This window comes from Actinosynnema sp. NPDC050801 (assembly GCF_040673975.1).
Classification (GTDB): domain Bacteria; phylum Actinomycetota; class Actinomycetes; order Mycobacteriales; family Pseudonocardiaceae; genus Actinosynnema.
Genome location: NZ_JBFAQZ010000007.1, coordinates 339,908 through 429,172, shown reverse-complemented (window position 1 = coordinate 429,172; position 89,265 = coordinate 339,908). Strand labels below are relative to the sequence as shown.

General features: G+C 69.0%; 93 protein-coding genes, 4 tRNA genes and 1 pseudogene (1 of these 98 running past the window's edge). 23 read left to right on the top strand and 75 right to left on the bottom strand.

Annotated features, from left to right (window positions below; genetic code table 11):
* Nucleotides 1-560: 560 nt before the first annotated feature.
* The 29 genes from map to rpsL all read right to left on the bottom strand — a co-directional run bounded on the left by map (nt 561) and on the right by rpsL (nt 18,769).
* Entirely contained in the window at nt 561-1,334 is a 774-nt protein-coding gene (gene map, locus AB0K14_RS19430; protein ID WP_360464747.1) for a type I methionyl aminopeptidase, read from the bottom strand.
* Between the two features lie 50 nt (nt 1,335-1,384).
* On the bottom strand, nt 1,385-1,936 hold the full coding sequence (locus AB0K14_RS19425) for an adenylate kinase (RefSeq protein ID WP_360464744.1): 552 nt from the start codon (nt 1,934-1,936) through the stop codon (nt 1,385-1,387).
* On the bottom strand, nt 1,936-3,246 hold the full coding sequence (gene secY, locus AB0K14_RS19420; RefSeq protein ID WP_360464741.1) for a preprotein translocase subunit SecY: 1,311 nt from the start codon (nt 3,244-3,246) through the stop codon (nt 1,936-1,938). Before secY ends, AB0K14_RS19425 begins: the two co-directional genes overlap by 1 nt.
* A gap of 254 nt (nt 3,247-3,500) precedes the next feature.
* Nucleotides 3,501-4,097, bottom strand: coding sequence for a LysE family translocator (locus AB0K14_RS19415; RefSeq protein ID WP_360464738.1), 597 nt, complete (start codon nt 4,095-4,097; stop codon nt 3,501-3,503).
* Between the two features lie 303 nt (nt 4,098-4,400).
* Nucleotides 4,401-4,844 (bottom strand): 50S ribosomal protein L15, encoded by a 444-nt coding sequence (rplO, locus tag AB0K14_RS19410; protein ID WP_360464736.1) that lies wholly within the window; start codon nt 4,842-4,844, stop codon nt 4,401-4,403.
* Entirely contained in the window at nt 4,841-5,026 is a 186-nt protein-coding gene (gene rpmD, locus AB0K14_RS19405) for a 50S ribosomal protein L30 (protein ID WP_053715223.1), read from the bottom strand. The genes rplO and rpmD overlap by 4 nt, the downstream gene beginning before the upstream one ends.
* A 2-nt stretch (nt 5,027-5,028) precedes the next feature.
* A complete protein-coding gene (gene rpsE / locus AB0K14_RS19400) occupies nt 5,029-5,634 on the bottom strand; it encodes a 30S ribosomal protein S5 (protein ID WP_037329520.1) in 606 nt (201 codons plus the stop codon).
* 34 nt (nt 5,635-5,668) lie between these two features.
* Entirely contained in the window at nt 5,669-6,082 is a 414-nt protein-coding gene (gene rplR / locus AB0K14_RS19395) for a 50S ribosomal protein L18 (RefSeq protein WP_360464731.1), read from the bottom strand.
* Between the two features lies 1 nt (nt 6,083).
* Complete coding sequence (gene rplF / locus AB0K14_RS19390) at nt 6,084-6,623, bottom strand: 50S ribosomal protein L6 (RefSeq protein WP_053715225.1); 540 nt, start codon at nt 6,621-6,623, stop codon at nt 6,084-6,086.
* Nucleotides 6,624-6,640: 17 nt separating this feature from the next.
* Nucleotides 6,641-7,039 (bottom strand): 30S ribosomal protein S8, encoded by a 399-nt coding sequence (rpsH, locus tag AB0K14_RS19385; protein ID WP_033428586.1) that lies wholly within the window; start codon nt 7,037-7,039, stop codon nt 6,641-6,643.
* Nucleotides 7,040-7,166: 127 nt separating this feature from the next.
* Nucleotides 7,167-7,352 carry a type Z 30S ribosomal protein S14 gene (locus AB0K14_RS19380; protein ID WP_053715226.1) on the bottom strand — a complete coding sequence of 62 codons (186 nt, stop codon included), beginning with the start codon at nt 7,350-7,352 and terminating at the stop codon, nt 7,167-7,169.
* Between the two features lie 3 nt (nt 7,353-7,355).
* Nucleotides 7,356-7,919, bottom strand: a complete 564-nt coding sequence (gene rplE, locus AB0K14_RS19375) for a 50S ribosomal protein L5 (RefSeq protein WP_360464727.1) — start codon at nt 7,917-7,919, stop codon at nt 7,356-7,358.
* Entirely contained in the window at nt 7,919-8,233 is a 315-nt protein-coding gene (gene rplX / locus AB0K14_RS19370) for a 50S ribosomal protein L24 (RefSeq protein ID WP_360464724.1), read from the bottom strand. The genes rplE and rplX overlap by 1 nt, the downstream gene beginning before the upstream one ends.
* Before the next feature lie 2 nt (nt 8,234-8,235).
* Nucleotides 8,236-8,604 carry a 50S ribosomal protein L14 gene (gene rplN / locus AB0K14_RS19365; protein ID WP_033436721.1) on the bottom strand — a complete coding sequence of 123 codons (369 nt, stop codon included), beginning with the start codon at nt 8,602-8,604 and terminating at the stop codon, nt 8,236-8,238.
* A 67-nt stretch (nt 8,605-8,671) separates the two neighbouring features.
* Nucleotides 8,672-8,953 (bottom strand): 30S ribosomal protein S17, encoded by a 282-nt coding sequence (gene rpsQ, locus AB0K14_RS19360; protein WP_123745276.1) that lies wholly within the window; start codon nt 8,951-8,953, stop codon nt 8,672-8,674.
* Nucleotides 8,950-9,198 carry a 50S ribosomal protein L29 gene (gene rpmC, locus AB0K14_RS19355; protein WP_033428581.1) on the bottom strand — a complete coding sequence of 83 codons (249 nt, stop codon included), beginning with the start codon at nt 9,196-9,198 and terminating at the stop codon, nt 8,950-8,952. The genes rpsQ and rpmC overlap by 4 nt, the downstream gene beginning before the upstream one ends.
* Nucleotides 9,198-9,617, bottom strand: a complete 420-nt coding sequence (gene rplP / locus AB0K14_RS19350) for a 50S ribosomal protein L16 (protein ID WP_053715230.1) — start codon at nt 9,615-9,617, stop codon at nt 9,198-9,200. The genes rpmC and rplP overlap by 1 nt, the downstream gene beginning before the upstream one ends.
* Nucleotides 9,618-9,620: 3 nt before the next feature.
* On the bottom strand, nt 9,621-10,445 hold the full coding sequence (rpsC, locus tag AB0K14_RS19345; protein WP_077011037.1) for a 30S ribosomal protein S3: 825 nt from the start codon (nt 10,443-10,445) through the stop codon (nt 9,621-9,623).
* Nucleotides 10,445-10,861, bottom strand: a complete 417-nt coding sequence (gene rplV, locus AB0K14_RS19340; RefSeq protein WP_158844861.1) for a 50S ribosomal protein L22 — start codon at nt 10,859-10,861, stop codon at nt 10,445-10,447. Before rplV ends, rpsC begins: the two co-directional genes overlap by 1 nt.
* A 35-nt stretch (nt 10,862-10,896) precedes the next feature.
* Nucleotides 10,897-11,178 (bottom strand): 30S ribosomal protein S19, encoded by a 282-nt coding sequence (rpsS, locus tag AB0K14_RS19335; protein ID WP_360464717.1) that lies wholly within the window; start codon nt 11,176-11,178, stop codon nt 10,897-10,899.
* An 18-nt stretch (nt 11,179-11,196) separates the two neighbouring features.
* A complete protein-coding gene (gene rplB / locus AB0K14_RS19330) occupies nt 11,197-12,033 on the bottom strand; it encodes a 50S ribosomal protein L2 (RefSeq protein ID WP_360464714.1) in 837 nt (278 codons plus the stop codon).
* 22 nt (nt 12,034-12,055) lie between these two features.
* On the bottom strand, nt 12,056-12,355 hold the full coding sequence (gene rplW, locus AB0K14_RS19325) for a 50S ribosomal protein L23 (RefSeq protein WP_360464711.1): 300 nt from the start codon (nt 12,353-12,355) through the stop codon (nt 12,056-12,058).
* The gene (gene rplD, locus AB0K14_RS19320) at nt 12,352-13,044 is read right to left on the bottom strand and encodes a 50S ribosomal protein L4 (protein WP_360464708.1); all 693 of its coding nucleotides are present in this window, start codon (nt 13,042-13,044) and stop codon (nt 12,352-12,354) included. The genes rplW and rplD overlap by 4 nt, the downstream gene beginning before the upstream one ends.
* A 2-nt stretch (nt 13,045-13,046) precedes the next feature.
* Entirely contained in the window at nt 13,047-13,697 is a 651-nt protein-coding gene (rplC, locus tag AB0K14_RS19315) for a 50S ribosomal protein L3 (protein WP_360464705.1), read from the bottom strand.
* Nucleotides 13,698-13,749: 52 nt separating this feature from the next.
* A complete protein-coding gene (gene rpsJ / locus AB0K14_RS19310; RefSeq protein ID WP_003938093.1) occupies nt 13,750-14,055 on the bottom strand; it encodes a 30S ribosomal protein S10 in 306 nt (101 codons plus the stop codon).
* 325 nt (nt 14,056-14,380) lie between these two features.
* Nucleotides 14,381-15,574 carry an elongation factor Tu gene (gene tuf, locus AB0K14_RS19305; RefSeq protein WP_106616829.1) on the bottom strand — a complete coding sequence of 398 codons (1,194 nt, stop codon included), beginning with the start codon at nt 15,572-15,574 and terminating at the stop codon, nt 14,381-14,383.
* A 139-nt stretch (nt 15,575-15,713) separates the two neighbouring features.
* Nucleotides 15,714-17,816, bottom strand: coding sequence for an elongation factor G (fusA, locus tag AB0K14_RS19300; RefSeq protein WP_360464702.1), 2,103 nt, complete (start codon nt 17,814-17,816; stop codon nt 15,714-15,716).
* A 108-nt stretch (nt 17,817-17,924) separates the two neighbouring features.
* Nucleotides 17,925-18,395 carry a 30S ribosomal protein S7 gene (gene rpsG, locus AB0K14_RS19295; protein ID WP_053715239.1) on the bottom strand — a complete coding sequence of 157 codons (471 nt, stop codon included), beginning with the start codon at nt 18,393-18,395 and terminating at the stop codon, nt 17,925-17,927.
* Complete coding sequence (gene rpsL / locus AB0K14_RS19290; RefSeq protein ID WP_030473471.1) at nt 18,395-18,769, bottom strand: 30S ribosomal protein S12; 375 nt, start codon at nt 18,767-18,769, stop codon at nt 18,395-18,397. Before rpsL ends, rpsG begins: the two co-directional genes overlap by 1 nt.
* A 500-nt stretch (nt 18,770-19,269) precedes the next feature.
* Here rpsL and AB0K14_RS19285 point away from each other — a divergent pair, with 500 nt between their 5' ends.
* The 4 genes from AB0K14_RS19285 (at nt 19,270) to AB0K14_RS19270 (ending at nt 21,447) form a co-directional block, all read left to right on the top strand.
* On the top strand, nt 19,270-20,139 hold the full coding sequence (locus tag AB0K14_RS19285; RefSeq protein WP_360464699.1) for a phosphotransferase: 870 nt from the start codon (nt 19,270-19,272) through the stop codon (nt 20,137-20,139).
* A 38-nt stretch (nt 20,140-20,177) separates the two neighbouring features.
* Nucleotides 20,178-20,477: a zf-TFIIB domain-containing protein gene (locus AB0K14_RS19280; protein WP_360464696.1), complete on the top strand. Its 300-nt coding sequence runs from the start codon at nt 20,178-20,180 to the stop codon at nt 20,475-20,477.
* A gap of 95 nt (nt 20,478-20,572) precedes the next feature.
* Entirely contained in the window at nt 20,573-21,013 is a 441-nt protein-coding gene (locus tag AB0K14_RS19275) for a hypothetical protein (protein WP_360464693.1), read from the top strand.
* 89 nt (nt 21,014-21,102) lie between these two features.
* Entirely contained in the window at nt 21,103-21,447 is a 345-nt protein-coding gene (locus AB0K14_RS19270) for a hypothetical protein (protein WP_360464690.1), read from the top strand.
* Nucleotides 21,448-21,492: 45 nt separating this feature from the next.
* Here AB0K14_RS19270 and AB0K14_RS19265 read toward each other — a convergent pair whose 3' ends face one another.
* The 16 genes from AB0K14_RS19265 to rplJ all read right to left on the bottom strand — a co-directional run bounded on the left by AB0K14_RS19265 (nt 21,493) and on the right by rplJ (nt 43,028).
* Complete coding sequence (locus tag AB0K14_RS19265; RefSeq protein ID WP_360464687.1) at nt 21,493-22,200, bottom strand: DUF4352 domain-containing protein; 708 nt, start codon at nt 22,198-22,200, stop codon at nt 21,493-21,495.
* Nucleotides 22,201-22,332: 132 nt separating this feature from the next.
* Nucleotides 22,333-26,229, bottom strand: a complete 3,897-nt coding sequence (locus AB0K14_RS19260) for a DNA-directed RNA polymerase subunit beta' (RefSeq protein WP_360464684.1) — start codon at nt 26,227-26,229, stop codon at nt 22,333-22,335.
* A 97-nt stretch (nt 26,230-26,326) separates the two neighbouring features.
* Entirely contained in the window at nt 26,327-29,809 is a 3,483-nt protein-coding gene (gene rpoB, locus AB0K14_RS19255) for a DNA-directed RNA polymerase subunit beta (protein WP_364338378.1), read from the bottom strand.
* Between the two features lie 469 nt (nt 29,810-30,278).
* Nucleotides 30,279-31,403 carry a hypothetical protein gene (locus AB0K14_RS19250; protein WP_360452855.1) on the bottom strand — a complete coding sequence of 375 codons (1,125 nt, stop codon included), beginning with the start codon at nt 31,401-31,403 and terminating at the stop codon, nt 30,279-30,281.
* A 24-nt stretch (nt 31,404-31,427) separates the two neighbouring features.
* Nucleotides 31,428-31,925, bottom strand: coding sequence for a nuclear transport factor 2 family protein (locus tag AB0K14_RS19245; RefSeq protein ID WP_360452853.1), 498 nt, complete (start codon nt 31,923-31,925; stop codon nt 31,428-31,430).
* A 12-nt stretch (nt 31,926-31,937) separates the two neighbouring features.
* Entirely contained in the window at nt 31,938-33,173 is a 1,236-nt protein-coding gene (locus AB0K14_RS19240; RefSeq protein WP_360452851.1) for an MlaD family protein, read from the bottom strand.
* Nucleotides 33,170-34,327 carry an MCE family protein gene (locus AB0K14_RS19235; RefSeq protein WP_360452849.1) on the bottom strand — a complete coding sequence of 386 codons (1,158 nt, stop codon included), beginning with the start codon at nt 34,325-34,327 and terminating at the stop codon, nt 33,170-33,172. Before AB0K14_RS19235 ends, AB0K14_RS19240 begins: the two co-directional genes overlap by 4 nt.
* Nucleotides 34,324-35,493, bottom strand: a complete 1,170-nt coding sequence (locus AB0K14_RS19230; protein WP_360452872.1) for an MCE family protein — start codon at nt 35,491-35,493, stop codon at nt 34,324-34,326. The genes AB0K14_RS19235 and AB0K14_RS19230 overlap by 4 nt, the downstream gene beginning before the upstream one ends.
* 1 nt (nt 35,494) lies before the next feature.
* Nucleotides 35,495-36,568 carry an MCE family protein gene (locus AB0K14_RS19225; protein ID WP_360452847.1) on the bottom strand — a complete coding sequence of 358 codons (1,074 nt, stop codon included), beginning with the start codon at nt 36,566-36,568 and terminating at the stop codon, nt 35,495-35,497.
* Nucleotides 36,565-37,593, bottom strand: a complete 1,029-nt coding sequence (locus tag AB0K14_RS19220) for an MlaD family protein (RefSeq protein ID WP_360452845.1) — start codon at nt 37,591-37,593, stop codon at nt 36,565-36,567. The genes AB0K14_RS19225 and AB0K14_RS19220 overlap by 4 nt, the downstream gene beginning before the upstream one ends.
* On the bottom strand, nt 37,590-38,918 hold the full coding sequence (locus tag AB0K14_RS19215) for an MCE family protein (RefSeq protein WP_360452843.1): 1,329 nt from the start codon (nt 38,916-38,918) through the stop codon (nt 37,590-37,592). Before AB0K14_RS19215 ends, AB0K14_RS19220 begins: the two co-directional genes overlap by 4 nt.
* A 73-nt stretch (nt 38,919-38,991) precedes the next feature.
* Nucleotides 38,992-39,831, bottom strand: coding sequence for an ABC transporter permease (locus AB0K14_RS19210; protein WP_360452841.1), 840 nt, complete (start codon nt 39,829-39,831; stop codon nt 38,992-38,994).
* A 1-nt stretch (nt 39,832) separates the two neighbouring features.
* Complete coding sequence (locus tag AB0K14_RS19205; protein WP_360452870.1) at nt 39,833-40,564, bottom strand: ABC transporter permease; 732 nt, start codon at nt 40,562-40,564, stop codon at nt 39,833-39,835.
* Nucleotides 40,565-40,614: 50 nt separating this feature from the next.
* The gene (locus AB0K14_RS19200) at nt 40,615-41,703 is read right to left on the bottom strand and encodes an ABC transporter ATP-binding protein (protein WP_360452839.1); all 1,089 of its coding nucleotides are present in this window, start codon (nt 41,701-41,703) and stop codon (nt 40,615-40,617) included.
* Nucleotides 41,704-42,004: 301 nt separating this feature from the next.
* Nucleotides 42,005-42,391 carry a 50S ribosomal protein L7/L12 gene (gene rplL, locus AB0K14_RS19195; RefSeq protein ID WP_033428556.1) on the bottom strand — a complete coding sequence of 129 codons (387 nt, stop codon included), beginning with the start codon at nt 42,389-42,391 and terminating at the stop codon, nt 42,005-42,007.
* 79 nt (nt 42,392-42,470) lie between these two features.
* Nucleotides 42,471-43,028 (bottom strand): 50S ribosomal protein L10, encoded by a 558-nt coding sequence (gene rplJ, locus AB0K14_RS19190; RefSeq protein ID WP_360452836.1) that lies wholly within the window; start codon nt 43,026-43,028, stop codon nt 42,471-42,473.
* 254 nt (nt 43,029-43,282) lie between these two features.
* On the opposite strand from rplJ, the gene AB0K14_RS19185 reads away from it, so the two are divergent.
* A complete protein-coding gene (locus tag AB0K14_RS19185) occupies nt 43,283-44,023 on the top strand; it encodes a hypothetical protein (RefSeq protein WP_360452834.1) in 741 nt (246 codons plus the stop codon).
* 80 nt (nt 44,024-44,103) lie between these two features.
* Here the strand turns inward: AB0K14_RS19185 and rplA are convergent, their stop codons facing one another.
* The 5 genes from rplA to AB0K14_RS19160 all read right to left on the bottom strand — a co-directional run bounded on the left by rplA (nt 44,104) and on the right by AB0K14_RS19160 (nt 46,868).
* Nucleotides 44,104-44,820, bottom strand: a complete 717-nt coding sequence (rplA, locus tag AB0K14_RS19180) for a 50S ribosomal protein L1 (RefSeq protein WP_360452832.1) — start codon at nt 44,818-44,820, stop codon at nt 44,104-44,106.
* A 76-nt stretch (nt 44,821-44,896) separates the two neighbouring features.
* Nucleotides 44,897-45,331 (bottom strand): 50S ribosomal protein L11, encoded by a 435-nt coding sequence (gene rplK / locus AB0K14_RS19175; RefSeq protein ID WP_106616850.1) that lies wholly within the window; start codon nt 45,329-45,331, stop codon nt 44,897-44,899.
* A gap of 103 nt (nt 45,332-45,434) precedes the next feature.
* The gene (gene nusG, locus AB0K14_RS19170; RefSeq protein WP_360452830.1) at nt 45,435-46,304 is read right to left on the bottom strand and encodes a transcription termination/antitermination protein NusG; all 870 of its coding nucleotides are present in this window, start codon (nt 46,302-46,304) and stop codon (nt 45,435-45,437) included.
* 64 nt (nt 46,305-46,368) lie between these two features.
* Nucleotides 46,369-46,764 (bottom strand): preprotein translocase subunit SecE, encoded by a 396-nt coding sequence (secE, locus tag AB0K14_RS19165; protein WP_360452828.1) that lies wholly within the window; start codon nt 46,762-46,764, stop codon nt 46,369-46,371.
* Nucleotides 46,765-46,795: 31 nt separating this feature from the next.
* A tRNA-Trp gene (locus AB0K14_RS19160) sits at nt 46,796-46,868 on the bottom strand.
* A 187-nt stretch (nt 46,869-47,055) separates the two neighbouring features.
* Between AB0K14_RS19160 and AB0K14_RS19155 the strand changes: the two genes are divergently transcribed.
* The 3 genes from AB0K14_RS19155 (at nt 47,056) to AB0K14_RS19145 (ending at nt 49,503) form a co-directional block, all read left to right on the top strand.
* Entirely contained in the window at nt 47,056-48,297 is a 1,242-nt protein-coding gene (locus tag AB0K14_RS19155; RefSeq protein ID WP_360452826.1) for a pyridoxal phosphate-dependent aminotransferase, read from the top strand.
* A 146-nt stretch (nt 48,298-48,443) separates the two neighbouring features.
* Nucleotides 48,444-49,016: an MmpS family transport accessory protein gene (locus tag AB0K14_RS19150; protein WP_360452824.1), complete on the top strand. Its 573-nt coding sequence runs from the start codon at nt 48,444-48,446 to the stop codon at nt 49,014-49,016.
* A 97-nt stretch (nt 49,017-49,113) separates the two neighbouring features.
* Nucleotides 49,114-49,503: a hypothetical protein gene (locus AB0K14_RS19145; protein ID WP_360452822.1), complete on the top strand. Its 390-nt coding sequence runs from the start codon at nt 49,114-49,116 to the stop codon at nt 49,501-49,503.
* Nucleotides 49,504-49,561: 58 nt separating this feature from the next.
* On the opposite strand, the gene AB0K14_RS19140 is transcribed toward AB0K14_RS19145, so the two are convergent.
* The 7 genes from AB0K14_RS19140 to AB0K14_RS19110 form a co-directional block, all read right to left on the bottom strand.
* Nucleotides 49,562-49,984 carry a MaoC family dehydratase gene (locus AB0K14_RS19140; RefSeq protein WP_360452820.1) on the bottom strand — a complete coding sequence of 141 codons (423 nt, stop codon included), beginning with the start codon at nt 49,982-49,984 and terminating at the stop codon, nt 49,562-49,564.
* Nucleotides 49,981-50,430: a MaoC family dehydratase N-terminal domain-containing protein gene (locus AB0K14_RS19135; RefSeq protein WP_360452818.1), complete on the bottom strand. Its 450-nt coding sequence runs from the start codon at nt 50,428-50,430 to the stop codon at nt 49,981-49,983. Before AB0K14_RS19135 ends, AB0K14_RS19140 begins: the two co-directional genes overlap by 4 nt.
* Before the next feature lie 87 nt (nt 50,431-50,517).
* The gene (rpmG, locus tag AB0K14_RS19130; RefSeq protein ID WP_015105301.1) at nt 50,518-50,682 is read right to left on the bottom strand and encodes a 50S ribosomal protein L33; all 165 of its coding nucleotides are present in this window, start codon (nt 50,680-50,682) and stop codon (nt 50,518-50,520) included.
* Nucleotides 50,683-50,756: 74 nt separating this feature from the next.
* Nucleotides 50,757-50,829, bottom strand: a tRNA-Met gene (locus AB0K14_RS19125).
* A gap of 45 nt (nt 50,830-50,874) precedes the next feature.
* A tRNA-Thr gene (locus AB0K14_RS19120) sits at nt 50,875-50,947 on the bottom strand.
* Nucleotides 50,948-51,013: 66 nt separating this feature from the next.
* A complete protein-coding gene (locus AB0K14_RS19115) occupies nt 51,014-53,617 on the bottom strand; it encodes an EAL domain-containing protein (protein ID WP_360452816.1) in 2,604 nt (867 codons plus the stop codon).
* 175 nt (nt 53,618-53,792) lie between these two features.
* Nucleotides 53,793-54,560, bottom strand: a complete 768-nt coding sequence (locus AB0K14_RS19110; RefSeq protein ID WP_360452814.1) for a PhzF family phenazine biosynthesis protein — start codon at nt 54,558-54,560, stop codon at nt 53,793-53,795.
* A 39-nt stretch (nt 54,561-54,599) separates the two neighbouring features.
* Here AB0K14_RS19110 and AB0K14_RS19105 point away from each other — a divergent pair, with 39 nt between their 5' ends.
* Both AB0K14_RS19105 and AB0K14_RS19100 read left to right on the top strand, forming a co-directional pair.
* Entirely contained in the window at nt 54,600-55,391 is a 792-nt protein-coding gene (locus AB0K14_RS19105) for a GNAT family N-acetyltransferase (protein WP_360452812.1), read from the top strand.
* A 260-nt stretch (nt 55,392-55,651) separates the two neighbouring features.
* The gene (locus AB0K14_RS19100; protein ID WP_360452810.1) at nt 55,652-55,894 is read left to right on the top strand and encodes a hypothetical protein; all 243 of its coding nucleotides are present in this window, start codon (nt 55,652-55,654) and stop codon (nt 55,892-55,894) included.
* A gap of 397 nt (nt 55,895-56,291) precedes the next feature.
* Here AB0K14_RS19100 and AB0K14_RS19095 read toward each other — a convergent pair whose 3' ends face one another.
* Entirely contained in the window at nt 56,292-56,702 is a 411-nt protein-coding gene (locus tag AB0K14_RS19095) for a nuclear transport factor 2 family protein (RefSeq protein ID WP_360452808.1), read from the bottom strand.
* Between the two features lie 1,287 nt (nt 56,703-57,989).
* Here AB0K14_RS19095 and AB0K14_RS19090 point away from each other — a divergent pair.
* From AB0K14_RS19090 to AB0K14_RS19075, 4 genes and pseudogenes are all read left to right on the top strand, one after another.
* The gene (locus AB0K14_RS19090) at nt 57,990-59,396 is read left to right on the top strand and encodes a pentapeptide repeat-containing protein (protein WP_360452806.1); all 1,407 of its coding nucleotides are present in this window, start codon (nt 57,990-57,992) and stop codon (nt 59,394-59,396) included.
* Nucleotides 59,397-60,121: 725 nt separating this feature from the next.
* Nucleotides 60,122-60,556, top strand: a complete 435-nt coding sequence (locus AB0K14_RS19085; RefSeq protein WP_360452804.1) for a hypothetical protein — start codon at nt 60,122-60,124, stop codon at nt 60,554-60,556.
* A 362-nt stretch (nt 60,557-60,918) separates the two neighbouring features.
* Nucleotides 60,919-61,173 carry a hypothetical protein gene (locus AB0K14_RS19080; protein ID WP_360452874.1) on the top strand — a complete coding sequence of 85 codons (255 nt, stop codon included), beginning with the start codon at nt 60,919-60,921 and terminating at the stop codon, nt 61,171-61,173.
* Nucleotides 61,145-61,347, top strand: a pseudogene (locus AB0K14_RS19075) (integrase); the annotation flags it as partial. The gene AB0K14_RS19080 and the pseudogene AB0K14_RS19075, both read left to right, overlap by 29 nt.
* Nucleotides 61,348-61,469: 122 nt before the next feature.
* On the opposite strand, the gene AB0K14_RS19070 reads toward AB0K14_RS19075, so the two are convergent.
* Nucleotides 61,470-61,550 (bottom strand) — tRNA-Tyr (locus AB0K14_RS19070).
* 123 nt (nt 61,551-61,673) lie between these two features.
* On the opposite strand from AB0K14_RS19070, the gene AB0K14_RS19065 reads away from it, so the two are divergent.
* Both AB0K14_RS19065 and rfbA read left to right on the top strand, forming a co-directional pair.
* Nucleotides 61,674-62,165, top strand: a complete 492-nt coding sequence (locus AB0K14_RS19065) for a YajQ family cyclic di-GMP-binding protein (protein ID WP_360452802.1) — start codon at nt 61,674-61,676, stop codon at nt 62,163-62,165.
* Nucleotides 62,162-63,034 carry a glucose-1-phosphate thymidylyltransferase RfbA gene (gene rfbA / locus AB0K14_RS19060; RefSeq protein WP_360452800.1) on the top strand — a complete coding sequence of 291 codons (873 nt, stop codon included), beginning with the start codon at nt 62,162-62,164 and terminating at the stop codon, nt 63,032-63,034. Before AB0K14_RS19065 ends, rfbA begins: the two co-directional genes overlap by 4 nt.
* Here the strand turns inward: rfbA and htpX are convergent.
* From htpX to nuoB, 4 genes are read right to left on the bottom strand one after another with little or no spacing between them, the layout of a single operon-like run.
* Nucleotides 63,031-63,891, bottom strand: coding sequence for a zinc metalloprotease HtpX (gene htpX, locus AB0K14_RS19055; protein WP_360452798.1), 861 nt, complete (start codon nt 63,889-63,891; stop codon nt 63,031-63,033). The two genes, rfbA and htpX, sit on opposite strands and share 4 nt — an antisense overlap.
* Nucleotides 63,892-63,911: 20 nt before the next feature.
* On the bottom strand, nt 63,912-64,418 hold the full coding sequence (locus AB0K14_RS19050; protein WP_360452797.1) for a 4Fe-4S binding protein: 507 nt from the start codon (nt 64,416-64,418) through the stop codon (nt 63,912-63,914).
* Nucleotides 64,405-65,001 carry an NADH-quinone oxidoreductase subunit C gene (locus tag AB0K14_RS19045; protein ID WP_360452795.1) on the bottom strand — a complete coding sequence of 199 codons (597 nt, stop codon included), beginning with the start codon at nt 64,999-65,001 and terminating at the stop codon, nt 64,405-64,407. The genes AB0K14_RS19050 and AB0K14_RS19045 overlap by 14 nt, the downstream gene beginning before the upstream one ends.
* Entirely contained in the window at nt 64,998-65,417 is a 420-nt protein-coding gene (nuoB, locus tag AB0K14_RS19040; RefSeq protein WP_360452793.1) for an NADH-quinone oxidoreductase subunit NuoB, read from the bottom strand. Before nuoB ends, AB0K14_RS19045 begins: the two co-directional genes overlap by 4 nt.
* Before the next feature lie 240 nt (nt 65,418-65,657).
* Here nuoB and AB0K14_RS19035 point away from each other — a divergent pair, with 240 nt between their 5' ends.
* The gene (locus AB0K14_RS19035; protein ID WP_360452791.1) at nt 65,658-66,695 is read left to right on the top strand and encodes a LysR family transcriptional regulator; all 1,038 of its coding nucleotides are present in this window, start codon (nt 65,658-65,660) and stop codon (nt 66,693-66,695) included.
* A gap of 352 nt (nt 66,696-67,047) precedes the next feature.
* Here AB0K14_RS19035 and AB0K14_RS19030 read toward each other — a convergent pair whose 3' ends face one another.
* The gene (locus AB0K14_RS19030) at nt 67,048-67,830 is read right to left on the bottom strand and encodes a helix-turn-helix domain-containing protein (RefSeq protein ID WP_360452789.1); all 783 of its coding nucleotides are present in this window, start codon (nt 67,828-67,830) and stop codon (nt 67,048-67,050) included.
* Between the two features lie 63 nt (nt 67,831-67,893).
* On the opposite strand from AB0K14_RS19030, the gene AB0K14_RS19025 reads away from it, so the two are divergent.
* Nucleotides 67,894-68,463 carry a TIGR03086 family metal-binding protein gene (locus AB0K14_RS19025; RefSeq protein ID WP_360452787.1) on the top strand — a complete coding sequence of 190 codons (570 nt, stop codon included), beginning with the start codon at nt 67,894-67,896 and terminating at the stop codon, nt 68,461-68,463.
* Nucleotides 68,464-69,332: 869 nt separating this feature from the next.
* Here AB0K14_RS19025 and ddaH read toward each other — a convergent pair.
* Nucleotides 69,333-70,211, bottom strand: a complete 879-nt coding sequence (ddaH, locus tag AB0K14_RS19020; protein ID WP_360452785.1) for a dimethylargininase — start codon at nt 70,209-70,211, stop codon at nt 69,333-69,335.
* Nucleotides 70,212-70,286: 75 nt separating this feature from the next.
* Between ddaH and AB0K14_RS19015 the strand changes: the two genes are divergently transcribed.
* From AB0K14_RS19015 to AB0K14_RS19000, 4 genes are all read left to right on the top strand, one after another.
* The gene (locus tag AB0K14_RS19015) at nt 70,287-70,727 is read left to right on the top strand and encodes an Lrp/AsnC family transcriptional regulator (RefSeq protein ID WP_360452783.1); all 441 of its coding nucleotides are present in this window, start codon (nt 70,287-70,289) and stop codon (nt 70,725-70,727) included.
* Nucleotides 70,728-70,737: 10 nt separating this feature from the next.
* Nucleotides 70,738-71,499 carry an enoyl-CoA hydratase gene (locus AB0K14_RS19010; protein WP_360452781.1) on the top strand — a complete coding sequence of 254 codons (762 nt, stop codon included), beginning with the start codon at nt 70,738-70,740 and terminating at the stop codon, nt 71,497-71,499.
* A 220-nt stretch (nt 71,500-71,719) separates the two neighbouring features.
* Entirely contained in the window at nt 71,720-73,681 is a 1,962-nt protein-coding gene (locus tag AB0K14_RS19005) for a 2-oxoacid:acceptor oxidoreductase subunit alpha (protein WP_360452779.1), read from the top strand.
* Nucleotides 73,678-74,733 carry a 2-oxoacid:ferredoxin oxidoreductase subunit beta gene (locus AB0K14_RS19000; protein ID WP_360452777.1) on the top strand — a complete coding sequence of 352 codons (1,056 nt, stop codon included), beginning with the start codon at nt 73,678-73,680 and terminating at the stop codon, nt 74,731-74,733. The genes AB0K14_RS19005 and AB0K14_RS19000 overlap by 4 nt, the downstream gene beginning before the upstream one ends.
* A 95-nt stretch (nt 74,734-74,828) precedes the next feature.
* On the opposite strand, the gene AB0K14_RS18995 is transcribed toward AB0K14_RS19000, so the two are convergent.
* On the bottom strand, nt 74,829-76,880 hold the full coding sequence (locus AB0K14_RS18995) for a hypothetical protein (protein ID WP_360452775.1): 2,052 nt from the start codon (nt 76,878-76,880) through the stop codon (nt 74,829-74,831).
* 258 nt (nt 76,881-77,138) lie between these two features.
* Between AB0K14_RS18995 and rarD the strand changes: the two genes are divergently transcribed.
* Nucleotides 77,139-77,999: an EamA family transporter RarD gene (gene rarD / locus AB0K14_RS18990; RefSeq protein ID WP_360452773.1), complete on the top strand. Its 861-nt coding sequence runs from the start codon at nt 77,139-77,141 to the stop codon at nt 77,997-77,999.
* A 210-nt stretch (nt 78,000-78,209) separates the two neighbouring features.
* On the opposite strand, the gene AB0K14_RS18985 is transcribed toward rarD, so the two are convergent.
* The 9 genes from AB0K14_RS18985 to AB0K14_RS18945 form a co-directional block, all read right to left on the bottom strand.
* Nucleotides 78,210-79,163: a polyprenyl synthetase family protein gene (locus AB0K14_RS18985; RefSeq protein ID WP_360452868.1), complete on the bottom strand. Its 954-nt coding sequence runs from the start codon at nt 79,161-79,163 to the stop codon at nt 78,210-78,212.
* Between the two features lie 69 nt (nt 79,164-79,232).
* On the bottom strand, nt 79,233-80,801 hold the full coding sequence (gene nuoN / locus AB0K14_RS18980; protein ID WP_360452771.1) for an NADH-quinone oxidoreductase subunit NuoN: 1,569 nt from the start codon (nt 80,799-80,801) through the stop codon (nt 79,233-79,235).
* 1 nt (nt 80,802) lies between these two features.
* Nucleotides 80,803-82,365 (bottom strand): NADH-quinone oxidoreductase subunit M, encoded by a 1,563-nt coding sequence (locus AB0K14_RS18975; protein ID WP_360452769.1) that lies wholly within the window; start codon nt 82,363-82,365, stop codon nt 80,803-80,805.
* Nucleotides 82,362-84,269, bottom strand: a complete 1,908-nt coding sequence (gene nuoL / locus AB0K14_RS18970) for an NADH-quinone oxidoreductase subunit L (protein ID WP_360452866.1) — start codon at nt 84,267-84,269, stop codon at nt 82,362-82,364. The genes AB0K14_RS18975 and nuoL overlap by 4 nt, the downstream gene beginning before the upstream one ends.
* Nucleotides 84,270-84,306: 37 nt before the next feature.
* On the bottom strand, nt 84,307-84,606 hold the full coding sequence (gene nuoK / locus AB0K14_RS18965; RefSeq protein WP_053715303.1) for an NADH-quinone oxidoreductase subunit NuoK: 300 nt from the start codon (nt 84,604-84,606) through the stop codon (nt 84,307-84,309).
* Nucleotides 84,603-85,436: an NADH-quinone oxidoreductase subunit J gene (locus tag AB0K14_RS18960; RefSeq protein WP_360452864.1), complete on the bottom strand. Its 834-nt coding sequence runs from the start codon at nt 85,434-85,436 to the stop codon at nt 84,603-84,605. The genes nuoK and AB0K14_RS18960 overlap by 4 nt, the downstream gene beginning before the upstream one ends.
* A 5-nt stretch (nt 85,437-85,441) precedes the next feature.
* On the bottom strand, nt 85,442-86,008 hold the full coding sequence (nuoI, locus tag AB0K14_RS18955; RefSeq protein WP_360452767.1) for an NADH-quinone oxidoreductase subunit NuoI: 567 nt from the start codon (nt 86,006-86,008) through the stop codon (nt 85,442-85,444).
* Nucleotides 85,995-87,326 carry an NADH-quinone oxidoreductase subunit NuoH gene (gene nuoH / locus AB0K14_RS18950; RefSeq protein ID WP_360452765.1) on the bottom strand — a complete coding sequence of 444 codons (1,332 nt, stop codon included), beginning with the start codon at nt 87,324-87,326 and terminating at the stop codon, nt 85,995-85,997. The genes nuoI and nuoH overlap by 14 nt, the downstream gene beginning before the upstream one ends.
* A protein-coding gene (locus tag AB0K14_RS18945) for an NADH-quinone oxidoreductase subunit G (protein ID WP_360452763.1) crosses the window boundary here: on the bottom strand, nt 87,323-89,265 show its 3' portion. It continues 610 nt past the right edge of the window; only the last 1,943 of its 2,553 coding nucleotides appear in the window; the start codon falls outside the window, past its right edge — the gene reads right to left on this strand; the stop codon is at nt 87,323-87,325. The genes nuoH and AB0K14_RS18945 overlap by 4 nt, the downstream gene beginning before the upstream one ends.

Sequence of the window (89,265 nt, the reverse complement as noted above, 5' to 3'; positions counted from 1 at the left end):
GACACCCACAACCCGGCAAACCTGAACACCGCCCCCTTGACACGCGCGGTAGGGCTGCGCCAGGTCGGCGGGATGACACGAACCCCTCCCTTGGGGAAGAGAACAACATCAGCCGCCGCACGGCGACGCAGTCGACGGAGCCGGACCCCGGCCGCCCCCCACGATCCAAACGGGCCCGGACCACGGCACGGCCCCGGTGGTCCACTGGCCGGTCTTCCCTCAAAGGAGGGGTTCGTGTCATCCCGCCGACCTGGCAACGCCCAACCGCGCGTGTCAAGGGGGCACCCCCACCCCCACCGGAACGACGGGCTGGTACGGCCCCCTTGACGCGTGTGGTTGCCCTTGTGGAGGTCGGCGGGATGACACGGACCCCGGCACCCGCTGGAACAGGAGTCGACCCCCAGACCCCGTCATCCTGCTGATCTGCCCGTCCGGCGAGGACGCTCTTGATCTTTAGAGCTTGAGGCTTCGCCCAGGCCCGCCCACGAACGCCAACGCCGGCGGACCGAGTACCAGTCCACCGGCGCAGGCGGTGCTAAAACCGAAGAGAACCGAAGAGCTCAGTCGTCGAGAGCGGTGAGGACCCAGGGGCCGTCGTCGGTGATCGCCACCGAGTGCTCCCAGTGCGCGGCACGCGAGCCGTCGGCCGTGATGACGGTCCAGCCGTCGTCCAGCTCGACCGTCCGCTCGGTCCCGAGCGTGAGCATGGGCTCGATCGCGATCGCCATGCCCGGCTTCAACCGCGGACCCTTGCCCGGCTTGCCCTGGTTCGGCAGGAACGGGTCCATGTGCATCTTCGTGCCGATGCCGTGGCCGCCGTAGCCCTCGACGATCCCGTACTCGACGCCGTGCTCCTCGCCGGCCAGGATCGTGGCCGACTCGATCGCGAACGAGATGTCGCTCAGCCGACCACCGGCCACCGCCGCCTCGATGCCGGCGAGCATCGACGCCCGCGTCGCCTCGGACAGCTTCAGCTCCGCGTCGGTCACCGAACCCACCGGCAGGGTGATCGCCGAGTCGCCGTGCCAACCATCCAGGATGGCGCCGCAGTCGATCGAGATCAGGTCACCCTCCGCGAGCACCTGCGTGCGGCTCGGGATGCCGTGGACCACCTGGTCGTTCACCGACGCGCAGATCGACGCCGGGAACCCGTGGTAGCCCTTGAACGACGGGATCGCGCCCGCGTCCCGGATGCTCTGCTCCGCCAGCTCGTCCAACTCGGCGGTGCTGACCCCGGCCTTGGTGTGCGAGGCCAGCAGCGCCAACGTGCGCGCCACGACCAGCCCGGCGGCCCTCATGGCCTCCAGCTGGCCGTGGCTCTTGACCTCGATCATGCGATCCCGACCGGAAACGACCCGACGCAGCGCATCGACAAGTCCACCGCTCACTTCAGGTCGCGCAAGGCGCGCAGAGCGCGCTCGCTGATCTCGTCGACCTCACCGACGGCGTCGATGGTCACCACGACGTCGGCGTAGTAGTCGAGCAGCGGCGCGGTCTCCGTGCGGTACACCTGCTGGCGGTGCCGGATCACGTCTTCCTTGTCGTCCGTGCGACCGCGGGCGAGCAACCGCTCGACCACGACGTCCTCGTCGATCCGGAACTCCAGCACCGCGTCCAGCTTGTGCCCGTCGACCGCCAGCATCTCGCCGAGCACGCCCGCCTGGGCGGTGTTGCGCGGGAAGCCGTCGAGCAGGAAGCCGCCGGCGGCGTCCGGCTGCGAGAGCCGGACGCGCACCATCTCGTTGGTGACCGCGTCCGGCACCAGCTCGCCCGAGTCCAGGTACTCCTGGACCTCCTTGCCCAGATCGGTCTGCTGACTGATGTGGGCGCGGAAGAGGTCCCCGGTGGAGATGTGCGGCACCCCGAGCTCGCGGCTGAGCGTTGTGGCCTGGGTGCCCTTGCCCGCACCGGGCGGGCCGACGAGAACGAGTCGCACTAGCGGAGGAACCCTTCGTAGTTGCGCTGCATGAGCTGGCTCTCGATCTGCTTCACGGTGTCGAGCCCGACACCGACCATGATCAGCACCGCCGTGCCGCCGAACGGGAAGTTCTGGTTCTGGCCCTGACCGGTGAGGTCGAGGAACAGGTTCGGCAGGATGGCGACGATGCCCAGGTAGAGCGAGCCAGGCAGCGTGATCCGCCCCAACACGAAGCGGAGGTACTCGGCGGTGGGACGGCCCGGCCGGATGCCCGGGATGAACCCACCGAACTTCTTCATCTCGTCCGCACGCTCGTCCGGGTTGAACGTGATGCCGACGTAGAAGTACGTGAAGAAGACGATCAGCAGGAAGTAGAGCGCGATGTGCACCGGGCTGGACTGGCTCACCAGGTGCGTTGCAACGAAGCTCTCCCACCAGTTCGGCGCCGACCCGTCGGTGGACGTGGTGAGGCGCGAGATGAGGTCGGGCAGGTACAGCAGCGACGAGGCGAAGATGACCGGGATGACACCGGCCTGGTTCACCTTCAGCGGCAGGTACGTCGACGTGCCGCCGTACATCCGGCGGCCGATCATGCGCTTGGCGTACTGGACCGGGATGCGGCGCTGGGCCTGCTCCACGTAGATGACGCTCGCGATGATCAGCAGTGCCGCGACGCAGACCAGGAAGAACGTCAGGCCACCGCGGTCGAGGATGATCTTGCCCTCGATCGGGATGCGCGCCGCGATGCCGGTGAAGATCAGCAGCGACATGCCGTTGCCGATCCCCTTCTCGGTGATGATCTCACCGAGCCACATGATCACGCTGGTGCCCGCGGTCATCACGACCACGAGGACGACCAGGTTGAAGATGCTCTCGTCGGGGATGACCGGCACTTCGCAGTTCTGGAACAGCTGGTCGCGCACGGCCAGGGCGATGATGCCCGTGGACTGCAGGACCGCCAGCGCGATGGTCAGGTAGCGGGTGTACTGGGTCAGCTTGCCCTGACCCGCCTGCCCTTCCTTCTTCAGCTGCTCGAACCGCGGAATCACCACGGTGAGCAGCTGGACGATGATGCTCGCCGTGATGTACGGCATGATGCCGAGCGCGAAGATCGACAAGTTCAGCAGCGCGCCGCCGCTGAACAGGTTGATCAGCGAGTAGATCCCCTGCTGGTCGACCGACTCGACACACTGTTTGACGTTCTTGAAGGAGACGCCCGGCGCGGGCATGGTGGCGCCCAACCGGTACACCACGACGATCCCCAGTGTGAAGAGGATCTTCTTGCGTAGGTCCGGCGTCGCGAGAGCCGAGCGGAATGCGCCGAGCACGCGAACCTCCATCAGCGTTGCCGCCCCACTGGGGTCGGCATCCTGCGGTGCCGGCTGTGTTGCCGGCACAGTCTTGCGGACATGCCGTCGACCCATCGCCGACGGTGGCGGAAGCGACGGATAGCCGCGACCGACCCGGAGGGCATCCGGGTTCAGCCCGCGACTTTAACAGCCGCTTGGCCGATCGCCGTAGCCAGTCGCCCCTCACACTTCGTACCCGACCGACTACGGCGGCCCGCAAGCCCCCGAATGGATCAAGTTCGGCTGGTCGCGAGCAGGCCGGCCATGCCGAGCAGGACGCCCGCCGTGCCCTTGTCCAACCGGGCCTTGGCCCGCTTGGTCAGCCCGGCCTTCCGGATACCCGCGCCCAGCGCCACGTACCCGATCCCGGCCAGCGCTTCCGCCGCCAGGTAGACCGCGCCGAGGGTCGCGAGCTGCCCCGCGACAGGGCCGCGACCAGGGTCGACGAACTGCGGCACGAACGCGGTGAAGATCAGCAAGGCTTTGGGATTGGTGATCGCGACCAGGAACTCCTTGCGCAGCGGCGTGCCGCTGGCCACCGGTTTCCCGCCCCGGTCCTCGGTCGTCAGGATGCGCACGGCCAGGTAGACCAGGTACGCGACGCCGGCCCACTTGATCACGGTGAGGGCGTTGTGGCTGGCCGCCAGGACGGGACCGAGCCCCGCGACGACCGCGCCGACCATCAGGGAGAAGGCCGCAAGGCGGCCCAGGAGCGCCGTAGCGGCCCGCAAAGGACCGTGGTGGACCCCCTGGTGCATGCCCAGGAGGTTGTTGGCGCCAGGGGTCAGTGCGACCAGGACCGAGGCGCCGAAGAAGACCGCGAGCCACATGCGGGCACGCTAACCCGGCGCGCCACCGGTTTTACGCCCTCCGCGAACGCGCGTCTCAGCAGCGCCGACAGCCCGGGAACCGCGTCATCGGCAGGCCTGGAACCACCTCGTCCGCAGCCCGGAACCGCGGGTCGTCAGCGGCCCGGCGACCGCCTCATCAGCGCCGGCGGGACACCTCCCACCGCCGCCGGCAAAAGTCAAAAACCCATCGGCCGACCCCGCCGACGCGAACGGCCCCGGAGCGGGAGGCTCCGGGGCCGTTCGCAGTGCTGGTCCTGCTGGTCGTGCGTCAGTGCTCGTGCGTCAGAGCACGGTGGTGGTGCCACCGGCGGCGGCGATCTTCTCGACCGCGCTGCCGGAGAACTTGTTCGCCACGACGTCGAGCTTGACGCCGTCCAGGTCACCGTTGCCGAGGACCTTCACGAGCTCGTTCTTGCGCACCAGGCCCGCGTGGACGAGCGCGTCCACGTCCACCCGACCACCCTCCGGGAACACCCGGGCGAGGTCGGACACGTTCACCACCTGGTACTCGGTGCGGAACGGGTTGCGGAAGCCCTTCAGCTTCGGCAGGCGCATGTGCAGCGGCATCTGGCCACCTTCGAAGCGCGGGGAAACGTTCTTCCGCGCGCCGGTGCCCTTCGTACCGCGACCGGCCGTCTTGCCCTTGGAGCCCTCACCGCGACCGACACGGGTCTTCGCGGTCTTGGCGCCGGGGGCCGGACGCAGGTCATGGATCTTGATGGTCACGACTGGACCTCCTCGACGACCACCAGGTGGCGCACGGTGTGGATCAAACCGCGCACCTGCGGCGTGTCCTCGCGGACCACCGACTGGCGGATCTTGCGCAGACCGAGGGTCCGGAGGGACTCACGGTGGTTGCGCTTGGTACCGATGCTGCTCTTGACCTGGGTCACCTTGAGCTCGGCCATGGTCACACCGCCCCTGCGCGAGCACGGAGCATGCCGGCGGGAGCCACGTCCTCCAGGGGCAGACCGCGGCGGGCGGCCACCTCCTCCGGACGCTGCAGGCCCTTCAGGGCAGCCACCGTGGCGTGCACGATGTTGATGGCGTTGTCGGAGCCCAGCGACTTGCTCAGCACGTCGTGGACGCCGGCGCACTCCAGCACCGCGCGGACCGCGCCACCGGCGATGACACCGGTACCGGCCGAGGCCGGACGCAGCAGCACGACACCGGCCGCCTTCTCGCCCTGGATCGGGTGGGGGATCGTGCCCGCGATGCGGGGGACGCGGAAGAAGTTCTTCTTCGCCTCCTCGACACCCTTGGCGATCGCCGCCGGGACTTCCTTGGCCTTGCCGTAGCCGACACCGACCATGCCGTCGCCGTCGCCGACCACGACCAGCGCGGTGAAGCTGAAGCGACGACCACCCTTGACGACCTTGGAGACGCGGTTGATCGCGACCACGCGCTCCAGGTGCGGGGTCTTCTCCTGGGCCGCTCCGCCGCGGCCACCGTCACGGCGGTCGCGGCGCTCTCCGCGCTCGCCCCCGCCGCCTTCGCGACGCGTGCGTCCTGGCATCAGGCGTCCCTCTCAATTCGGTTCATGTGCATTGTCAGAACTCCAGCCCCGCCTCGCGAGCGGCATCCGCCAGAGCGGCGATCCGACCGTGGTAGGCGTTGCCGCCGCGGTCGAAGACCACCTTGCTGATCCCGGCGTCCTTGGCACGGGCGGCGGCCAGCTGGCCGACCTTCGCCGCACGGGCCTTCTTGTCGCCGTCGACCGACCGGACGTCCGCCTCGACGGAGGACGCCGCCGCAATGGTGTGGCCGGCGAGGTCGTCGATGATCTGCACGGTGATGTGCTTCGACGAGCGGTGCACGACCAGGCGCGGACGCTCGGCGGTGCCGCTGACCTTCTTGCGGAGGCGGAAGTGACGGCGCGTCTTGGCGATCCGGCGAGTGGTCGAGATGTCCTTGCCCACCGGCTTCCGCCCCGAAGAAACGGACTTCGTTGCAGTCTCGCTCATGTCACTTACCCGTCTTTCCGACCTTGCGGCGGATCTTCTCGCCCGCGTACCGCACGCCCTTGCCCTTGTACGGGTCGGGCTTGCGGAGCTTGCGGATGTTGGCGGCGACCTCGCCCACGAGCTGCTTGTCGATGCCGGCCACGGAGAAGCGGGTCGGGGTCTCCACCGCGAAGGTGATGCCCTCGGGGGCCTCCACCTTCACCGGGTGGCTGTAGCCCAGCGCGAACTCCAGGTCGGAACCCTTCAGCGCCACGCGGTAACCGACGCCGTGGATCTCCATCTTCTTCTCGTAGCCCTGCGTGACGCCGACGACCATGTTCTGCACCAGGGTGCGCGACAGGCCGTGCAGCGACCGGCTACGACGCTCGTCGTTCGGGCGCTTCACCTCGAGAGTGCCGTCGTCGGCCTTCTCGATGATGATCGGCTCAGCGATGTTGAGCGACAGGGTGCCCTTGGGGCCCTTGACGCTCACAGCCTGGCCGTCGATGTTCACGTCGACCCCGGAGGGGACGGTGATCGGCAGTTTTCCGATGCGCGACATTGCCTAGTCCCCCTTCCTCACCAGACGTAGGCGAGGACTTCTCCGCCCACGCCCGACTTGTTGGCCTGGCGGTCGGTCATCAGACCGCCAGAGGTCGAAATGATCGCGACGCCCAGACCGCCCAGCACCTTCGGCAGGTTGGTCGACTTCGCGTACACGCGCAGGCCCGGCTTCGACACGCGGCGGAGGCCGGCGATGCTGCGCTCCCGGTTCGGGCCGTACTTCAGCTCGATAACCAGGTTCTTGGCCACGTCGCCTTGCTCATCGCGGTAGCTCGCGATGTAGCCCTCGCGCTTGAGGATCTCGGCGATGTTGGCCTTCAACTTCGAGTGCGGCATCACGACCTTGTCGTGGTAAGCCGAGTTCGCGTTCCGCAGACGCGTCAACATGTCTGCGATCGGGTCGGTCATCGTCATGGTGACCTGGTCAACCTTTCTCGCTGCGGTTCCCCAGCCAGGGTCCGAGCCGACCTTGCGGCCGGCTGGTCGTGGACGGGCCTACAGCGAAGTGATGAGTCTTAGAAAACCTGCCGCCGAGCCGGACTTACCAGCTGGACTTGCTCACACCGGGCAGCTCGCCCCGGTGCGCCATCTCGCGGAGGCAGATCCGGCACAGGCCGAACTTGCGGAACACCGAGTGCGGGCGACCGCAACGCTGGCAGCGGGTGTAACCCCGCACCTTGAACTTCGGCTTGGCCGCGGCCTTGTTGATCAGCGCCTTCTTGGCCATCTGTCAGTTCTCCTTGAACGGGAAGCCCAGGGCCTTCAGCAGCGCCCGGCCCTCGTCGTCGTTGGTCGCGGTCGTCACCACGGTGATGTCCATACCGCGGGGACGGTCGATCGCGTCCGGGTCGATCTCGTGGAACATCGACTGCTCGTTGAGGCCGAACGTGTAGTTCCCGTTGCCGTCGAACTGCTTGCCCGAGAGGCCGCGGAAGTCGCGGATACGCGGCAGCGCGATCGTCAGCAGGCGGTCCAGGAACTCCCACATGCGGTCGCCGCGCAGCGTGACGCGCGCGCCGATCGGCATGCCCTCGCGCAGCTTGAACTGCGCGATGGACTTGCGGGCCTTGCGGACCTCGGGCCGCTGGCCCGTGATGATCGACAGGTCCTTGACCGCGCCCTCGATCAGCTTGCCGTCACGGGCGGCGTCACCGACACCCATGTTGACGACGACCTTGACCACGCCCGGGATCTGCATGACGTTGGCGTACTCGAACTGCTCGCGCAGCGAGGTGACGATCTCCTCGCGGTAGCGGACCTTGAGCCGCGGAATGGTCTTCTCAACGGTGGTCATCAGATGTCCTTCCCGTTACGACGGGAAATGCGGACCCGCTTGCCCTCGTCGTTCGTCCGGTAGCCCACGCGGGTCGGCTTGCCTTCGGAGTCGACCACCATCACGTTGGACACGTGGATGGGGGCTTCCTGCGTGACGATGCCGCCCGACTGCGCGCCGCGCTCGGTCTGCGAGATCCGGGTGTGCTTCTTGATGCGGTTGACGCCCTCGACCAGGACGCGGTTCTCAGCGGGGTAGGCCATGATGACCTTGCCGCGAGCTCCCTTGTCCTTGCCGGCGATGACGACGACCGTGTCGCCCTTCTTCACCTTCATGGTCAGAGCACCTCCGGCGCCAACGAGATGATCTTCATGAACTTCTTGTCGCGGAGCTCTCGACCGACCGGGCCGAAGATGCGGGTGCCCCGCGGCTCGTTGTCGTTCTTGATGAGCACCGCGGCGTTCTCGTCGAACCGGATGTAAGAGCCGTCGGGACGGCGCTTCTCCTTGACGGTGCGGACGATGACCGCCTTGACGACATCGCCCTTCTTGACGCCGGCACCCGGGATGGCCTGCTTCACCGTCGCGACGATGATGTCCCCGATGCCCGCGTAGCGGCGGCCCGAGCCACCGAGAACACGGATGCAGAGGATTTCCTTCGCACCGGTGTTGTCGGCGACGCGCAGCCGCGACTCCTGCTGGATCACTTACCTGCTCCTTGACCATTCCTGGCCCGCCAGATTTCCGACCTGACGGGCTCGGTCGTATGACTGGCTACTTGGCCTTCTCGAGGACCTGGACGAGTCGCCAGCGCTTGGTGGCCGACAGCGGCCGCGTCTCCATCAGCAGCACGCGGTCGCCGACGCCGGCGGTGTTCTCCTCGTCGTGCGCCTTCACCTTGGTGGTGGAGCGCATGACCTTCGAGTACCGGCGGTGCTTCTTGCGGTCCTCGACCGCCACCACGATCGTCTTGTCCATCTTGTCGGACACGACGTAGCCCTCGCGGACCTTGCGGTCGTTGCGAACCTCGGTGGTCACTTCGTTGTTCTCGCTCATGCCGCACCCTCACCAGTGGAAACCGCGTCGGGAGAGGCCGAGAGGCCCAGCTCCCGTTCCCGCATCACGGTGTAGATCCGGGCGATCTCGTGCCGGACCGTGCGCAGGCGGCGGTTGTTGTCGAGCTGCCCGGTGGCCATCTGGAAGCGGAGGTTGAACAGCTCCTCCTTCGCCTCCCTCAGGCGCAGCACGAGCTCTTCCTCGGTGAGCTCACGCAGCTCGGAAGCGGTGGTACCCGCTGCCATCAGAACTCACCACCCTCACGCGTAACGATGCGGCACTTCATCGGGAGCTTGTGGATCGCGCGGCGCAGTGCCTCGCGGGCCACGGCCTCGTTCGGGAAGCTCATCTCGAAGAGCACCCGACCCGGCTTGATGTTGGCCACCCACCACTCCGGCGAACCCTTACCGGAACCCATGCGGGTCTCGGCCGGCTTCTTCGTCAGCGGGCGGTCCGGGAAGATGTTGATCCAGACCTTGCCACCACGGCGGATGTGCCGGGTGATCGCGATACGAGCCGACTCGATCTGCCGGTTGGTCACGTAGGCGGGCTCCAGAGCCTGGATGCCGTACTCGCCGAAGGTGACCCTCGTGCCGCCCTTGGCAGCACCGGACCGTCCGGGGTGGTGCTGCTTGCGGTGCTTAACCCTGCGCGGGATGAGCACGACTCAGCCCTCCGTCTTCTCTTCGGTCGCGGTCGGCGCGGCGGTCTGGTCGCCCGCAGCGGCCCGACCGGCCTCGGTGCTCGTCGCGGTGGTGCCGCTGGCGCCCGAACGGCGCGCCCGGTTCGGGCGCTCGTTGCGGTCGCGGCGCGGCGCGCGGTCGGCCGCCGGAGCGGCGTCGCGCTCCCGCTTGGCGCTGATGCCACCGACGATGTCGCCCTTGTAGATCCACACCTTCACGCCGATCCGGCCGAACGTGGTGCGGGCCTCGAAGAAGCCGTAGTCGATGTCGGCGCGCAGCGTGTGCAGCGGCACGCGGCCATCGCGGTAGTGCTCGGAACGGGACATCTCGGCACCGCCGAGACGACCGCCGCACTGCACGCGGATGCCCTTGACCTGGGGCGAGCGCATGGCCGACTGGATGGCCTTGCGCATCGCGCGGCGGAACGCCACGCGGTTGGACAGCTGCTCGGCCACGCCCTGCGCGACGAGCTGTGCGTCCGACTCCGGGCTCTTCACCTCGAGGATGTTGAGCTGCACCTGCTTCTTGGTGAGCTTCTCCAGCTCACCGCGGATGCGGTCGGCCTCGGCGCCGCGGCGGCCGATGACGATGCCCGGCCGGGCGGTGTGGATGTCGACGCGAACCCGGTCACGGGTGCGCTCGATCTCCACCTTGGAGATGCCGGCCCGCTCCATGCCCTTGGAGAGCAGCTTGCGGATCTTCACATCCTCGGCCACGTACTCCGCGTACTGCTTGTCGGCGTACCAGCGGGACTTCCAGTCCGTGGTGATACCAAGTCGGAAGCCGTGCGGGTTGATTTTCTGGCCCACTACCGAGCCCCCTTCCTGTCAGCGCCGGCCTTCGCGCTGGTCTTCTTCGGACGGCTCTCCACCTCGACGGTGATGTGGCTCGTCCGCTTGCGGATCCGGTAGGCGCGGCCCTGGGCGCGCGGGCGGAACCGCTTGAGGGTCGGACCCTCGTCCACGTAGACCTTCGACACCCACAGGGTGTCGGGGTCGAGGGACAGATTGTTCTCGGCGTTGGCCACGGCGCTCTGCAGCACCTTGCGGACCGGCTCAGATGCCGCCTGCGGCGCGAACTGGAGCACGGCCAGGGCCTCGCTGGCGCTACGACCCCTGATGAGCTCGACGACGCGACGCACCTTCATTGGCGTGTCACGGACGTAGCGAGCCCGAGCCACGGCGCGCGGGAGCTCCGGCGCTTCGGCTTCGTTACGGGCGTTCATCGCTGCTTCCCCTTGCTCTTCCTCTAGTTCGTCGCCTAGCGACGGCGCGACTTCCGGTCGTCCTTGATGTGGCCCTTGAACGTGCGGGTCGGGGCGAATTCGCCGAGCTTGTGCCCGACCATCGCCTCCGTCACGAACACCGGCACGTGCTTGCGGCCGTCGTGCACCGCGATCGTGTGGCCCAACATGTCGGGGGTGATCGTCGACCGGCGGGACCAGGTCTTGATCACGGTCTTCTTGCCCGACTCGTTGAGGACGTCCACCTTCTTGAGCAGGTGGTCGTCCACGAAGGGGCCCTTCTTAAGGCTGCGAGGCATCCTTCACTCCCTCCCTGCTCAGCGCTTCTTACCGGTGCGACGACGCCGGACGATGAGCTTGTCGCTTGGCTTGTTGCGGCGGCGGGTACGACCCTCGGGCTTACCGGCCGGGTTCACCGGGTGGCGACCACCGGAGGTCTTGCCCTCACCACCACCGTGCGGATGGTCGACCGGGTTCATGGCGACACCACGCACCGTGGGCTTGCGGCCCTTCCAGCGCATGCGGCCGGCCTTGCCCCAGTTGATGTTCTGGTGCTCGGCGTTGCCGACCTCGCCGACCGTGGCGCGGCACCGGACGTCCACGTTGCGGATCTCGCCCGAGGGCATCCGCAGCTGGGCGTAGGGGCCGTCCTTGGCGACGAGCTGCACGCTGGCACCGGCCGAGCGCGCGATCTTCGCGCCGCCACCGGGGCGGAGCTCGATCGCGTGGACCACCGTGCCGACGGGGATGTTGCGCAGCGGCAGGTTGTTGCCCGGCTTGATGTCGGCCTTGGGGCCGTTCTCCACGACGTCGCCCTGCTGCAGCTTCGCCGGCGCGATGATGTAGCGCTTCTCGCCGTCGAAGTAGTGCAGCAGCGCGATGCGCGCGGTGCGGTTGGGGTCGTACTCGATGTGCGCGACCTTGGCCGGCACGCCGTCCTTGTCGGTGCGGCGGAAGTCGATGAGGCGGTAGGCCCGCTTGTGGCCGCCACCCTTGTGCCGCGTCGTGATCTTGCCCGAGGCGTTGCGGCCACCACGGCCGTGCAGCGGGCGGACCAGCGACTTCTCCGGCGTCGTCCGAGTGATCTCGGCGAAGTCGGAGACGCTCGCACCGCGACGACCGGGGGTCGTCGGCTTGTACTTGCGAATGCCCATCTCTACGCAGTCCTCGTCGTCATCAGGCGGCCGGGCCGCCGAAGATCTCGATCGGCTTGCTCTCGGCGGACAGCGTCACGATGGCGCGCTTGGTGTCCTTGCGCTTGCCATAACCGGTCCGGGTCCGCTTGCGCTTGCCCTGGCGGTTGAGCGTGTTGACGCTGACGACCTTGACGCCGAAGACCTTCTCCACGGCAATCTTGATCTGGGTCTTGTTCGCACCGGGCGACACCACGAAGGTGTACTTGTTCTCTTCGAGCAGCCCGTAGGACTTCTCGGAGATGACCGGCGCGAGCAGGATGTCCCGGTGGTCGGGGATCACTTCGCGGCCTCCTCGTCGACCTCGGACGACTCGGCGGTGGCCTCGGCGGAGCCCTGCCCGTGCTGGGCCTTGCTCGCCAGGAACACGTCGAGCGCGTCCTTGGTGAACACCACGTCGTCGTTGACCAGCACGTCGTAGGTGTTGAGCTGGTCCGGCGCGATGATGTGCACCTGCGGCAGGTTGCGCAGGCTGACCCACGAAACCTCGTCGGTGCGCAGCAGCACGGCCAGCACGCGGCGGGCCTCGGTGACCGACCCCAGCACCTTGCGGGCCGACTTGGTCGACGGCACGTCGCCCTCGACGAAGCCCGTCACCACGTGCACCTGGCCGGCACGCGCCCGGTCGGAGAGGGCGCCACGCAGGGCAGCGGCCTTCATCTTCTTGGGGGTGCGCTGGCTGTAGTCACGCGGCTGGGGGCCGTGGACGACGCCACCACCGGCGAACTGCGGCGCGCGGGTCGAGCCCTGACGGGCGCGGCCGGTGCCCTTCTGCCGGTACGGCTTCTTGCCACCACCGCGGACTTCACCGCGGGTCTTGGTGGAGTGCGTGCCCTGGCGGGCCGCGGCCAACTGGGCCACGACGACCTGGTGCAGCAGGGACACGTTCGCCTGTGCGTCGAAGATCGCGGACGGGAGCTCGACGGAACCGTCGGCCTTGCCCTCCGGGGTGCGGATCTCAACGGAAGTCATGATCAGGCACCACCCTTCGCAGCGGTCTTGATGAACACGGTGCCGCCCTTGGGGCCGGGAACGGCGCCCTTGATGAGCAGCAGGCCGGACTCGGCGTCCACGCGGTGCACCTTGAGGTTCTGGGTGGTCACCCGCACGTTGCCCATCCGACCCGCCATGCGCAGGCCCTTGAAGACCCGGCCGGGGGTGGCGCAGCCGCCGATGGAACCCGGCGAGCGGTGCTTGCGCTGGGTGCCGTGGCTGGCGCCGAGGCCCTTGAAGCCGTGGCGCTTCATGACACCCGCGGTGCCCTTGCCCTTGCTGGTGCCGACCACGTCGACCACCACGCCGGCCTCGAAGACCTCAGCGGTGATTTCCTGGCCGACCGTGTACTCGGACGCGTCCGTGGTGCGCAGCTCCGCCAGGTGGCGGCGGGGCGTGACGCCCGCCTTGGCGTAGTGGCCCGCGACGGGCTTGTTGACCTTGCGCGGGTCGATCGCGCCAAAGGCCAGCTGCACGGCCGAGTAGCCGTCGATTTCCTGGGTCCGAACCTGGGTGACCACGTTCGGCTCGGCCTTGACGACGGTAACCGGAACGATCCGGTTGTTCTCGTCGAAGACCTGAGTCATGCCGAGCTTGGTGCCCAGGAGGCCCTTAACCTGCCTGTCAGACATGGGTCTCGTTACTCTCCGCCCCAAATGGGATCAACACTGCCGCGTCCAACGCTTACTGGATGTTGACGTCGACGCTCGCCGGCAGGTCGATGCGCATGAGCGCGTCCACCGTCTTCGGCGTCGGGTCGAGGATGTCGATCAGACGCTTGTGCGTGCGCATCTCGAAGTGCTCGCGCGAGTCCTTGTACTTGTGCGGCGAGCGGATGACGCAGTAAACGTTCTTCTCAGTGGGCAGCGGCACAGGCCCGACGACCCGAGCGCCGGTGCGCGTCACGGTCTCGACGATCTTGCGCGCGGACGCGTCGATCGCCTCGTGGTCGTAGGCCTTGAGCCGGATGCGGATCTTCTGTCCCGCCATGATGGCTTGCCGTTCCTCTGCTTCTAGTACCGCTGCGGTGCGGGCACCTTGCACGAGGTCACGGGACCTCCGGCGCGCTCCGCCCCCTATTCAGGATTGACACCGAGCGGTGTCACGGTGCCCGGTCCACGCGGTCGGGCGTGTCGCGCCCCAACGCATAGACCGGTCCCACTGATACAGCCTGTGGGATTGTCTTACAGATCAAACCCCGCTCGTGGCGGGGCGGCCGAGTCCGAACTCGAACCGGCCGCCCCGACGAGCAACCCGTCAATGGTCGCACACGTGGGTGCGCAGACCAAATCGGGGGGTGAGATTTAGAGCCAGGTCACTTGATGATCTTGGTGACCGAGCCCGCGCCGACGGTGCGGCCACCCTCGCGGATGGCGAACCGCAGGCCCTCGTCCATGGCGATCGGCTGGATCAGCTTCACGGACATGGTCGTGGTGTCGCCCGGCATGACCATCTCGGTGCCCTCGGGGAGGGTCACGACGCCGGTCACGTCGGTGGTGCGGAAGTAGAACTGCGGGCGGTAGTTGTTGAAGAACGGCGTGTGCCGGCCACCCTCGTCCTTCGACAGGATGTAGACCTGCGCGTCGAACTCGGTGTGCGGGGTGGTGGTGCCGGGCTTGATGATCACCATGCCGCGCTCCACCTCCTCGCGCTTCACGCCACGCAGCAGCAGCGCGGCGTTGTCGCCCGCGCGGCCCTCGTCGAGGAACTTCTTGAACATCTCGATCGAGGTGACCGTCGTCTTCTTCGAGGTCTCCTTGATGCCGACGATCTCGACCTCTTCGTTGACCTTGACGATGCCGCGCTCGATGCGGCCGGTCACCACGGTGCCACGACCGGTGATGGTGAACACGTCCTCGACCGGCATCAGGAACGGCCGGTCGACCTCGCGCTCGGGCTCCGGGATGTTCTCGTCCACGGCGTCCATGAGGCCGATGAGCTTCTCGCCCCACTCGGCGTCGCCCTCCAGCGCCTTCAGCGCGGAGACGCGGACGACCGGCAGGTCGTCACCGGGGAACTCGTACTCGGAGAGCAGCTCGCGGACCTCGAGCTCGACGAGCTCCAGGATCTCCTCGTCGTCCACCATGTCGGCCTTGTTCAGCGCGACCACGATGTAGGGCACACCGACCTGGCGGGCCAGGAGCACGTGCTCCTTGGTCTGCGGCATCGGGCCGTCGGTCGCCGCGACCACCAGGATGGCGCCGTCCATCTGCGCCGCACCGGTGATCATGTTCTTGATGTAGTCGGCGTGACCGGGGCAGTCGACGTGCGCGTAGTGGCGCTTGTCGGTCTGGTACTCGATGTGCGCGATCGAGATCGTGATGCCGCGCTGCTTCTCCTCCGGCGCCTTGTCGATCTGGTCGAACGGCGTGAAGGGGTTGAGGTCCGGGTACTTGTCGTGCAGGACCTTGGAGATGGCAGCGGTCAGCGTCGTCTTACCGTGGTCGATGTGACCAATGGTGCCGATGTTGACGTGCGGCTTCGTCCGCTCGAACTTCGCCTTCGCCACTGGAATGTCCTCCTGGACTTCGATTGCTCAGCCCGGCGGGTGGGTTTCCACCCACCGGACTTCACGTCAGGGTCGGTTGTGCGGACCCCGGGGCATCCCCCCGGAGAGCCCGCGTGGTGCTGCGGTGCTCCGGTTGGGGTTACTCGCCCGTCGCCTTCGCGATGATCTCCTTCGCGACGTTCGCGGGAACCTCGGCGTAGGAGTCAAAGGTCATCGAGTAGTTCGCGCGACCCTGGGTCCTGGACCGCAGGTCGCCGACATACCCGAACATCTCCGACAGCGGAACCAGCGCCTTGACGATGCGGGCGCCGCTGCGTTCTTCCATGGCCTGGATCTGGCCACGGCGGGAGTTCAAGTCGCCGATCACGTCGCCCATGTAGTCCTCGGGCGTGGTGACCTCGACGGCCATCAACGGTTCGAGGATGGCCGGGCTGGCCTGCCGGGCGGCTTCCTTGAGCGCCATGGAGCCCGCGATCTTGAACGCCATCTCCGACGAGTCGACCTCGTGGTAGGCGCCGTCGACCAGCGTCAGCTTGACGCCCACCAGCGGGTAGCCCGCCAGCACGCCGTACTGCATCGCGTCCTGGGCGCCCGCGTCCACCGACGGGATGTACTCCCGCGGGATGCGACCACCGGTGACACCGTTCACGAACTCGTAGAGAACGCCGTCCTCGGTCTTCTCCAGCGGCTCCAGGTCGATGAGGACCTTCGCGAACTGGCCGGAGCCACCGGTCTGCTTCTTGTGGGTGTAGGAGTACTTCTCCACCTTGCGGCGGATCGTCTCCCGGTACGCCACCTGCGGCTTGCCGATGTTGGCCTCGACCTTGAACTCGCGGCGCATGCGGTCCACCAGGATGTCCAGGTGGAGCTCGCCCATGCCGGCGATGATGGTCTGGCCGGTCTCCTGGTCCAGGTTGACCCGGAACGTCGGGTCCTCCTCGGCCAGCTTCTGGATCGCGGTGCCCAGCTTCTCCTGGTCGGCCTTCGTCTTCGGCTCGATCGCCACCTGGATGACCGGCTCGGGGAAGGTCATCGACTCCAGCACGATGGGCGCCTGCGGGTCGCAGAGCGTCTCACCGGTGGTGGTGTCCTTGAGACCGATCACGGCGTAGATGTGACCGGCGATGGCCTCTTCGACCGGGTTCTCCTTGTTGGCGTGCATCTGGAAGATCTTCCCGATGCGCTCCTTGCGGTCCTTGGTCGAGTTGATGACCTGGGTGCCCGCGGCGACCTTGCCCGAGTAGACCCGGATGTAGGTGAGCTTGCCGAAGAAGGGGTGCGCGGCGATCTTGAACGCGAGCGCCGAGAACGGCTCGTCGGTCTTCGGCGCGCGGAAGGCCGGCGTCTCGCCGTCCTGCAGCGTGCCCTCGACCGGCGGGAGGTCCAGCGGAGCGGGCAGGTAGTCGATCACCGCGTCGAGCATGGGCTGGACGCCCTTGTTCTTGAACGCCGAGCCGCACAGCACCGGGTAGGCGGAGCGGTTCTTGACGATCGCGCGGATGCCCGACTTGATCTGCTCGACGGAGAACTCCTCGCCCGCGAGGTACATCTCCATGAGGGCGTCGTCGGTGTCGGCGACGGCCTCGACGAGCGCCTCGCGGTACTCGGCGGCCTTGTCGGCGAGGTCGGCCGGGATCTCCTCGACCGTGTAGTCCTCGCCCTTCTGGACCTCACCGTGCCAGGTCAGCGCGCGCATCTCGACCAGGTCGACCACGCCGGTGAAGTCGCTCTCCGACCCGATCGGGATCTGGATCGGCAGCGGCTTCGCGCCGAGGCGCTCCTGGATGGTGCGGACGGTGAAGTAGAAGTCCGCGCCCAGCTTGTCCATCTTGTTGACGAAGCAGATGCGGGGGACGTCGTACTTGGTCGCCTGGCGCCAGACCTGCTCGGACTGGGGCTCGACGCCTTCCTTGCCGTCGAACACGGCAACGGCACCGTCGAGGACGCGGAGGTTGCGCTCCACCTCGACGGTGAAGTCGACGTGGCCCGGCGTGTCGATGATGTTGATCTGGTGGTTCTTCCAGAAGCAGGTCGTCGCGGCCGACGTGATCGTGATGCCGCGCTCCTGCTCCTGCTCCATCCAGTCCATCACCGCGGCGCCGTCGTGGACCTCGCCGATCTTGTAGCTGATCCCGGTGTAGAACAGGATCCGCTCGGTCGTCGTGGTCTTGCCCGCGTCGATGTGGGCCATGATCCCGATGTTGCGGACCTTGGCCAGGTCGGTGAGCACGTCCTGTGCCACGGGTGTCTTCCCCTGTCTTGAGCTAGCTGGTAGCAGGCTCACTAGGGCTGGGAGGCGCCAGGCGGGCGGGCCCGGAGATCGATCCCGGGTTGCCCGCCTGGCGTCACGTCACCAGCGGTAGTGGGCGAAGGCCTTGTTGGACTCGGCCATCTTGTGCGTGTCCTCGCGGCGCTTGACGCTCGCGCCCAGGCCGTTGCTCGCGTCGAGCAGCTCGTTCATCAGGCGCTCGATCATGGTCTTCTCGCGGCGCTGCCGGGAGAAGGTGATCAGCCAGCGCAGCGCGAGCGTGGTCGAGCGACCCGGCTTCACCTCGACGGGCACCTGGTAGGTGGCGCCACCGACGCGGCGGGACTTCACCTCGAGGGCGGGCTTGACGTTGTCCAGCGCGCGCTTGAGCGTGACGACCGGGTCGGTGCCGGTCTTGTCGCGGGCGCCTTCGAGGGCGCCGTACACGATCCGCTCGGCCACGGAGCGCTTGCCGTCGACCAGCACCTTGTTGATGAGCTGGGTCACCAGCGGAGAGCTGTAGACCGGGTCGGAGATCAGCGGCCGCTTCGGGGCCGGTCCCTTGCGGGGCATCAGCTCTTCTCCTTCTTCGCGCCGTACCGGCTGCGAGCCTGCTTGCGGTTCTTCACGCCCTGCGTGTCGAGCGAACCGCGAATGATCTTGTAGCGGACACCGGGGAGGTCCTTCACACGACCGCCGCGCACGAGCACCATCGAGTGCTCCTGCAGGTTGTGGCCCTCACCGGGGATGTAAGCCGTGACCTCGATACCGCTCGTCAGCTTCACGCGGGCGACCTTGCGCAGCGCCGAGTTCGGCTTCTTGGGCGTGGTCGTGTAGACGCGGGTGCACACACCGCGCCGCTGCGGGCTGCCCTTGAGCGCCGCGGTCTTCTGCTTGGCGACCTTGTCCTGCCGGCCCTTGCGGACCAGCTGCTGGATCGTTGGCATACGCCGGCTGCTTCTTCCCTTTACGTGCCCGCCGCGTGGGCGACGAGCCCTGTTTACTTGGTCCCTCTCTGCACCCGAGGTCGGGCGTGTCGCCGCCTCCGGCGGAGCCGGAGGTGCAACGCCTGTCCCCAGGTCCGCAGGCAACATCCCAGGATGCCCCTACGCGTGGAGGTCACCGCGGCCGGCTTTCCAGCACCACTGGCGCGTAGGCACGCGGAGCGGCCCGACATGGGTCGGGCACGAGTACCAAAGATACCCCGCCTGGTTCCCACGGGTCAAAACGGATCCACCACCGGAGTGGATCACGCGAACAGGGCACCGCACGTCGGCCCGTCGAGGGGACGGTCCGGAGGGACCATCGCACCGTGACTCGTGGGCAATCAGAGCACGGATGAGCGAATCCCGCAGGTCGGCGTGGCCAGAGATTCACCCGGACGGGTGGTGATGAGGGTCTCCACGCCGTTCGACCGGCCGGTCGGGGCGCCGGTCACACTGGTCGGGTGAACTCCGATCTCATCGCGGGCATGGCGGCGCTGGTGGCCGCCGACGCCCCACCCGTGGTGCTCGCGGTGCGCGGCGACGTCGTGGTGGTGCGGGTCGCGGACGTGGTGCTCAAGGCGCACGAACGCGGCACGGACCTCGCGGTGCTCACCGCCCGGCTCCGGCTGGCCGGCGACCCGAGGCTGGGCGGGCTCGTGCTGGCGCCCCGGTCGGCGCCCGCGGTGGTGCTCGGCCGGGTCGTCACGGCCTGGCCCATGGGCACGCCGGTGGCGCAGGCCGAGCCGGAGGACCTCCCCATGGAGGCCGCCGGACGGATGCTGGCGGCGCTGCACCGGTTCACCGCCGCGGACTTCGCCCCACCGGTCCCCCTGGCCGGCGCGCGGCCGCGGATGGAACGCGCGGTGCGCGACCTGGCGCTCGACACGCCCGCCGCGCAGCTGGTGCGGCAAGCGTTCGCGACGTTGCCGGCGTTCGCCGACACCGGGACCACGCTCATCCACGGCGACTGGCACCTCGGCCAGCTGGTGTGGCGGGACGGGTACCGGCTGATCGACGTGGACGACCTGGGCGTCGGCGACCCCGCGTGGGACCTGGCCCGACCGGCCGCGCTGCACGCGGCGGGCGTGCTGGACCCGGACGCGTGGGGACGGCTGCTCGGGTCGTACCTGGACGCGGGCGGCGCGGGCGTGCCGCGGGACGACCCGTGGTCGGTGTTGGAAGCGCCTGCGCGCGCTCTGGTGGTGCAGATGGCGGCGCGTGCCCTTTCCGCTGCGGAGCGCGACGGAACGGAGTTGAACGACGCTCAGGAAGCGTTGATCGAGGCGTGTGCCCGGATCGTGTCGACACACGAACCCATTCGGCGCGGCTAATATCGGGTTCATCGCGTCAAGAGCAGGAGGCTCACACGATGCAGTGTCCCAAGTGTCATGCGAACATGCGCACCTTCGACCGCATGGGCGTGCACATCGAGCAGTGTGATGGCTGCCGCGGGGTCTTCCTCGACTACGGCGAGCTGGAGGCCATCACCCGGCTCGAACAGCAGATGGCTCCCCCGCCGCCGCCCGTCGCGCCGCAGCCTCAGGTTCACTACGTGCAGCAGCCGGTTCAGCAGCCGGGGTGGGGCGCCGCGCCCGGCTACGGCGGCCACGGCGGCCACTACGGGCACCGGAAGCACCGCGGCCTGGGCGGGTTGTTCTTCTCGTCCTGATCTTCGTGGTGGTGGCCCCGCGCCGGTGGTGCGGGGCCACTGTTGCACTACCGAGAAACAGGGTGATAATCGGTAGTGACCCGAGGAGGCCCGCCATGTCCGTCGCCACCGAGGCAGCGCAGATCCGCGACCTGTTCGACCAGATCGAGGAGATCGAAGAGGTCGCGTCGAGCTTGTCGGAGGACGACGAGCGGCGGCGCAAGCTGCACGGCGTGGTGGCCAAGGCCCTGCGCAAGGCCCCGCCGGTGCGGCCGGTGGTGGCCGGTGAGCTGCTGGACCTGACCGAGAAGACGGTCAAGGCCTGGGCGCGCGAGGGCGTGCTCGCCATCCACAGCCAGGAGCCCCGGATGTTGTTGGACGCGGTGCGGCTGCACGAGGTGCTGCACGTCGTGTCGGAGCTGAGGCGAGCGGGCAAGAGCCGCGCGTTGCTGGACGAGGTGCACCGGCGGTTGAGCGACGCGGCGCTGCTCGACCGGGACGACCTCGCCACCAGCCTGGAGCAGCTGCGCCGCGGTGAAGGACGCGTAGTTCGCTGATCGAAGTCGTCGAAACGCCCGTCGCGGCCGTCCAGGCCGCCGGCCTGCGCGGAGCTGCCAGGGTCGCCTACGACAGGTTCCTGGACGAGTTGGCCCACAGCGGCTGCCTGGCCCTCGGCTACCGCGTCACCGGCCCCGAACCTCTGCCGAGGCTCTGCGTCAAGCACCTGCGCGGCACCGACCGCGTGGTCGGCGCCTTCCCCTCACCGGGCACGGCCTGGATCCTGCTCGTCGGCCCCCACGACGACGACCCCGGCCGCGACCTCTACGAAACCCTGTACGAACTGGCCGGCGTCCGCCCGAGGTCGACCGAGAAGCGCACCAAGCCACCGTGCTGCTCGGACGCCACTCCCCCCGTCGCCGACGCGGACCTGGTGGACGACCTGGTAGCCAGGGCCCGCTCCCTGGCCAAATCCCGCCGCCGCCCCGGCTGACCCGCATCGCGGAACCACCGGTCGCATTGCCGGCCCTCATCGGGATCAGCGGGAGTTCATCCACGCGATTCGGTCGGAGCTGAACCGGAAGGTCGGATCGAGGAGCACCACGTACTGACCGGCGGAATTCCCCTGCTTGGCGTCGAAGCACACGTCGGCGGTCATCTTGCCGCCCGGGGCCAATTCCCCGGACTGCAGAAGATTGGTGCTTCCGGTGAGCGTGTTCGACAGGATCGCGCCGTTCGGGCTTTGCAACTTCCAGTCGAAACCGCCGTTGAACGTGGTGGGGCTGCCGGACCGGTTGTCGTAGGTCACCGTCGTGCACAACGTCGGACCGAGGGTGTCATCGCCCTTGACCAGGGCCGTCGTCGTTATCTGCAGTCCCTCTGCGTCCACGGTCTCACCGGCTTGGGCCACGACGTCCCGGTCCGTTGCCCCGGGGAAGGCAGGCTGCGCAGCCGGTTCCTGGGCGCCGGAGGTCGGATTGCCCGGGGACACGACTTTCGGCCCGTCACCGCCACCGCTGACGCTCACGATGATGATTACCACGAGAACGAGGAGCGCCAGTCCCAGGATGTAACGCTTCTTCTTGTACCACGGCCGTTGAGCTTTGCGATATGCCTTGTCGGCCTTGGCGTGGGCTTTGGCCTCACCTGCGCTGTGGAACGTGGGTGATGAACCCTCTGACTGAGACATGAGGATCACTTCACATTGGATATCGGCGAGTGGGCGGCCAGCGTACTGCCGGTCCACGTGACCTGCTGGCTCTCGCCGGCCCCGAATACGGCGGTAACCGATTCCGGACATGCCCCACCGGACGCTCGTCCTCATGCGAAAGGCCCCCGGAGCGGGAGGCTCCGGGGGCCTTTCAGCGGACTAGTTGCTTCAGCGGTAGTCGCGGCCGAAGTCGTAGTCGTCCAGCGGGACCGCGGCGCCGGTGCCCGTGCCGAAGACGTCCGGCGTGTAGTAGCCGTCGTCGTAGCTCGGGATGGCGTACGCCGCCGCACGCGCTTCCTCGGTCGGCTGCACCTGGATGTTCCGGTACCGGTTGATGCCGGTGCCGGCCGGGATCAGCTTGCCGATGATCACGTTCTCCTTCAGGCCGATGAGCTTGTCCGAACGGCCGTTGATCGCGGCGTCCGTCAAGACCCTCGTCGTCTCCTGGAAGGAGGCCGCCGACAGCCACGAGTCCGTGGCCAGCGACGCCTTCGTGATGCCCATCAGCACCGGACGACCGGCGGCGGGCTCGCCGCCCTCGGCCACCACGGCCCGGTTGCCCGACTCGAACTCCGCGCGCTCGACCAGCGAGCCCGGCAGGAACTCGGTCGCACCCGAGTCGATGATCGTCACCCGGCGCAGCATCTGCCGGACGATGACCTCGATGTGCTTGTCGTGGATCGCCACACCCTGGGCCCGGTAGACCTTCTGGACCTCCTGCACCAGGTGCAGCTGGGCCTCGCGGGGCCCCATCACGCGCAGCACCTCGTGCGGGTCGGGCGTGCCCTCCAGCAGCTGCTGGCCCACGTGCACGTGGTCGCCGTCCTGCAGCGGACCGGTGGCCGTGTTCGCGAGCCGCTGACGCTTGGACAGCTTCTCGAAGATGATCTCCTCGGACCCGTCGTCCGGGATGAGGGTGATCTTCCAGAACCGGTCGCCGTCCTCGATGCGCACCCGGCCGTCGACGTCCGCGATGGGCGCCTTGCCCTTCGGCACACGAGCCTCGAACAGCTCCTGCACACGGGGCAGACCCGTGGTGATGTCGTCACCGGCGACACCACCCTGGTGGAAGGTGCGCATCGTCAGCTGCGTGCCGGGCTCACCGATCGACTGGGCGGCGACGATGCCGACGGCCTCGCCGACGTCGACCAGCTGGCCGGTCGCCATCGAACGGCCGTAGCAGGACGCGCACACACCGACCGCGGACTCGCAGGTCAGCACCGAGCGGACCTTGACGCGGGTCACGCCCGCCTCGATGAGCGTGGCCAGCGCCGGGTCGCCCAGGTCGGCACCGCGGTTGAGGACCAGGTTGCCGTCGGCGTCCGTGATGTCCTCGGAGCTGGTCCGGGCGTAGACCGAGGTCTGCGCGAACTCGGCCAGCACGACCTTGTCGCCCTGCCGCTCGCCCACGGTCATGTTCACGCCGCGGCTGGTGCCGCAGTCGACCTCGCGGATGATGACGTCCTGCGAGACGTCCACCAGACGACGGGTCAGGTAACCCGAATCGGCGGTGCGCAGCGCGGTGTCGGCCAGACCCTTGCGGGCGCCGTGCGTGGCGATGAAGTACTCCAGCACCGACAAGCCCTCGCGGAACGAGTTCTTGATCGGCCGCGGGATGTACTCGCCCTTCGGGTTGGTCACCAGACCACGCATACCCGCCAGGGAGCGGACCTGGGTCATGTTGCCCGCCGCCCCGGACGCCACGATCATGCGGATCGAGTTGTCCTCGGGGAAGTTGGCCTCCATGACCTCGGCGACCTCTTCCGTCGCCTTGGTCCACACCTTGACCAGCTCGTTGTTGCGCTCCGTGTGGGAGAGCTGACCGCGCTGGTAGCGCTTCTCCACCGCGTCGGCGAGCTTCTCGTACTCGTCCAGGATGCCCTGCTTGGCCTCCGGCACGAGCACGTCGGAGATCGCGACCGTGACACCCGACCGGGTGGCCCAGTAGAAACCGGCGTCCTTCAGCTTGTCCAGCGTCCGGGCGACGGTGACCATCGGGTACCGCTCGGCGAGGTCGTTGATGATCGTGGCCTGCCGCTTCTTGGGCATGACCTCGTTGATGAACGGGTAGTCCTGCGGCAGGACCTCGTTGAACAGCACGCGACCGAGGGTGGTCTCGGCCAGCCACGGCTGACCGGGCTCCCAGCCCTCCGGCTCCGCGCCCTTCGGCGGGTTCTTGTCCGTGATCCGGATCTTGACCATGGACTGCAGGCCCAGGACCTTGCGGTCGAACGCCATCAGCGCCTCGGCCGGCGAGGAGTACGCCTGGCCCTGGCCGAGGTCGTTCTCCTTGAGCCGGGTCAGGTGGTACAGGCCGGTCACCATGTCCAGACGCGGCATGGCCAGCGGCTTGCCCGACGCGGGCGAGAGGATGTTGTTCGACGACAGCATCAGCACGCGCGCCTCGGCCTGCGCCTCGGCGGACAGCGGCAGGTGGACCGCCATCTGGTCACCGTCGAAGTCGGCGTTGAACGCCTCGCAGACCAGCGGGTGCAGCTGGATGGCCTTGCCCTCGACCAGCTGCGGCTCGAAGGCCTGGATGCCCAGCCGGTGCAGCGTGGGCGCGCGGTTCAGCAGCACGGGGTGCTCGGTGATGACCTCTTCCAGCACGTCCCACACGGCGGGGCGCGCGCGCTCCACCATCCGCTTGGCGGACTTGATATTCTGCGCGTGGTTGAGGTCGACCAGCCGCTTCATCACGAACGGCTTGAACAGCTCCAGCGCCATCTGCTTGGGCAGCCCGCACTGGTGCAGCTTCAGCTGCGGGCCGACCACGATGACCGAACGGCCCGAGTAGTCGACGCGCTTGCCGAGCAGGTTCTGGCGGAACCGGCCCTGCTTGCCCTTGAGCAGGTCGGACAGCGACTTGAGCGGCCGGTTGCCCGGGCCCGTCACCGGCCGGCCGCGGCGGCCGTTGTCGAACAGCGCGTCGACGGCCTCCTGCAGCATCCGCTTCTCGTTGTTGACGATGATCTCGGGCGCGCCGAGGTCGATCAGCCGCTTGAGGCGGTTGTTGCGGTTGATGACCCGGCGGTACAGGTCGTTCAGGTCGGACGTGGCGAAGCGGCCACCGTCGAGCTGCACCATCGGGCGCAGGTCCGGCGGGATGACCGGGACGCAGTCCAGCACCATGCCCTGCGGGTTGTTGCGGGTCGCCTGGAAGGCGGCCACGACCTTGAGCCGCTTGAGGGCGCGCAGCTTCTTCTGGCCCTTGCCGCTGCGGATCGTCTCGCGCAGCACGTCGGCCTCGGCGTCCACGTCGTAGTCGCCCAGGAGCCGCTGGATGGCCTCGGCGCCCATGGCACCGGTGAAGTAGTCGCCGTAGCGGTCGTACAGCTCGCGGTAGAGCAGCTCGTCCGCGATCAGCTGGGCGCGCTCCAGCTTGGTGAAGGTGGACCAGATCTCGTCGAGCCGGTCCAGCTCGCGCTGCGCCCGGTCGCGGAGCTGGCGCATCTCGCGCTCGCCGCCCTCCTTGACCTTGCGGCGGACGTCGGACTTGGCGCCCTCCGCCTCCAGCTCGGCCAGGTCGGCTTCCAGCTTCTGCGCACGGGCCTCGACGTCGGCGTCACGCCGGTTCTCGACCCGCTTGCGCTCGACCTGCATCTCGTTCTCGAGCGTGGACAGGTCGTTGTGGCGCAGCTCGGTGTTCACGCCCACGATGACGTAGGCCGCGAAGTAGATGATCTTCTCGAGGTCCTTGGGTGCCAGGTCGAGCAGGTAGCCCAACCGGCTGGGGACGCCCTTGAAGTACCAGATGTGCGTGACGGGCGCGGCCAGTTCGATGTGGCCCATCCGCTCACGGCGCACCTTGGCGCGGGTCACCTCGACGCCGCAGCGCTCGCAGATGATGCCCTTGAAGCGGACGCGCTTGTACTTGCCGCAGTAGCACTCCCAGTCCCGGGTGGGACCGAAGATCTTCTCGCAGAACAAGCCGTCCTTCTCCGGCTTGAGCGTGCGGTAGTTGATGGTCTCGGGCTTCTTGACCTCGCCGAAGGACCACTGGCGGATGTCGTCCGCGGTCGCGAGACCGATGCGAAGCTCATCGAAGAAGTTGACGTCGAGCACGTCTACTCTCTTCCCCTTTTTGGTTCGGTGCTGCTTGGGGTGCTGGTGGCTGGGTCACCGGGGGGTGCGGGAGGCACCCCCCGGTGACCGGCGAGCATCAGTTGACGACGTCGTCCACGGACGGCGACTCGGACCTCGACAGGTTGATGCCGAGGTTGGCCGCCGCACGTTCGAGGTCTTCGTCGTCGCCGTCGCGCATCTCGATCGCGGCGCCGTCCGAAGACAGCACCTCGACGTTGAGGCACAGCGACTGGAGCTCCTTGAGCAGCACCTTGAAGGACTCCGGGATACCCGGCTCCGGGATGTTCTCGCCCTTGACGATGGCCTCGTAGACCTTCACGCGGCCGAGCACGTCGTCGGACTTGATCGTGAGCAGTTCCTGGAGCGTGTACGCGGCGCCGTACGCCTGCATCGCCCAGCACTCCATCTCACCGAACCGCTGGCCACCGAACTGCGCCTTACCACCCAGGGGCTGCTGGGTGATCATCGAGTACGGGCCGGTGGAACGGGCGTGGATCTTGTCGTCCACCAGGTGCAGCAGCTTCAGGATGTACATGTAGCCGACCGACACCGGGAAGGGGTAGGGCTCGCCGCTGCGCCCGTCCAGGAGCACCGCCTTGCCGTTCTCCTTGACCATGCGCTCGCCGTCGCGGTTCGGGATCGTCGAGCCCAGCAGGCCCGTGATCTCGTCCTCGCGAGCCCCGTCGAAGACCGGGGTCGCGGTCTTCGTGCCCGGCTCCACGTCGTACAGCTCCGCCGGCAGGTTCTTCGCCCAGTCCGGGTCGCCGTTGATGCTCCAGCCCTGCTTGGCGATCCACCCGAGGTGGGTCTCCAACACCTGGCCGATGTTCATACGACGCGGCACGCCGTGCGTGTTCAGCACGATGTCGACCGGGGTGCCGTCCTCGAGGAACGGCATGTCCTCGACCGGGAGGATCTTGCCGATGACGCCCTTGTTGCCGTGGCGGCCGGCGAGCTTGTCGCCGTCCTGGATCTTGCGCTTCTGGGCCACGTAGACGCGGACCAGCTCGTTCACGCCGGGGGGCAGCTCGTCGTCGTCCTCGCGGCTGAACACGCGGATGCCGATGACCTTGCCGTACTCGCCGTGCGGCACCTTCAGCGACGTGTCGCGCACCTCGCGCGCCTTCTCGCCGAAGATCGCGCGGAGCAGGCGCTCCTCCGGGGTCAGCTCGGTCTCGCCCTTGGGCGTGACCTTGCCGACCAGGATGTCGCCGGGCTGGACCTCGGCGCCGATGCGGATGATGCCGCGCTCGTCCAGGTCCGCCAGGACCTCCTCGGAGACGTTCGGGATGTCCCGGGTGATCTCCTCGGCGCCCAGCTTGGTGTCCCGCGCGTCGATCTCGTGCTCCTCGATGTGGATCGAGGTCAGGACGTCGTCCTGGACGAGGCGCTGCGACAGGATGATCGCGTCCTCGTAGTTGTGGCCCTCCCACGGCATGATCGCGACGAGCAGGTTCTTGCCCAGCGCCATCTCGCCGTTCTCGGTGCACGGACCGTCGGCCAGGACCTGGCCCTCCTGCACCCGGTCGCCCTCGTTCACGATGGGCTTCTGGTTGATGCAGGTGCCCTGGTTGGACCGGCGGAACTTGTGCAGGCCGTAGGTCTGCCGAGAGCCGTCGTCGGCCATGACCGTGACGTAGTCGGCGGAGATCTCCTCGACCGCACCGGTCTTCTTGGCCACCACGACGTCACCGGCGTCGACCGCGGCGCGCAACTCCATGCCGGTGCCGACCAGCGGGGACTCGCTGCGCAGCAGCGGCACCGCCTGGCGCTGCATGTTCGCGCCCATCAGGGCGCGGTTCGCGTCGTCGTGCTCCAGGAACGGGATCATCGCGGTCGCGGCCGACACCATCTGCCGCGGCGAGACGTCCATGTAGTCCACGTCGGACGGGTCGATCTGCTCGACCTCGCCGCCCTTCTTGCGGACCAGGACCTTCTCTTCGAGGAAGTTGCCCTCGTCGTCGATCTTGGCGTTCGCCTGCGCCTTGACGTAGCGGTCCTCTTCGTCGGCCGTCAGGTAGTCGATCTGGTCGGTGACCCGACCGTCGACGACCTTGCGGTACGGCGTCTCGATGAAGCCGAACGGGTTGACCCGCCCGTAGGAGGACAGCGAGCCGATCAGGCCGATGTTCGGGCCTTCCGGCGTCTCGATCGGGCACATGCGGCCGTAGTGCGACGGGTGGACGTCGCGGACCTCCATGCCGGCGCGCTCACGGGACAGACCACCCGGGCCGAGCGCCGACAGGCGGCGCTTGTGGGTCAGACCCGCGAGCGGGTTGGTCTGGTCCATGAACTGCGACAGCTGGGAGGTGCCGAAGAACTCCTTGATCGCCGCCACCACCGGGCGGATGTTGATCAGGGTCTGCGGCGTGATGGCCTCGACGTCCTGGGTCGTCATCCGCTCGCGGACGACGCGCTCCATGCGGGACAGGCCGACCCGGATCTGGTTCTGGATCAGCTCGCCGACGGTGCGCAGGCGGCGGTTGCCGAAGTGGTCGATGTCGTCGACCTCGACGGGCACCTCGGTCTCGCCCGGCTTCATCGTCGTCTCACCGGCGTGCAGGCGGACCAGGTACTCGATCGTCGTGACGATGTCGTCCTCGGTCAGCACGCCCGTGGAGATCGGGGAGGCCAGGCCCAGCTTCTTGTTGATCTTGTACCGGCCGACCTTCGCCAGGTCGTAGCGCTTGTCCTTGAAGAACAAGTTCTCCAGCAGCGCCTGCGCGGACTCCTTCGTCGGCGGCTCGCCCGGACGCAGCTTGCGGTAGATGTCGAGCAACGCCTCGTCGGTACCCGCGGTGTGGTCCTTCTCCAGCGTCGTCAGCAGCGTCTCGCTGAACGAGAAGCGCTCACGGATCTGCTCGGTGGTCCAACCCAACGCCTTCAGCAGCACGGTCACCGGCTGACGGCGCTTGCGGTCGATGCGGACACCGACGGTGTCGCGCTTGTCGACGTCGAACTCCAGCCAGGCACCCCGGGACGGGATGATCTTGACGCTGAAGACGTCCTTGTCGGTCGTCTTGTCGATCGCGGTGTCGTAGTAGACACCCGGCGAGCGGACGAGCTGGGAAACCACGACCCGCTCGGTGCCGTTGATGATGAACGTGCCCTTGTCGGTCATCATCGGGAAGTCACCCATGAACACCGTCTGGCTCTTGATCTCGCCAGTGGTGTGGTTGGTGAACTCCGCCGTGACGAACAACGGGGCGGCGTACGTCATGTCCTTGTCCTTGCACTCCTCGGTCGAGGCCTTGACCTCGTCGAAGCGCGGGTCGGAGAAGGAGAGCGACATCGAGCCGGAGAAATCCTCGATCGGGGAGATCTCGTTCAAGACCTCCTCGAGGCCGCCCGTCGGCGCCTCGTCACCTTCGTCGACGCGGCGCTGGAACCACGCCTCGTCGCCGGTGAGCCATTCGAACGACTGGATCTGCAGGTCGAGCAGGTTGGGCGTCTGAAGCGGTTCGTGGATCTTCGCGAAAGAGACTCGCTTCGGCGCTCCGGGAATCCCCGACGTGGAGTTGGTCGCAGCAGTGGCCTTGGTCGCGCGAGAGATCGCCAAGATGCGTCCTTCCAGGGACAGGTAGCTGGCTAGTCAGCGGAACTAGCACGGCTGTCAAGGGTGCGGCGATGCCCGGCAATCCAGCTCTCGGCGAAGGGCAAACGGAAAGAGGGCAGCGCAAAGGAGCAGTCTAGCCACGCGCGCGGCAACTGTCGAGAGGCACCTGGAAGGACCTTTCTCGTGCTCACCGACAGAGTGACCCCGCTGACGCTCACAGTCAAGATGCCACGCGGCGATCACTCCACTGGCGCAAGGCGCGATAACGCGGAGTTACCGCTGTGACCTGCGAAAATACATGGACGTGAGCAAGGGTGAACCTTTGGCGGGTGCCCCGACCCCGAAGGGAGAGAGTTGCGACCTCGTTCGGTCACCGCCCCAAAATGTGGCGCAGATCACCTTGCGCTCGGGGTTGAAATCAGGCTTGGAGTCCTGAGTGGACGCCCGCGAGGGCCGTCCGGGCGCCGGTCCGTCAGCACTTGGCGGTTTCGGCCGCCTGGTCACCGCTCTGGCCGAACATCTCCATGTTGTCGACCTTCCACCGGCCGTCGACCTTCCGCGCGCTCACCCGCATCATGGCGATGCCGCCGCCGCTCTGGTTGTCGGTCGTGCGGGTGGTGACCTGGTCGAGGAACAGCAGCACGGTGGCGTGGTCGCCGTCGAGCGTGGTCACGCCGCTGGACACGGCCTTCACCGTGACCACGAGCTTCTGCTCGGGCGCGAGCTTGCGGACCGGGTCGAAGATCGCGTTGTACTGGCACTGGGCCTTGCCGACCAGCAGCTCGTTGGCCGCCTTCTCGGTGGCGGAGACGTCGGCGAAGTTGTACGAGAACGCCTTCTCGATCGCCTCGCGGGTCTGCCCGGCGACCTCGGTCGTGCCCGCGCTGTCCACCAGGGCCTGGTTGTAGTGCACGTCGTCGGCCCGGCTCTGGAACCACACGCCGAGCCCGACCAGCAGGCCGGCCAGCACGACCAGCGCGATCGGCAGCACGAGGCCGGTGCGGCCGGACCCGCGTGCGTGGATGCCGTCGGTGTCCGTGTCGGTGTCCGTGTCGGCGCCGGGCTTGGCGTGCTTCGAGCCGTGGTCGGTCAGCACGCTGGGCGCGACCGCCTCACCGGTGCGCTTGCGGCGACCGGTCGGCCGCGGGCGGGGTGCGGGCTCGGGGGTCTCGTCCTCGGCCTCGTCCTCGGTGTCCTCGCGGGGCTCGATCAGGCCCATGACCTCGGTCGACCGCGCGTCGGCGGGCTCGGCGGGCACGTCGGTCAGCTCGGCGTGCGCGTCGGCCGGCTCGGCGGCAGTCGACCCGGCGGTGCTCGGACCCTCGGTGACGGCAGTGCTCGAACCTTCGGCGCTCAAGCCCTCGGCGCTCGAACCTTCAGCACCCGAACTTTCAGCGTTCGAACTTTCAGCGTTGGAACCTTCAGCGCTCGAACCCTCGGGGCGTGTGTCCTCCACCGGCGCGTCCTGCACCGGCGCGACCTCGGGCGTGCCGGGCGTGGTGCCCTGCTCGGGGCGTTTGCGCAGGCCGGCGACGCGCGGCCGGGTGGTCGGCGTGGTCGGGACGGGGCGGCGGCGGGGCGGTGGCACTGACGTCATCTCCTCGGGTCACGCGCCGCGGGCCTAGACCGGCCCGAGCGCGCTGAGCTTCCAACCGGCATCGGTGCGGGTCAGGTCCATCTGGTACCGGTTGATCTTCCTCACCGGCTGCCCGCCCTCGGGGGTCACCGTCGTCTCCACGACGGCGATCAGGTGCGCCTTGCCGGCCCGCGAGTCGAGCTCGGTCACGGACGCGTCCAGCACCCGGCTCACGGTCACCGACTTGGCGTCCTCGATCTGCTTCCTGCGCTCGTCCCGGCCGTCCTCGATCTCCGAGCGCAGCTCACCGGTGGCCGAGTCGAGCCACCGGTCGACGTCCTCGTCCACCTTCTTGTAGTCGAGGGTGGTGAAGTTGGCGATCCCGACCTGCCCGACCCGGAGCACCTCTTCCCGCTCCCGCGAGAACTCCACCGAGTCGTTGGAGGACGCGCTCCACCACGACACCCCGGCCCACAGCGCGTAACCGAAGGCCAGCACCGCGAGCACGGCGGTGACCGGCAGCACCCAGCGTCGAACGTCCATCCGTCCCTCTCCTCAGCCCGGCAGACCGAGCAACTGCCCCAGGCTGGTCAGCAGCGGCGCCTCGGCGGCGGCCTCGCCGGAGGTCGGTTCCCGACCCGGCTGCGACGTCGCGTCGCCGGTGGGCGTCGTGACCGGGGTGCCACCGTAAGGCGCGTTCTGGGCACCTCGCACGCCGGTGGCACTACCGGGCGCCAACGCGCAGTAGGCCTGCGTGTTGAAGGTCGTCGGGGTGGTGTCGGTGCCCTGCCGGATCGTGGTGCCGTCGTAGCCGACCGTGCACGGCGGCGGGTCGAACACGTTCAGGGCCAGCCCGAAGTGCGCGCCCGTGCCGTCACCCTTGGCCACGGTGAACCCGCCACCGACGATGATCGGGTAGGTGACGGCGATCTGCTCCAGCCCGTCCAGCCGCGTGACCAGGATGTTCCCGGTGGTCAGCAGGTTGGCCAGCACCACGCCCAGGTTGGGCCCGGTCTCCCGCAGCAGCGCCGACACCTGCTCGGCGGCCTGCGGCGACACCGCGATGAGCCGCCGGATGTCGGTGTCGGAGTTCTTCAGCTGCTCGGCCAGCGCCCGCAGGTCGGTGGAGAACGACCTGATCGCCCCGCCCTGCGCGACCTGCGTGTTCAGCACGACCAGCCCGCTGTCGATCAACGCCTTGGTCTGCGGCAGGTGCTCGGTCGCCGCCTGGGTGAACACCTTCGTGTTGTCCAGCAGCACCTGGAGGTCCGGCCCGGTGCCGTTGAACGCCAGGTCCAGCTCGTCCACCACGGTCCGCAGCGAGTCCGTGGGCACCGACTTGGCGAACGCGTCCAGGTTGGTCAGCAGGTTGTCCACCGGCGGCGGCGTCCTGGTCGCCGAGCGCGGGATGACCGACCCGGCCTCCAGGTACGGCCCGTCCTCGCCGCGCGGGCGCAGGTCGACGTACTGCTCGCCGACGGCGGACCGGTTCGCGACCACGGCCTCCAGGTCGGCGGGGATGGCGGGCGCGTCCGGGTCGATGTCGAGGTCGACCTCCAGCCCGTCCGCGGTCAGCCGCATCTGCCCGACCCGGCCGACGGCGACGCCGCGGTAGGTGACCTCGCCGTTGGTGAACACCCCACCGGAGTCGGCGAGCTGCATCGTCACCACGTACCCGGTCGAGCCGAACAGCCGGCCGAGCCCGACGTACCGTGCGCCGACGTAGCTCACGCCGACCAGGGCGATCAGCACGAACGCGCCGATCTGCAGCTTGATCCGGCCGGGGATCACCGCCCACCTCCGAGCAGTCCGCCGAGCAGGTCGCCCAGCCCGGACGTGCCCGGCACACCGGGCAGCGGCAGGTTCGGCAGGGGCAGCGGCAGCGACGGCGCGGTGCCGTCGACGCCGGGCAGCCCGGGCAGGCTCGGCAGCGGCGACTGCCGCGACCGGCCCAGGTTGTCCACGATGGTGCCGAGGTTCAGGTCGATGTCGGCGTACATGTTCGTGTAGTCGCCCTTGATGGCGTCCATTGCCGAGTCCGGGAACGGGTAGGTCAGCAGCAGCTCGAAGGCGTTGGGCAGGTTCGTGCCCGCCTCGACCAGCTTCTGCAACGTCGGCGTCAGCGCCTTCAGGTCGGCCACGATGTCGTCCTTGGACTTGTTCACCGTGTCGACCGCGACGTCGGACAGCGTGTCCAGCGACTGCAGCAGCGTGACCAGCTGCGTGCGCTGCTCGCTGAGCACCTTCAGACCGGGCTCCAGCCCGTCGAGGACGCCGGTGATCTGGTCGCGCTGGGCGTTGAGCGTGCCGCCGAGCCGGTTGAGGCCGTCCAACGCGCGGGTGATCTCGCCCTTGTGCGCGTCCAGGTCGCCGACCAGGGTGTTCAGGTTGTCCAGCAGCGACCTGATCTGCGGCTCGTTGCCCTCCAGGGCCGCGTTCAGCTCCCGGCTGATGTCCTGCAACTGCGCGATGCCACCGCCGTTGAGCAGCATGGACAGCGCGCCGAAGACCTCTTCGACCTCGGGGTTGCGGTTGGTCCGCTCGACCGGGATGACCGAGCCGTCGGACAGGGCGCCCTCCTCGCGCCCCTCGGCGGGCTTGGCCAGCTCCACGTACTTCTCGCCGAGCAGCGCGGACTGGCGCAGCCGGGCGACCGCGTTGCCCGGCAGCTTCACGTCGCCGTTGACCAGCACGGTCACCTCGGCGGTCCAGCCGTCCGCGCCGAGGTCGATCCGGTCGACCCGGCCGACCGGCACGTCGTCGACCTTCACGCCGGCCTGCGGCACCAGGTCCAGCACGTCCCTGAGCTGGACCTTCACCTCGTAGGGCCGGTCACCGACGTCCGCGCCGCCGGGCAGCGGCATGTTGTAGACGCCGTCGAAGCCGCCCGAGCCGCAGCCCGTCAGCACCAGTGCGCCCGCCACGAGCACCGCCAACCGCCTCACCGGGGCACCCCCGCGAGCGGCAGGGGCAGCGGCAGCTTGCCCTGGGACAGGTCCGACACCACTTCGGCGGGCGTCTTCAACGGCACCGCGCCGCTGAGCACCGGCTCCAGCTGCCGGCACGTCTCGGCGAGCACGCCGGGCACCCGACCCGGCTCGACGCCCTGGATGAGCTTGCAGACCAGCACGATCGGCGGCTGGTTGAGCTCGTTGAGGTCGGCCCTGGCGTCGAGCGTGCCGGAAGCCGCGTTGTAGGCGTTCTGAAGGTTGCCCAGGGCCAGCGGCCCGACGTCGAGCGCCTCGGCCAGCGACGCGCGCTGGTCCACCAGGACCTGGGTGATGCCGGCGAGCTTGTCCACGTTGGACTTGAGCGCGGACCGGTTGTCCTGGATGAAGCCCTGCACCTGGCCGAGCGCGGTGGCCAGCTCGTTCAGCGCGCCGCCCAGGTTCTCCCGCTCGTCGGCGAGAAACCCGCTGACCTCGGCCAGCTGCCGGTTGAAGTCGCGCACCTGGCTGTCGTTCGCGGCCAGCATGCCGGTGAACTTCTGCAGGTTGTCCACGGTGCCGAACAGGTCGTCCTTCGAGCCGGACAACGTGCGGGTGGCGTCACCGAGCTGCTTGATGGTGTCGCCGAGCGCCTGCCCGTTGCCCTGGAGGTTGTTCGCGGCCGAGTCGAGCAGCTCCGACAGGGCGCCGTCCTTGTTCGCCCCGTTCGGGCCGAGCGCGGTGGTCAGCTTGTCCAGGCTCGCGTACAGCTCGTCCAGCTCGACCGGGGTGGCGGTGCGCTCACGCGGGATGGTCGCGTTGTCGTCCATCACCGCGCCGCCCGCGTAGACGGGGGCGAGCTGCACGTACCGGTCGCTGACCACGCTGGGCGCGACCACGACCGCCTGCGCGTTCGCGGGCACCTTCAGCGTGCGGTCGACCGACATCACGACCCTCACCACCGTGCCCTGCGGCTCGACCTCCTCGATCGTGCCGACCCGCACGCCGAGCACCCGCACGTCCGAGCCCGGGTAGACGCCGACGGCCGCGCCGAACACGGCGGTCAGCCTGCGGCTGTTGGCACCCTCGAACACCCACCACATCGCGGCCGCGGCCACGAGCGCGAGCACGCACGCGATCGCCACAACACGGGCCAGGTCGCGGCCTGCCTTCGTGGTCGCCACGTCAGTTCCCACCCCCAGAAGGATCGGGTACAGCAGGTGCCTGCTCGGTGGAGGGCTGCCGTTGCACGCCGGGAGGGAGGCAGCCCTCTTCGTTGAAGCCGACCACGCCGAGGTTCACCGACGGCGGCAGCAGGCCGCAGATGTAGACGTCGAACCAGCGGCCGTTGCCCAGGGTGTTGGCGAACACCCGGAAGAACGGCCCCATCAGCGCCAGGCTGCGGTCGAGCGCGTCCTGGTTGCGCTGCAACATGGTGGTGACCCGGTCCAGCTGCTCCAGCGCGGGCCGCAGCTGCGCGGAGTTGTCGGCGACCAGGCCGGACAGCTCCTTGGACAGCGCACGCGTGCCGTTGAGCAGCGCGCCGATCGCGTCGCGCCGCTTGCGCAGCTCGCCGAGCAGCAGGTTGCCGTCCGCGAGCAGCTTCTCGAACTGCTCGTTGCGGTCGGCCAGGGTCTTGCTGATCTGGTTGGTGTTGGCCAGCAGCCGCGCCAGCTCGTCGTCGCGCGACGAGATCGTCTTCGACAGCGCCGACAGGCCGTCCAACGCGCCGCGCACGCTCTCCGCCGAGCCCTGGAACGTCTCCGACAGCACCTGGAAGCTGTCCGCGAGCTGCTTGGTGTCGATCTGGCCGACCGTGGAGGCCAGGCCGTTGAACGCCTCCTGCACGTCGTACGGCGACAGGGTCCGTTCGCGCGGGATCGGCTCGCCCGGGTCCAGCGGCTGCGAACCCTGCGGGTCGAGCGCCAGGAACTTCTGCCCGAGCAGCGTCTTGATCCGGATCACCGCGGTGGTGCGGTCGCCGACCCAGGCGTCCTTGATCCGGAACGACACCTTCACCTTGTCGCCGTCCAGCTCGACCTTGGTCACCTTGCCGACCTTCACGCCGGCCACCCGCACCTCGTTGGTCGGGATCAGGCCCGCGGCCTCGGTGAACTCGGCCGAGTACGTGGTGCCACCGCCGATGATCGGCAGGTCGTCGGAGTAGAACGCGGCGAGCAGCAGCAGCGCGATGACGGTGAGGCTCACCGCGCCGACCGTCACCGGGTTGCGCTGTGCCGCGGTCTTCGGGGCGTTCATCGGCGGCACCTCGGCTGCGTGACGGGCAGGGCAGTGATCGGGATGGGGTCGTTGATGATCGGCGGCACGGCGATCTGCCCGGTGCCCTCGCACAGGAAGAAGTTGAACCAGGACCCGTAGGACGCGGTCCGCGACATCGCCTCGATCTTGGTGGGCAGGCGCTGGATGACGCCCTCCACGATCGCCTCGTTGTCCGCCAGCGTCCGCGACACCAGGCCCAGGTTGGCGATGTCGTCCTTCAGCGGCTGCCGGGACTGGTTGAGCAGGTCGGCCGTCGTGGTGGTCAGCTCGCCCATGGCGCTGATCGCGTCGCCGATCGGCTGCCGGTCGGCCGCGAGGCCCGTGGTCAGCTCCTGGAGCGTGGTGACCAGCGTGGACACCTGCTCGCTGCGCGAGTTGACCGTGTCCAGCACGGCGTTGAGGTTGGTGATGACCTCGCCGATCACCCGGTCGCGGGACGCCAGCGTGGACGTCAGCGACGCGGTGTGGCGCAGCAGGCTGTCGATCGTGCCGCCCTCGCCCTGGAGCACCTTGATGATCTCGCCGGACAGCTGGTTCACGTCGTCCGGGTCGAGCGCCTGGAACAGCGGCTTGAAGCCGTTGAACAGCACGGTCAGGTCGAGCGCGGGCTTCGTGCGCTCCAGCGGGATCACACCGCCCGGTTCGAGCGCGGACGCGTCGCCGACGCCGTGCTCCAGCGCGATGTACCGCTGGCCCACGAGGTTGCGGTACTTGATCGTCGCGGTGACGGACGCGGGCAGCGAGCGCTCGCCCTCCAGCGAGAACTCCACCTCGGCCAGCCGCCGGTCCACCAGGCGGATCTCGTCGACCTGGCCGACCCGGACGCCCGCGATGCGGATGTCGTCGCCCTCGTTGAGCGCCGTCACGTCGGTGAACCGCGCCGTGTAGCCGGTGGCGCCGTTGAAGTTGACGTTCGAGATGGTCACCGCGAGCAGCGCGGTCGCCAGGATGGTGACCACGGCGAACACGCCGAGCTTGATCAGCGGCGCGGCCAGGGACCTCATGCCGTCACCTCCGTTCCCCGGTACAGGGGGCCGAGCAGCAGCGCGGTGAAGCTCGGCATCTCGCTCTCGCTCAGGCCGAACTGCGGCGCGAGCAGCGCCGCCAGGAAGTCCTGCTCCTCCGGCGAGTTCGCCAGCGACGGCACGCCGCCGAACGACGACGGCGACGTGGTGCCGTCCTTGATCACCCCGGCGTCGGGCGGCAGCACGCCGTCGGCGGCCACGCGCGCGGGCGGCGGTGACGTCGAGCCGTCCTTCACCGGGCCCTCCGGCGGGTACTGGGGGAACGGGTCCGGCCTGGGCACGATGTCGTAGCAGCGCGGCCCGCGCTTGTCGGCGTACTCCGGGTCGTCCTTGCCCGGCTCGTACTTGCCGCGGTTGGCGGTGATCTCCAGCGTGATGTGCAGGCCTGGCTCGTCCGTGCCCTTGCCGAACACCTCGTCCATGATCGGCCTGAACTCGGTGAGGCCCTTGAGCAGGCACGGGTACTCGGGCGCGTACTTCGCCAGGAGGTCCAGCGTCGGCCGGCTCACGTCGGCGAGCTGGATCAGGTTGTTCTTGTTCACCGCGAGGAAGCCGTGCAGGTCCAGCGACGTGGTGGTCAGCGTGCCGTACATGGCCAGCAGGTTTTCCCGCTGCTCCACCAGCGTGCGGCTGGTGACGGTGGCGTCGGACAGCGCCTGCACCAGGTCGGGCGCCGCGTCGGCGTAGACGTGGGAGACGTCCGCGAGGCGGCTGATGCCCTCCTTGAGCTTGGGCAGCTGCGGGTTGAACTCGCCCAGGTAGGTGTCCAGCTGCACCAGCGTCTCGCCGAGCGGCTTGCCCCGGTTCTCCAACGCCTGCGACATCGCGGTCAGCGTGGTGGCCAGCTTCTCCGGCTGCACCGCCTGCAACACCGGCATCAGGTCGTTGAGCACGCGTTCCAGCTCGATCGAGCTGCTGGACCGGTCCTGCTCGATGACGTCGCCCTCCGCCAACGGCGCCTCGCGCCGCTCGGGCAGCAGCAGGTTCACGTACCGCTCGCCGAACAGCGTCTTCGGCAGCAGCCGCGCGGAGACGTTGGCGGGGATGTGCTCGACCTGCTCCGGGTCGAGCGCCAGTTCGAGCTCGGCGCCGTCGCCCGAGGTCCGGATGTCCTTCACCTGGCCGACGATCATGCCGCGGACCTTGACGTCGGAGTCGATGAGCAGCTGGTTGCCCACCCGGTCGGTCTTCAGCGTCACCCTCACGACCTCGGTGAACGCGTCGTTGTACATCGCCACGGTCACCGAGAGGAAGAGGGCGATGACCGCGATGAACGCGACGCCCAGGAGTCGCCGCCTCAGCATGTCGCCGCCTCCGCTGAGAAGAACACGTCGGCCGAGCTCGTCGCCGCCTCCGCTGAGAAGAACACGTCGGCGGTCATCCCGCGATCCTCACCGTCGTCGTCGTGCCCCAGATGGCCATGCTGAGGAAGAAGTCCAGCAAGCTCGTCGTGACGATCGCCGTGCGCACCGCGCGGCCCACCGCGACGCCCACGCCCGCCGGGCCGCCGCTGGCGCGGTAGCCGTAGTAGCAGTGGGTCAGGATGATCACGACGGCGAAGACGAGCACCTTGCCGAACGACCAGAGCACGTCCACCGGTGGTAGGAACAGGTTGAAGTAGTGGTCGTAGGTGCCCGCCGACTGCCCGTAGAACTCGACCGTGATGAACCTGGCCGCCAGGTACGAGGTGAGCAGGCCGATCACGTACAGCGGGATGATCGCGATGAAGCCCGCGATGATCCGCGTGGTGACCAGGTACGGCAGGCTGGGGATGCCCATGACCTCCAGCGCGTCGATCTCCTCGGAGATCCGCATCGCGCCCAGCTGCGCGGTGAAGCCGGAGCCGACGGTGGCGCTCAGCGCCAGGCCGGCCACCAGGGGCGCGATCTCGCGGGTGTTGAAGTACGCCGACACGAAGCCCGCGAACGCCGACGTGCCGATCTGGTTGAGCGCGGTGAAGCCCTGCAGGCCCACGACCGTGCCGGTGAACACCGACAGGCCGACCATCACGCCGATCGTGCCGCCGATGACGGCCAGCGCGCCGGACCCGAAGCTCACCTCGGCCAGCAGCCGCAGCGTCTCGCGCATGTACCGGGTCAGCGTGCGGGGCGTCCAGGCCAGCGCGCGGAGGTAGAACCACAGCTGGTCGCCGAAGGTGTCCAGCACGGTCAGCGGCGCGTTCGCCGCCTTGCGGAACCGGTCGTTGATCGTGGCCATCTCAGCTCCCCTTCGCCGGGACGACCTGGAGGTAGATCGTGGTGAGCACGAAGTTCACGAAGAACAGCAGCAGGAACGTGATGACGACGGCCTGGTTGACCGCGTCGCCGACGCCCTTCGGGCCGCCCGCCGGGTTCAGGCCGCGGTAGGCGGCCACGATGCCCGCGAGGAATCCGAAGATCAGCGCCTTGATCTCGGAGATCCACAGGTCCGGCAGCTGCGCCAGGGCGCTGAAGCTCGCCAGGTACGCGCCCGGCGTGCCGTCCTGGAGGATCACGTTGAAGAAGTAGCCGCCCATCACGCCGACCACGCTGACCATGCCGTTGAGCAGCACGCTGACCAGCATCGCGGCCAGCACCCGCGGCACGACCAGGCGCTGGATCGGGGAGACGCCGAGCACCTCCATCGCGTCGATCTCCTCGCGGATCTTGCGCGAGCCGAGGTCCGCGCAGATCGCCGAGCCGCCCGCGCCCGCGATGAGCAGCGCCGTCACGATCGGGCTGGCCTGCTGGATGATCGCCAGCACGCTCGCCGCGCCGGTGAACGACTGCGCGCCGATCTGCCGGGTCAACGAGCCGATCTGCAGCGCGATGACCGCGCCGAACGGGATCGACACCAGCGCCGTCGGCAGCACCGTCACGCTCACCACGAACCAGCACTGCTGGATGAACTCCCGCAGCTGGAACGGGCGGCGGAACGTGTTGCGCACGACGTCGATGCCCAGCGCGAACATCCGGCCGGTCTCGCGCAGCGCGCCGACGCCGGGGAACGACGCCGGTGCGCTCACAGCACGCCCCCTTGCCGCGGCCACGGGCTGGGTGTCACCGGTCGGGTCGCGAGCGGGCCCGTCCGGTCGGCGGCACCCGCCATGACCTGGTAGTGGCGCTGCTCGTCGGGGGTGAGGCTGGCGATGATGCCCTGCTGCGCCTCGGCCGGCAGCGTGTGCAGGATGCTCATCACCCGGTCCTTGCGCCGGCGCACCGCGCCACGCGGCGGCAGGCCGGGCGTCGGTTCCAGCTGCGGCACCACGCCGCGCATGTCCTCGTCCGGCGAGCCGTCCGCGTGGCCGGCGTCGCGGTGCGCCAGCTCGGCGGCCATCGTCGCCTGGTCCTTCTCCTCCGACATGCCGATCGGGCCGATCCGGCGGCCGTTGAGGAACTGCTCGACCACCGGCTCGTCGCTGGTCAGCAGCACTTCGCGGGGACCGAACATGACCAGCTCGCGGCGGAACAGCATGCCGAGGTTGTCCGGGACCGTGCGGGCCACGGTGATGTTGTGCGTGACGATCAGGATGGTCGCGTCGATCTGCGCGTTCAGGTCGATCAGCAGCTGGCTCAGGTAGGCCGTGCGGACCGGGTCGAGGCCGGAGTCCGGCTCGTCGCACAGGATGATCTCGGGGTCCAGCACCAGGGCGCGGGCCAGCCCGGCGCGCTTGCGCATGCCGCCGGAGATCTCGCCGGGGAGCTTGCGCTCCGCACCGACGAGGCCGACCATCTCCATCTTCTCCAGCACGATCCGCCGGACCTCGGCCTCGGTCTTGCGGGTGTGCTCGCGCAGCGGGAAGGCGACGTTGTCGAAGAGGTTCATCGAGCCGAACAGCGCGCCGTCCTGGAACAGGACGCCGAACAGCTTCCGGATCTCGTAGAGCTTGTGCTCGGAGCAGCGGACCAGGTCCACGCCGTTGATGACGATCCTGCCCTGCTCCGGTTTGAGCAGCCCGACCAGGGACTTCAGGAACACCGACTTGCCCGTGCCCGACGGTCCGAGCATCACGCTGACCTCGCCCGGCGGGAGGGTGAGCGTGACGTCCCGCCAGATGGTCTGCTTGCCGAAGGACTTGGTCAGACCCTCGACGACCACCTCGACGCCCATCGCACCTCCTGGTCAGCGGCTGCAACGCCGGACGCCGGGCAGGCCGGCGTCATACCGGTGCAACGAGGCCGCCCCGTCGTGGTTACTCACCAGTTGGGTTAGCGCGGTTTCAGATGGGTAACGGTGTGAGCAGGCTCATCCCCGTCACCCCTCCGCCGGCACCGTACGGCCACCGATGGTGGGACACCCGCGGCGAGGCGGTCAAGATCACCGGCCGGAGACAGCACGAAGGCGGGCACCCGGACCGGGTGCCCGCCTTCGCGGAAGCGCGACCTGCCGGAGGCAGGTCAGTGCGACAAGATCACTTGAGCGAGATCTTGGCGCCCGCGGCCTCGAGCTTCTCCTTGGCGGCGTCGGCGACGTCCTTCGCCACGTTCTCCAGCAGCGGCTTCGGAGCGGACTCGACCAGCTCCTTGGCCTCCTTCAGGCCCAGGCCCGAGACGACCTCGCGGACGACCTTGATGACCTGGATCTTCTTGTCGCCGGCGCCCTCGAGGACGACGGTGAACTCGTCCTTCTCCTCCTCGGCGGGGGCAGCGGCGGCGGCCGGGCCGGCGGCGGCAACGGCGACCGGCGCGGCGGCGGTGACCTCGAAGGTCTCCTCGAACTGCTTCACGAAGGCCGACAGCTCCAGGAGGGTCATCTCCTTGAACGCGTCGAGCAGCTCGTCGGTGCTGAGCTTCGCCATGATGGCGGTCCTTTCTTTTCAACGCCCGAACTGCGGCCGGGACGCGGAGTGTCTGGGTGTGATCAGCTTTCGGGCGTGATCAGCTTTCGGCGGGAGCCTCGGCCTCGGCGGCGGCAGGCGCCTCCGCGGCCTTCTTCTCCTGGAGGGCAGCAGCAAGGCGAGCGACCTGGGAGGCGGGGGCCTGGAACAGACCCGCGGCCTTGGCCAGGTTGCCCTTCATCGCGCCCGCCAGCTTGGCGAGCAGCACCTCACGGGTCTCGAGGTCCGCGATGGCGGTGACCTCGTCGACCGAGAGGGGGCGGCCGTCCATGTAGCCGCCCTTGATGACCAGGGCCTTGTTGTCCTTCGCGAAGTCACGCAGGGCCTTGGCCGCGTCGACCGGTTCGCCTTCGACGAAGGCGATCGCGGTCGGGCCGACGAGCAGGGCTTCGAGGCCCTGCACGCCCGCGTCCTCAGCGGCACGCTTGACCAGCGTGTTCTTCGCAACGGTGTACGTGGTGCCCGCGCCGAGAGCGCGACGCAGCGTGGTGAGCTGCGCCATGGAGAGGCCACGGTATTCGGTCACGACAGCGGCCGAGCTTCCACGGAACTTGTCCGTGAGCTCGGCGACGGCCGAAACCTTGGTGGGCTTCGCCATGATCGCCTCCTCTCTGGGCTGGTGACACGCCGGTCGAGAGGCCGCGCAAAGCAAAAACGCCCCTGCGCAGCAGCACGGGGCGTGACGGGCGTGCGAACACGCCTGGTGTCTTCCTCGTTCTCCTGCGCGGGCCGCCCGCTTCGCGGGACCTTCGTTCCCCGTCACGGGGACAGGGATGACCAGCGGTCTTTGGTGAACCGTCGCCCACAGTACCTGCTGTGTACTACGGGTTCCAAATCGGCATGATGTGACGCGTGACCGAAGAGCCCCCGAGGAACCCGCCGCCGGACGTCGACCCGGAACAGCTCCGGCAGTTCCAGGAGTTCCAGCGGTTCCAGGAGTTCCAGCGCTTCCAGCAGGGCCAGGGCACCGGCCTGCCACCCGCCCTGCCGCCGGGCGCCGCGCCACCGCCCGGCATCCCACCGGCCGCGCCACCGCCGCCCGCGGGGCCACCGCGCACGCCGCTGTGGAAGGTGCTGCTGCGCAGCAAGCTCTTCCGCCGCCTCGTCTACCTGGTGGTCGCCCTGCTGGTCGCCTCGTACTTCTACGACCGGTACTTCGGCGGCGACGACCCCGGCAGCGTCGCGGTCGACAGCGGCGGCGTCGAGAACAACGTCATCGCGCCGCCCACCCCCTACGGCACCATCGGCACGATCGGCCAGTTCTACAAGCACGTCGGCACCGGCGACGGGAACCAGGCGTGCCTGTACTTCAAGGGCGACGGGCCGCGCAAGGCGTTCGCGGAGGCCTTCGGCGCGTCCGACTGCCCGGCCGCGGTGGCGACGCTGAAGGGGCAGGTGACCGATGTGAGCTCCTACCGGCAGCTCGGCTTCCCCGACACGATGATCACCCCGCCCGCGTCCGGCTCGGTCGAGGTCAGCTCCTGCGCGCTGGTCGTGCGCAACGGCCCGAAGCTGGGCAAGTTCGAGCTCACCAAGCAGCCCGGCGGGGCGTGGGCGATCACCGGGTACCAGGCCGAGCCGACCTGCCCGTGACGACGACGTGCCCGTGACGACGCGAAGCGCCCCTCGGCGGTGTGCCGAGGGGCGCTTCGAGTGGTTCGGACGAGCCGTGGTCAGACAGTGGCCTCGTCGGACAGCAGGTTGCGCGTCCGGTTCGGGTCGACCGGGATGCCGGGGCCCATCGTGGTCGAGACGGTGACCTTCTTCAGGTACCGGCCCTTCGCCGCGGACGGCTTGGCGCGCAGGATCTCGTCCAGCGCGGCGGCGTAGTTCTCGACCAGCTTCTCCGGGTCGAACGACACCTTGCCGATCACGAGGTGCAGGTTGGCCTGCTTGTCGACCCGGAAGTTGATCTTGCCGCCCTTGATCTCGTTCACGGCCTTGGTGACGTCGGGCGTCACGGTGCCGGTCTTCGGGTTCGGCATCAGGCCGCGCGGGCCGAGGATGCGGGCGATGCGACCGACCTTGGCCATCTGGTCGGGCGTGGCGATCGCGGCGTCGAAGTCGAGCCAGCCACCCTGGATGCGCTCGATCAGGTCCTCGGAGCCGACCGCGTCGGCACCGGAGGCCTCGGCCTCGGCGGCCTTGTCACCGGTGGCGAAGACGATCACGCGGGCGGTCTTGCCCGTACCGTGCGGCAGGTTCACGGTGCCGCGGACCATCTGGTCGGCCTTGCGGGGGTCGACGCCGAGCCGGATGGCGACCTCGACGGTCGCGTCCAGCTTCACCTTGGACGTTTCCTTGGCGAGCTTGGCTGCCTCCAGCGGCGAGTAGAGCCGCTCCCGGTCAACCAGCTCAGCAGCGTTCTTGTACGCCTTGCTGCGCTTCATGCTTCTGTCCTTAAAGTGGATCAGTTGTGGTGACGAGCCAGCGCGCGGCTCTCCCACGACTACGAAAGAGAAAAGGTCAGCCTTCGACGGTGATGCCCATGGAGCGGGCGGTGCCGGCGATGATCTTCGCCGCCTGGTCCACGTCGTTGGCGTTGAGGTCGACCATCTTGTTCTGCGCGATCTCGCGCACCTGGTCCATGGTCACCTTGGCGACCTTGAGGCGGTGCGGCTCGCCCGAGCCCTTCTCCACACCGGCGGCCTTGAGCAGCAGCTTCGCGGCCGGCGGGGTCTTGAGCTTGAAGTCGAACGAGCGGTCTTCGTACACGGAGATCTCGACCGGCACCACGGTGCCGCGCTGCGACTCGGTCGCGGCGTTGTACTGCTTGCAGAACTCCATGATGTTGACGCCGTGCTGACCCAGCGCGGGGCCGACGGGCGGCGCGGGGTTCGCGGCCCCGGCCTTGATCTGCAGCTTGATGATCGCTGCGAGCTTCTTCTTCTTGGGAGGCATCTCGGTTCCTTTATTGCGGTGTCCGCGCGCGGCCCTGCCAGCCGCAGCGTGGCTGCCGGCGCCCGTCCGTACCGGAGGGGAACCGGAGATTGTGTTGTCCTGGCTAGATCTTGGAGACCTGGCTGAACGACAGCTCGACCGGGGTCTCGCGACCGAAGATCGACACCAGCACCTTCAGCTTCTGGCCGTCGGCGTTGACCTCGCTGATCGTCGCGGGCAGCGTGGCGAACGGGCCGTCCATGACGGTGACCGACTCGCCGACCTCGAAGTCCACCTCGACGGTCGACTTCGTGGGGGTCGCGGCGCTCTTCTTGCCGGCGGCGGGCTTCTGCTCGACCTGCGGCAGCAGGAACTTCAGCACCTCGTCGATGGTCAGCGGCGACGGCTTGGACGTCGCGCCGACGAAACCCGTCACGCCAGGCGTGTTGCGCACCGCGCTCCACGACGCGTCGTTGAGCTCCATCCGGACCAGGATGTAGCCGGGCAGCACCTTGCGCTGCACCTGCTTGCGCTGGCCGTTCTTGATCTCGGTGACTTCCTCGGTCGGCACCTCGACCTGGAAGATGTAGTCCTCCATGTCGAGGGTCTGGATGCGCGTTTCGAGGTTGGTCTTCACCTTGTTCTCGTAACCCGCGTACGAGTGCACGACGTACCAGTCGCCGGGCGCGCGCCGCAGTGCTTCGCGCATCTCCTCGGCGGGGTCCGCGGGCTCGGCGTCGATGTCCACGACGACGGCCTCGACGTCACCGTCGGCTTCGACCTCGCCGCTCGGCTCGACGTCGGCGGCGGACTCGCCGTCGACGTCGTCGTCGGACTCGACGTCACCGTCGGACTCGGACTCGACGGGGGCGGACTCCTCGGTGTCCTCCGACGCCTCCGCCTGCTCGACGACCTCGACGTCACCGTCGAAGTCCTGCTCGTCGGTCAGGTCGTTCAGCTCCTTGGCGTCAACGCCGCCGTTATCGGAGGTCACTGTGGGTCTCGCTTCCTCTCATGCATCACATGTCCGCCGCCACCGGGGGCGGCAGGTGTCCGGCTCAGCCGAACACCCTGAACATGCCCCAGGCGAAGGCCGAATCCAGGCCGAACACGAACGCCACCATGAAGGCCACGAAGACCAACACGACTCCGGTGTAGGTGATCATCTGCTTGCGGGTCGGCCAGATGACCTTCCGCAGCTCGCTGACCACCTCGCGGACGTATCGGACGATCCGGGCGAAGAACCCGACCCGCTTCTCCGAATCCGCCCGCGAACGCGTGGCACGACCCTTCGTGGTCTCCTCGGCGTCGGAGCCGGCCTCGGCCGACTTCTTCGCCTCGGCGTCCTTGCGGCCCGCCGGTCGCGCGGAGCCACGACGCTCGCGCCGCGCTGCGGCGGTAACCGGCCGGGACGCGGTCTCGTCCGGCTGGTCCTGCTCGCGGCCCTCGCTCATGCCGTCCTCCGCTCACCATCGCGCTTCGACGCAGGGGCGACAGGACTTGAACCTGCAACCTGCGGTTTTGGAGACCGCTGCTCTGCCAGTTGAGCTACGCCCCTTTGAGGTTCTTGAACCAGAACCCCCTGGCTGGAGACGCCCCGCACCCTCCTCACGTGGCCCGTGAGGCAGCGACTGGACGTTCCAAGACCGGAAGCATACGGCACCAGGTACCCGTCCTTCCAACTGGCCCGGTCAGAGGGGGTGCCGGCCGCTCACCCGATGGTGCGATCTGCCACGATTGGCGGCATGGGCACGCCTGAGACGACCACCGGGACCAGTACCTCCGAGCACCCGCGGATCTCGAAGCGGATCGGCGGGATCGCCGAGTCCGCCACCCTCGCGGTCGACGCGAAGGCGAAGGCGCTCAAGGCCGCGGGCCGACCGGTGATCGGCTTCGGCGCGGGCGAGCCGGACTTCCCGACCCCTGACGCCATCGTAGCCGCAGCTCAGGCCGCGTGCGCGGACCCGAAGAACCACCGGTACACGCCCGCCGCGGGCCTGCCCGAGCTGCGGGAAGCCGTAGCCGCGAAGACCAAGCGCGACTCCGGCTACGAGGTCACCGCCGCGCAGGTGCTGATCACCAACGGCGGCAAGCAGGCCGTCTACCAGGCGTTCGCCACGGTCGTGGACCCGGGCGACGAGGTGCTGCTGCCCGCGCCGTACTGGACCACCTACCCCGAGGCGATCACGCTGGCGGGTGGCGTCCCGGTGCAGGTCACCGCGGACGAGTCGACCGACTACCTGGTGACGGTGGCGCAGCTGGAGGCGGCGCGCACCCCGAAGACCAAGGTGCTGCTGCTGTGCTCGCCGTCCAACCCGACCGGCTCGGTCTACACCCGTGAGCAGCTCACCGCGATCGGCGAGTGGGCGCTGGAGCACGGGCTGTGGGTGATCACCGACGAGATCTACGAGCACCTGGTCTACGACGGCGCCGAGTCGGTGTCGCTGCCGGTGGCCGTGCCCGCGATGGCGGACCGCACGATCGTGCTCAACGGCGTGGCCAAGACCTACGCGATGACGGGGTGGCGGGTCGGCTGGCTGATCGGCCCGACCGACGTGGTGAAGGCCGCCGCGAACCTGCAGTCGCACCTGACCTCGAACGTGGCGAACGTGTCGCAGCGGGCCGCGCTGGAGGCCGTGTCCGGACCGCTGGACGCGGCGCACGAGATGCGCGAGGCGTTCGACCGGCGGCGGCGCGCGATCGTCGACCTGCTGTCGGCGATCCCGGGCGTCCAGTGCCCGACGCCGAAGGGCGCGTTCTACGTGTACCCGTCGGTGAAGGCGTTGATCGGCAAGCAGCTGCGCGGCACGACGATCACCGACACGGTGCGGCTCGCGGCGCTGATCCTGGAGCACGCCGAGGTGGCCGTGGTGCCCGGCGAGGCCTTCGGCACGCCCGGCTACCTGCGGCTGTCGTACGCGCTGGGTGACGACGACCTGAAGACCGGCGTGACGCGGATGGCCGAGCTGCTCGCCGAGGTCGAGTAGCGGGTCGACCAGCACGTCGAGTAGCACACAGTTTCGACGCTCCGTCGCGAAAGGCACCCCTGATGGGGTGCCTTTCGGCGTATTGAGACTCATTCGCATCACACGGTGTAACTGTGATGTGTACCACCCGACGGAGTGGAGGAGTCATGTCCGACCCGAAGCGCAACGCCCCGGGCACCGCCGGTTTCGTGCTCGGGCTCCTGGGTCTGGTGTTCGGCTTCGTCCCGGTCGTCGGCGTGGTGGCGTGGCCGCTGGTGGTCGTCGGGCTCGGCCTCGGTCTGCTCGGCCTGGTCCGGGTCAACCGCGGCCAGGCCGACAACAGGGGTCTCGCCGTCGCCGGGATCGCGCTGTCCGCGATCGGCCTCGCCGTCTGCGTCGCGTGGGTGGCTCTGCTCGGCGGTGCCTCCTCCGACGCCGAGAACGCCCTCGACGACCTGCAGGTCCAGGCCGAACGGGGTTCCGTGCTGGTCTACGAGGTGACCGGCGACGTGCCGCGGGCGACCGTCGACCACGCCACCTCCACCACCGTCGAGGAGGAGGTCGCCGCCCTGCCGTGGACCAAGGAGTTCACCGTCAAGGGGCCGTTCCGCGGCGGGACGCTGGACGTCACGACCGGCGCGGACGGCGGCACGGTGACGTGCAGGGTCACCGTGGACGGGGTGGAGCGCAAGACCGCGACCGCGTCCGGCCCGAACGCCGTCGCGAGCTGCTCGGGTTAACCCTCTGTAACTCCTTCGGGTGATCGGTGTAACCGTCGTCAGAAATACACCGATGGACTATTCAGTCCAACCGATCTTCACCCGAGGAGTGCAACGCATGACGGAGTCCGACCCACCTGCGCGACCGGGCCGCAAGTGGCTCGTGATCGGGGCCTCGGCGGCGCTCGTGGTGGGCGCGCTCGCGCTCGTGCTGGTGACCGCGGCGCCCGAGCCGCCGACCCGGGTCGTCTACCAGGTCAGCGGCACCGCGGCGGGGGCCACCGTCACCTACTCGACCTTCCACGGCGGCGAGACCCGCCAGGAGGAGCTGACCTCGCTCCCCTGGCGGATGGAGCTCCTCGCCACCGACGAGCCCGAGCACGGCGTGCTGACCGTCACGGTCGGGCCCGACGGCGGCGACGTGGCGTGCGAGGTGCGGGTGGCCGGGGTCGAGCGGCGTTCGGCCACCGCAACCGGCGCCCGCACCAGCGCGCTGTGCGACTTCTGAAGGGATCCCGGAAGGGACGGTTCCCTGCCGTCTCCGGGGTCGTCGCCAGGGGTGGTCGCTACGGGCGCAGGCGGACGCGGGCCGACGCGCCGCCGAGCACCGACTTGCCCTCGAACGAGGCCGTCACGTTGACCTTGAACGTGCCGTCGTCCAAGACCTTGGTCACCTTCCCGGTGACCTCCACCAACGCGCCCTTGTCGTCGTCAGGCACCGGAACGGGCCTGCCGAACCGCACGCCGTACTCCACCACGGCGCCCGGGTCGCCCGCCCAGTCGGTGACGATCCGGCACGCCATGCCCATGGTGAGCATCCCGTGCGCGATCACGCCGGGCAGGCCGACCTCGCGGGCGAACCGCTCGTTCCAGTGGATCGGGTTGAAGTCGCCCGACGCGCCCGCGTACCGGACCAGGTCGGCGCGGGTGACGTGCAGCGACAGCGGCGGCAGCTCGTCGCCGACGGAGACCTCCGATGCGCGGATCACGCGTCCTCCCCTCGCACCACGAGCGTGCAACGCCCCGTGGTGACCGGCTCGCCGTCCTCGGTGCTCACCTCGGCCCGGATCGCCAGCATGTCGTTGCCCATCCGCGACGTGATGCCGTCCACGTGCAGCGCGGTGCGCAGCCGGTCGCCCGCGACGATCGGCCGGTGGTGGACGAACGTCTGGTCGCCGTGCACCACGCGGGTGTAGTCCAGGCCCAGGTCCGAGTCGTGCACCAGCACGTCGTTCGCCTTCAACGAGATGATGATCGCGAACGTGGGCGGCGCGATGACGTCGCGGTACCCGGCCGCGCGGGCCGCCTCGGCGTCGCGGTGCAGCGGGCTCGTCTCGCCGAGCGCTTCGGCGAACTCGCGGATCTTCTCGCGGCCGACCTCGTAGGGCGGCGAGGGCGGGTAGGAACGTCCGACGAACGACTGGTCGAGAGGCACCCGAGGAGGTTACGTGGCCGGTCCCGACGCGACGAGGCCCGCCCCGGGTTCCGGGACGGGCCTCGTCGAGGTGGTCTTACGACCGGCTCAGCGGGTTTCCTTGTGAGCGCGGTGCGTCTTGCAGTTCGGGCAGAACTTCTTGATCTCCAGGCGGTCCGGGTCGTTGCGCCGGTTCTTCCTGGTGATGTAGTTCCGGTGCTTGCACTCCTCGCACGCGAGGGTGATCTTGGGGCGTACGTCGGTTGCAGCCACGGTCCTTGCCTTCCCAGAGCTCGTGTGCCCCGATTCCCCAGTACGGGCTTACCGCCTGGCGGGGATCTAGCGAGTAGCGGTGGCCGGACTTGAACCGGCGACACAGCGATTATGAGCCGCTTGCTCTACCAACTGAGCTACACCGCTTTACACAACACGGCCGCGATGCTCGTGCACCGCGGCCAGTTGTTGAGCCCCTTTACGGAATCGAACCGTAGACCTTCTCCTTACCATGGAGACGCTCTGCCGACTGAGCTAAAGGGGCTTGCTCTTGCGGAGCAAGGAGAACTCTACAACAGCCGTGCCGCCGGACGGAAATCGGGGGTGCCCCTCAGTGGACCAAGGTGAGCACCGTCTCATCGCGGGCACCCCTGACCTGCACCGTCCGGGCGCGCAGCCAGGCCTCGAAGCGGTCCTCGGACAGCGGCCGGGAGATCAGGTAGCCCTGCGCCACGTCGCAGCCCATGCCGACCAGCTGGTCGCGCGCGGCGTCGTCCTCGACGCCCTCGGCGACCACGGTGAGCCCCAGCGAGTGGCCGAGTTCCACGATCGAGCGGACCACCGCCATGTCACCGAGGTCGGTGCCCATGCCGAGCACGAAGCTCTTGTCGATCTTCACCTCGTCCACCGGCAGCTGCCGCAGGTACGCCAGCGACGAGTAGCCCGTGCCGAAGTCGTCCACGGCCAGCACCACGCCCATCTGGTGCAGCCGCCGCAGCACGGGCAGCGCGCGCTCCGGGTCGGCCATCACGCCGGACTCGGTCAGCTCGAACGTCAGCAGCTCCGGCGGCACCTCGTGGCGCTTCAACGCCGCCGCCACCCGGTCCGGGAACTCCTCGTCGGCCAGCGTCCGCACGGACAGGTTCACCGCGATCGACATCCGCAACCCGCGGTCGATCCAGCGGCGCACCCGCGCCAGCGCCGTGTCCATGACGAAGTCGGTCAGCACGTCGACCAGGCCGGTGGCCTCGACCGCGGGCACGAACTCGTCCGGGTCGACCCGACCGAACTCGGGGTGCTTCCACCGCACCAACGCCTCCGCGCCCACCACCTGGCGGCTCGGCAGCGCGACCTTCGGCTGGTAGTGCACGGAGATCTGGCCGTTCTCCAACGCCGACCGGAACTGGGTCACCAGCTGGAAGCGGCGCAGGAAGATCTGGCCCATGCTCGGCGCGTACTGGCGCAACGGCTCGTTGTCGCTGGTCGCCCGCACCGCCACGTCGGCGCGTTGCAGCAGCGCGTCCGGGTCGTACTCCTCCAGCTCGGCGTCGGCCGTGGTCGCCCAGCCGACGACCGCGCCCGCCTCGACGGTGAGCCGGTCGACGGGGTAGGGCACCGACAGCGCGGCGCGCAGCCGTTCGGCGATCTCCTGGATCTGCTCGGCCTGCCGGTCCAGCAGCAGCGCGGCGAACGCGCCGCCCTCCAGCCGGGCCAGCGGCACCTCGGGGCCGAGCTCGTCGCGCAGCCGTCGGCCGGCGGCGACGACCATCCGGTTGCCCCACGCCTGGCCGAGCGCGTCGGACACGGTGGACAGCACGTCGAGGTCGATCCGGACCACGACGGCCGTGTTCGCCTCGCGCATCGGCTCGTCGGCGGCCTCGCGGAAGCCGGGCCGGTTGAGCAGGCCGGTCAGCGGGTCGTGGTAGGCGTCGTGGCGCAGCCTGGCCAGCAGCCGCCGGTTGTCCACCGCAGTGGACAGGTGGCTCGCCAGCGTGCGCAGGAGCTGGATGTCGGCCTTGCCGAAGCCGCGCCACCGGCTGAGCCGGTCGTGCACCTCGACCGCGCCGAGCAGCTGGGTCGCCCCGCGCAGCGGGACCACCAGCGCTTCCTGCGCGTCACGGCGGGTCAGCGACTCGGAGACCTCTTCGCCCGCGTCCACGATGCGGAAGTACCGCACCTGGGCGCCGGGCAGTTGGAGCATGGCGTCCTCGCGCAGCACGCGCGGGTCGTCGCGGCGCATGCCCGGCGGCAGCGGCTCACCCGCGACCAGCGTGCGCATCGGCGCCTGCGGGTCGGTGCGCAGCCGCAGCACCACGCGGTTGGCGTTGAGCTGCTCCCGGATGCGTTCGGCGATGAGCTGCCAGTCGTCGTCCTCGCCGCACCCGTCGTCCTCTTCCGGTGTGGCGCCGCGCGGTCCGGTGGCGTGGCGGCCCGAGCGGGCCACGCGCAGCGAGACCTCGCTGAGGGCCTCCAGGTCGCGCTGCTCGCGCAGCAGACCGGAGTAGGCCAGGTAGATCGCGGTGATGCCGAGGAACACCAGGCCGATCAGCAGGCCGCCCCACGGCGCCTTGTCGGCGATCTCGTACCCCGCCAGGCCCGCGGAGGTGTTCAGCAGGGCCACCACGAGGGTTTGCAGCACCAGGCGCAGGCTCGGTGCGACCCGCATGCCCTTGCCCATGATCCGCAGCGCGGTCAGGCCGAGGACGCTGGCCAGCAGCGGTACCGCGATGGTGCCGATGAACGCGCCCGCCCAGAACGGGCCCTGCGCGCCCAGGAACCGCTTGACCAGCTCGGCGACCGCGAAGGCCACCGAGATCTCCATGAACATCAGGCCCGCGTTGTAGACGGCGCGGTCGAGCACCCGGCGGCCGAGCAGCGTGCCGACGCCCGCGACCACGTGCGCGGCGAGCACGATCTCGAACGGCGCCACCAGCAGGCCGAGCACGAGCGGGATCTCGGTGAAGGAGATGGTCCAGGCCACCCCGCTGCGCACGTCGACGTTGATGGCCAACTGCTCGGCGAGCAGGAACCCGACCACGAGCAGCGGTCCGGTCCACAGCAGTCGGACGTCGGGCTCGGTGTCGGGCAGCCACTTTCCGACGAGGAACGCGGACAGGGCGCCCGCGATGAGGAGCGCGACCGCGAACACGCTGAACGCGCGGTTCGTGGACCGGGTCGGCGCGCTCGACGCCGTGGCCGACGCGTGGTCGGACATCCAGCCTCCTCGTCGGCCTTCGTCACCGTGGACCGGGTCGCGGCCTACCGGCTCCGGGCGTGACTGAGGGGTCCCGAACACCGACCAGGACCCCTCCAAGGCTGCCAATGTACCCCGGTCGGGGGACGAAATGGCAGGTCGTGTAGCGGAATGCCACCACAAGTAACAGATCGGCTCACACGATCAGTCGTCCCCGGATCACCGTCACGGCCTGCCCCGCGAGCCGCACGCGATCTTGGTCCAGGGTGGCCCGGACCAGCCCGCCGCGGGCGGAGGCCTGCTCGGCCAGCAGGTTCGCGCGACCCAGCCGCGGTGCCCACCAGGACGCCAGCGTGCAGTGCGCGGAACCGGTTACGGAATCCTCCGGGACTCCGTAGGACGGGTAGAAGCACCGGCTCACCACGTCGAGGTCGGCGCGGTCGCCAGGGGCGGTCACGATCACCCCGCGGCCGGGCACCTCGGCGAGCGCGGCGAAGTCCGGGCGGAGGTCTCGGACCTCGTCGGCGGAGGCGGCCTCCACCAGCACGTCGGACACGGCCTGCGCGACGGCCCGCACCGTCACGCCCGGCAGGCCGGCGCGCAGCGGGGTGGTCATCTCGATCGGGGCCGCGGGGTCGGCCGGGAAGTCCATCTCGACCCAGCCGTCGTCGGCCGTGCACGTGAGCACGCCGCTGCGGGTGCTGAAGGCGCGGCCGCCGCCCAGCACGTGTGCGGTGGCCAGGGTGGCGTGGCCGCACAGGTCGACCTCGGCGACCGGCGTGAACCAGCGCAGCGGCAGCGGGCCGTCGTGGTCGACCCGCACGAACGCCGTCTCCGCGTGCTTCATCTCGGCGGCGACCGACTGCATCCACCGCTCGTCCACCGGGCCGTCCAGCAGCACCACACCCGCCGGGTTCCCCGCGAACGCGCGATCGGTGAAGGCGTCGACCACGTAGATCTCCACGGCGGGCAATCTACGGCCCGGCCGGGTTAGCTGGCAGGTGTGGACCCGTTGCTGCCCGACATCGCGCCCGTCGACGACCCGTACTCGTTCTCCGAGCTGCCCGAGGACGCCCTGAACGCCACGTGGGGTGCGCTGCGCACGCACGCGCTGCACTGGTACCCCGGCGCGGACCTGGACGAGCTGCTGCACGACTGGCCGTCGAGCGGCGCGGGCGATCACGACACGGCCGCGTTGGTGACCGTGCCCAGCCGTGCCGTGGAGACCGCGGCCGCGTTGCTGCGGCACGGTTTCGCACCGCTGCTGGTGACCGCCGCGCGGCTGCCGGGGCGCGGGTACGACGGCGGTTCGACGGCGCGGATCCGGCCGTTGACGGCGGACGATCTGGACGTCGCGGTGGAGCTGAACCTGGAGACGGTGCGGTTCGACGGCCGGTTCGGCATGGTCAACGCCCGGCCGTCCAGCGCCGAGCGGCTGCGCGAGCACATCGCGGCGCTGCTGGAGCGCCCGGAGCCGTGCGGGTGGTTGGCGGAGAGCGAGGGCGAGGTCGTCGGCTTCCTCTACTACGACCCGCCGGGGCACTCGGACTGGATCGCCGGGCGGACGTCCGTGCGGCCGGTGGCGTACATCGGGCTGCTGGGCGTGCGGGAGGACGCGCGTGGCGGTGGCATCGGCGCGGCGCTGACCGACCACGCGCACGGGCTGCTGGACGAGGCGGGTGTCGGCGTGACGCTGCTGCACCACGCCCTGCCCAACCCGCTGTCCACGCCGTTCTGGTACTCCCACGGCTACCGGCCGCTGTGGACGACCTGGCAACGCCGACCGGCGCGTTAAGCCCGCGCGAGTCGCTGCCCGCGTGCGGTGGGGATCCCGTCCAGCGCCCGGCGCGCCCGCGTGGCGGCCACGGGTCGTTCGGTGGGCTGAACGGAGCAGCCGTTCGGCGTGGCGGCGTGGCCCGAACGGCGTCGGAGGGGACAGTGGACAAGCCTCGTCCACCTGAGTGAACTTGTCCGGGCGGGGTACTCGCCGTACAGGTCCAGACCTCCTACAAGGCGAGGGAAGCACGTACGGGAAGGACGGGCGAGGGGGTCGCCATGAACGTTGCGAAGGAGCTGTCCGGCCGGGCAAAAGCCATGCTCCGCGCCGTTGCCGCTGGTCGGGCTCAGCTGTCGGGGGGACGCGAGCCTGACCTCTACGTGGACGGGTTGCCGTGCTGCGACCAGATGGTCACGCACGACCTCGTGCACGCTGGGCTGCTGCGGGCGCGCCGGGCGGTGGGTCTGGACGAGCGCGCGGACGCCGAGCTGACCGAAGCCGGGAGAGCCGCCATCGCGTAGCTCTCGAACAGGCGTTCGATATAGGTTATGCTGCACTACGAGGCCGGCACGCAAGCGAGAGGAAGCGCTTGCGCGTCGGCCTCACCTACGTGCGGGTCACCCCGTGATGCGCGAGGGCCCCTGCTCGCACATGTGCGAGCAGGGGCCCTCGTCGTGCGTGGCGAAGTGATCGCGGCAGGCACCACCCGGCCTGAGCCGGGCGACACGGCCCGCCTGGTGCGCCACTGGCGGGGGCGTCACCCGAGTCCGGGAATCACCCGGCTTCGAGCACACCCGCGCCGAAGGCAGCCACGCAGGCTACCGCCACCTTCCGACGACCGTGCGATCGTCGTGCCGGTGCATCGCCCGCCCCCTCCCCGAGGCGGAGCCACCCACTGGCCGGTGACCGCGGTCGACGTCACTTGATGAAGAAGTCGTTCACGCCCTTCAGGTCCGTCACGAACGTGTCGATACCCGTGACCTTGCCGTTCTGGATGGCGTAAACGCTGGCGAGGTGTTCCTCGAGCTTGCGACCGTCTTCGGCCTGCGCACTGTTGTGCATGAACATCGTCACGCCGGTGCGGCCGACGAGCATGTGCACGAGCTCGATTTTCCTCATGGTCACGCCGGCCGCGGCGACTCGCCGGACCCGCTCGATGAGCGCCTCCTTGCCCACCACCGTTCCCGAAATCCGACTGGTTCCGGGCATCGTCCACACTATGTCGTCGGTTGCCATCGAGCGCACCGCCGCCCAGTCTTGGCCTGTCATGCTGTCGAAGAACTTGCGCGCAATAGTGAGCAGTTCACCTGCGGACTGGTCTTCCACCATGTCAGGGCCCCCCTTATCTTCTGGTCGATATAACCCAGGTAGCTCTCCTGGTTTGTCGAGCATAGGTCGACGGAGCCGCGACTCCTTCTCCCATCGTGCTTGACTCGAACCGGCCGTCGACTTGATTCCCTATCGGTCCTCGAAGCAAGTTCGTTGTCGCGGTAAGCCCGGACTGCAAGTCGTTGGCATCTATACACCTGACGTGGAATCGCTTGTCCGACAAAGGGAGCAACCCTCATGACGTCGCCCTCACCGTCGGTGACCTGCGGCAAGCCTGACGGTCACGCGCCGTGGCAGGCCGCGGTGATGACATTCGGAACCAACCGTCAAGCCTCCACCAGGCCGAAGGAGGTGGTCGCACCCTTGGCACGGCGGGCGCGGAACCGGTGAGCGATGACCGTTCCGGAAACCGGCCGTGTCGCCACTCGACCACTCTATCGACCGGAGTGCACCGACCCCGATCCACGCCGAACACTATGTGAATTCGACGCATCACGCTGGGTAGCGCACCGGAACACTTCAATGGAAAAACAATGCGACGGTCCGACACGACACCCAAGGGCCGCCGACGATGAACCTGAAGAGCGTCGCGCACCAACTGGGTCGACGGTCGACCCCACCCAATGCGACGACCACTCCTCAACCCAGGCCGCTATCACCCGGACCGGACGCCAGCCCACACTCAAGGAACCACCACTCGGACACCGAGAGGGCACCATCGGACGAACTACTGCCGCCCATTCCGACGAGTGCCGCCGCATCATGAGCGTCCGACATGTTCGAGATCGCGCCGAACGGACCGCCCGCTCATCGCCTCACGGCCCACCAGGCGCCCTCATGACCTGCGTCACGCCCACGCCTCGACCGGGTTCACATCCGCAGTGCGGAGAAGGCACCCAGGCCACCGCCGGGTCGTCACCCGGCCTCGACCTCCAGCCGGACGACACGAGAAAGCCCCTGTGACCTGTCGTACCTGGTCACAGGGGCCTTACTCGCTGATGTGGCGGGTAGAGGATTCGAACCTCTGTAGCTTTCGCGACGGATTCGCAGAGTCCCGCTCGAACCGCACCTGACCAGCGCTTACAGCTCTTGGCACAGCCACTTCGGCACACTCTCGGCACAGCAGCCACTGCAACCCCGTCCACAGCAAGCCGTCCGGCCCGACTGGCGTGCCTTCGGAACACAGTCACGTCGGCCAACGATGATCCGGACATGCCCGAGGACCGCCCCGCTCCCGCGTCACTCCCCCGCCCCTTACCCGGGGAGCAGTCCGCCAACCACTCGCCCGTGCCACTGCCGACACCCTCCACGCCGCGCACGCCACTGGAGCCGATGCCGCGCAGGGTGATCGCGACCGTGGCGACTCTGATCGCCACAGCGACGGTCGGTCTGGTGGTGGCGCTGTGGTGGGCAGGCACTGCGGGGCTGTCCGGCGCGGAGCTGGTGAACGCGCGGTTCAACGCACTGCGCACCGGGTTGAGCATCGGAGTAGGCGGAGGCGGCATCTTCGCGCTGTACTTGGCGTGGAGACGCCAGCACGCCACCGAGATCGGGCTGGTACAGAAGGAACGAGACCAGGCCGACGTCGCCCGCGCCTACGAACTGCAACGCGAGACCGCCGAGCACACCCGCCTGCACGCCGAACGCGTCGCGGCCACGACCGAACATGACGCCGAGGAACGCCGGATCACCGACCTATATGCGAAGTCGGTGGAGCAGCTTGGGTCGGACAAAGCCCCAGTGCGGCACGGAGGCCTGTATGCCCTGGAACGCCTCGCCCAAGACAATACGGCCCTACGCCAGATCGTGGTTAACGTGCTTTGCGCATACCTTCGTACCCCTTTCGATCTTCCAAGCGAATTACCTGACGACAGCGATCGGGCCGCTCGCGACGAAAATCGCGAACAAATCCAGGAACGCGAAGTTCGACTGACGGCCCAGCGCATCCTTACCGCCCACCTGAACCCCAGTAATGGCATCGACTACTCGACTAGGACCTTCTGGAAAGATATCGACCTAGACCTTACCGGCGCAGTCCTAATTGACTGGCACATGAGCGGCTGCCTGGTGCGCAAAGCAACGTTCCGTCGAACCACCTTCATTGGTGACGCCAGATTTGCCAAGGTGCATTTTACCGGAAACGTGCGGTTCAATGAAGCAACATTCACAGGGGACGCCCAGTTCAACGAAGCAACATTCGTAGGGGATGCTCGGTTCACCAAGGCGACGATAATCAAGAACGCATGGTTCAGTGGAGCGACGTTCACCGAAGTCACCTGGTTCAACGGAGTAACGTTCGCCGAGACTACTCAGTTCAGCGAAACGAGATTCTCAAAGAACGTCTGGTTCAATGGAGCGATATTTACCCGAGATGCCTGGTTCAGCAGAGTAACGTTCACAGGGGACGTCCGGTTCCATGCAGCTAGATTCACCGGAGAGGCGCGATTCAACGAAGCGATATTCACCTGGGTCGCCCTTTTGGGCGGAGCGAGGTTCACAGAGGAAGTCTGGCTCGACCGAGCGACGTTCCGCCACCTTCCGTTCGAATCATCGCTTAATCGCTCGTCCTGGCCCACCGGATGGCGACTGTCATCCGAGCATCAAGCCATTGAAGATCGCGAAGGCACTTGGCATCACCTTCTAAAGGTCGAGCCTGGACCCGACGAATCGACCTCCGAATCCGCTGGCGACTGATCCCCAGACTCCCTCGTGAACCACGCTGACCAGCGCTTACAGCTCACGGCATCGTCACTTCGGTACACATCCGGCACAGGCACCCCGAGCGGGCACGAGCGACTTCCGAATCACGTCGCGGGCGCGCCCGACAGATTTGCGGAGAAGCCCGGTATCCTAGTCCATACCCGACCGTCTCCAGGATCGGTAACTTCGGCAACCGTGTAGGTCAGAGCCTTGCTGGAAAGTAACCCATCAAGATCGGGTTACCGATCGAACGGTAACCGGGCGGCGCAGCGGGCCCCAACGCTTAGACCGGCCGTTAGAGCAACGGGCAACAGACCTGCCAACACCAATCGGCTCCTTCAAGCAAGCCCACCCTCCACCGACCGCCACACCGACACGGTTACTTCTCGATCGGCAACCATGTCCGGTTACCGATCGACAAGCCTCTGACCTGCGCGGTTACCGAGGTTGCCAATGTTACCGAGACTTGAGACGCGCTCGGCACTCGAAGCGACGTAACTCAGGCCGGCGCCGCACAGGGGGCGGGCAGCATGTTGCCGATCGAAAGGCGACTAGGGCCGCGAAGCAGCCTCGGCGCGAAACGAGTCGCGAGCAAGGCTCCGCATCCGGTCTTCCATGCCCGATCGGTAGATTCCTCGATGACTCCGACTGCTAACACAACTCGCCAGAGAGGATGCTCAACATTGGTTAACGAGCCTGATCCCGCTACGAGTTCGCCGGTGCCACCACCTCCTGCGGTCCTTGCCCAGTACCAGGTCGTAGCAGCACGACGTCAGGCGTTCGACACGATGATGTGGCAAGCACCTGCATTGTCCTTGACTGCGCAGTCGTTCTTACTGTCGCTCGCCTACGGTGCTCAGTCGACCCGCCTGGCATCAGCGGTCGCTGGTGTGCTGTCAGTGATCGTGTCCGGGATGTCGGTCCAGTTGCTGCTTCGTCATCGACAGAATGAGATCACTGACTCGCTCTTGTTGCATCGGATCGAACTGGAACAGGGGTGGCCCGAGATGTTCGCATCGAGCAAGGTGCGAGCACGAACCGTGAGTGGCCCGCATCGTCGGCTGGTCCGCGGCCGTTCGTACCTGATCTGGGCGTGCGGGCTGAGCATTTTCGGGATCGCCGGGCTGCTCGCATTCGTGCGAGCGGTGCTCTAGGCAACTTCGGCAACCGTGCAGGTCAGAGCCTCACTGGAAGGTAACCGGCCAGGATCAGGTTACCGATCGAACGGGACCCACGCCGCGAAGCCAGTCTTCAGTGCTCAGCTGGCCGCGAGAGCAGGCCCCACCTCTAACACCGGCCATCACATCAGCCCTGGTTACCGTCGATCGGTAACCCGATCTTGGTCGGTTACCCCTGCGCAGGCCTCTGACCTGCGCGGTTACCGAAGTTACCGACCCTAGAGACGGTCGCGAACTGGCTGCCCGAAGTCCGTCTCGCGCTAGAGTCATCGCGTCGCGGCGTTGGGGGGCACGCCACCAGCCGCCGAGGTCCGGATCTCGAAGCGCTCATCAACGCGTTGACGGAGAACGTCCAGCGCGGCAACAGCGCCATCGTGACAGCGTCGTTCATCAAGGAGTTCAAAGACCTCGCTTGGTTGAACCGCATTGAAGCGACCTGTCGTGAGGTAGGCGCGAAGGTGTCCGTGGCATGGGTCTACTGCGACGCGGACACCATGCACACCTACATCCGGCATCGTGGCGCAGCACGCGATGCGGCCAAGCTGAGCAACTCCCGACGCGGTGGCCTCTCCGCTCGCCAAGCGCCCGTATGACCTCCGTCACGCGTGCGTCTCGACGTGGCTCACGCGGGAGTAGAGGCACCGCGGGTCGCCGAATGGGCCGGACACAGCCTCAACGTCCTCATGCGGGTCTACGCGAAGTGCATCGGTGGCGGAGAGGAGCGGGCCCGCCAGCTCGTCCAGGCGGGCCTGGGGGCGGTCGCCTAGAACTTCGGCACGTATTCGGCACAGACACCCGTAGAAGGCCGGTCGGGACCGGACACGGCCGGACGACACGAGAAAGCCCCTGTGACCGGTCGTACCTGGTCACAGGGGCTTACTCGCTGATGTGGCGGGTAGAGGATTCGAACCTCTGTAGCTTTCGCGACGGATTTACAGTCCGCTCCCATTGGCCGCTCGGGCAACCCGCCCCGCCCCCGGTGGTGCCGGGTGCGGTGGAGACAATACATAAGCCCGTGGGGGCCTGCGCAACCGGGTAACCCCGGTAGGCTTCCGGGCGGTTCCAGATCCACCTACGCGGAGGTACCGAGCACGTGGCAGACCCGTCGTTCGACGTGGTGAGCAAGGTCGACCGCCAGGAAGTCGACAACGCGCTCAACCAGGCCGCCAAGGAGCTGAGCACCCGGTTCGACTTCCGCGGCACGGGGACTCAGGTGTCCTGGGCGGGTGAGGAGGCGATCACCTTCCAGTCCGAGACCGAGGAGCGCTGCCGGGCCGCGATCGACGTCTTCCAGGAGAAGCTGGTCAAGCGCGGCATCTCGATGAAGGCGTTCGAGATCGGCGACCCGGCCCTGTCGGGCAAGGTCTTCAAGGTGACCGGCAACGTGGTCCAGGGCATCTCCAGCGAGAAGGCCAAGGAGATCGCGAAGAAGGTCCGCGACGAGGGCCCCAAGGGCGTCCAGGCGCAGATCCAGGGCGACCAGCTGCGCATCACCGGCAAGAAGAAGGACCACCTGCAGGACGTGATCGCCCTGCTCAAGAACTCCGACTTCGGCATCGCCCTCCAGTTCACCAACTACCGATGAAGGGCATCGTCCTGGCGGGTGGCAGCGGCACGCGCCTGCACCCCATCACCCAGGCGGTGTCCAAGCAGCTGCTGCCGGTGTACGACAAGCCGATGGTGTACTACCCGCTCTCGGTGCTGATGCTGGCGGGCGTGCGCGAGGTGCTGCTCATCTCGACCCCGGTCGACCTGCCGCTGTTCCGCCGGCTCCTCGGTGACGGTTCGCAGTTCGGCCTGGACATCTCCTACGCCGAGCAGGCACACCCGAACGGGCTGGCCGAGGCGTTCGTCATCGGCGCGGACTTCATCGGCGACGACGCCGTGTCGCTGGTGCTGGGCGACAACATCTTCTACGGCCAGGGCTTCTCGAAGCTCCTCCAGCACAACGTCGCCACGCTGGACGGCTGCGTGCTGTTCGGCTACCCGGTGAAGGACCCGGAGCGGTACGGCGTCGGCGAGGTCGACGCGAACGGCAGGCTCGTCTCGATCGAGGAGAAGCCCGCGCAGCCGAAGTCGAACAAGGCCATCACCGGCCTGTACTTCTACGACAACGGGGTCGTGGACATCGCCAAGTCGCTCAGGCCGTCGCCGCGCGGCGAGCTGGAGATCACCGACGTCAACCTGACCTACCTGCGGGAGGGTCGGGCCCAGCTGGTCGACCTCGGACGTGGTTTCGCGTGGCTGGACACCGGCACGCACGACTCCATGCTGGAGGCGGGCCAGTTCGTGCAGGTGCTGGAGCACCGGCAGGGCGTGCGCATCGCGTGCCTGGAGGAGATCGCGCTGCGGATGGGCTTCATCAACGCCGAGCAGTGCTACGCGCTCGGCGAGCAGCTGGCGAAGTCCGGCTACGGCCAGTACGTGATGAACGTCGCACTCGAAGCCCGCTAGGACCGGCGGGCCAGCTCTTCGAGCCGCCGCACGCGGTCGGCGATCGGCGGGTGGGTGGAGAACAGCCTGGCCAGGTTCTCCCCCGCCCGGAACGGGCTGGCGATCATCAGGTGCGACTGCGCGACCACGGCCGGCTCGGGTGCCAACGGCGCGGCCCGCGTGCCCAGGTCGATCTTGTGCAGCGCCGAGGCCAGCGCCAGCGGGTCGCCGGTCAGCTCCGCGCCGGACTGGTCGGCCTGGTACTCCCGCGACCGGCTCACGGCCATCCGCACGATGACCGCCGCGACCGGGCCGAGCACGGCGATGAGCAGCAGCGCGAACGGGTTGGGCCGGTCCTCGTCGTCGCCGCCGAACACGCTCGCGAAGATCGCCAGGTTCGCCAGCGTGCTGACGGCGCCGGCCAGCGCGCCCGCCACGCACGAGATGAGGATGTCGCGGTTGTAGACGTGCGACAGCTCGTGCCCCAGCACCGCGCGCAGCTCGCGTTCGTCGAGCAGGTCGAGGATGCCGGCGGTGCAGCAGACGGCGGCGTTGCGGGGGTTGCGGCCGGTGGCGAACGCGTTCGGCGCGACGGTGGGGCTGAGGTAGAGGCGCGGCATGGGCTGCCGCGCGGCCATGGCCAGCTCCCGGACGATCCGGTACATCGCGGGCTGCTCCACCTCGGACACCGGCCGGGCGCGCATGGCGCGCAGCGCGAGCTTGTCCGAGTTGAAGTACGCGTAGGCGTTCACGGCGAGCGCCAGCAGCAGACCGACGACCAGGGCGGTGCGCCCGAACAGCGAGCTGATCGCCACGATCAGGCCGCTCATGGCGCCGAGCAGCAACGCGGTCTTCAACGCGTTGTAGTGCTTGTGCACGTCGCTCGCCTCCGGCTGGTCTACGTCCCCTCCCTCAACGCGCCCGGTCGGCGCGGGGTTCCGGTACCGGGGCGTGCCGGGCGTGTGGCGGTGGTCTCCGGCGCGGGTTCGGCGCCCGCGTCCAGCGGCGGGGGCGGCGGCACGTGCGTGACCCACGTGGCCAGCACGTCGCGTTCGTGGACGAGTTCGGCGACCGCGCCGTGACCGTCGAGGCCGCCCGTGCCGGGGTAGGAGAAGTCCGGCGCCCAGTGCAGGGCGTCGAACGGGCACGCCTCGACGCAGATGCCGCAGTACAGGCACTGGCCGTAGTCGATGGCGAACCGGTCGAGCACGTTGCGCGCACGGGGGCGGGCCGAGCTCCGACCGTGGCCCGACCCCGCGGGCGGTTGCTCCTCGACCTCGGTGTGCGAGTCGATGTGGATGCACCAGTCGGGGCACTCACGGGCGCAGATCATGCACACCGTGCAGTTGGCCTCCAGCAGCGCGATGACGCCTCGGGTGCGTGGGGGCAGGTCAGCCACGGTCATCCTCCTCAGAGCGCTCGTAGCGCGGTCCCCACGACGGGTCGGGTACGCCGGGTGGTGCGGCCCGCCTGCGGCTGGGCGCGGACGTGCCGTTCTCGCCCGGTTCGAGCCCGCCGGGCCACGGGCGCACCACGCGGGAGGCGAGCACGAAGTCCTTGCGCAGCGGGTGGCCGCTGAAGCTGTCCGGGAGCAGCAGGTGGGCCGGTTCGCCGTCGGCGAGGGCGATGCCGAACATCTCCACGGCCTCGCGCTCGTGCCACGCCGCGCCCGCCCACCACTCGGCGACGCTCGGCAGCACGTCGCCGGGCCCGAGTTCGGTGCGCAGCAGCACGCCGTCCTTGGTGTCCGGGTCCAGCACGTGCAGCAGCACGGCGTGCCGCTGCCCGACCGCGCCGGGACGTCCGGCGTCCTCCACGCCGAGCCAGTCGAACTGCGTGCAGCCGAGCTCGTCGCGGGCCTGCCGGGCGGCTTCGCGCCACGCGTGCAGCGGCACGTGCGCGGTCGTCTGCCCGAACGCCGTGGCGGCCCGCGCCTCGGGCACGAGGTCGGCGAGCCGGGCGGCCAGGGCCTCGGACGCGGCGCTCACGACAGCAACCGGTGCAGCGCGGCGAGGCCGTCGAGCAGCGCCTCGGGACGTGGTGGGCAGCCCGGCACCGCGACGTGCACCGGCAGCGCCTGGTCGATGCCCTTGGTGACGCTGTAGGAGTCCCAGTACGGGCCGCCGGTGTTGCTGCACGCGCCGACGGACAGCACGTAGCGCGGTTCCGGCATCTCCTCGTAGGTCGCGATCACCGCGGGCAGCATGGCGTCGGTGACCGTGCCGGAGACGACGAGCACGTGCGCCTCGCCCGCCGAGTGCACCGGGTCGACGCCGAGGGCTTCGAGGTGCTCGGGCCGGTGGCCCTCCAGCGCGGCCATCACCTCGACACCGCAGCAGGCCAGACCGAGGTCGAGCACGGTGATCCGGTACGTCGTGCCCCAGTCCAAGGTGGAAACCGTCACCGGGTGAGGTTAATACGTGGGGGCCCGCCGGGCCGCTGCCCGGCGGGCCCCCAACCCCCCAATACCCCCCTGATTGCTCCCACGCGAACAAGCACCTGGTTGCGGCAGAAGTCTCTTACGGGTCGCGTATACCTGTCCAGGGGAATGCATCAAGATCTTCGGATAATTTCAGCACGAAGTGTGGTCAAGTTCAGTACAACTAATCGGTAGAACATCACGCCCCGACCCGAGAGGCCCTGCATGTCGACCTCGGCCCAACTGCTGCTGCCCGCGGGCAACCAGCTCAGCAGGCTCCTGCACACCTCACCGCTGCTCATGGACACCACGTTGGACCAGCTCAGAACGCTGATCGCGGTGTACGAGACGCGATCGGCGCTGCGCGCGGCACGGGTGCTCGGTCGGGAGCAGTCCAGCGTGCAGAAGCAGATCGACACGCTCAACCGCAACTTCAAGTCGTTGTGCGGCGAACCGCTGGTCGTCAAGCAGGGCCGGGGAAAAGACGTGCTGATCACACAGACCGGCGAGGCGTTGGTTGAATTGGCGAGGACCACGTTGACGGAGTGGCTCGATTCGATTCACGAGTGCCGGCGCAAGCTCGGCACCACGCTCACCGTCGGCACGACGCGGTTCATGCTCGACGCGCTGGCCAAGGCGTGGCACCACGTGGCCGACGACTTCCGCCGGCGGGACGTGGAGCTGAAGGTCGTGCACATCCGCACCAAGGACATCTGGACGAGCCTGGAGTCCAAGGAGGTCGACATCGTGTGCGGGAGCGTGGTGACGCACGCGGGTCGCAACAGCGGGTTCGAGGACTTCGACGTGATCGAGTGGCGGCGCGGTGGGTTGGCGCTGCTGACGAACCTGCCGGAGAGCAGGCTGGGCGGCAGCGTCGGCACCGGGGAGTTGCCGAAGCTGCCGCTGGTCGTGCCGGGTGACGGGCTGATCGCGGAGTTCCTGCGCGGCTGGTTCGGCCCGGACTACCGCAACGAGCTGGACATCGCGGCGGAGATCGACGAGATCCAGTACGGCATGTCGCTGCTGCGGTCCGGGCTCGTCGAGGGCTGCATGATCGTCACGTCGGGCCTGGGCGTGGTGGCCGCGAACAACGAGCTGCGCGAGGGCTCCGGCCTGCGCGTGGTCGAGCTGACCAACGACCGGAAGCCGCAGTTGGAGCGCTTGGTCGGGGTCTTCGCCCGCAAGGAGGAGCGGGCGAAGTTCCCGGCCGACCACCCGTTGAACCTGCTGTGGGCGGCGTTCCAGCGCGAGGTGTCCGACTAGCGCGCCGGCGGAGGTCGCCGGCTAACGCGCCGGGCCCGCGGGGCGTTCCTCGCGACGCCGTTGGGCTTGGCGCACCAGCCACTCCAGTCCGGTGAGAGGCTTCTGGGCCTCGGGCTTCTGCCGTTCCACGGGCTCCTCCTGCTCCTGTTGCGGTTGGGGCGACGGACGCTGGGCGTCGAGGTCGTTCATTGCGCGCTCCCTACCTTGGTCGACAGCGAGTGCCGTCGATCGGAGCACCGACGGGGGTCGGTGCGCTAGAGCGATCAGCCCTATGGGTGACGATCAGGGTGTCGGATCGAGGTTTCGATCGGGATTCCGGGTCAGGTCCGGAGCGGTTTCCGGATCGGGGTCCTCAGCCGCGCCCGGCGGACACGGTGTCGTGGTAGCGCTCGGCGTACCGGGTCGGTGTCTCGCCGAACATGGCGGTGAAGTCGCGGACGAAGTGCGGTTGGTCGGCGTAGCCGAGGTCGGCGGCCAGCGCGGCCCAGTCGATCCGGCCGCCGGCCTCCATGCGCTGGGTGACCTCGCGCAGCCGGTAGCGGCGGATCACCCACTTCGGGCCGACGCCGACGTGCTCGGCGAACAGGCGCTGCAACCCGCGCACGCTGCCGCCGACCTCGCGGGCCAGCACGTCGACCCTGGTCACCAGGGGGTCCTCGATGATCCGGTCGACGATCTCGGCCGCCTGGTCCGCCTTCGGGTCGGGGTCGGGCAGGGCACGGCGCAGCGCGTCCTCCACGTGGTCGAGGTCGGCGTGGTCGGACAGGTGGTCGGGCAGGTCGGCGAAGACGGTCGCGGCGGGCACGGACCGGTCGGTGATCGACTGGACCGGCGCGCGCAGGAACGGCCGGAAGGCGCCGGGGCGGAAGGCGACGCCGAAGACCCGGCCCTCCCCGTCGAGCTCCTTGAACACGTGGCCGCTGGACACGCCGCTCACCACCGCGGCGCCGCCGGTGAAGCTCAGCTGGACGTTCGGGTAGGGCACGATCAGCTGGCGGTAGGGCCGGTCGTACCGCCACTCCACGACCCAGTACCGGTCCACGTGCGCGGCCAGGTCCGTCGACGGCGGGTGGAACTCGTGCCGCTGGTGGCGCCGCCACGCCGGCGCCAGCTCGTCCCGGTCCTCGCGCGTCACGTCCGGGAGCGTATGTCGCCTTTGTTCAATACACGTGGGGTGAACGTTCCTACGGTGGGCGGCATGGTGCGTGAGCAGTTGATCGACCAGGCCGTGGCGACCGCGTTGGAGGTCGTCGAGAACATCAAGCCCGACCAGGTGGACGCGCCGACGCCGTGCCCGGCGTTCGACGTCCGCGGGCTCGTCAACCACCTGCTGTTCTGGGGCCCGTCCCTGAACGCCGCCGCGCGCAAGGCGCCCGTGCCGCCGCCGGCCGCCGCGGAGGCCGACGTCGACCTGACCGCCGGCGACTGGGCCGCCGACCTGGGCGCTCTGCTGCGGGACCGCGCCGCGGCGTGGGGCGAGCCGTCGGCGTGGACCGGCACGACGTCGGTCGGCAGCCCTCAGCAGCTGCCGGCCGAGATGATCGGCGCGATGGTGCTGGCGGAGACGGTCGTGCACGCGTGGGACCTGGCACAGGCCACCGGCCAGGCGCCGTCGTGGGACGACGACCTGCTGGCGTTCATCCACGCCGACCTCGTCCAGACCGCACCCCTGGGCCGTGAGATGGGTCTCTACGGCCCAGAGGTGCACGTGCCCGCGGACGCGCCGTTGATCGACCGGGTCCTCGCCCTCACCGGCCGAACGCCTTAGCGAGCGAAAGGGCGACGTCCGGTGGACGTGTTGCTCAAGGTGCACGCCGAGGTCTGGACGGCCGGCGGGACACGTCGAAGTGGAAGGCCGAAGACGTTCTTCGGTAGTCGGCGGACTACACCTGGCTGTTGTGCTTGCCCAACACATTTGGCAAGCTCGTCCCGGTACGACCGGCGGACACCGTTGTTCGACCATCCAGACCAGCCCAGAAGGGCCGAGTCGGATGAGAGACTCGGCCCCTGGTATCAGGCTCAACCTTCCATGAAAAGCCTGATCAGCATGAGCATTACCTGAATGAACATCAGGACGGCCCCGGAGCGGTGCGGGTGGCAGCCCTTGACCGCTTCGGGTTTTCCTGACTTCTTGCGACGACGTCGCACCAAGGACGCCTCCTAGACCCTGAAGATGTACGGTCGACCAGGAGGGCCGATGCCTGGCCGACCGATCGGACCGGCCAAGCCATCACCAGGGCGTGTCGCGTACCGCATCTCCGGCTGAGAAGCTACGCAGGGGCATACTTGAAGCCAACATCACCTGCGGCGAGGATACAGGCCTTGTGAAAGTTTTCACAAGGCCTCCTTGAACGGTTGTTCGAGTGCCTGACCGACAGTCCACGGCTCACCGCACCCCTGCATCGCGTCGCCGCAAGAGGCAGCCGGCATCGGGCATAGAGCAAGCGGACACCGAAGACGAAGGCCCTCGGCGATGATCTTGCCGAGGGCCTTCGCCGTTCCGCGCATGTTCCGTGAACACCGGCAGACGACGCCGGATGACCACCGTCAGCGACGTAAGCCGACAGACCACGGAGTGATGTTCGCGCTGGTCAGCGAGCTGAAGTCGCACTGACCAGCGCGAAGCCAAAAGGAGGATCAGTCCCGGAGTTCCATGGTGCAGCACTTCGGGCCGCCGCCGGACTTGCGCAGTTCCGAGATGTCCACGAAGACCGGGTCGAAGCCGCGGCGGGCCACCTGGTCGGCCAGTGCGGTCGCCTCCACCGGCAGGACCACGTGGCGGCCGTCGGAGACGGCGTTGAGGCCCAGGCACGCCGCGTCCTCGGCGGTGGCGATGACGGCGTCCGGGAACAGGCGGCGGAGGACTCGGCGGCTGCCCGGGGAGAAGGCGTCCGGGTAGTAGGCGATCAGGTCGTCGGCCAGCACGAACAGGGCCACGTCGAGGTGGTAATAGCGCGGGTCGGTCAGTTGCAGGGAGACGACCGGGACGCCCAGGACCTCCTGGGCCTCGGAGTGGGCCAGGGGGTCGGTCCGGAAGCCCGTGCCGGCCAGGAGGTACTTGCCGGTCCAGGCGAAGTCGCCCTCGGCCTCGTTGGTGCGCTCCGGCATCACGACGGTCCGGTAGCCGTTGGCCACGAACCAGCGCCGGAAGTGGTCGGCTTCCGCGGCTCGCTGCGGCGCCCGGAAGCGGGAGCCGAGGACCTGGCCGTCGATCACGGTGCCGGAGTTGGCCGAGAACACCATGTCCGGCAGGCCGGGTTGCGGGTCGATGACCTCGACGGAGTGGCCGAGGCGCTCGTAGGTCTCCTTCAGGGCCGTCCACTGCTCCAGGGCGAGCGACGTGCTGATCGGCCGCGTGGGGTCCATCCACGGGTTGATCACGTACTCCACCGCGAAGTACGCGGGCGGGCACATGAGGTACCGACGGGTGGTCGGCACGCGCACCTGCGCGGCGGGCGTGGTGACGTCCAGCACGATCGGCTCGTCGCCGGGGCCCGCGAAGGAAACCGAAGTCATGGATCGAAATGTAGAGGGCCGTCTGACCATCGAACAACGCCGCGATATTGCGTCTTCTAGGGCACAATGTTGCGTGTGGACACGATCGACCAGCGAATCATTTCGCGCCTGATGGCCAACGCCCGCTCCAGCTACGCCGACATCGGCAAGGAGGTGGGCCTGTCCGCGCCCGCGGTGAAGCGGCGGGTGGACAAGTTGCTCGACACGGGCGTGCTGCGCGGCTTCACCGCGGTGGTCGACCCCGAGCAGCTCGGCTGGGGCACGGAGGCGTTCGTGGAGGTGCACTGCCGCGGCAACGTCGCGCCGCACGACATCCAGCAGCGGCTGGAGACGATGGCCGAGGTCCGGGCCGCCTACACCGTCTCCGGCGCGGCGGACGCGATCGTGCACCTGCGTGCCGCGAACATCCACCACCTGGAGACCGCGCTGGAACGCCTGCGCGCCGTCGAGATCATCGACCGCACCGTCTCCACCGTCGTGCTGTCCCGCCTCCTGGACCGACCACCGGCCCCCTAGAGTCGCGCGCATGGCCGAAGTGCTCCTCCACCGCTCCGACCGCGTGGCGGTCATCACCGTGCACGACCCGGAGCGCCGCAACGCGCTCACGCTCGACCTCTCCGACCAGCTCGTCGCCGCCGTGCGGAGCTGCGAGGACGACGCCGACGTGCACGCCGTCGTGATCACGGGAGCACCGCCGGCGTTCTGCGCGGGCGCGGACCTCACGGTCCTGGGCGAGGCCCGCGAGGAGGGCCTGCGGCACATCTACGCCGGGTTCCTCGCGGTGGCGCGCTGCACGTTGCCGACGATCGCGGCGGTCGGCGGCGCGGCCGTCGGTGCCGGTCTCAACCTGGCGCTGGCGTGCGACGTGCGCCTGGTCAACGCCGACGCGCGGTTCGACGCGCGGTTCCTCCAGCTCGGCATCCACCCCGGCGGCGGGATGACGTGGATGCTGCAACGGCTCGTCGGACCGCAGACGGCGACCGCCATGACCCTGTTCGGCCAGGTTTTGGGCGCCGACGCGGCGGTATCCCACGGACTGGCCTGGGCACGGGTCGACGGCGGGCACGACGACCTGGTCGGCGCCGCGGTCGGGTTCTCGCGCCCGTCGGCCGAGGCGCCGCGCGACCTGGTCCGCACGATCAAGGCGTCGATGCGCACGACCGCCGGCCTGACCGACCACGCCCAGGCCGTGGACACCGAACTGGCGCCCCAGGTGGCCTCGATCGCCACGCCGGCGTTCCAGGCCAAGCTGGCGGCCATGAAGGCCAGGATCAGCAGCCGGGAGTGACCTGGACAGGCACCACCACTACCTGTAACTTCAAGTAACAGTTACCGGCTGGTATTACTCGCGTGCTGCCCAGTTCGGCCCCCGCGCACCTGCTGGGACGAAGTGTCCCGCAGAGTGGTACAGGAGAAACCGGCACGCGTCCGGGCACGACTACCCTCGCGGAGGGGGACGGGGGCAGCAGGCCCCACAGCGGTTGTGAGGAAAGGGATCGGCGTAGGACATGACTACCGACGTTGGTAACGGCGCCGCGCCAGGTGGCTCGCCTGAGCAGACCGAGCCCGGGAAGCCGGCACCCGGGACGTCCGGGTCCGGGCGGTCCGCGCCCAGGCAGTCCGGCACCGTCCGCAAGCTCGACCGCGTGGTGATCCGGTTCGCCGGCGACTCCGGCGACGGCATGCAGCTCACGGGTGACCGCTTCACCTCGGAAGCCGCCGCGTTCGGCAACGACCTCGCCACCCAGCCGAACTTCCCGGCCGAGATCCGGGCGCCCCAGGGCACCCTGCCCGGCGTGTCCAGCTTCCAGCTGCACTTCGCCGACTACGACATCCTCACCCCCGGCGACCGCCCCGACGTGCTCGTGGCGATGAACCCGGCCGCGCTCAAGGCGAACATCGACGACCTGCCCAAGGGCGGGATCCTCATCGTCAACACCGACGAGTTCACCAAGCGCAACCTGGTCAAGGTCGGCTACGCGGCCGACCCCCTGGAGGACGACTCCCTCACCGAGACCTACCAGGTGCACAAGGTCGCGATGGCCACGCTGACCATCGGCGCCCTGGAGAACACCGGCCTGGGCAAGAAGGACGCGGAACGGGCGAAGAACATGTTCGCCCTCGGCCTGCTGTCCTGGATGTACCACCGGCCGACCGAGGGCACGGAGCGGTTCCTGCGGGAGAAGTTCGCCAAGAAGCCCGACATCGCCGAGGCCAACGTGCTGGCGTTCCGGGCCGGGTGGAACTACGGCGAGACCACCGAGTCGTTCGCGGTCACCTACGAGGTCGCGCCCGCCAAGCTCAACCAGGGCACCTACCGCCAGATCACCGGCAACACCGCGCTCGCCTACGGCATCGTCGCGGCCGGTCAGCAGTCCGGGCTGCAGGTCGTGCTGGGCACCTACCCGATCACCCCGGCGTCGGACATCCTGCACGAGCTGTCCAAGCACAAGAACTTCGGCATCACCACGTTGCAGGCCGAGGACGAGATCGCGGGCATCGGCGCGGCGCTGGGCGCGTCCTACGGCGGCGCGCTCGGCGTGACGTCGACGTCCGGCCCCGGTGTGGCGCTGAAGTCGGAGACCATCGGCCTGGCCGTGATGACCGAGCTGCCGCTGATCGTCATCGACGTGCAGCGCGGTGGCCCGTCCACCGGTCTGCCGACCAAGACCGAGCAGGCCGACCTGCTCCAGGCGATGTTCGGCCGCAACGGCGAGTCGCCGGTGGCGATCGTCGCGCCGCAGTCGCCCGCGGACTGCTTCGACGCCGCGCTGGAGGCCGCGCGCATCGCGCTGGTCTACCGCACGCCGGTGCTGCTGCTGTCCGACGGCGCGATCGCCAACGGCTCCGAGCCGTGGCTCATCCCGGACCTGTCCGAGCTGCCCGACCTCACGGTGGAGTTCGCCACGGAGCCGAACGCGACCGACGGCACGTTCTGGCCGTACCTGCGCGACCCGGAGACCCTGGCCCGGCCCTGGGCGGTCCCCGGCACGGCCGGCTTGCAGCACCGCATCGGCGGTCTGGAGAAGGCCGACGGCACCGGCAACATCTCCTACGACCCGGCCAACCACGACCACATGGTGCGGCTGCGCCAGCGCAAGATCGACGGCATCGAGGTGCCCGACGTCGAGGTGGACGACCCGTCCGGCGAGGCGCGCGTGCTGGTCGTCGGCTGGGGCTCGTCCTACGGCCCCATCGGCGCGGCCGCGCGCCGGGTGCGCAAGCTGGGGATGCCGGTGGCGCACGCGCACCTGCGGCACCTCAACCCGTTCCCCAAGAACCTGGGCGACGTGCTCGCCCGGTACGACCGGGTCGTCGTGCCGGAGATGAACCTCGGTCAGCTGGCGCTGCTGCTGCGCGCCAGGTACCTGGTCGACGCCATCAGCTACACGAAGGTGCAGGGCCTGCCGTTCAAGGCCGAGGAGCTGCAGGACGTGCTCGCCGATGTGATCAAGGGAGTGTCCGAATGACGGCGACGGAACTGGGGCTGCCCGGCGTGGGGGGCCTGGTCGGCGTGCCCACGACGGACGAGCCGCAGAAGGCCAAGGACTACAAGTCGGACCAGGAGGTCCGCTGGTGCCCCGGCTGCGGCGACTACGTCGTGCTCAACGCCGTGCAGTCCTTCCTGCCCACGCTGGGCCTCAAGCGCGAGAACATCGTGTTCGTCTCGGGGATCGGCTGCTCGTCGCGGTTCCCGTACTACATGAACACCTACGGCATGCACTCGATCCACGGGCGTGCGCCGGCCATCGCGACCGGGCTGGCCGTGGCCCGGCCGGACCTGTCGGTGTGGGTCGTCACCGGTGACGGCGACGCGCTGTCCATCGGCGGCAACCACCTGATCCACACGCTGCGCCGCAACGTGAACCTCAAGATCCTGCTGTTCAACAACCGGATCTACGGCCTGACCAAGGGCCAGTACTCGCCCACCTCCGAGGAGGGCAAGGTCACCAAGTCCACGCCGCTCGGGTCGCTGGACCACCCGTTCAACCCGGTGTCGCTGGCGCTGGGCGCGGAGGCCACGTTCGTCGGCCGCGCGGTCGACTCGGACCGGGTGGGCCTGACCGAGGTGCTGCGGCAGGCCGCCGAGCACCGCGGGTCGGCGCTGGTGGAGATCTACCAGAACTGCCCGATCTTCAACGACGGCGCGTTCGACGTGCTCAAGGACTCCGACGAGGCCGCCCGCCGGATCATCAACGTGGTCGACGGGCAGCCCATCACCTTCGGCAACGGCGAGTACGCCGTGGTCCGCGAGGGCTTCGGCCTGGCCGTGGCCAAGGCGGCGGACGTCGCGCCGGAGGACGTCGTGGTGCACGACGCGTCGGACCTGAACCTGTCGTTCGCGCTGTCCCGGCTGTCGACGCAGGACCTGCAGCACACCGTGACCGGCGTGTTCCGCAACGTCGCCCGCACCACGTACGACGACGCGGCACGGGCCCAGGTGGACCACGCCAAGGCCGCCAAGCCCGCCGACCTGCGCGCGCTGCTGCACGGCAAGGACACCTGGACCGTCGCCGGCTAGGTGTCGGCCCCGGTTCCCGCACAACGGAGAACCCCCTGTTCCGCCTCCCGGAACAGGGGGTTCTCGCGCTTCCCTCCCCAGGGAAGAGCTCGGGGTCACGGCGCCTGGCGGAAGCCTGCCTTCTCGGCGTCGGCCGTGGTGCGGAACCAGACGTCGGCGCGGGTCTCGCGGAAGTTCGCCGACTCGTCGGTGAAGTAGCGGCGACCGGTGAGGGTCGCCTTGACCTGGAACTCCGGCGCGGGCGCCAGGCCGTCGGACTTCGGCAGCACCGAACCGGGGCCGAACGGCGAGCGCGGGTTGAACCCCTCCTGCTGGCCCTGGAAGCGGGTGCTGCCGGGCGCGGGCTGCCTGCCGCCGGTGCTCGGGCTGAACCCGACCGGGCGGGGGCGGACCGGGCGCGGTGGCGGCGGCTTGATGGGCTGCGGTGAGAGCGGTGCGGGCGGCGTGCGCTGGGTGCCCGTGGGACGGGTGGGGCGCTGGGGCAGGCCGGTCGGGTTCATCGGCAGCGGGTTGCCGGCGAGCAGTTCGGGCGAGAGCGTGGGCACGAACGGCTGGTCGTTGCCGGACGACGGCGCCGGGCGGGTCTGCTCGGGTTCCGGCTCCTGATCCTCGTCGGAGTCCGGCAGCGGCTCGAACAGGCTGCGCGGGCGGGCGGGCTCGTCCTTCTTCGGCTCCGCGGCCTTCGGTTCGGCCTTGGGTTCGGGCCGGGGTTCGACCTGGGGTTCGGCGGACCGGGTGGGCAGGGACGGGTCGGCCGGGACGAACGTGGGCTCGAACGCGGGCGGCTCGACGGGCTCCGGCGCGGTCACCTCGGGCTCGGCCACGACCTCGCGCTCGACGACCGGCTCGCGCTCGGCGACCGCCTCGGGCTCCGCGACCTGCTCGGGCACCCGCGACGGCTCGGGCACCTCGGGCCTCGACTCCACCGGCCCGGCGTCGACCACGGCGCGGATGATGTCGGTCTGCGGCCCTTCGTTGCGGAACACATCGTCCCGGCGCGCTTCGTCCCGGCGCGCTTCGTCCCGGCGCGCTTCGTCCCGGCGTGCCTCGTCGTGGCGCGCTTCCTCTCGACGCGCCTCGTCGTGGCCTGCGTCGTGCCGTGCTTCGTCCTGGCGCGCCTCGTGCCTGCGGGTCTCCTTCTGGCGTGCCTCGTTGCGCGACAGCTCGTTCAGGAACGCCTCGTCACTGGACGTGGCGCTGACGGCGGGCTCGGACAGCTCGCCCCGCGCCGACTCGACGTCCACGGGCGCGAAGTGGCCGGTCAGGTCGTGCTCGGGCCACACCTGCGGCTCGGGCTCCTCGGCCCGCCGCTGCTCGCCGTCCACCTCGGCGATGGCCCGCGCCAGCTCGGTGGCCGGGATGAGCGCCGTCTCCTCGGCCGGGGAGGGCCTGCGCTCCGGCTCGTCCTCCTCCTCGTGGCCGGCGGTGTCCACGTCCTCGTCGTAGACCTCGCGGACGGGCTCGTCGCGCCACACCTCGCGCGGCTGGAAGACCTGGACCTCCGGCGGCGCGGTCGGCTCGTCCTGCCGCGGCGCGACCTCGGCGACCGCGGCGGCAGACACGGCCGGCATCAGCGTCGTCGCCTCGGCGGGCATCTCCGGTTCGTCCCCGGGCCGGTGCGGCCGCGGCTTCGGCTCCAGCGTCTCCCGGCTGTCCTGGCCCGGCGCGAGCCGCTCGAACAGGCTGCGCGGCGGCTCCTCGAACTCGGGGAAGTCGTGCTGCTCCTCGAAGTCGGACAACGGCCGGTGCTCGTCGTCCAGCTCCTCCAGCAGCGAGTCGCGCTGGTCGAGCTTCATGTTCGACACGTCGTAGCGGACGGGTTCGGCCGCGCCCTCGAAGCGGGCGCGCTCGGGCGCGGCGACCTCGTAGCGCGCAGGTTCCGGCGTCAGCACGTCGTCCGCCAGCGAGCGGGACGCCTCGACGTGCCAGTTGTCGAACTCGTCACCGGGGTCCGACCTCGGCGCGACCGAGCCGGCCGAGCCGGCCGTGGAGGTGGCGGCGGCCGGGCGTGGCGACGTGAGGAGGCGTTCCTCCAGGTCTTCCAGCTCGCGCTTGGCCGGGCGCACCAGGACCAGCCAGGTGAGCGCGACGCCTGCCACGAAGGACAGCAGGCTCCACAGCCACACCTGCCCGAAGAGCGAACTCACGGGAGACCCTCCCACTGCTGCTTGTCACACACCCCGACACGCTCCGCTTCCGAGCCTTCACCCGGTAGGGGAAGCGGTGCAAAACTACCCTGACCGCCGGGTCCGGCGCGTGGGGCCGGCCGGACCTGTGACCAGGCTTCGATAGTAGGCCACTCGGAGCAACTGACCAGCCAAAACGGCTGGCGTACAGTAGCCCGTGTGCCGCCGTTGACCAACGCCTCCAGTGTTCCGAAGGATGTTGATCGCACCAACCGGGGGATGGCTTTCGGCGTCGGCGCCTACCTGCTCTGGGGCATCGTGCCCGCTTACTGGCCGTTGCTGCAGCCCGCCGGATCGGTGGAGATCCTGGCTCACCGGATCGCGTGGTCGCTGGTCGTGATGGCGGTGATCACCGCCGCGCTCGGTCGCTGGGCGGGTATCCGCAGGCTGTCGGGTCGCGGCTGGGTGATGGTGACCGTCGCGTCCGTGCTCATCGCGGTCAACTGGGGCGTCTACATCCACGCGGTGAACACCGGGCACGTCGTGGAGGCCGCGCTCGGGTACTTCATCAACCCGCTGGTCAGCGTGCTGCTCGGGGTGTTCGTCCTGCGCGAACGTTTGCGCCTGCCGCAGTACGCGGCGCTCGCGATCGCGGTGACGGCGGTCGTGGTGCTGGCCGTGGACTACGGCAGGCTGCCGTGGATCTCGCTGGCGCTCGCCTGCTCGTTCGGGTTCTACGGGTTGTTGAAGAAGACGGTGCCGCTGGACGCCACGGCCAGCCTGACCGCGGAGAGCCTGGTGCTCGCCCCGGTGGCGGTGGGCTACCTGCTCTGGCTCGGGCCCGCCGGGACGTTCCACTCCGGCGGGTGGGGGCACGCGCTGTGGCTGGCCTCGGCGGGGCTCGTCACCGCGATCCCGTTGATCCTGTTCGGCGCGGGCGCCCGGCTCGTGCCGCTGGTCACCATGGGCATGCTGCAGTACCTGGCGCCGGTGCTCCAGTTCGCGTGGGGCGTGTTCGTGATGCACGAGCCGATGCCGGCGTCCCGCTGGTTCGGCTTCGCGCTGGTCTGGCTGGCCCTGCTGGTCTTCACCGTCGACGCCATCCGCAGCCGCCGCCTCCCCGTCGCCAACCTCCCCTGACCGCGAGTCGAACACTCAAGCCCCGCGTGTCCTACGTTCGCGTCGCGCGTGTCCTACGTTCAGGACCCCCGAGTTCAACGCTCAGAACACGACCGGCCGTCCTGAGTGTTCAACTCGGGGTACCGGAACGTAGGACACGCGCGTTCTGAACGTGGGACACGCGCGTTCTGGAGGTAGGACACGCGCGGATTGAGGGTTGGGCTCTCGCGGTCAGTGGGAGCGGGTGACGACGTAGTCGCTGACGGATTCGAGGGCGTTGCGGGCGGTGCCGGCGGGGAGGGCGCTCAGGGTGGCGCGGGCACGGGCGGCGTAGTCGTCGAGGGTTTGGCGGGCCCGTTGGAGGCCGGACGAGGCACGCAGCAGGCTCAGGGCCTCGTCCACCTCGGCGTCATCGGTGATGGGGCCGGCCAGGAGCTTGGCCAGGCGTGAGTCCGGCTCGTCCTGCAGGGCGTACAGCATGGGCAGCGTCTTCACGCCCTCGCGCAGGTCGGTGCCCGGGGTCTTGCCCGACTCCTCCGACGGCGAGGCGATGTCGATGACGTCGTCGGAGATCTGGAACGCCGCACCGATCACGTCGCCGTACGCCCGCAGCGCCTCCACCTGCGCCGCGCTGACGTCGGAGAACATCGCGCCGAACCGGGCGGCGGTGGCGATCAGCGAACCGGTCTTCTCCTCGATCGTGGTCAGGTAGTGCGCGACCGGGTCCTCACCGGGCCGCGGGCCCATCGTCTCCCGCATCTGCCCGGTCACCAGCTCGGAGAACGTCTCCGCGATGATCCGCGCCGCACCCGTGCCCAGGTCGGCGACCAGCGCCGACGCGTGCGCGAACAGGTAGTCGCCGGTCAGGATCGCGATGCTGTTGTCCCACTTCGCGTTGGCCGACTCCGCGCCGCGGCGCATGGTGGCCTCGTCCATGACGTCGTCGTGGTAGAGCGTGGCGAGGTGGGTCAGCTCGACGACGGCCGCCGCCTTGATGACGCTCTCCCGGTCCCACGTGGCGCCGAACTGGGCGGACAGGATGGTGAACAGCGGGCGGATGCGCTTGCCGCCCGCGCTCACCAGGTGCAGGGACGTCTCCATCACCGGGTGGAACTCGCTCTGCACGACCTTGTGCAGCAGCTCCTCCACCTCGGCCAGACCGTCCTGAACCACCTCCGCGAGCACGGGGTCCGCAAACCGGAACCCCGTCCCCGCCCGCTCGCTACTGGTCACGGCTACAGAGCCTACGTACCACTAGAAGATGAACGTTCCGGCACCCGCCCAATCGAGGACATCGGGCGGGTAAACGCCGAGCACGAGCGTGACCGCCGCACCCAGGGTGATCGCGATCGTGGTGAACGCGCCGGGCACGCTCACCGTCGGGCCGTCGGCCGCGGGCTCGCTGAAGTACATCAGCACGATCACCCGCAGGTAGAAGAACGCCGCCACCGCCGACGCCACCAGCGCGATGACCACCAGCGGCGTCATGCCGGCCTCGATAGCCGCCGCGAACACCGCGAACTTGCCGACGAAACCGCTGGTCAGCGGCAGGCCCGCGAGGGCGAGCAGCAGGAAGGTGAACACGGCCGCGGCCAACGGCGACCGCTTGGCCAGACCGGCCCACTGGGACAGGTGGGTGGCCTCGCCGTCGGCGTTGCGCACCAGGCTGACGATGCCGAACGCGGCGATCGTGGTGAAGCCGTAGGCCATCAGGTAGAACATCGTCCCGGACAGGCCCGCGTCGTTCAGCGAGATCGCGCCGATCAGCAGGAACCCCGCGTGCGCCACCGACGAGTACGCGATCATCCGCTTCACGTCGGTCTGGGTGAGGCCGAGGACCGCGCCGATCACCATGGACGCGATGGCCACGCCCCACAGCACGCCGGACCACTCCCAGCTCGACCGCTCGAACGCGCCGTACAGCACGCGCAGGATGCCGCCGAACGCGGCGACCTTCGTGCACGCCGCCATGAACGCCGTCACCGGCGTGGGCGAGCCCTGGTAGACGTCGGGCGTCCACGCGTGGAACGGGCCGACCGAGGCCTTGAACAGCAGACCCACGATCAGCAGGCCGAAGCCCGCGTAGAGCAGCGTGTCGGAGCGGTCCGTGGCGGTGGTGGCACTGGCGATGTCGGACAGCTTCACCGAGCCCGCGAAGCCGTACAGCAGGGCCACGCCGTACAGGAAGAACGCCGACGCGAACGCGCCGAGCAGGAAGTACTTCACCGCGGCTTCCTGCGACAGCAGGCGGCGACGGCGGGCCAGACCCGCCATCAGGTACAGCGGCAGCGACAGCACTTCCAGCGCGATGAACATGGTGAGCAGGTCGTTCGCCGCGACGAAGGTCATCATGCCGCCGAGCGCGAACAGCGTCAGCGGGAAGACCTCGGTCTGCATCTCGCGCAGGCGCAGCTGGTCGCGGGCGCCGACCGAGCCGGGCAGGATCGAGGCGTCCGCCACGAACGCGCCGCCCGGTTCGACGGACCGGTCCGCGATGAGCAGCACCGAGCCGAGGCCGAGCAGCAGCAGCGTGGCCCACAGGAAGATCACCGGCTGGTCCACCGCGATGGTGCCCGCCAGGGTGAGCTTGCCCTGCTCCAGGGTGTCGTCGGCGACCGCGTACGCCAGCAGCACCAGACCGGCACCGATCAGCGTGACGACGGTCAGCACGACCTGCGCCGCCCACCGCGCGGTCTTCGGCAGGAACGCCTCGAACAGCACGCTGAGGCAGGCCGCGCCGAGGACGATCAGCAACGGTGCGACGGCCCCGTAGTCGATCTCCGGGGCTTGCAGCCGCTCCACTTGCGAGAGGAACGTCGTCACGTCACTTGCCTTCCTGCGCGACCGGGTCGGCCACACCGACCTCGCTGAGCGTCGCCCCGACGGACGGGGTGATCACGTCCAACACCGGCTTCGGGTAGAAGCCGAGCACCAGGATCAGTGCCACCAGCGGCGCGAGCACGGCCAGTTCGCGCTTGTTCAGGTCGGGCACCGAGGCCTTCTCCGGGTCGACCGCCGCACCGGGGCCGCCGACCAGGTTGACCATCGCGGTGCCGCGCACCGGTCCCTGGAACACCCGCTGGTACAGCCACAGGACGTACAGCGCGGCCAGGACCATGCCGACGGCGGCCAGGACCGTGTAGACCGGCTCGTTCGGGTAGGAGCCGACGAGCACCAGGAACTCGCTCACGAACGAGTTGGTGCCCGGCAGCGCCAGCGACGACAGGCCGGCCACGAAGAACAGCCCGCCCAGCACCGGGGTGAGCTTGGCCATGCCGCCGTAGTCCTCGATCAGGCGCGAACCGCCCCGGGCCATCACCATGCCGACGACCAGGAACAACATGCCGGTCGAGATGCCGTGGTTGACCATGTAGAGCACCGCGCCCGTGCCGGCCTGCGAGCTGAACGCGAAGATGCCCAGCGCGATGAAGCCGAAGTGCGCGATCGAGGTGTAGGCCACGAACCGCTTCATGTCGGACTGGCCGACGGCGAGCAGCGAGCCGTACAGGATGCCGACGACGGCGAGGATCAGCACCAGCGGCGCGAGCTCCTTGCTGGCCGCCGGGAACAGCGGCAGGCAGTAGCGCAGGAAGCCGAACGTGCCGATCTTGTCCAGGATGCCGACCAGCAGCACGCCCGCGCCGACGGGCGCCTCGGCACCGGCGTCGGGCAGCCACGTGTGCAGCGGCACCAGCGGCGCCTTGATGGCGAACGCCACGAAGAAGCCGAGGAACAGCCAGATCTGGGTGGACAGCGGCAGCTCCCGCGTCACCGTGACCAGCGTCGCCCAGTCGAACGTGCCGGAGCCGAGCTTGTCCGCGCTGACCACGTACAGGCCGATCACCGAGGCCAGCATGATCAGGCCGCCGAGCAGCGAGTACAGGAAGAACTTCATCGCCGCGTACTGCCGGTTCGGGCCGCCGAAGCGGCCGATCAGGAAGTACATCGGGACCAGCACGGCCTCGAAGAACACGTAGAAGACGAACACGTCGGTGGCCGCGAAGACACCGACCATGCCGGTCTGCATGGCCAGCAGCAGCGCGAAGAACCCGCCCGCGCTGCGGCCCTCGGGCAGCTTGTCGGCCCACGAGCCGCCGATGACGACCGGCACCAGGAACGCGATCAGCGCGATCATCACCAGCGCGATGCCGTCCACGCCGAACGACAGGTGCACGCCGAAGGCGGGGATCCAGTCGGCCGAGCTGGTGAGCTGCAACCGCTCACCGCCCGGGTCGAACGCCGTCCACGCCAGCACGGCGAGCCCCAGCTCCACCAGCGAGAACGCCAGCGCGACCGTCTTGGCCAACCGGTCGTTGCCCCGCAGGAACGCCACCACCAGGCTGCCGACGAGCGGCAGCAGGAGCAGCGCGATCAGCGTCCAGCTCACGAGAACCTCACCATCAGCAGCGCGCCCAGGACGAAGACCGCACCCAGGAGCATGGAGAGCGCGTACGAGCGCACGAACCCGGTCTGCAGCCTGCGCAGCCGGCCCGAGCTACCGCCCAGCAGCGCCGCCGACCCGTTCACCAGGCCGTCGACGCCCTTGTTGTCCACGAACACCAGTGCGCGGGTGAGCCAGGTGCCCGGCCGCGCGAACAGCGCCTCGTTCAGCGCGTTGCCGTACAGGTCGGCGCGCGCGGCGCGGACCGGGAACGACACCCGCACCGGCCGTTCCACCGGCTGCGGCCGCCGGCCGAACAGCAGGAACGCGACCAGCACGCCCAGCGCCGACAGGCCGAGCACCAGGAAGTTCACCACGCCGTGCGAGAGCACGCCGTGCTGCTCCCGCAACTCGCCCAGCGACGGCGTGAGCCAGCCGGACAGGTTGTGGTTCGACTCGAAGAACCAGCCCGCGCCGACCGAGCCGACCGCCAGCACGATCATCGGCACCGTCATCGACAGGCCGGACTCGTGCGGGTGGTACTCGCGGCCGTCGGCCGACTTCAGCTCGGTGTAGCGGGGCTTGCCCAGGAACACCAGGAACAGCAGGCGGGTCATGTAGAACGCGGTGATGCCCGCGCCCAGCGCGGCCACGCCGCCGAACACCCAGCCGCGCCAGCCCGGCTCGCTGAACGCCGCCGCGATGATGGCGTCCTTGGAGAAGTAGCCGGACAGGAACGGGAAGCCGATCAGCGCCAGGTAGCCCAGCGTCCAAGTGACGAAGGTGATCGGCATCTTCTTCGCCAGGCCGCCCATCCGGCGGATGTTCCCCTCGTCGTTCATGCCGTGCATGACCGAACCGGCGCCGAGGAACAGGCCCGCCTTGAAGAAGCCGTGCGTGAGCAGGTGCATGATGCCCAGCGCGTAGCCGACCGGACCGAGGCCGACGGCCAGGATCATGTAGCCGATCTGGCTGACCGTCGAGTAGGCCAGCACCTTCTTGAAGTCGTCGTAGGCGCAGCCGATGACGCACCCGATCAGCAGCGTCAGCCCACCGATGATCATCACGACCAGGCGGCCGTCGGCGCTGAGGTTGTAGATCGGGTTCGAGCGGGCGATCAGGTACACGCCCGCGGTGACCATGGTCGCCGCGTGGATCAGGGCGGAGACCGGCGTCGGGCCCGCCATCGCGTCCGGCAACCACGCCTGGAGCGGGAACTGGCCGGACTTGCCGCACGCGCCGAGCAGCAGCAGCAACGTGATGGCCAGCACCTCGGCCGACGAGAACTCGTCGACGCGGGCGAACACCTCGGTGAACTGGGTGGTGCCCAGCGTCTTGAACATCAGGAAGATGGCGATCGCCAGACCCAGGTCACCGACCCGGTTCATCAGGAACGCCTTCTTCGCGGCCGACGCCGCTTCCGGCTTGTGCTGGTACCAGCCGATGAGCAGGTAGGACGCCAGGCCCACGCCCTCCCAGCCGAAGTACAGGGTCACGAAGCCGTTGCCGAGCACCAGCAGCAGCATCGCGGCGACGAAGAGGTTCAGGTAGGCGAAGAACTTCCGCCGCCCGGCCTCGTGCGCCATGTAGCCGATCGAGTAGACGTGGATCAGCGACCCGACACCGGTGATCAGCAGCACGAACGTCAGCGACAGCGGGTCCAGGCGCAGCCCGAACTCCACGTCGAGCGCGCCGACCGGGATCCAGTCGAACAGGTGCAGCTCGCTGCTGCGCTGCTCCGGGGAGAGCGCCAGCGTGTCGAAGAACAGCGCGACCCCGTAAGCGAACGCGGCGATCACGGTGGCGCAGCCCAGCAGGTGACCCCACTTGTCGGTGCGCTTGCCACCGACGAGCAGCACGAGCGCGCCGAAGGCCGGCAGGGCGAGCAACAACCACGCGAGACCGCCGATCCCGCTGGCGGCAATAGGTTCCGTCACCGGTGACCCCTCAGTACTTCAGCAGGTTGGAATCGTCGACCGAGGCCGAGCGACGCGTCTTGAAGATCGCCATGATGATCGTCAGACCGACCACGACCTCGGCCGCGGCGACGACCATCACGAAGAACGCCATCACCTGGCCGTCCAGCCCGCCGTTGATCCGGGCGAACGTGACCAGGCTGAGGTTCACCGCGTTGAGCATGAGCTCCACGCACATGAACACCACGATGGCGTTGCGCCGCACCAGAACGCCGACCGCGCCGAGGCTGAACAGCAGCGCGGACAGCAGCAGGTAGTACGTAGGGGTCACGACGACTCTCCCTTGAGCGCGTGCGCGTCGGGCTGGTGCCCGGTGCCGGACACCTCCGCGACGTCGTCCTCGAGAGTTTCCTTGGCGGTCGTCTCGATCAGCTCGGACAGGGACTCGGCGGCGACCGAGCCGTCCGGCAGCAGGGCGGGCGTGGCCACCGAGTTGGCGGTGGCGAACACGCCGGGGCCGGGCAGCGAGCCGGGGCGGTTGCCGCGGAAGCGCTCCTCGACCAGCTGCTTCTGGGTCTTCTTGGCGTCCTTGCCGGTGCGCGAGGTGAACGCGAGCACCATGGCACCGACCGCCGCGGTGATCAGCAGCGCCGAGGTCAGCTCGAACGGGAACAGGTAGTCGGTGAACAGCGCCTCGCCGATGTTGGCGACGTTGCCGCCGTTCTGCGTGTTCTGCGCGGCCAGGCCGACCGGCTCCACGTCGGTCAGCGCGCGGGCGACCGAGGCGACCACGATGCCGGCGAAGCCGACGCCGATGACCGTCGCGGCGAGCCGCTGGCCCCGAAGCACCTCGACCACCGAGTCGGAGCTGTCCCGGCCGACCAGCATCAGCACGAACAGGAACAGCATCATGATCGCGCCGGTGTAGACGATGATCTGCACGAAGCCGAGGAACGGCGCCTGCTGCACCATGTAGAGGACGCCGAGGCTGAGCATGGTGAGCACCAGCCACAGCGCCGAGTGCACGGCGTTGCGCGCGAAGAGCATGCCCAGCGCGCCGGCCAGGGCGAGCGGGCCGAGGATCCAGAACGCGACCGCCTCACCGGTGGTGACGGTGTCGACCACGCGCTGGACCTCGTCGGGCTGCTGGGCCAGGAGCATGAGGCTCACTTCAACGCCTCCTCGGGGCCCGTCTCGACGATCGAGCCTTCCGGCACGCCCGCCTTGCGCGCGAGCGTCGGCCCGTTCACGTAGTAGTCCTGCTCGTTCTCGCCCAGCCGCATCGGGTGCGGCGGCTGCTCCATGCCGGCCAGCAGGGGCGCGAGCAGGTCTTCCTTGGTGAAGATCAGCTTCTGGCGGTTGTCGTCGGCCAGCTCGTACTCGTTGGTCATGGTGAGCGAGCGGGTCGGGCACGCCTCGATGCACAGGCCGCAGCCGATGCACCGCAGGTAGTTGATCTGGTAGTCGGCGCCGTAGCGCTCACCCGGGGAGTAGCGCTCCTCCTCGGTGTTGTCGCCACCCTCCACGAAGATCGCGTCCGCCGGGCAGGCCCACGCGCACAGCTCGCAGCCCACGCACTTCTCCAGCCCGTCCGGGTGCCGGTTGAGCTGGTGGCGGCCGTGGAACCGCGGCGCGGTGACCTTCTTGACCTCGGGGTACTCCTCGGTGACGACCTTCTTGAACATCGTGCCGAAGGTGACGCCGAAGCCCTTGACGGGATCAAACACGCCCATCGCTGGCCTCCTTGTGTGAAGCTGCGGGTACCGCTGCCGGTTCCTGCGTCTGGTTGTCGGCGCCGGGCAGCTCGGCGACCCGCACCTGCCTGCGCGGCGGTGACTTGGGCACCTTGAGGTCCAGCGGTGGCACCGGGTAGCCGCCACCGGTGACCGGCACGGCGTCGGGGTCGTGCGGCTCGCGCTTGTCCGGCAGCAGGAACGCGATCAGCAGGACGACCACGAGGAACGCACCGATCACGATCAGCGCGGTGCTGGTGTCCAGACCGCTCCCGGACTCCCACTCCTGGCGCAGGTAGCGGGCGAACGCCACCGCGACGAACCAGACCAGCGCGATCGGGACCAGGAACTTCCAGCCCAGCCGCATGAACTGGTCGTAGCGCAGGCGGGGCAGCGTGCCGCGCAGCCAGATGAACAGGAACAGGAACGCCAGCGTCTTGACCACGAACCACAGCAGGCCGAACCAGCCGCTGTTGAGCAGGTGGTCGTCGCCGACGAACGGGAACCGCCAGCCGCCCAGGAACAGGGTGGTGGCCAGCGCCGAGACGGTCACCATGTTGACGTACTCGGCGAGGAAGAACAGCGCGAACTTCAGCGAGCTGTACTCGGTGTGGAAACCGCCGACCAGCTCCGACTCGGCCTCGGGGAGGTCGAACGGCGCGCGGTTGGTCTCGCCGACCATGGAGATGACGTAGATGATGAAGCTGACCGGCAGCAGGTAGAAGTACCAGCCGCCGCTCTGCGAGTCGACGATGTCCGCGGTGGACAGCGAGTGCGAGTGCATCACGACCGCGACGATCGACAGGCCCATCGCGATCTCGTAGGAGATCACCTGCGCGGCCGAGCGCAGCGCGCCCAGCAGCGGGTACGGCGAGCCGGACGCCCAGCCCGACAGCACGATGCCGTAGACGCCCAGCGAGGAGCAGGCCAGCACGACCAGCACGCCGACCGGCAGGTCGACCAGCTGCAGCGCGGTGGTCTCGCCGAAGATCGAGACCTCGCCGCCGAGCGGGATCACCGAGAAGGCGACGAACGCGGGGATGCAGGAGATCACCGGTGCCAGGAAGAACACCCACTTGTCCGCCAGGACAGGCCGGATGTCCTCCTTGAACGCGAGCTTCAGGCCGTCGGCGAGCGACTGGAGCCAGCCGTTCGGACCGACCCGGTTGGGTCCGGGGCGCTGCTGCATCCGGGCCACGACCTTGCGCTCCCAGTTGATCATGAACAGCGTCATGACCACGAGGAACGCGAAGATACCGACGACCTTGACGACGATCAGCCAGAACGGATCGTCGGCGAGGAGTTCAGCCGTGCTCATGCCTTGCCTCCGACGGGCGACGTGTTCTTCTCAGCGGAGCCCGTGACAGACGGAGCCGTCGTGTTCTTCTCAGCGGAGCCCGCGACGAGCGGAGCGACGGCCACCACGGAACCGTGGCCGGCGGCGAGGTTGCGCCGCACGGTGACCGCGCCCGAGTTGCCGGGCAGCCACACGACGCCGTCGGGCAGGTCGGCCGCCTCGACCGGCAGCACCACCTCGCCCCGGTCGGTGGAGACCGTGATCACGCCACCGAGCTCGACGCCCAGGTGCGCGGCGGTGGCGACGGACAGCTTGGCCACCACCGGGCGCGCGGTGCCCGCCAGGTTCGGCTCGTCGTCCTGCAACGAGCCGTTGTCCAGCAGCCTGCGCCAGGTCGCCAGCACGGCCTGCCCGGCCTTGGGCTGGGTGAGCAGCGGCGTCGGCACGGTGGGCGCGGCGGCCCGGGAAGCACCGGAACCGACCGGCGCGACGCCCAGTCTGGCCAGGTCGGCCGCCGCGGCGGCCGGGGTCTGGGTGAACAGGTCGGCGTCCATCTCCACGGCCAGGGTGTCGAGCACCCGGCCGTCCGGCAGCGCGCCGGTGCCCTCGATCGTGGTGCCGAAGGGACGCGGGCGGCCCTCCCAGTTCAGGTAGCTGCCCGCCTTCTCCACCGCGGGCGCGACCGGGAGCACCACGTCGGCGTGCGCGGTGACCGCGCTGTGCCGCAGCTCCAGGCTCACCACGAAGCCGGTGAAGTCCAACGCGCGCTCGGCCAGCGCCGGGTCCGGCAGGTCGAACGGGTCGACACCGCCGACCACCAGCGCGTCCAGCGCACCGCTCGCGGCGGCGGTCAGGATGCCCGTGGTGTCGCGGCCCGCCTTCGCGGGCAGCGCGCCGGCCGCCAGGCCCCACGCCCGCTCGACCTCGGCGCGCGCCGCCTCGTCGCTCACCAGGCGACCGCCCGGCAGCAACGTCGGCAGCAGGCCGGTCTCCAGCGCACCGCGCTCACCGGCGCGGCGCGGGATCCAGGCGACCCTCGCGCCGGTCCGCTCGGCCAGCGCGGCGACCGCGGAGAACAGGCCGGGCACCTCGGCGGCGCGTTCGCCGACCAGGATCACCGCACCCGGCTTGGTCAGCTCCTCGACCACGTCGGCGGCGTGCTCGGGCAGCGCGTTGATCGCCGACGGCTCGCCGCCGGGCACGCACGCGAGCAGCACGCCGTTCGTCTTCTCCACCGCGGGCGTCGTGTACTGGCCCAGGTGGTAGACCTTCGTCCGGTTCGTGCGGGCCGCCTTGCGCAGCCGCAGGAACACGATCGGCGACTCCTCCTCCGGCTCGAACGCGACCAGCAGCGCGGCCGGCGCGGACTCGATGCCGGCGTAGGTGACGCCGCCGTTGTCCGGGTTCGTGCCGACGATCGCGCCGGTCAGGAACTCCAGCTCCTCGGCGGAGTGGGCGCGGGCGCGGAAATCGACGTCGTTGGTGCGCAGCGCGATCCGGGCGAACTTCGAGTACGCGTAGGCGTCCTCGACGGTGAGCCTGCCGCCGGCCAGCACGCCGACGCCCTTGCCGTCACGCGCCTTCGCCAGGCCCTCGGCCGCGTACTGCAGCGCCTCGGTCCACGACGACTCGCGCAGCTCGCCGCTGGCCTTGTCGCGCACCAGCGGGCGGCGGATCCGGTCACCGGCGGTGGCGTAGGTGAAGGCGAAGCGGCCCTTGTCGCAGGTCCACTCCTCGTTGACCTCGGGCGCGTCGCCCGCCAGCCGGCGCTGCACCTTGCCGCGTCGCCAGTCGGTGCGCGTCGAGCAGCCCGACGAGCAGTGCTCGCACACGCCGGGGGTGGACACCAGGTCGAACGGCCGCGCGCGGAACCGGTACGCGGCGCTGGTCAGCGCGCCCACCGGGCAGATCTGGATGGTGTTGCCGGAGAAGTAGGACTGGAACGGCTTCTCCTGCGCCA

Excerpts from the sequence above, each read along its gene's own strand:
- map (WP_360464747.1), bottom strand. The coding sequence starts at position 1,334 with ATGATCGAGGTCAAGAGCCACGGCCAGCTGGAGGCCATGAGGGCCGCC.
- AB0K14_RS19415 (WP_360464738.1), bottom strand. The coding sequence starts at position 4,097 with ATGTGGCTCGCGGTCTTCTTCGGCGCCTCGGTCCTGGTCGCACTGACC.
- rpmD (WP_053715223.1), bottom strand. The coding sequence starts at position 5,026 with ATGGCCGAGCTCAAGGTGACCCAGGTCAAGAGCAGCATCGGTACCAAG.
- rpsE (WP_037329520.1), bottom strand. The coding sequence starts at position 5,634 with ATGCCAGGACGCACGCGTCGCGAAGGCGGCGGGGGCGAGCGCGGAGAG.
- rplR (WP_360464731.1), bottom strand. The coding sequence starts at position 6,082 with ATGAGCGAGACTGCAACGAAGTCCGTTTCTTCGGGGCGGAAGCCGGTG.
- rplF (WP_053715225.1), bottom strand. The coding sequence starts at position 6,623 with ATGTCGCGCATCGGAAAACTGCCGATCACCGTCCCCTCCGGGGTCGAC.
- rpsH (WP_033428586.1), bottom strand. The coding sequence starts at position 7,039 with ATGACGATGACCGACCCGATCGCAGACATGTTGACGCGTCTGCGGAAC.
- AB0K14_RS19380 (WP_053715226.1), bottom strand. The coding sequence starts at position 7,352 with ATGGCCAAGAAGGCGCTGATCAACAAGGCCGCGGCCAAGCCGAAGTTC.
- rplE (WP_360464727.1), bottom strand. The coding sequence starts at position 7,919 with ATGACCACCGTTGAGAAGACCATTCCGCGGCTCAAGGTCCGCTACCGC.
- rplX (WP_360464724.1), bottom strand. The coding sequence starts at position 8,233 with ATGAAGGTGAAGAAGGGCGACACGGTCGTCGTCATCGCCGGCAAGGAC.
- rpsQ (WP_123745276.1), bottom strand. The coding sequence starts at position 8,953 with ATGAGCGAGAACAACGAAGTGACCACCGAGGTTCGCAACGACCGCAAG.
- rpmC (WP_033428581.1), bottom strand. The coding sequence starts at position 9,198 with ATGGCAGCGGGTACCACCGCTTCCGAGCTGCGTGAGCTCACCGAGGAA.
- rplV (WP_158844861.1), bottom strand. The coding sequence starts at position 10,861 with ATGAACGCCCGTAACGAAGCCGAAGCGCCGGAGCTCCCGCGCGCCGTG.
- rpsS (WP_360464717.1), bottom strand. The coding sequence starts at position 11,178 with ATGCCTCGCAGCCTTAAGAAGGGCCCCTTCGTGGACGACCACCTGCTC.
- rplB (WP_360464714.1), bottom strand. The coding sequence starts at position 12,033 with ATGGGCATTCGCAAGTACAAGCCGACGACCCCCGGTCGTCGCGGTGCG.
- rplD (WP_360464708.1), bottom strand. The coding sequence starts at position 13,044 with ATGACTTCCGTTGAGATCCGCACCCCGGAGGGCAAGGCCGACGGTTCC.
- rplC (WP_360464705.1), bottom strand. The coding sequence starts at position 13,697 with ATGTCTGACAGGCAGGTTAAGGGCCTCCTGGGCACCAAGCTCGGCATG.
- rpsJ (WP_003938093.1), bottom strand. The coding sequence starts at position 14,055 with ATGGCGGGACAGAAGATCCGCATCCGGCTCAAGGCCTACGACCACGAG.
- rpsG (WP_053715239.1), bottom strand. The coding sequence starts at position 18,395 with ATGCCCCGCAAGGGACCGGCCCCGAAGCGGCCGCTGATCTCCGACCCG.
- rpsL (WP_030473471.1), bottom strand. The coding sequence starts at position 18,769 with ATGCCAACGATCCAGCAGCTGGTCCGCAAGGGCCGGCAGGACAAGGTC.
- AB0K14_RS19280 (WP_360464696.1), top strand. The coding sequence starts at position 20,178 with ATGCAGTGTCCCAAGTGTCATGCGAACATGCGCACCTTCGACCGCATG.
- AB0K14_RS19275 (WP_360464693.1), top strand. The coding sequence starts at position 20,573 with ATGTCCGTCGCCACCGAGGCAGCGCAGATCCGCGACCTGTTCGACCAG.
- AB0K14_RS19250 (WP_360452855.1), bottom strand. The coding sequence starts at position 31,403 with ATGACGTCAGTGCCACCGCCCCGCCGCCGCCCCGTCCCGACCACGCCG.
- AB0K14_RS19245 (WP_360452853.1), bottom strand. The coding sequence starts at position 31,925 with ATGGACGTTCGACGCTGGGTGCTGCCGGTCACCGCCGTGCTCGCGGTG.
- AB0K14_RS19225 (WP_360452847.1), bottom strand. The coding sequence starts at position 36,568 with ATGAACGCCCCGAAGACCGCGGCACAGCGCAACCCGGTGACGGTCGGC.
- AB0K14_RS19220 (WP_360452845.1), bottom strand. The coding sequence starts at position 37,593 with ATGAGGTCCCTGGCCGCGCCGCTGATCAAGCTCGGCGTGTTCGCCGTG.
- AB0K14_RS19215 (WP_360452843.1), bottom strand. The coding sequence starts at position 38,918 with ATGCTGAGGCGGCGACTCCTGGGCGTCGCGTTCATCGCGGTCATCGCC.
- AB0K14_RS19210 (WP_360452841.1), bottom strand. The coding sequence starts at position 39,831 with ATGGCCACGATCAACGACCGGTTCCGCAAGGCGGCGAACGCGCCGCTG.
- AB0K14_RS19205 (WP_360452870.1), bottom strand. The coding sequence starts at position 40,564 with ATGTTCGCGCTGGGCATCGACGTCGTGCGCAACACGTTCCGCCGCCCG.
- AB0K14_RS19200 (WP_360452839.1), bottom strand. The coding sequence starts at position 41,703 with ATGGGCGTCGAGGTGGTCGTCGAGGGTCTGACCAAGTCCTTCGGCAAG.
- rplL (WP_033428556.1), bottom strand. The coding sequence starts at position 42,391 with ATGGCGAAGCTCAGCACCGACGAGCTGCTCGACGCGTTCAAGGAGATG.
- rplJ (WP_360452836.1), bottom strand. The coding sequence starts at position 43,028 with ATGGCGAAGCCCACCAAGGTTTCGGCCGTCGCCGAGCTCACGGACAAG.
- rplA (WP_360452832.1), bottom strand. The coding sequence starts at position 44,820 with ATGAAGCGCAGCAAGGCGTACAAGAACGCTGCTGAGCTGGTTGACCGG.
- rplK (WP_106616850.1), bottom strand. The coding sequence starts at position 45,331 with ATGCCTCCCAAGAAGAAGAAGCTCGCAGCGATCATCAAGCTGCAGATC.
- secE (WP_360452828.1), bottom strand. The coding sequence starts at position 46,764 with ATGAGCGAGGGCCGCGAGCAGGACCAGCCGGACGAGACCGCGTCCCGG.
- AB0K14_RS19155 (WP_360452826.1), top strand. The coding sequence starts at position 47,056 with ATGGGCACGCCTGAGACGACCACCGGGACCAGTACCTCCGAGCACCCG.
- AB0K14_RS19150 (WP_360452824.1), top strand. The coding sequence starts at position 48,444 with ATGTCCGACCCGAAGCGCAACGCCCCGGGCACCGCCGGTTTCGTGCTC.
- AB0K14_RS19145 (WP_360452822.1), top strand. The coding sequence starts at position 49,114 with ATGACGGAGTCCGACCCACCTGCGCGACCGGGCCGCAAGTGGCTCGTG.
- AB0K14_RS19115 (WP_360452816.1), bottom strand. The coding sequence starts at position 53,617 with ATGTCCGACCACGCGTCGGCCACGGCGTCGAGCGCGCCGACCCGGTCC.
- AB0K14_RS19100 (WP_360452810.1), top strand. The coding sequence starts at position 55,652 with ATGAACGTTGCGAAGGAGCTGTCCGGCCGGGCAAAAGCCATGCTCCGC.
- AB0K14_RS19095 (WP_360452808.1), bottom strand. The coding sequence starts at position 56,702 with ATGGTGGAAGACCAGTCCGCAGGTGAACTGCTCACTATTGCGCGCAAG.
- rfbA (WP_360452800.1), top strand. The coding sequence starts at position 62,162 with ATGAAGGGCATCGTCCTGGCGGGTGGCAGCGGCACGCGCCTGCACCCC.
- AB0K14_RS19050 (WP_360452797.1), bottom strand. The coding sequence starts at position 64,418 with ATGACCGTGGCTGACCTGCCCCCACGCACCCGAGGCGTCATCGCGCTG.
- AB0K14_RS19035 (WP_360452791.1), top strand. The coding sequence starts at position 65,658 with ATGTCGACCTCGGCCCAACTGCTGCTGCCCGCGGGCAACCAGCTCAGC.
- AB0K14_RS19025 (WP_360452787.1), top strand. The coding sequence starts at position 67,894 with ATGGTGCGTGAGCAGTTGATCGACCAGGCCGTGGCGACCGCGTTGGAG.
- ddaH (WP_360452785.1), bottom strand. The coding sequence starts at position 70,211 with ATGACTTCGGTTTCCTTCGCGGGCCCCGGCGACGAGCCGATCGTGCTG.
- AB0K14_RS19010 (WP_360452781.1), top strand. The coding sequence starts at position 70,738 with ATGGCCGAAGTGCTCCTCCACCGCTCCGACCGCGTGGCGGTCATCACC.
- AB0K14_RS19005 (WP_360452779.1), top strand. The coding sequence starts at position 71,720 with ATGACTACCGACGTTGGTAACGGCGCCGCGCCAGGTGGCTCGCCTGAG.
- AB0K14_RS19000 (WP_360452777.1), top strand. The coding sequence starts at position 73,678 with ATGACGGCGACGGAACTGGGGCTGCCCGGCGTGGGGGGCCTGGTCGGC.
- rarD (WP_360452773.1), top strand. The coding sequence starts at position 77,139 with ATGGCTTTCGGCGTCGGCGCCTACCTGCTCTGGGGCATCGTGCCCGCT.
- AB0K14_RS18960 (WP_360452864.1), bottom strand. The coding sequence starts at position 85,436 with ATGCTCCTGGCCCAGCAGCCCGACGAGGTCCAGCGCGTGGTCGACACC.
- nuoI (WP_360452767.1), bottom strand. The coding sequence starts at position 86,008 with ATGGGCGTGTTTGATCCCGTCAAGGGCTTCGGCGTCACCTTCGGCACG.
- nuoH (WP_360452765.1), bottom strand. The coding sequence starts at position 87,326 with ATGAGCACGGCTGAACTCCTCGCCGACGATCCGTTCTGGCTGATCGTC.